The organism is Humibacillus xanthopallidus, from assembly GCF_044793955.1.
Classification (GTDB): Bacteria; Actinomycetota; Actinomycetes; order Actinomycetales; family Dermatophilaceae; genus Humibacillus; species Humibacillus xanthopallidus_C.
On sequence record NZ_CP084995.1, the window covers coordinates 2064750 to 2180092 of the forward strand.

The 115343-nt window shown below is 71.0% G+C and carries 94 protein-coding genes, 3 rRNA genes, 1 pseudogene and 1 riboswitch (2 of these 99 cut by a window edge); of the genes and pseudogenes, 86 read left to right on the forward strand and 12 right to left on the reverse strand.

Features of this window, described 5'->3' with window-relative positions; genetic code table 11:
• Positions 1 to 676, reverse strand: partial view of a MalY/PatB family protein gene (locus LG278_RS09125; RefSeq protein ID WP_404393060.1) — the 5' portion only. The gene continues 473 nt to the left of window position 1, outside the view; only the first 676 of its 1149 coding nucleotides appear in the window; its start codon is at positions 674 to 676; its stop codon lies off the left edge, out of view.
• Between the two features lie 130 nt (positions 677 to 806).
• Between LG278_RS09125 and LG278_RS09130 the strand changes: the two genes are divergently transcribed.
• From LG278_RS09130 to LG278_RS09170, 9 genes are all read left to right on the forward strand, one after another.
• Complete coding sequence (locus tag LG278_RS09130; protein WP_404393062.1) at positions 807 to 1562, forward strand: hypothetical protein; 756 nt, start codon at positions 807 to 809, stop codon at positions 1560 to 1562.
• 72 nt (positions 1563 to 1634) lie between these two features.
• Positions 1635 to 2219 carry a YkvA family protein gene (locus LG278_RS09135; RefSeq protein ID WP_404393064.1) on the forward strand — a complete coding sequence of 195 codons (585 nt, stop codon included), beginning with the start codon at positions 1635 to 1637 and terminating at the stop codon, positions 2217 to 2219.
• 100 nt (positions 2220 to 2319) lie between these two features.
• Complete coding sequence (locus LG278_RS09140) at positions 2320 to 3948, forward strand: DUF4192 domain-containing protein (protein WP_404393066.1); 1629 nt, start codon at positions 2320 to 2322, stop codon at positions 3946 to 3948.
• A 25-nt stretch (positions 3949 to 3973) separates the two neighbouring features.
• A riboswitch (SAM riboswitch) is annotated at positions 3974 to 4088 on the forward strand.
• Between the two features lie 14 nt (positions 4089 to 4102).
• Positions 4103 to 5440, forward strand: a complete 1338-nt coding sequence (locus LG278_RS09145) for a homoserine O-acetyltransferase (RefSeq protein ID WP_404393068.1) — start codon at positions 4103 to 4105, stop codon at positions 5438 to 5440.
• 155 nt (positions 5441 to 5595) lie between these two features.
• Positions 5596 to 5994: a universal stress protein gene (locus LG278_RS09150; RefSeq protein WP_404393070.1), complete on the forward strand. Its 399-nt coding sequence runs from the start codon at positions 5596 to 5598 to the stop codon at positions 5992 to 5994.
• Positions 5995 to 6354: 360 nt separating this feature from the next.
• The gene (locus tag LG278_RS09155) at positions 6355 to 8037 is read left to right on the forward strand and encodes an RNA polymerase sigma factor (protein WP_404393072.1); all 1683 of its coding nucleotides are present in this window, start codon (positions 6355 to 6357) and stop codon (positions 8035 to 8037) included.
• A gap of 181 nt (positions 8038 to 8218) precedes the next feature.
• Positions 8219 to 8638, forward strand: coding sequence for a hypothetical protein (locus LG278_RS09160; RefSeq protein ID WP_404393074.1), 420 nt, complete (start codon positions 8219 to 8221; stop codon positions 8636 to 8638).
• Between the two features lie 56 nt (positions 8639 to 8694).
• The gene (locus LG278_RS09165; RefSeq protein WP_404393076.1) at positions 8695 to 9702 is read left to right on the forward strand and encodes a type I asparaginase; all 1008 of its coding nucleotides are present in this window, start codon (positions 8695 to 8697) and stop codon (positions 9700 to 9702) included.
• A gap of 94 nt (positions 9703 to 9796) precedes the next feature.
• Positions 9797 to 10036 carry a hypothetical protein gene (locus LG278_RS09170; protein WP_404393078.1) on the forward strand — a complete coding sequence of 80 codons (240 nt, stop codon included), beginning with the start codon at positions 9797 to 9799 and terminating at the stop codon, positions 10034 to 10036.
• Here the strand turns inward: LG278_RS09170 and LG278_RS09175 are convergent.
• The 4 genes from LG278_RS09175 to LG278_RS09190 are packed head-to-tail and all read right to left on the reverse strand — an operon-like array spanning position 10033 to position 17647.
• Positions 10033 to 13071, reverse strand: a complete 3039-nt coding sequence (locus tag LG278_RS09175; RefSeq protein ID WP_404393080.1) for a BTAD domain-containing putative transcriptional regulator — start codon at positions 13069 to 13071, stop codon at positions 10033 to 10035. The genes LG278_RS09170 and LG278_RS09175 overlap by 4 nt on opposite strands.
• 10 nt (positions 13072 to 13081) lie before the next feature.
• On the reverse strand, positions 13082 to 15400 hold the full coding sequence (locus LG278_RS09180; RefSeq protein ID WP_404393082.1) for a transglutaminaseTgpA domain-containing protein: 2319 nt from the start codon (positions 15398 to 15400) through the stop codon (positions 13082 to 13084).
• The gene (locus LG278_RS09185) at positions 15397 to 16641 is read right to left on the reverse strand and encodes a DUF58 domain-containing protein (protein WP_404393084.1); all 1245 of its coding nucleotides are present in this window, start codon (positions 16639 to 16641) and stop codon (positions 15397 to 15399) included. The genes LG278_RS09180 and LG278_RS09185 overlap by 4 nt, the downstream gene beginning before the upstream one ends.
• Before the next feature lie 13 nt (positions 16642 to 16654).
• Positions 16655 to 17647 carry an AAA family ATPase gene (locus LG278_RS09190; RefSeq protein ID WP_404393086.1) on the reverse strand — a complete coding sequence of 331 codons (993 nt, stop codon included), beginning with the start codon at positions 17645 to 17647 and terminating at the stop codon, positions 16655 to 16657.
• A 481-nt stretch (positions 17648 to 18128) separates the two neighbouring features.
• Here LG278_RS09190 and mraZ point away from each other — a divergent pair, with 481 nt between their 5' ends.
• From mraZ to LG278_RS09280, 18 genes are all read left to right on the forward strand, one after another.
• Complete coding sequence (gene mraZ / locus LG278_RS09195) at positions 18129 to 18560, forward strand: division/cell wall cluster transcriptional repressor MraZ (protein WP_404393088.1); 432 nt, start codon at positions 18129 to 18131, stop codon at positions 18558 to 18560.
• 319 nt (positions 18561 to 18879) lie between these two features.
• Positions 18880 to 19989 (forward strand): 16S rRNA (cytosine(1402)-N(4))-methyltransferase RsmH, encoded by a 1110-nt coding sequence (gene rsmH, locus LG278_RS09200; RefSeq protein ID WP_404393090.1) that lies wholly within the window; start codon positions 18880 to 18882, stop codon positions 19987 to 19989.
• Positions 19986 to 20696, forward strand: coding sequence for a hypothetical protein (locus tag LG278_RS09205; RefSeq protein WP_404393092.1), 711 nt, complete (start codon positions 19986 to 19988; stop codon positions 20694 to 20696). The genes rsmH and LG278_RS09205 overlap by 4 nt, the downstream gene beginning before the upstream one ends.
• 4 nt (positions 20697 to 20700) lie before the next feature.
• On the forward strand, positions 20701 to 22941 hold the full coding sequence (locus LG278_RS09210) for a penicillin-binding transpeptidase domain-containing protein (protein WP_404393094.1): 2241 nt from the start codon (positions 20701 to 20703) through the stop codon (positions 22939 to 22941).
• A gap of 11 nt (positions 22942 to 22952) precedes the next feature.
• Positions 22953 to 24578 carry a UDP-N-acetylmuramoyl-L-alanyl-D-glutamate--2,6-diaminopimelate ligase gene (locus tag LG278_RS09215; RefSeq protein ID WP_404393096.1) on the forward strand — a complete coding sequence of 542 codons (1626 nt, stop codon included), beginning with the start codon at positions 22953 to 22955 and terminating at the stop codon, positions 24576 to 24578.
• Positions 24575 to 25975, forward strand: a complete 1401-nt coding sequence (gene murF, locus LG278_RS09220) for a UDP-N-acetylmuramoyl-tripeptide--D-alanyl-D-alanine ligase (protein ID WP_404393098.1) — start codon at positions 24575 to 24577, stop codon at positions 25973 to 25975. Before LG278_RS09215 ends, murF begins: the two co-directional genes overlap by 4 nt.
• The gene (mraY, locus tag LG278_RS09225; RefSeq protein ID WP_404393100.1) at positions 25972 to 27057 is read left to right on the forward strand and encodes a phospho-N-acetylmuramoyl-pentapeptide-transferase; all 1086 of its coding nucleotides are present in this window, start codon (positions 25972 to 25974) and stop codon (positions 27055 to 27057) included. Before murF ends, mraY begins: the two co-directional genes overlap by 4 nt.
• Positions 27054 to 28544: a UDP-N-acetylmuramoyl-L-alanine--D-glutamate ligase gene (gene murD / locus LG278_RS09230; RefSeq protein WP_404393102.1), complete on the forward strand. Its 1491-nt coding sequence runs from the start codon at positions 27054 to 27056 to the stop codon at positions 28542 to 28544. The genes mraY and murD overlap by 4 nt, the downstream gene beginning before the upstream one ends.
• Positions 28541 to 29854 carry a putative lipid II flippase FtsW gene (gene ftsW / locus LG278_RS09235; RefSeq protein ID WP_404393104.1) on the forward strand — a complete coding sequence of 438 codons (1314 nt, stop codon included), beginning with the start codon at positions 28541 to 28543 and terminating at the stop codon, positions 29852 to 29854. Before murD ends, ftsW begins: the two co-directional genes overlap by 4 nt.
• Positions 29851 to 30960: an undecaprenyldiphospho-muramoylpentapeptide beta-N-acetylglucosaminyltransferase gene (gene murG / locus LG278_RS09240; RefSeq protein ID WP_404393106.1), complete on the forward strand. Its 1110-nt coding sequence runs from the start codon at positions 29851 to 29853 to the stop codon at positions 30958 to 30960. The genes ftsW and murG overlap by 4 nt, the downstream gene beginning before the upstream one ends.
• Entirely contained in the window at positions 30957 to 32429 is a 1473-nt protein-coding gene (gene murC, locus LG278_RS09245; RefSeq protein ID WP_404393108.1) for a UDP-N-acetylmuramate--L-alanine ligase, read from the forward strand. Before murG ends, murC begins: the two co-directional genes overlap by 4 nt.
• Positions 32429 to 33283, forward strand: coding sequence for a cell division protein FtsQ/DivIB (locus LG278_RS09250; protein WP_404393595.1), 855 nt, complete (start codon positions 32429 to 32431; stop codon positions 33281 to 33283). The genes murC and LG278_RS09250 overlap by 1 nt, the downstream gene beginning before the upstream one ends.
• Positions 33284 to 33552: 269 nt before the next feature.
• Complete coding sequence (gene ftsZ / locus LG278_RS09255; protein ID WP_404393110.1) at positions 33553 to 34794, forward strand: cell division protein FtsZ; 1242 nt, start codon at positions 33553 to 33555, stop codon at positions 34792 to 34794.
• Between the two features lie 61 nt (positions 34795 to 34855).
• Entirely contained in the window at positions 34856 to 35605 is a 750-nt protein-coding gene (gene pgeF / locus LG278_RS09260) for a peptidoglycan editing factor PgeF (protein ID WP_404393112.1), read from the forward strand.
• A complete protein-coding gene (locus LG278_RS09265; RefSeq protein WP_404393114.1) occupies positions 35602 to 36354 on the forward strand; it encodes a YggS family pyridoxal phosphate-dependent enzyme in 753 nt (250 codons plus the stop codon). Before pgeF ends, LG278_RS09265 begins: the two co-directional genes overlap by 4 nt.
• A gap of 40 nt (positions 36355 to 36394) precedes the next feature.
• Entirely contained in the window at positions 36395 to 36919 is a 525-nt protein-coding gene (locus tag LG278_RS09270) for a cell division protein SepF (RefSeq protein WP_404393116.1), read from the forward strand.
• Positions 36920 to 36973: 54 nt separating this feature from the next.
• Positions 36974 to 37258, forward strand: a complete 285-nt coding sequence (locus tag LG278_RS09275) for a YggT family protein (RefSeq protein ID WP_404393118.1) — start codon at positions 36974 to 36976, stop codon at positions 37256 to 37258.
• Positions 37259 to 37428: 170 nt separating this feature from the next.
• Entirely contained in the window at positions 37429 to 38583 is a 1155-nt protein-coding gene (locus tag LG278_RS09280; protein WP_404393120.1) for a DivIVA domain-containing protein, read from the forward strand.
• Positions 38584 to 38723: 140 nt separating this feature from the next.
• Here the strand turns inward: LG278_RS09280 and LG278_RS09285 are convergent, their stop codons facing one another.
• Complete coding sequence (locus tag LG278_RS09285; protein WP_404393122.1) at positions 38724 to 39611, reverse strand: hypothetical protein; 888 nt, start codon at positions 39609 to 39611, stop codon at positions 38724 to 38726.
• A gap of 22 nt (positions 39612 to 39633) precedes the next feature.
• Here LG278_RS09285 and LG278_RS09290 point away from each other — a divergent pair, with 22 nt between their 5' ends.
• The 13 genes from LG278_RS09290 to LG278_RS09350 all read left to right on the forward strand — a co-directional run bounded on the left by LG278_RS09290 (position 39634) and on the right by LG278_RS09350 (position 57303).
• The gene (locus LG278_RS09290) at positions 39634 to 40125 is read left to right on the forward strand and encodes a TraR/DksA family transcriptional regulator (RefSeq protein ID WP_404393124.1); all 492 of its coding nucleotides are present in this window, start codon (positions 39634 to 39636) and stop codon (positions 40123 to 40125) included.
• The gene (locus LG278_RS09295; protein WP_404393126.1) at positions 40098 to 40853 is read left to right on the forward strand and encodes a signal peptidase II; all 756 of its coding nucleotides are present in this window, start codon (positions 40098 to 40100) and stop codon (positions 40851 to 40853) included. The genes LG278_RS09290 and LG278_RS09295 overlap by 28 nt, the downstream gene beginning before the upstream one ends.
• On the forward strand, positions 40846 to 41778 hold the full coding sequence (locus LG278_RS09300; protein WP_404393127.1) for an RluA family pseudouridine synthase: 933 nt from the start codon (positions 40846 to 40848) through the stop codon (positions 41776 to 41778). Before LG278_RS09295 ends, LG278_RS09300 begins: the two co-directional genes overlap by 8 nt.
• 151 nt (positions 41779 to 41929) lie before the next feature.
• Positions 41930 to 45520 (forward strand): DNA polymerase III subunit alpha, encoded by a 3591-nt coding sequence (gene dnaE / locus LG278_RS09305; protein WP_404393129.1) that lies wholly within the window; start codon positions 41930 to 41932, stop codon positions 45518 to 45520.
• On the forward strand, positions 45520 to 46638 hold the full coding sequence (locus LG278_RS09310; protein ID WP_404393131.1) for a winged helix DNA-binding domain-containing protein: 1119 nt from the start codon (positions 45520 to 45522) through the stop codon (positions 46636 to 46638). Before dnaE ends, LG278_RS09310 begins: the two co-directional genes overlap by 1 nt.
• Positions 46639 to 47592, forward strand: a complete 954-nt coding sequence (locus LG278_RS09315; RefSeq protein WP_404393133.1) for a pseudouridine synthase — start codon at positions 46639 to 46641, stop codon at positions 47590 to 47592.
• Positions 47593 to 47705: 113 nt separating this feature from the next.
• Entirely contained in the window at positions 47706 to 50864 is a 3159-nt protein-coding gene (locus LG278_RS09320; protein ID WP_404393135.1) for an ExeM/NucH family extracellular endonuclease, read from the forward strand.
• A gap of 115 nt (positions 50865 to 50979) precedes the next feature.
• Entirely contained in the window at positions 50980 to 53079 is a 2100-nt protein-coding gene (locus LG278_RS09325) for a S9 family peptidase (RefSeq protein ID WP_404393137.1), read from the forward strand.
• Positions 53080 to 53150: 71 nt separating this feature from the next.
• A complete protein-coding gene (hisD, locus tag LG278_RS09330; RefSeq protein ID WP_404393139.1) occupies positions 53151 to 54509 on the forward strand; it encodes a histidinol dehydrogenase in 1359 nt (452 codons plus the stop codon).
• A complete protein-coding gene (locus LG278_RS09335) occupies positions 54506 to 55690 on the forward strand; it encodes a histidinol-phosphate transaminase (protein ID WP_404393141.1) in 1185 nt (394 codons plus the stop codon). The genes hisD and LG278_RS09335 overlap by 4 nt, the downstream gene beginning before the upstream one ends.
• A complete protein-coding gene (hisB, locus tag LG278_RS09340) occupies positions 55687 to 56286 on the forward strand; it encodes an imidazoleglycerol-phosphate dehydratase HisB (RefSeq protein ID WP_404393143.1) in 600 nt (199 codons plus the stop codon). Before LG278_RS09335 ends, hisB begins: the two co-directional genes overlap by 4 nt.
• On the forward strand, positions 56283 to 56921 hold the full coding sequence (gene hisH, locus LG278_RS09345) for an imidazole glycerol phosphate synthase subunit HisH (protein ID WP_404393145.1): 639 nt from the start codon (positions 56283 to 56285) through the stop codon (positions 56919 to 56921). The genes hisB and hisH overlap by 4 nt, the downstream gene beginning before the upstream one ends.
• A 19-nt stretch (positions 56922 to 56940) precedes the next feature.
• Positions 56941 to 57303 (forward strand): hypothetical protein, encoded by a 363-nt coding sequence (locus tag LG278_RS09350; protein WP_404393147.1) that lies wholly within the window; start codon positions 56941 to 56943, stop codon positions 57301 to 57303.
• Between the two features lie 9 nt (positions 57304 to 57312).
• Here the strand turns inward: LG278_RS09350 and LG278_RS09355 are convergent, their stop codons facing one another.
• The gene (locus tag LG278_RS09355) at positions 57313 to 58260 is read right to left on the reverse strand and encodes a homocysteine S-methyltransferase family protein (RefSeq protein ID WP_404393149.1); all 948 of its coding nucleotides are present in this window, start codon (positions 58258 to 58260) and stop codon (positions 57313 to 57315) included.
• A 185-nt stretch (positions 58261 to 58445) separates the two neighbouring features.
• On the opposite strand from LG278_RS09355, the gene priA reads away from it, so the two are divergent.
• Genes priA through LG278_RS09370 form a run of 3 tightly spaced genes read left to right on the forward strand, consistent with a single transcriptional unit; the run spans position 58446 to position 61332 of the window.
• Positions 58446 to 59210 (forward strand): bifunctional 1-(5-phosphoribosyl)-5-((5-phosphoribosylamino)methylideneamino)imidazole-4-carboxamide isomerase/phosphoribosylanthranilate isomerase PriA, encoded by a 765-nt coding sequence (gene priA, locus LG278_RS09360; RefSeq protein ID WP_404393597.1) that lies wholly within the window; start codon positions 58446 to 58448, stop codon positions 59208 to 59210.
• Complete coding sequence (locus LG278_RS09365; RefSeq protein WP_404393151.1) at positions 59207 to 59977, forward strand: SseB family protein; 771 nt, start codon at positions 59207 to 59209, stop codon at positions 59975 to 59977. Before priA ends, LG278_RS09365 begins: the two co-directional genes overlap by 4 nt.
• Positions 59978 to 60009: 32 nt before the next feature.
• Positions 60010 to 61332, forward strand: coding sequence for a DUF445 domain-containing protein (locus tag LG278_RS09370; protein WP_404393153.1), 1323 nt, complete (start codon positions 60010 to 60012; stop codon positions 61330 to 61332).
• A gap of 4 nt (positions 61333 to 61336) precedes the next feature.
• On the opposite strand, the gene LG278_RS09375 is transcribed toward LG278_RS09370, so the two are convergent.
• Entirely contained in the window at positions 61337 to 63121 is a 1785-nt protein-coding gene (locus tag LG278_RS09375; protein WP_404393155.1) for a sigma-54-dependent Fis family transcriptional regulator, read from the reverse strand.
• 271 nt (positions 63122 to 63392) lie between these two features.
• Between LG278_RS09375 and LG278_RS09380 the strand changes: the two genes are divergently transcribed.
• From LG278_RS09380 to LG278_RS09415, 8 genes are all read left to right on the forward strand, one after another.
• Positions 63393 to 65024: a hypothetical protein gene (locus LG278_RS09380; protein WP_404393157.1), complete on the forward strand. Its 1632-nt coding sequence runs from the start codon at positions 63393 to 63395 to the stop codon at positions 65022 to 65024.
• A 120-nt stretch (positions 65025 to 65144) separates the two neighbouring features.
• A complete protein-coding gene (locus LG278_RS09385) occupies positions 65145 to 66227 on the forward strand; it encodes a 2Fe-2S iron-sulfur cluster-binding protein (protein WP_404393159.1) in 1083 nt (360 codons plus the stop codon).
• Between the two features lie 56 nt (positions 66228 to 66283).
• Entirely contained in the window at positions 66284 to 67390 is a 1107-nt protein-coding gene (locus LG278_RS09390) for an aromatic/alkene monooxygenase hydroxylase subunit beta (RefSeq protein ID WP_404393161.1), read from the forward strand.
• Positions 67391 to 67392: 2 nt separating this feature from the next.
• Positions 67393 to 67728, forward strand: coding sequence for a propane 2-monooxygenase effector subunit MimD (gene mimD, locus LG278_RS09395; RefSeq protein ID WP_141822077.1), 336 nt, complete (start codon positions 67393 to 67395; stop codon positions 67726 to 67728).
• 162 nt (positions 67729 to 67890) lie between these two features.
• Positions 67891 to 68943: an amidohydrolase family protein gene (locus tag LG278_RS09400; protein ID WP_404393163.1), complete on the forward strand. Its 1053-nt coding sequence runs from the start codon at positions 67891 to 67893 to the stop codon at positions 68941 to 68943.
• Positions 68940 to 69839 (forward strand): iron-sulfur cluster assembly protein, encoded by a 900-nt coding sequence (locus LG278_RS09405; RefSeq protein WP_404393165.1) that lies wholly within the window; start codon positions 68940 to 68942, stop codon positions 69837 to 69839. The genes LG278_RS09400 and LG278_RS09405 overlap by 4 nt, the downstream gene beginning before the upstream one ends.
• Positions 69840 to 69844: 5 nt before the next feature.
• Entirely contained in the window at positions 69845 to 71494 is a 1650-nt protein-coding gene (gene groL, locus LG278_RS09410; protein WP_404393167.1) for a chaperonin GroEL, read from the forward strand.
• 15 nt (positions 71495 to 71509) lie between these two features.
• Positions 71510 to 71635 carry a hypothetical protein gene (locus LG278_RS09415; RefSeq protein ID WP_404393169.1) on the forward strand — a complete coding sequence of 42 codons (126 nt, stop codon included), beginning with the start codon at positions 71510 to 71512 and terminating at the stop codon, positions 71633 to 71635.
• Positions 71636 to 71707: 72 nt separating this feature from the next.
• Here LG278_RS09415 and LG278_RS09420 read toward each other — a convergent pair whose 3' ends face one another.
• Positions 71708 to 72160 (reverse strand): MarR family winged helix-turn-helix transcriptional regulator, encoded by a 453-nt coding sequence (locus tag LG278_RS09420; RefSeq protein WP_404393171.1) that lies wholly within the window; start codon positions 72158 to 72160, stop codon positions 71708 to 71710.
• A gap of 76 nt (positions 72161 to 72236) precedes the next feature.
• On the opposite strand from LG278_RS09420, the gene LG278_RS09425 reads away from it, so the two are divergent.
• Together LG278_RS09425 and LG278_RS09430 are read left to right on the forward strand one after the other, a co-directional pair.
• Positions 72237 to 72665, forward strand: coding sequence for an organic hydroperoxide resistance protein (locus LG278_RS09425; protein ID WP_404393173.1), 429 nt, complete (start codon positions 72237 to 72239; stop codon positions 72663 to 72665).
• 56 nt (positions 72666 to 72721) lie between these two features.
• A complete protein-coding gene (locus LG278_RS09430) occupies positions 72722 to 73723 on the forward strand; it encodes an NADP-dependent oxidoreductase (RefSeq protein ID WP_404393175.1) in 1002 nt (333 codons plus the stop codon).
• Positions 73724 to 73819: 96 nt separating this feature from the next.
• Here the strand turns inward: LG278_RS09430 and LG278_RS09435 are convergent, their stop codons facing one another.
• On the reverse strand, positions 73820 to 75886 hold the full coding sequence (locus tag LG278_RS09435; protein WP_404393177.1) for an elongation factor G-like protein EF-G2: 2067 nt from the start codon (positions 75884 to 75886) through the stop codon (positions 73820 to 73822).
• A gap of 146 nt (positions 75887 to 76032) precedes the next feature.
• On the opposite strand from LG278_RS09435, the gene LG278_RS09440 reads away from it, so the two are divergent.
• The 24 genes and pseudogenes from LG278_RS09440 (at position 76033) to rrf (ending at position 104668) form a co-directional block, all read left to right on the forward strand.
• Entirely contained in the window at positions 76033 to 78966 is a 2934-nt protein-coding gene (locus tag LG278_RS09440; RefSeq protein WP_404393179.1) for a CHAT domain-containing protein, read from the forward strand.
• 71 nt (positions 78967 to 79037) lie between these two features.
• Complete coding sequence (locus tag LG278_RS09445) at positions 79038 to 80345, forward strand: MFS transporter (RefSeq protein WP_404393181.1); 1308 nt, start codon at positions 79038 to 79040, stop codon at positions 80343 to 80345.
• 347 nt (positions 80346 to 80692) lie between these two features.
• Positions 80693 to 81319 carry a translation initiation factor IF-3 gene (gene infC / locus LG278_RS09450; RefSeq protein WP_404393183.1) on the forward strand — a complete coding sequence of 209 codons (627 nt, stop codon included), beginning with the start codon at positions 80693 to 80695 and terminating at the stop codon, positions 81317 to 81319.
• 93 nt (positions 81320 to 81412) lie between these two features.
• Positions 81413 to 81607: a 50S ribosomal protein L35 gene (gene rpmI, locus LG278_RS09455; protein ID WP_141821043.1), complete on the forward strand. Its 195-nt coding sequence runs from the start codon at positions 81413 to 81415 to the stop codon at positions 81605 to 81607.
• Positions 81608 to 81702: 95 nt separating this feature from the next.
• Positions 81703 to 82104 (forward strand): 50S ribosomal protein L20, encoded by a 402-nt coding sequence (rplT, locus tag LG278_RS09460; RefSeq protein ID WP_404393185.1) that lies wholly within the window; start codon positions 81703 to 81705, stop codon positions 82102 to 82104.
• A 59-nt stretch (positions 82105 to 82163) separates the two neighbouring features.
• Complete coding sequence (locus LG278_RS09465; RefSeq protein WP_404393187.1) at positions 82164 to 82976, forward strand: TrmH family RNA methyltransferase; 813 nt, start codon at positions 82164 to 82166, stop codon at positions 82974 to 82976.
• A 39-nt stretch (positions 82977 to 83015) separates the two neighbouring features.
• A complete protein-coding gene (locus LG278_RS09470; protein ID WP_404393189.1) occupies positions 83016 to 84131 on the forward strand; it encodes an ATP-binding protein in 1116 nt (371 codons plus the stop codon).
• A 143-nt stretch (positions 84132 to 84274) separates the two neighbouring features.
• Positions 84275 to 85384 carry a phenylalanine--tRNA ligase subunit alpha gene (pheS, locus tag LG278_RS09475; RefSeq protein ID WP_404393191.1) on the forward strand — a complete coding sequence of 370 codons (1110 nt, stop codon included), beginning with the start codon at positions 84275 to 84277 and terminating at the stop codon, positions 85382 to 85384.
• Between the two features lies 1 nt (position 85385).
• Complete coding sequence (pheT, locus tag LG278_RS09480; protein WP_404393193.1) at positions 85386 to 87944, forward strand: phenylalanine--tRNA ligase subunit beta; 2559 nt, start codon at positions 85386 to 85388, stop codon at positions 87942 to 87944.
• A gap of 143 nt (positions 87945 to 88087) precedes the next feature.
• On the forward strand, positions 88088 to 88675 hold the full coding sequence (locus LG278_RS09485; RefSeq protein ID WP_404393195.1) for a fasciclin domain-containing protein: 588 nt from the start codon (positions 88088 to 88090) through the stop codon (positions 88673 to 88675).
• A gap of 154 nt (positions 88676 to 88829) precedes the next feature.
• On the forward strand, positions 88830 to 89873 hold the full coding sequence (argC, locus tag LG278_RS09490; RefSeq protein WP_404393197.1) for an N-acetyl-gamma-glutamyl-phosphate reductase: 1044 nt from the start codon (positions 88830 to 88832) through the stop codon (positions 89871 to 89873).
• Entirely contained in the window at positions 89870 to 91063 is a 1194-nt protein-coding gene (gene argJ / locus LG278_RS09495; RefSeq protein WP_404393199.1) for a bifunctional glutamate N-acetyltransferase/amino-acid acetyltransferase ArgJ, read from the forward strand. The genes argC and argJ overlap by 4 nt, the downstream gene beginning before the upstream one ends.
• On the forward strand, positions 91060 to 92028 hold the full coding sequence (gene argB, locus LG278_RS09500; RefSeq protein ID WP_404393201.1) for an acetylglutamate kinase: 969 nt from the start codon (positions 91060 to 91062) through the stop codon (positions 92026 to 92028). The genes argJ and argB overlap by 4 nt, the downstream gene beginning before the upstream one ends.
• Complete coding sequence (locus tag LG278_RS09505; protein ID WP_404393203.1) at positions 92025 to 93242, forward strand: acetylornithine transaminase; 1218 nt, start codon at positions 92025 to 92027, stop codon at positions 93240 to 93242. Before argB ends, LG278_RS09505 begins: the two co-directional genes overlap by 4 nt.
• Positions 93239 to 93724 carry an arginine repressor gene (gene argR / locus LG278_RS09510; protein WP_404393205.1) on the forward strand — a complete coding sequence of 162 codons (486 nt, stop codon included), beginning with the start codon at positions 93239 to 93241 and terminating at the stop codon, positions 93722 to 93724. The genes LG278_RS09505 and argR overlap by 4 nt, the downstream gene beginning before the upstream one ends.
• Positions 93725 to 93745: 21 nt before the next feature.
• Complete coding sequence (gene argH, locus LG278_RS09515; RefSeq protein WP_404393207.1) at positions 93746 to 95203, forward strand: argininosuccinate lyase; 1458 nt, start codon at positions 93746 to 93748, stop codon at positions 95201 to 95203.
• A 3-nt stretch (positions 95204 to 95206) separates the two neighbouring features.
• Positions 95207 to 95842 (forward strand): DNA-3-methyladenine glycosylase, encoded by a 636-nt coding sequence (locus LG278_RS09520; RefSeq protein ID WP_404393209.1) that lies wholly within the window; start codon positions 95207 to 95209, stop codon positions 95840 to 95842.
• 32 nt (positions 95843 to 95874) lie between these two features.
• Positions 95875 to 96018 (forward strand): annotated as a pseudogene (locus LG278_RS09525) (DNA-3-methyladenine glycosylase); the annotation flags it as partial.
• Positions 96019 to 96097: 79 nt separating this feature from the next.
• Positions 96098 to 96445, forward strand: coding sequence for a DNA-3-methyladenine glycosylase (locus tag LG278_RS09530; protein ID WP_404393211.1), 348 nt, complete (start codon positions 96098 to 96100; stop codon positions 96443 to 96445).
• A 144-nt stretch (positions 96446 to 96589) separates the two neighbouring features.
• Positions 96590 to 97348 carry a hypothetical protein gene (locus LG278_RS09535; protein WP_404393213.1) on the forward strand — a complete coding sequence of 253 codons (759 nt, stop codon included), beginning with the start codon at positions 96590 to 96592 and terminating at the stop codon, positions 97346 to 97348.
• Between the two features lie 127 nt (positions 97349 to 97475).
• A complete protein-coding gene (tyrS, locus tag LG278_RS09540) occupies positions 97476 to 98735 on the forward strand; it encodes a tyrosine--tRNA ligase (protein WP_404393215.1) in 1260 nt (419 codons plus the stop codon).
• Positions 98736 to 99348: 613 nt separating this feature from the next.
• Positions 99349 to 100878: ribosomal RNA gene (locus tag LG278_RS09545) — 16S ribosomal RNA — on the forward strand.
• Between the two features lie 391 nt (positions 100879 to 101269).
• A 23S ribosomal RNA gene (locus LG278_RS09550) occupies positions 101270 to 104409 on the forward strand.
• Positions 104410 to 104551: 142 nt separating this feature from the next.
• Positions 104552 to 104668 (forward strand): 5S ribosomal RNA (gene rrf / locus LG278_RS09555).
• Together the 16S, 23S and 5S rRNA genes form the textbook arrangement of a ribosomal RNA operon.
• 209 nt (positions 104669 to 104877) lie before the next feature.
• Here rrf and LG278_RS09560 read toward each other — a convergent pair.
• Positions 104878 to 105930 carry a hypothetical protein gene (locus tag LG278_RS09560; RefSeq protein WP_404393217.1) on the reverse strand — a complete coding sequence of 351 codons (1053 nt, stop codon included), beginning with the start codon at positions 105928 to 105930 and terminating at the stop codon, positions 104878 to 104880.
• 15 nt (positions 105931 to 105945) lie between these two features.
• On the opposite strand from LG278_RS09560, the gene LG278_RS09565 reads away from it, so the two are divergent.
• The 9 genes from LG278_RS09565 (at position 105946) to LG278_RS09605 (ending at position 114866) form a co-directional block, all read left to right on the forward strand.
• Positions 105946 to 106782: a tetratricopeptide repeat protein gene (locus tag LG278_RS09565; RefSeq protein WP_404393219.1), complete on the forward strand. Its 837-nt coding sequence runs from the start codon at positions 105946 to 105948 to the stop codon at positions 106780 to 106782.
• A 9-nt stretch (positions 106783 to 106791) separates the two neighbouring features.
• Positions 106792 to 107850, forward strand: a complete 1059-nt coding sequence (locus LG278_RS09570; RefSeq protein ID WP_404393221.1) for an HAD-IIA family hydrolase — start codon at positions 106792 to 106794, stop codon at positions 107848 to 107850.
• A gap of 63 nt (positions 107851 to 107913) precedes the next feature.
• Positions 107914 to 108240 (forward strand): hypothetical protein, encoded by a 327-nt coding sequence (locus tag LG278_RS09575; protein ID WP_404393223.1) that lies wholly within the window; start codon positions 107914 to 107916, stop codon positions 108238 to 108240.
• Entirely contained in the window at positions 108237 to 109037 is an 801-nt protein-coding gene (locus LG278_RS09580) for a TlyA family RNA methyltransferase (RefSeq protein ID WP_404393225.1), read from the forward strand. Before LG278_RS09575 ends, LG278_RS09580 begins: the two co-directional genes overlap by 4 nt.
• Positions 109034 to 109984: an NAD kinase gene (locus LG278_RS09585; protein ID WP_404393227.1), complete on the forward strand. Its 951-nt coding sequence runs from the start codon at positions 109034 to 109036 to the stop codon at positions 109982 to 109984. The genes LG278_RS09580 and LG278_RS09585 overlap by 4 nt, the downstream gene beginning before the upstream one ends.
• 9 nt (positions 109985 to 109993) lie before the next feature.
• A complete protein-coding gene (locus LG278_RS09590; RefSeq protein WP_404393229.1) occupies positions 109994 to 111925 on the forward strand; it encodes a DNA repair protein RecN in 1932 nt (643 codons plus the stop codon).
• Positions 111926 to 112004: 79 nt separating this feature from the next.
• The gene (locus LG278_RS09595; protein WP_404393231.1) at positions 112005 to 113759 is read left to right on the forward strand and encodes a CTP synthase; all 1755 of its coding nucleotides are present in this window, start codon (positions 112005 to 112007) and stop codon (positions 113757 to 113759) included.
• A gap of 4 nt (positions 113760 to 113763) precedes the next feature.
• Positions 113764 to 114441 carry an NUDIX domain-containing protein gene (locus tag LG278_RS09600; RefSeq protein ID WP_404393233.1) on the forward strand — a complete coding sequence of 226 codons (678 nt, stop codon included), beginning with the start codon at positions 113764 to 113766 and terminating at the stop codon, positions 114439 to 114441.
• On the forward strand, positions 114438 to 114866 hold the full coding sequence (locus LG278_RS09605; RefSeq protein ID WP_404393235.1) for a YchJ family protein: 429 nt from the start codon (positions 114438 to 114440) through the stop codon (positions 114864 to 114866). Before LG278_RS09600 ends, LG278_RS09605 begins: the two co-directional genes overlap by 4 nt.
• Here the strand turns inward: LG278_RS09605 and LG278_RS09610 are convergent.
• On the reverse strand, positions 114768 to 115343 hold the 3' portion of the coding sequence (locus LG278_RS09610; protein ID WP_404393237.1) for an EamA family transporter. Its footprint extends 390 nt past the window's final position; 576 of the gene's 966 nt are visible here — the last part of the coding sequence; its start codon lies off the right edge, out of view — the gene reads right to left on this strand; it ends in the stop codon at positions 114768 to 114770. The two genes, LG278_RS09605 and LG278_RS09610, sit on opposite strands and share 99 nt — an antisense overlap.

A 115343-nucleotide genomic window follows, 5' to 3' on the forward strand; every position in this document is an offset into this window, starting at 1 on the left:
TGATGCCGCGCTCGCTGCCCGGCACCGTGAGGTAGGGGGTGAAGCGGCTCGACGCATAGACCAGCGGTGCGTGGATCTCGTCGGAGAGCACGCGCACCCCGTGCCGCGCCCCGACCTCCGCGAGCGCCGCGAGCTCGTCGGCGGAGTGCACGGTGCCCGTGGGGTTGTGCGGGTTGCAGAGCAGGTATGCCGCCCGCTGGCCACCCGCCGTGACGCCGGCAAACGTCGTGTCAAGCAGGTCGAGGTCGAGGCGACCCTCCGCCGTCAGGGGCGCCTCGACGACCTGGCGCTCGATCGAGGCGATGACGTCGTAGAACGCGTTGTAGACGGGCGGGCTGATGACGACGGGGCCGCCGGGCTCGGTGAGCAGCCGCGTCAGGTGGGCGATGCCGGTCAGGACGTCGGTGACCCGGACCATCGTGCCGGGGTCGGGAGCCCAGCCCCACTCGGCCTCGGCCAGCTCGGCCAGCGCGGCGGCATACCCCTCGTCGCCGGCATAGCCGGTGTCACCGCGCGTCATCGCTGCCGTGACGGCCTCGACGACGGCGGGGCAGGGGCGCGCGTCCATCTCGGCGATCCACAGCGGCAGCACGTCAGCGTCGTAGCGTCGCCACTTGATGCTCGTGCGCTCGCGTCGAAGGGTCTCGAGCGGCACGTCGAGGATGCGCGGGGCCATGGCGACGACCCTACGAGACCGCGCCCACACGCCTGGCGACCCGGCCGACGCGCGCTGCATACCGTCACGAGGTCCGGCTGGGTATGGTCTCGACGAACGCGACATCACGAACCGAGGGATGGGCAGGCACGTGGGACTCCTGGGATATGACAGCGACGAGGCGACCAAGGCGGCGGACGACACCGCCAAGCAGGTGCGGTCCGCCGCGAAGGGTGGCGCGCTCGAGCGGGCCCAGCTGCCCGAGGAGGGCGGGCTCACGGGCGCCGCCACGCGGCTCATCCAGCGACTGCTCGACATCGGCATCGACGGCCGCGGTCCCTTCGACTCGGCCGACACGATCGCCGCGACCGCGCTCAAGCACGCTCGCGGTGACGTCGAGCAGGCGATCAAGATCATTCGCCGCGACCACCGGCAGCTCGGCGCGGTCGGCGGCTTCGTGACGGGCCTCGGTGGCTTCTTCACCATGCCGATCTCGCTGCCGGCCAACGTGCTCGAGTTCTACCTCCTCGGCACCCGCATGACCGCGGCGACCGCCAAGGTGCGGGGCTACGACCTCCAGCAGCCCGACATCCGCACGGCAGTGCTCCTCACGCTCATCGGCGCCGACAGCGACGACCTCCTCAAGAAGGCCGGCCTCGTGGCGGCAGGCGGCAAGCTCTCGGGCATCGCCTTCAACCGCCTGCCGGCGCCCGCGCTCATGGTGCTCAACAAGGCGATCGGCTTCCGGCTGCTCGGGCGCATCGGGGGCAGCACGTTCGCCCGGCTGGGGCGCGCGGTGCCGATCGTCGGCGGCCTGCTCGGTGCAGCCATCGACGTCTACATGCTCAGCCGCATCGGCGCGCAGGCCGCTGAGGAGTTCCCTCCGGTGGCCTCCTCCGGCGTGTGACGCCCAGATGACGAGTCTGCAACGGCCCGGCCGGAGCGGAATCGGTGAGGGCACCCGCTCGTTGGTCCGGTCATGAAGACGGCATCCCGGCTCAAGCTCGCGGCCACGGCCGCGTCCGTCGTGCGCGCCTCGATGCGCAGCGGCGGCCCCTCCGTCGCCGAGCGCGTGAGCGCTGTGCCGCGACTCGTGCGCGCCACCCTTGACGGCACGTATGCCGGCACGACAGTCGGGCGACTCGGGCTCGTCGCCGCTGCGGTGGCGTATGTCGCCTCGCCGATCGACCTGCTGCCCGAGGCCTTCCTGCCCGTGCTCGGGGCCGCCGACGACGCGGTGGTCATCGGATGGGCCGTCAAGGCCTTCATCGAGGAGACCGACCGCTTCGTCGCGTGGGAGCTCGGTCAGGGGCTGCGACGCTCGCAGACGATGCGAGGCGAAGCCACGTGGTCGAGCCCGGTGGGCGGAGCGGCCGGCCCTGGCGCAACGGCGGGTCATGGCGCAGCGTCCGGCGCTCCTCGGCCCGACCGCGACAGCACCGGGGCTGCCGCCCCCGGCGCCGGCGATCGGGGTCCGGAGGGCAAGGTCGTGCTGCCGGAGGGTGTGCGGCAGGCGGCCACCGACTACGTCCTCGAGACCGTGCGCAAGCGCCTCGAACGCTGACGCGGGTGTCGTCCACACCTCCCCGCCGAGCGGTGTGAGCCGTCCACAGGCGAGGAGGTGACCCTGTCGGGGGAGTGACGCGGGGGCGAGGGTCGGTGGCATGCCGAAGATCTCCCTGTCGGGACCTGCCGACCTGCTGACCATCCTTCCCTTCCACCTGGGCTTCCAGCCGACGCGCAGCGTCGTCGTCGTGTGCTTCCACGGCAAGCGGCTCGGGTTGGTGGCGCGCTTCGACGTCGTGCCGGCCCACCTCGCCGAGGCCTCGGCTGCGACCGGACTGCCCACGATCGTGCGGGAGCGTCCGTCTGGGGTGTGCCTCGTGGGCTTCGAGGACGAGGCGGGGGAGTCCGACCCGCTGACCGAGGCCCTGCGCGCCGGGCTCGCGCACGAGGACATCGAGGTGGGCGACCGGCTCATCGTGCGCGACGGCCGCTGGTTCACGACCGACTGCGACTGCTGCCCGCCGGGCGGGCGGCCGATGCCGGAGCTGGCCGACGTCCCGGCGGTCGCCGACTACGTCGCGCTCGGCCACGCGGTGCTCGGCGACCGGGACTCCCTCGTCGCGCTCGTGCGACCCCTGGGCGACGACGACCCGCGCCACGCGGACATCGAGGCGGCCGTCGACACGTGGCAGGCGCGCTACACCGTGGCGGTCGCGATCGACCGGCTCCGTGCCCGCGGTCTGCTGATCGACGACGCCAGTGGGGAGCGTTCCCGCGACGACCGTTCCGGCGACGGCAGTGAGCTTGGTGACGGCGGCGACGAGGTCGGGGAGGACGGGCACCTTGGGGACCTCGGTGAGGAGACCGCCGCCGAGCCCGACGGCACCTCGGGCGCGGGGGACCGGGGGGCGACCGTCATCGACCTCGAGACCCGGCGGCATCTGGGGCCGGAGGACGTCGCCGGCGGCTGGAACGGTGTGGACGGCTGGGACGGCGTGGACGGCGCGGCTGGCTGGGACGACTGGGACGACGACGGGTACGGCGACGGCGGCTGGGACGGAGCCGGCTGGGACGGCGACTGCGACAGCTTCGACGCCGCGTTCGAGTCCTCGTCGGAGCTCCAGCAGGCGCAGTCGATGACGGCCTGGGGCCACGTGCTGCACGGCGAGGTCGCAGGTGACGACCTCGAAGCCCTCGTGCCGGCCCTCGTCGGGCCGCTGCGCGACGTCATCTTCCGCGACGCGCTGATCGCCTGGCTGTGCCCGGATTCCATGCCTCTGACCGACTACCCGGCCGGACTCGTCGCTCTGCTTGAGGCATTCGTCGGTGTGGACGTGCGGGCGGCTTCGGGCGCCACCTCTGCTGCGCCGCGCCCGCGGCCCCGGCGTGGACGGCGCAAGCGAGGTCGCCGTCTGCGTGGCCGACTCGACGGTCTCGCGGAGGCGCCATCCGGGCAGGCGGGGCAGGAGTGGCAGGAGTGGGAGGAAGCGAGCGCTCCGCACCAGATCCAGGCGCGCCTCGAGAGCGTCTGTCGCGTCACGCCGGCAGCGCACGCAGCGCCCCTGCTGACGATCGTCGCCAACATCGCCTGGTGGCGTGGCGACGGTGCGCGCGCCGGTGTGGCCGTCGACACCGCGCTGGGCCTCGAGCCCGATCACCGTCTGGCACGGCTCATCCGCCAAGCACTCGATCACGGGCTGCGCGGTGACGGATCGCGCTCGTCGCAGCACGACGCCGACGGTCCGTCGCGGGCGTCCGGCTCGTGGAACAGCCCATCGAGTGCCTGAGCGCTCTCGCGTATGGTGGTGCCTAGGTCATGAGTGCCAGCGACAAGCCCCGGCTCGCTGGCCGGCAACCCTCCTTCGCGGTGGGGTGCCCCGGGTGAGGACCTGGCATCCCTCCATCCGTGTGGGTGCAAGCGCGAGCCGAGGAGCACTCTCCATGACCGTCAGCGACCGCCAGACGGCCCGAGCCGACAGCCTCGACGAGGCTGACGGCGTCGCGGTCCCGACCTCGCAGGGTCCGACCCGTGCCAGCGGTCCGAGCGCTGCCAGCGGCGCAAGCGGCCCGACCTCGCGGCTGCGCGCGGTGCCCGACGCCGGTGTCCCCGCGCAGGGCGAGACACCGACATGGTCAGGGCTATCAGGGCAGTCGGGGCTGTCAGGGCGCTCGAGCGGCGCCTGGCACGAGGGCGACCCCGTCGGTCGTCGCCGGTTCGTCGACATCGGCGGCCTCGACCTGGAGCGTGGCGGGCGGTTGTCACAGGTGCGCATCGCCTACGAGACCTGGGGCACGCTCAACGCGGCACGCGACAACGTCATCCTCGTCGAGCACGCCCTCACCGGTGACAGCCACGTCTCGGGTGAGGCCGAGCCGGGGCACCCGTCACCCGGGTGGTGGAACTCCCTCATCGGCTCCGGCCGTCCCGTCGACCCGGACGACTGGTTCGTCGTGGCCTCCAACGTGCTCGGCGGGTGCCAGGGCAGCACCGGCCCCTCGAGCCTCGCGCCGGACGGCCCGCCGTGGGGCAGCCGCTTTCCCTACGTGACGGTGCGCGACCAGGTGGCCGCCGAGGCAGCACTGCTCGACGCCCTGGGCATCAGCCGGGTCGCGGCCGTCGTCGGGGGGTCGATGGGCGGCATGCGGGCTCTCGAGTGGGCGGTGACCCACCCCGAGCGGGTCGACCGCTGCCTCGTGCTGGCCTCGACTGCATACGCCACCGCCGACCAGATCGCGTGGTGCCAGCCGCAGCTGCTGGCCATCCGGCACGACCCCGACTTCGCCGGTGGCGACTACTACGACACCGGGCGAGCGCCCGAGACCGGTCTCGGTCTCGCACGCCGGATCGCCCACATCACCTACCGCACCGAGAGCGAGCTGAGCGAGCGGTTCGGGCGCGAGGCCCAGCTCGGGGAGGACCCCCTCAGCGGCGGCGACCGCGGCCGGTTCGCCGTCGAGAGCTACCTCGACCACCACGCGGGCAAGCTCGCCCGGCGCTTCGATGCCAACTCCTACCTGCGGCTCACCGAGGCGATGAACTCACACGACGTCGGGCGCGACCGTGGGGGCGTTGCCGCAGCGCTGGCGCGCGTCACCGCGCACTGCACCGTCGTGTCGGTCGACACCGACCGCCTCTACCCGCCACGACTGTCCGACGAGCTGCACGCGGCCCTGCCAGTCTCGACGCGCGCCCACATCACCTCGGACTACGGCCACGACGGCTTCCTCATCGAGGAGGACCAGGTCGGCAGGATCATCCGCGACGCCCTCTCGCGCTGAGGGCCTCGCCGGGGCCGTCGGGGGCGCGTGGCGAGGCGGACGGACGGGCCCGCATCGGCGACTCGCCTGCGGGAGCGCAGTCGTCGCGCCTCACGGGCCGCTTTTCCGGTAGCGTGCGGGCACGGGTGTTACCGCTCCAAGGAGGTCCGGACAAAGTGGCCATTGTCGTTGGTTATGTCGCAACGAAGGAAGGCCGCGCCGCGCTCAAGCGCGCCGCTGAGGAGTGTGTCCTGCGTCAGGCGCGGCTGATCGTGATCAGCTCGCATCGAGGCGGCAAGGACTTCGACCCCGACGAGGCGATCCAGTTCGAGGCCGAGCTCACCCGGGTGGCCGACCTGCTCAAGGAGCGGGGTCTCGACCACGAGGTGCGTCAGCTCGTGCGCGGCAACGACCCGGCCGAGGACCTCATCAGCGTCGCCGAGGAGGTGGCCGCCGACTTCATCGTCATCGGGCTGCGTCGCCGCAGCCCGGTGGGCAAGCTCATCCTCGGCTCCAACGCCCAGCGCATCCTGCTCGACGCCAGCTGCCCGGTCCTGGCCGTCAAGGCCGAGTAGACCGCTCGCAGGTCTCGCAGTGCTCGTCGGGCCAGCCGTGCACCCCACGGTTCGGCCGGTCGAGGCGTCCTCGCGGCGCGCCCGGATGGACGTTCTGTTCGCGGGCATGCCCTCGGGCGTTTTATAATGGCTGAGTACCGGATTGCACGAGGCGCACCGCGAGATCGCTCAGGGACCGACTCCACCAGGCCAAGCACATCTGGCACGAACCCCCACTCTCGTTCGTTGTGATGGTGCATGCCCGGATGTGGCGCGCCAGCACGACGCACACAGCGATGAAAGGCGACTGCTTCCGTGCCGAAGGCAACAACCGCTGGAGCCCCCAAGACCCTGCCGAAGGTGTTCCAGCACGAGGCAATCATGCAGCTTCTCGTGAAGGGAAGCTCCAACGGGAGCATCACCGGCACCGAGATCGCCCGCGCACAGGCCGAGGCAGCCCTCGACCTCAAGCAGATGAAGCCGGTGCTCACGACTCTCGAGGCTCACGACATCGAGATCGTCGTCGACGCGCCGCACACGAGCACCAACAAAACCCGCTCAGGGACCAAGGGAGGCACTGTGGCCACCGCTCGAAGCACCACGGCCGCGGCGACGAAGACCGCGTCCAGGACGACCACCTCGACGACGAAGAAGGCTCCGGCCAAGCGGGCCGCTGCACCGGCCGCCGAGGTCGACGAGAGCGGCGCCCCGACCGCAGCCCCCGCCGTCAAGGCCGCACCGGCCCGCAAGACCGCCGCCAAGAAGGCAACCACGACCGCAGGCGTGGCCAAGGCTGCCGCCGCGCCGCCGGCCAAGACGGCCGCAAAGAAGACCACCGCCCGCAAGACCACGGCCAAGAAGGCCGCCGCCGGCGCGGACGGTGCCGACGGGGCCGTCGAGTCCGTTGACGGCGAGGTCGTGGCACCCGACGACGTCGTCGAGACCGAGCTCGAAGAGGTCGACGTCGTCGCTGTCGTGGCCGAGGTCGCCAAGGAGGCGGAGGTCGCCGACGACGCCGACGCCGATGACACCGACGAGGACGGCGAGCCCAAGCCCAAGGCAGCAGCCGCGACCGAGGAGACCGAGGAGTCGGGCTTCGTCATCCGCGACGACGACGAGGACGACGCCCCTGCCCAGCAGGTCGTCACCGCCGGCGCCACGGCCGACCCGGTCAAGGACTACCTCAAGCAGATCGGCAAGGTCGCCCTCCTCAACGCCGAGCAGGAGGTCGAGCTGGCCAAGCGCATCGAGGCCGGCCTCTTCGCCGAGGAGAAGCTGAACGCCGAGGGCAAGGTCGACATGAAGCTCAAGCGTGAGCTCTGGTGGATCGCCCAGGACGGCAAGAAGGCCAAGAACCACCTCCTCGAGGCCAACCTGCGCCTCGTCGTGTCGCTCGCGAAGCGCTACACCGGTCGCGGCATGCTCTTCCTCGACCTCATCCAGGAGGGCAACCTCGGCCTCATCCGTGCGGTCGAGAAGTTCGACTACACCAAGGGCTACAAGTTCTCGACCTACGCGACGTGGTGGATCCGTCAGGCGATCACCCGCGCCATGGCCGACCAGGCCCGCACGATCCGCATCCCGGTCCACATGGTCGAGGTCATCAACAAGCTCGCTCGCGTGCAGCGCCAGATGCTCCAGGACCTCGGGCGCGAGCCCACCCCGGAGGAGCTCGCCAAGGAGCTCGACATGACCCCCGAGAAGGTCGTCGAGGTCCAGAAGTACGGCCGCGAGCCCATCTCGTTGCACACCCCCCTCGGTGAGGACGGCGACAGCGAGTTCGGTGACCTCATCGAGGACTCCGAGGCGGTCGTCCCGGCCGATGCCGTCAGCTTCACGCTCCTGCAGGAGCAGCTGCACTCGGTCCTCGACACGCTCTCGGAGCGCGAGGCCGGCGTCGTCTCCATGCGTTTCGGCCTCACTGACGGCCAGCCCAAGACGCTCGACGAGATCGGCAAGGTCTATGGGGTCACGCGAGAGCGGATCCGCCAGATCGAGTCCAAGACGATGAGCAAGCTGCGTCACCCGAGCCGCAGCCAGGTGCTGCGCGACTACCTCGACTGACGTCAGCCGCGCCTCCCAACAGGCCAGATGCCCGTCTCGGGCGTCTGGCCTGTCGGCTACCCACCGCCACGTGGGGACCTTGTCCTCTGGCGGGGCAGGTCGCCGGGAGCCGACCAGGACGGTGATGGATGACCGAGACACTCCGGGCTCGGCACGAGTCACAGCGTGGAAGGAGTTGGCAATGCCGAAGGTATCGAAGTCCACCGCTTCTGCCCACCAGGGCTTCCCCGGCTACATGGAGTCCTACGAGCACGAGCTGTGCGACTGGACCGTCAGCATGGAGAGCGACTATGTCGACATGGATCTCGCGCCGTTCTTCAAGGGGGCGCCGAACGACCAGTGCCAGGCGAATCACCTCGGCTACGTGCTCAAGGGCAAGTTCTCGGTCCGCCGGGCCGACGGCGTCGAGGAGACCTTCGAGGCCGGCGACGCCTTCGTCATCGAGCCGGGTCACACGCCGATCGCCTTCGCCGGAGCGGAGTACGTCGCGTTCACTCCGATGACCGAGGCGAAGGAGCAGGCCGCGGTGATGATGCCGAACGTCATGGCGTATGCCGCAGAACACGGGATCGCCCTCCAGGGGCAGGCGAGCTCTGCGTAGTCTCGCGGGAGTCGGCGCGTCGCAGTGACGCGTCCGAGACCGACGAGGGGCTGCCCGTGAGTGACAGTGTGTTCGTGCTCGGAACCGGCGGGACGATCGGGATGGTCGACTCCGCCGAGGGCGCTGCGCCGGTGGCGGGGGCCCTCGCCCCCTTCCTCGACTGGATCGTCGACAACTCGGCGGGGGAGCTGCCGGCCATCGAGTTCCTCGAACTCGACCCGCCGATCGACTCGGCCAACGCGACTCCCGAGGACTGGTGCGCGATCGCGCGGGTGCTCCACGAGCGCCGTGACGACCACAGCGGCTTCGTCGTGCTGCACGGCACCGACACGATGGCCTACACCTCGTCGGCGCTGTCGTTCCTGCTGCCCTCCTTCGGCAAGCCCGTCGTCGTCACCGGCTCACAGATCCCGATCTCTCGCACCCGCAGCGACGGCCGACAGAACTTCATCGGTGCCCTCCAGGTCGCTTCGCGGCCTGACCTCAAGGAGGTCTCGCTCCTCTTCGGCGAGGTCGTGCTGAGGGGCAACCGAGCCACCAAGATCGATGCCTCCGGCCTCGACGCCTTCGACTCACCGCGCCTCGCGCCACTGGCCGACATCGGGATCGACATCGTCGCCAACCCCTCGGTCACGCCCGTGGGCGGTGGAGAGCCGCGGCTCGTGGCCGGCCCGCTGGGCAAGGTCGCCGCCATGCGGCTCTTCCCGGGGTTCTCGGCATCGATCCTTGCCAACCTCTGCCGACCGCCGCTGCAGGGCCTCGTCCTCGAGGCCTACGGCGCCGGCAACGGTCCGGCCAACGACCGTGACTTCCTCCGGGCGATCGAGGCCGCTGCCGCCGACGGCATCGTCGTGGTCGTCGTCACCCAGTGCGTGCGCGGGTCGGTGATGCCCGGTGCCTACGCCACCGGTTCAGCCCTGCTGCGCGCCGGCGCCGTGCCCGGCTACGACATGACGACCGAGGCCGCTCTGACCAAGCTGGCGGTGCTGCTCGGCGAGGGACTGGGCCCCGCCACGGTGGCCGAGCTGATGCAGCGCAACGTCGCCGGAGAGCTGACCCGCTGACCCGGCCGAAGGTAGGTGCGGCCGGGAGTCAGGTCCGTGTCAGGTGCCCTGAGCACGATGGGGTCGTCAACGACACCAACTGCAGGAGGGCATTGTGAGCACCATCCGAACTCGTCTCGCCATCTTCTTCGCCGCGATCATCGTGGGCGCCGGTCTGGGCGTTCCCAGCGCGGAAGCCCTGACGGTGCCGAACGTCTGGTACTGCTCCCGCACTACCGGCCTCTGTCGTCAGATCAACGGTCCGCACAACTCGACGGTCAAGGACGAGTGCCGCTGGGTCTGGAACACCTACTGGACGGGGACCAGCACCCGCGTCTGCGACTACTGGCGCTAGGGCGCGCGCGGGAGATCGGCCTCGAAGCCGAGCAGGTCGACGATCGTCTGGCGCGCGACACGGTGGGGAGGGAGCGGGCTCGGAGCGGGACCGGCGAGGGCCAGCAGCATGGCGCGGTCATCGTCGTTGAGCGGGGCCCCGCCCGAGCCCGCTGCCAGACTCCAGGCGGCGGCCGCGAGGCTCCGCTGCTCGCCACCACCGCGCAGCCGGGCTAGCCCCGCGACCGCGAGCGACGAGGAGGCGGGGTCTGTCCGGAGCAAGTGCCGGGCTCCGGCACGCAGCTGATAGACGGCGTCGTCGGTGCGCCCGGCGCGCAGCAGGAGCAGGCCGAGATCGCGTCGGCCCAAGGCCGCGTGGTGGAGGTTGCCGGCGCGCTCCGTCAGGGAGAGCGCACGGGCAAGGTCGTCAGCCCGTCCCGGACTCCCGTGGGTCATGGCGAATCGCGCCGACTCACCGGCGATGAGCGCTCGCGACTTGGTCGTGCCGGAACCTGCGGCCACCTCCTCGCTCCTGCGCAGGAGCACCGCCAAGGGACCGCTGGACATGCCACCCCGCCGGGCCAGGACACAGGCGAAGTAGGCGGCCACGACGGCAGCATCCAGATCGCCGAGCGCCTCGAAGACCGCCACGGCCTCAAGGCAGGCATCCACCCCGGACAGCGGCACGCCGCTCACCAGGGTGGACAACCCGTCGAGCTCGAGGACGATCCCCGCGAACCACTCCGATCCGGACGCCGCCACGGCGCGTCGCACTGCGCTCTTCGCGCTGGTCATGCCGGCGACATCGCCGCGCCAGCCGAGCACCACGGCAAGCTGCGCTTGTGCCGCGGCCCACAGGTCCGTGTGGGTCATGCCGGCCTCGGCGAGCAGCCGCACGGACTCGGCCACCGCATGGCCGTGCTCGGCGATGTGAGCTAGCCCGCGGCTGTTCGCCAGCGCGATGAGGGCACGAGCGCGTGCCGGACCGGGCACGGTGCCGGCGTCAGCGGCAGCTGCCAGCGCGGCTTCGATCCAGCGGTGCCCCTCTGCCACCCTGCCGGAGTGGGCCCAGACCTCGGCCAGTGCCACGGCGAGATCGAGCATGGCCGCAGGATCGCTGCTGTGCAGGTGCTGGAGGGCCGCATCGAGGTTGACGTGCTCTGCGGCGATCACAGACAGCCCGCCCCGATCGGGCGTCTCGAAGTAGCTGTCGCGCGTCGTGGCCCTGGCCCACGCGGCCACCGCGAGCAGGCACGCCGCCCTGTCCTTGCCCGACGCGTCGCCGAGCACGTCCGCGACGGGCTGAAGGACCCGGTAGCGCACTCCGTGAGCGCTCGTCTCCGTCACGAGCAGCGAGGCCGAGACCAGCTCGCGCAGGACCCGTGCCCGGTGGGTGCCCGTGGCGGGTTCCGAGCGGGTTCGCCCTGGGTCGACGGCCAGCGCACCGGCCAAGGCCGACGACATCCCGCCGGGCAGGTGGATGCTGCGCTCGAGCAGCTCATGGGCGTGCGGCGACAGTTGCTCGACGGCGTCCATCACCGCCTCGGCCATCACGCCGGCTCCGCTGCCCGTGGTGACGACCACACTCCGGTCGTCCGCGTGTCGGCGCCTTGACGCGATCAGCTCGAGGGCAGCCGGGATGCCCCCGCCGAGCTCGGCCACATGACGGGCCTGCGCCTCCCCAGCCGCCGAGCCCAGGAGCACCTGAGCCAGATTCACCGCCGAACCCTGCAGCGAGCGGCCCGGGGCAGGCAGCGGCAGTGGTCGCAGGGCCAACACCTCCTCGGAGGTGAGACCCAGGGGATGGCGGGCGGTGACCAGGATGGTCAGCTCGCCCAGCAGGGCCGTGAGCTGGATCGCGACATCCGCGAGGGACCCATCCAGGGAGTCGGCATCGTCGAGCACCATGACGGTGGGAGACCGGCCCACTGCGGCCTCGATGAGGGTGAGCAGGTGAGGGGCGCTGTGGTGCTGGGGTGAGAGGCCGAGCTCCCCGGCGATTCGTGCGAGCACCCCGTCGGGCGAAACGCCTCGGAGATCGACCCACGTGGTCATCGAGTGCCGACCGCTGCGACGCACCCATTCGCCCACGAGCCGGCTCTTGCCCAGCCCGCCCATGCCGCTGACCGTGACGATGCGGGAGCGACTGACGAGTCGGTCCAGCACGTCGAGGTCGCTCTCGCGTCCCACGAAGTCGGCCGACGCAACCGGCACGTTGTCGGGGCCAGTCTCCTCGGTGGGCGGGAGCAGCGAAGAGTCCTGGTGCAAGACCGCCTGGTGCGTCGCTGCGAGATCGGCGCCTGGCTCGATGCCCAGCTCGTCAGCGAGGACGCCGCGAGCCTCGCGGTAGAGGCCGAGGGCCTCGGCCTGCCGACCGGCCTGGACCAGGGCTCGCATGGCCAGAGCCCACCGGCGCTCACGGGTGGGCTCGGCGCGGGCGAGCTCGACGAGGCGATCACAGTGGTCGCCGCCGACCTTGAGCTGCACGACCAGTGCTGCCCAAGTTTCCTCGAGACTCCGGTGTCGCAGCTCGAGCGCGCGGCACTCGTCAGCGAGTGCCTGCGCATCCGACAGGTCGCCCCACGGACGCGACCACAGGTCGAGGGCCCTGGCGGCGGACGTCAGTGCCTGGCTGCTGGCCACCCGGCCCGACGTGATGCATCCACGGACCAGCTCGTCGTAGTCCCAGACGTCGTAGGCGTCCGGACGGAGCACGTAGCCGTCAGCCGACGAGGCCAACCAGCGCGAGCCCAGCCCACCCGACGTCGAGTCCAGCAGCCGCCGGAGGCGGGCGACGTGCGCGTGCACGGCATTGACCGGGTCGCGCGCCCCTGAGGTGGAGCCTGCCCTGATGCGGTCTGCCAGTCGCGCCGCGGGGACGGGCCGGCCGGCCTCGGCGAGAAGCAGGCCGACGATCAGTCGCCGCTGGATCCCCCGAAGGGGCACCTCGAGGGCTCCCACCCGCAGCCGGACGCCACCGAGGATCGCCGCGCTCAACGTCACAGCCGGGCGTGCGACGACGTCCGAGATCGTGTGCTCGCCCACGCCGCCGGTCATGGTGGGCGCGTCAGGACCCGCGGCGCCGGGTGAGGTCGGAGAGCCGATCGGGGAGGTCGCGCCAGAAGGCCACTCCGCGCTGCGGCCACAGGAAGGAGCGGACTCGGGTCTTGAGGGCCCGGGTGCTCCCGACCTGGCGCCGGATCGAGCGGATGTCGTGGTGCAGGCGGATCGCCTCCTGCGGCGTCGTGCGCTCGGGGCGGTCGTAGCGGGCCTTCTCGAGCGTCGTCGTGACGCGACCCATCGCCGTCGCGCTGTCCTCGTCGAGATGCCCCTGCGTCACGTAGCGCTCGCGCAGCTGGCGCAGGGTCGCACCGTGCGGTGCCTCCAGCCCGAGGTCGCCGAGGTGCGCGGTCAGGTCGTCCCACTCGGCCTCGATGAGCTCCTGCTGGGTGACTGCGGCCCGCCGCCGTCTCAGCTGCAGGAGCCAGGCCGTGATCGGCATGACGAGGACGGCGAGCACGAGCACGAGCAGGGTCACGACGATGGCGAGGTTGCGCAGGGTCAGCGCCGAGCCGACCCGGTCGAGCACGCCCTGCTCCGCGGGCGCGGGAGCGACAACCGCCGTCGTCGTCGGGGCAGCGCTGCTCGTCGCGGTGCCGGAGCCCTCGCTCTCGGTGACCGACCGACCGCCGCCGGTCGACCCGGCGTCACTGCCGAGCACGGCATACGGCGGGGGAGTGCCGGCCCGGGCACCCGGCGTCGGCTCGAAGCGCAGCCAGCCGTAGCCCTGGAAGAAGAGCTCGGGCCAGGCGTGCGCGTCGGATGCCTTGACGATGTACTTGTCGGTGCCCGCGGCCTGGCCCGGCAGGAAGCCGATCGCCATGCGCGCCGGTATGCCCTGCGCGCGCGCCATCATGATCATCGCCGTGGCGAACTGCACGCAGTAGCCGCGACGCGTCTCGTAGAAGTTGCGGATGGGCTCCATGAGCCGGCCGCTCTCGTCGCGCAACGGCTCGCCGAGGTCGAGGTCGTAGGTGTAGTCGGCCGAGCGCAGGTGGTCCTGGATCGCGATGGCGCGGTCGAGCGGGTTGTCCGCGTCTGCGGTGACGTCGTCGGACCAGCGCTGCACGAGCGTGCGCACCGTGTCGGGCACGGCGAGGTCGTCCTCGGTGACGTCGGGGGAGTCCGGGGTGCCGGAGTCGCGCAGCTGGGGCGGGGAGGGGGCCACGTCGGCATACGTCACCCGGTAGGAGCCGACGGCGCGTCCGACCCGCACGTCGCGGGTGATGGGGTCGATGGCCCACGGCGTGCCCTCCATCGCCACGGCCACGACGGGATAGGGCACCGCGATGCGCGGCGCGGCGAGCGTGTTGTCCGTGACGTCGATGACGTAGTCACGACGCTGCGAGGCGGGAGGCAGCGGTTGCGGCTGCCCGTTCCTGTTGCCCCCGCCGGGCTGCAGCCACTGCCCTCGGGAGTAGTAGGAGGTTGCGAGCACGCGCAGCGGGCTCTTCGTGAAGGCCGTCGTCGTGTAGCTGAGGACCGGGGTCTGGTCGCTGTCGTTGAGGCTCCGGCTGAGGTCGAGGGTGTCGTTGAAGCCCACCGACCCCTGACCGCCTCCGCCTTCGGTGCGTCCGAGCCCCTCCGTGAGGTAGCGCGGCGGGAAGTGCGGCACGACGAGGGGCACGACGAGCGCGAGCACGACGCCGAGGGCGCCGAGCTTGAGCGCTCCGAGGGAGAAGGACCGCAGCGCGTCGCGGTCGTGGGCGACCTCGTCGATCTCGCTCTCCTCGGCGGCGTTGGCGGTGCTCCACCGGGAGAAGCCGGCCCGGGCCGTCGTGTGCAGCATGAGCAGCCACAGCACGACGGGCACGAGGAAGAAGCGCAGCGCCAGGGCCGCCTGGCCGTTGGCGGCGGTGATGAGGTATGCCGTGAGGAGCGGGAGGCCTGCCGCCGCGGGGCTGCGCCACGTGGCCGCCATGGCGTCGACGCAGATCGCGACCGCAGCGACCACGACGAGCAACCAGAAGGTCACGCCCTCGTTGAGCGGGGCCGGCGCGGTGTAGCGCTGGATGGTGTCGAGGGCCTGCAGGCCGAGGGAGTTGGCCACCTCGATGCTGGCGGGCGTCGGCAGCAGCCACGCGAAGGTGTCGCCGGCGTAGCGGTAGAGCAGGACGTAGGCGACGACGAGCAGCTGGGCGACGACGACGAGCACCTTGGACCGGGTGAGTCCGCGCGCCACGAGCCCGACCCCGGCGGAGAGGGCGATGACGACGACCGCCTGGGAGATCCAGGAGGAGTCGGTGAAGAGGCTCGTGATCGGGTAGACGGCGGCCAGGGTGGCGAGAGCGGCGAGGAGGGTGATCCTCCAGCGGCGACGGGTCATCGGCTGCCTCCGACCGTGGCGGCGGTGAGCACGGCCCAGGAGTGGGCGACGTCGTCGTCGCCCTGCACCGCCACGGCTCGCCACCCGGCGAGCCGCAGGGCGTCGACGTGCGGGTCGACCGCGTCGGCGACCGAGTCGCCGAAGCTGCGGGCGTCGACGACGAAGGCGATGCCGGTCGTGCCGGGCTGGCGCAGGCTCGCGAGGCGCAGGGTGACGTCCTGGTCGTGCGGGCCGACGAGGGCCACGACGAGCCCGCCGGCGGAGGCGAGCGACTGGGCGGCGCGCAGGATCTCGTCCTCGCCCGTGTCGTCGGACGGGGCCGTGACGGCGAGGACGTCGAGGATCTCGTCGACGGTCATGGTGTCGGCGGCACGTGCGCTCCGGACGGTCTCGGCGCAGACGACGTGCACGGCATACCCCGAGTCGACGAGGTGGACCGCGACCGACGCGGCCGCCGTCACCGCCCACTCGAAGGACGAGGAGGCGCCGCTGCCGCCGTGGGCGGCCGGTCGCGGGTCGAGCAGGACGAGGGCGCGCCGCTGGGCCGGACGGTCCTCCTGGCGGACCATGAGGTCACCGGTGCGCGCGGTGGCGGGCCAGTGGATGTGGCGCAGGTCGTCGCCGTCGCGATACTCGCGGATGGTGATGTCGTCCTCGCCGTGCAGGGCGATGAGGTGCGCCTGCTCGCCCTCGGAGCCGACGCCGGCGCTCGGGTGCCGGCTCGACGACAGCGGGTGGACGGCGGGCAGGACGACGAGGTCGGTCGTGCCCTCGAGGACCGCGTTGCGGTTGGCGAGGCCGAAGGGGTCCTGCACCTGCACCCCGAGGGGGCCGAGCCGGTGCCGGCCGCGCAGGTGCGAGCGCACCTGGTAGTCGATCGCGCGCACCCGCCCGGGTGGGATGCGACCGACGACGAAGCGCGGCCGGTCGCCGAGCACGTAGTCGAGCCGCTCCTCGGCGAGGAAGATCGGGGTCGTGGCCGACGAGACGTTCTCGAACGAGAGCGTCACGGAGGCGTCCTGACCGACGCTGATGCGCTCGGGATGGCTGTGCCGCTCGATGCGCATGCGGGTCTTGCGGGTGCGCACGAGGGTGGCTGAGATGATCGGCAGACCGATGAGCAGGACGCCGAAGCGCGTGAGGTCGGGGAAGCCGAAGATCATGCCGGCGAGGGCGAGCGTGATGCCGGAGCCCATGAAGGCTCGGCCGCGGGTGGTGAGGACGCCGCGCAGGGCGCGCATGCCGACCGCCGCCTCAGCGGGAGGTGGCCGGCACCGGCACCTGGCGGAGCAGGTCGCCGACGACCTCGGACGTCGTGCGCCGGGCGAGCTGGGTCTCGCTCGAGGGCATGAGCCGGTGGGCGAGCACGGCGGTGGCGAGCACCTGCACGTCGTCGGGGATGACGTGGTCGCGGCCCTCGAGCGCCGCGTGCGCTCGGGACGCGCGGAGCAGGTGCAGCGCGGCCCGCGGCGACGCGCCGAGGCGCAGCGCCGACGTGGAGCGCGAGCGGGTCACGAGGTCGACGATGTACTGGCGCACGGCCGGGCTCGCGTGGACGCGCGACACCTGCTGCACGACCCGGTTGATCGTCTCGGCGTCGGTGACCGGCACGAGGTCGTCGAGGGGATCGTGCGCGCCGTGGCTCTCGAGCAGGTCGAGCTCGGCGCGAGCGCTCGGGTAGCCCATCGAGATGCGCGCCATGAAGCGGTCGCGCTGGGCCTCCGGGAGCGGGTAGGTGCCCTCCATCTCGATGGGGTTCTGCGTCGCCATGACGATGAACGGCGCCTGCAGGGGATAGGTCGTGCCGTCGACGGTGACCTGCCGCTCCTCCATCGACTCGAGCAGCGCCGACTGGGTCTTGGGGGAGGCCCGGTTGATCTCGTCGCCGACGACGACGTTGGCGAAGATCGCTCCCGGGCGGAACTCGAAGCGGCGGGCGTCCTGGTTGAAGATGCTGACGCCGGTGACGTCGCTCGGCAGCAGGTCGGGCGTGAACTGGATGCGGCGCACCGTGGCGTCGATGGAGCGGGCGAGGGCCTTGGCGAGCATCGTCTTGCCGACCCCGGGCACGTCCTCGATGAGCAGGTGGCCGCCGGCGAACAGCACGGTCACCGTCGTACGGACGACATCGGCCTTGCCCTCGATCACGCTCGTCATCGCGCCGGCGAGCCGGTCGGCCACCCCGTGCACGAGATCGAGGTCGGCTGCCTGTGGCACCGCGCTCGTGTCGAGGCCGGTCTCGGTCATGGTCACGCTGTCCTCCGGTGGTTCGGTTGCCCCATGTCAGCGCGCACCTGCTCATGACGGGCGCGCGTCCCTCGGTGATCTTCTCCCATGGACCCGTGGTGCGGAAGGTCCGGGCCGGCGCTCACCGCACACAGCGACGCCAGTCATTCCACTTTCCTCCACGGTGAACGTCTGCGGAGCGCAATCAGTTCGCGGATGGCCCAACTGGCTCGGGATTCGCGCGTGGCCCACCCCTGCGCAGGCGTGAGGCAGCCCTCCGTGGGGCGATGACGTATGCCGCCCGGCGGGGTCTGCGAGTTCGCCGGCGTCAGGCGGGTGGATCCTCCTCCACTTCGCCCCACCGGGTTTGACCTGCGCAGATGCGTGAGGAATCGGCCCGACATGGGTATTGGATCGTTGACGGTGGAGCAAAGTGGAGTACTGTGGGGAGCGAAGGAAGTGTCTGAACGTCGTGGGGTCGAGCAAGGGGAGGTGGCGGACCATGTTCCTGGGGACGCACACACCTCGTCTCGACGAGAAGGGTCGGCTGTTCCTGCCCGCGAAGTTCCGCGAGCGGATGGCGGCCGGCCTCGTCGTCACCCGCGGCCAGGAGCGCAGCCTCTTCATCTACCCGATGGACGAGTTCACCAAGGTCGCCGACCAGATGCGCCAGGCCCCGACGACGAGCAAGGTCGCCCGCGACTACATGCGCGTCTTCCTCTCCGGCGCGTCCGACGAGATCCCCGACAAGCAGGGACGCTTCACCATCCCCGCCAACCTCCGGCAGTACGCCGGCCTCGACCGTGACGTGACCGTCATCGGGGCGGGCTCACGCCTCGAGGTCTGGGACAGCGCGGTGTGGGACGCCTACCTCGAGCAGACCGAGCAGAGCTTCGCCGAGACGGCGGAGGAGGTCATCCCCGGCCTCTTCTGACCAGCACCGCGGCACCGCAGCACGACGCCAGGACAGCACCGCCCCACCGAGAACAGCAGACCTGAGAGCCGGCCTCCAGCCGCTTCGCACCCGAGACGACTTCCCCCGTCCCGGGCGCCGTAGCGGATGGGGACCCGCCCGCAGGTCTCACCAGTGCGACAGCCCGACCACCCGCCCGACCTCCCTCAGAGCGCAACGCCTCCCCTCCACCTTCACGCCGGCAGCGCACACCCTTATCCGATTTCGAGTCACACCAGTCACACCAGTGACATGAGTATCACCAGCACCACACGACACACCGCCGAGTGAAGGACGCGTCATGACAGACCGAGGGGACCAGCCCGACGCAGCGCACGACGCTGCCTCGGCCCACCGTGGTCCCGCTCGCGACCGGCACGTCCCCGTCATGCGCGACCGCATCCTCGAGCTGCTGGCCCCCGCGCTGGAGCGGGAGGGGAGCGTGCACGTCGACGCGACGCTCGGCATGGGAGGGCACGCCGAGGGCGTGCTCGAGCGCTTCCCGGGCACGACGGTCGTCGGCATCGACCGCGACCGCGAGGCGCTGGCCCTCTCGATCGAGCGTCTGGCGCGCTTCGGCGACCGCTTCCGGCCGGTGCACGCCGTCTACGACGAGATCGACGACGTCGTGGCCGGGCTGGGCCTGACCGCGGTCGACGGCATCCTCTTCGACCTCGGCGTCAGCTCGCTCCAGCTCGACGAGACCGACCGGGGCTTCGCCTACCGGGTCGATGCCCCGCTCGACATGCGCATGGACCAGTCGACCGGCATCACGGCCGCTGACGTGCTCAACACCTACGACGCGGCCGACCTCACTCGCGTGCTGCGCGACTACGGCGAGGAGCGCTTCGCCCGCAAGATCGCCTCGGCCGTCGTGCGGGAGCGCCAGCTCGAGCCGTTCACGACGTCGGGCCGACTCGTCGAGCTGCTCCGTCGGGCCATCCCGATGGCGTCGCAGCGCCAGAGCGGTCACCCGGCCAAGCGCACCTTCCAGGCCCTGCGCATCGAGGTCAACGACGAGCTCGAGGTGTGGCGCCGCGCGATCACCGGCGCGATCGACGCGCTCGCCGTCGGCGGCCGCATCGCGGTCCTGTCCTACCACTCCCTCGAGGACCGCACGACGAAGCAGGCGTTCGCCGCCGGCGCGACCTCGAGCACACCGCCCGGGCTGCCCGTCGAGCTGCCCGAGCACGCGGCATACCTCTCGCTCGTCACCCGCGGTGGCGAGGAGCCCGACGACGCCGAGGTGGCCCTCAACCCCCGCGCCACGTCGGCGCACCTGCGCGTCGCCGAGCGGGTCCGGGCGACCGGCCCCCTCGCCAGCGCCAAGAGCAGCACGAAGAGCAGCACGAAGAGCAGCACGAAGAGCAGCACGAAGAGCAGCACCAGCCGGAAGGGATCCACCCGATGAGCCAGATGACCGCCACCGCCCGCCCGTTGCGGGCCCCGCGCCGCGGACCGGCGCCGGTCGCGTCACTGCGGGTGCTGCCGGCCCGGATGGCCAGCACGGGCAGCGGGGCGTTCGCGACGCTCTGCATCGTGCTGCTCACCGCGGGCCTCATCGCGCTGCTCGTGCTCAACACCGCTCTCGCCCAGGGCTCGATCGCTCTCGGCCAGCTGCAGCGCGACTCGGCGCGCCTGACCGACACGGCGGGCAACCTGCAGGAGCAGATCGACCGCTCCTCCGCCAGCGGGGCCCTCGCCCGCAGCGCCGCGCAGCTCGGGATGGTGCGGATGGGCGAGCGCGGCTACATCGACCTCGCGGCCGGCACCGTCACGGGGGAGCCCAAGCCCGCGACCAAGGACCTCGCCCTGCCGATCGTGACGAGCCCGACCCCCCTCGAGGTCACGAAGGAGGTCAAGGGCCTGCTGTCCTCGGCGACCTCGGTGGCCACCAAGGCCCAGACCTCGGCGCAGAAGGCAGCGGCCGCCAAGGCCGCCGAGGCGAAGAAGAAGGCGGCTGCGGCGGCCGCCACGCCGACCGCGCCGGGTGCCGCCGCGAAGCCGGCTGCGACGCCCACACTGGGGACGGGTGGCGCCGCGTCGGCCCAGCCGACCCAGCCGGCCGCCAAGCCGACCCAGCCCGCCGCCCAGCCGACGCCGACCACGACGAGGTGAGAGTGTGACGCCGACCCGAGGCTCCGAGCCCGGCCGCCCCGACCGTCCCGAGCGGCGCACCGCGTCACCGGCGTCACCAGCATCATCGGGGCGCTCCGGCACGACCGCGCGCCCGTCCCGGCCGCGCTCTGGCTCGACGGGCGCGACGACTGACAAGGCGTCGCGGGTCCGCGGCACCGCTGCCCAGGGCTCGGCGCGCACCACGACCGGGCGTCCCGCATCCTCGACCGGGCGCGCGGCGCCCCCGAGCGGGCGCGCCGCGTCCTCGAGCGGCCGCGCGGGGTCCTCGAGCGGCCGACCCCCGGCTCGTCCGACACCGCGATCGGCCGCCGCGCCTGCTGCTCCGTCCGGCCGCGGTCGCGGTCCCGCGCCGAAGCGCTCGTCGGCTCCGCGGCCGCCGCGCCGGCCCCGTCGGCGGCTGCGCATCTCGACGGCCAACCCGCGCCGTCGCGCCCGCGTCATGTTCGCGGCGATCCTCGTCATCTTCACCGTCTTCGCCGGTCAGCTCCTGCGCATCCAGGCGTTCGACGCCTCGGCGACCCAGGCGGCCGCCTTCAACAAGCGCCTCGTGCAGACCCTCACCCCGGCGATGCGCGGCCAGATCCTCGACACGAACGGGCAGGTGCTCGCCGACTCGGTCGAGCGCTACACCGTCGCGGCCAACCCCAATGCCGTCCCGGCCTACAAGGTGCGGGTCGACGGCTCGCTCAAGCAGGTCGGCGTCGCCGGTGCTGTCACGGCGCTGGCCCCGCTGCTCGACATGAGCGAGTCCGACCTGACCGCGATCCTCACCCGGCCCAAGACCCAGTACGCCATCGTCAAGAAGCAGGTCAACCCCGCCGTCTACAGCGAGATCCGGGCGCTCGGCATCCCCGGCATCAGCGGCGAGAAGACCGTCGACCGCATCTATCCGACCGCCATGGCCGCCGGTGAGATCGTCGGCTTCGAGCACCCCTACGACCCGAAGTACTCCGCGGGCGTCGAGAAGATGCTGGAGAAGACCCTCGCCGGCAGCCCGGGCCGCACCGTGGCCGAGCGCGCCCGTGACGGCTACATCATCCCGGGCTCGCAGCGGGTCGACACCCCCGTGGTCAACGGACGCGACGTCAAGCTGACGATCGACTCCGACCTGCAGTGGTATGCCCAGAACGCGTTGGCCAAGCAGGTGACCGGCGTAGGCGCCGAGTCGGGCACCGCCGTCGTCATCGAGGTCGCGACCGGCAAGATCCGGGCCGCGGCGAGCTATCCGACCTACGACTCCAACAAGCCGGGTGCGGCCAAGACCAACCTCGCCAACCGCGCCTTCTGGGAGGCCTTCGAGCCCGGCTCGACCGGCAAGCTCATGACGATGGCCGCCGCGATGGAGCAGAAGGTGATCACCCCCGACACGGGAGTCATCGTGCCGATCCGGCTGCCCCGCGCCGGCATCCGCTTCAAGGACAACGAGTACCACGGCGTCGAGCACATGACGGCCACCGGCGTCATCGCCAAGTCCTCCAACATGGGCACGATGCTCATCGGGGAGCGCGTGGCGCCCACGATGATGGAGGACTACTACCGCAAGTTCGGCATCGGCCAGAAGACCTCGGTCAACTTCCCCGGCGAGTCTGCCGGTCAGCTCGCCCCGGCCGAGAAGTGGAACGCCCCCCAGCGCTACACGCTCCTCTTCGGCCAGGGCTACTCGGTCACCGCCGTTCAGGCCACGAGCGTGTTCCAGACCATCGCCAACAAGGGCGTGCGGGTGTCGCCGTCACTCGTCGAGGCCACCGCCGACGTGAACGGCACGCTCGTGCCCGCTGCCACCCCGACCCCCGCGCGGGTGGTCTCGGAGGACACCGCGGTCAAGCTCTCGCGGATGATGGAGGAGGTCACCGGCCCCGACGGCACCGCCAGCGCCGCCCGCATCAAGGGCTACCGCGTCGCCGGCAAGACCGGCACCGCCGACCGCTACGACGAGAAGGTCAAGGGCTACAACGGCTTCACCGCCTCCTTCATCGGCTACGCGCCCGCCGAGAACCCGAAGTACGTCGTCGGTGTCTTCATCCAGAAGCCCAGCGCGGGCATGTTCGGTGGCATGCTCGCCGGACCGGTCTTCAACCAGGTGATGACCTACCTGATCGAGCGCACCGGAGCCCCGCCCAGCCCGAAGTCCGACCTCGACTACCACGTCTGGGCCAAGAAGCCGCTGTCCGAGAACGACCCGACCGTCATCAGCAATGCGCGGGCGAAGCGGGATGGCCTGTAAGTTGGGATGACGTGTCACCTACCCCCCTCCGACCCGCCACCTCGGGCGTTCGGCTCGACGACCTGACGTCCAGGACCGGGTCCGGCGACGTGCTGCGACTCGCTGCCTCGGACCCTGCCGTCGGTGACGTCGTCGTCACCGGTGTCAGCCTCGACAGCCGGGCCGTGTCCGCCGGTGACCTGTATGCCGCCCTCCCGGGGTTCAACGCCCACGGCGCGGACTTCGCGGGCGAGGCCATCGCCGCCGGGGCGGTCGCGGTGCTCACCGACGCGGCGGGCCTCGATCGCCTCCATGGACTCGAGCGACCCGAGCGACCCGGCTCCCCGCAGGTGCCGGTGCTCGTGGCAGCCCACCCCCGAGAGGTGCTCGGTGCGCTCGCCGCGACGGTCTACGGGCACCCGGCCGAGGACCTCACCACGCTGGGGGTGACGGGGACCAACGGCAAGACGACGACGGCATACCTCATCGAGTCGGCGCTGCGCGCCCTCGGGCAGCGCACCGGGCTCATCGGCACCGTCGAGACCCGCATCGGCGACGAGCGGCTCGACTCCGTGCGCACGACGCCCGAGGCGACCGACCTGCACGCCCTGCTCGGCATGATGCGCGAGCGCGGCATCGACGCGTGCGTCATGGAGGTCTCGAGCCACGCTCTCGAGCTGCACCGGGTCGACGGGGTTGTCTACGACGTCGCGCTCTTCACCAACCTCTCCCAGGACCACCTCGACTTCCACGCGAGCATGGAGGACTACTTCGCCGCCAAGGCCTCGCTCTTCACGCCCGCTCGCTCACGGGCCGCGGTCGTGTGCGTCGACGATGCCTGGGGAGCGCGGCTGGCGCGCGAGGCGACGGTGCCGACCGTGACCTTCGCCTCCGCCCCTGCAGACGGCGTCGACTGGGTCATCGAGGAGGGAGCCGGTGGCTCCTTCGCGGTGCGTGAGACCGGGGGCGAGCGGGTGCTCTCGCTCGTGTCGCACCTGCCCGGCCACTTCAACGTCGCCAACACCGCCCTCGCGGCTCTCGCGCTGCTGACCCTCGGGCTCGAGGTGACCCAGGTGCAGCAGGCGCTGGCCGTGCCACCGGACGTGCCCGGCCGCATGGAGGTCGTGGCACCCGGTGGCCCCGAGGGGCCGCGGTGCATCGTCGACTTCGCCCACACCCCCGACGCGGTCGACGCCGCCCTCGACGCGCTCCGGCCCTCGACCTCGGGCCGGCTCATCGCGGTGCTCGGAGCGGGCGGCGACCGCGACCGGGGCAAGCGCCCCGGCATGGGGGCAGCCGCCGCCCGGCGTGCCGACATCGTCGTGGTCACCGACGATAACCCCCGCTCGGAGGAGCCCGGCGACATCCGCGAGGCGGTCATCGCGGGCGCTCGCGAGACGGTGCGGTCGGGCGAGGCCCGGGCAACTGACATCATCGACGGCGGGTCGCGCTCCAGCGCGATCGCCGAGGCCGTCGCCATCGCCGTCCTCGCGGCCGGCTCGGGCGACGGTGTCGACACCGTCGTCGTGCTCGGCAAGGGACACGAGAAGGGTCAGGAGATCCACGGAGTGAAGCATCCGTTCGACGACCGGGAGGCCGTGCGCGCCGCCCTAGGTGCCGCGCTCGGCGCCGCGACGGGCCCCGGCGGCGGCTCGTGATCGCGCTGACCCTCGCCGAGATCCGCGACCTCACGGGGGGCCGGCTCGTGGGGACCGACACCCCCGACGACATCGTCGTCGACGGTGTCGTCACCACCGACTCGCGCGACGTCACCCCCGGCAGTCTCTATGTCGCCCGGGTGGGCGAGCACGCCGACGGCCACGCCTACGTGGACGCGGCAGTGTCCGCCGGTGCCGTCGCCGCCCTCACCTCGCGAGCGGTCGAGGGCGTGGCGCAGGTCGTCGTCGACGACGTGCAGACCGCCTTCGGCGCCGTCGCGCGCGGCGTCGTCGACCGGGCCCCCGAGCTGCGCATCGTCGGCATCACCGGCAGCTCGGGCAAGACCTCGACCAAGGACCTGCTCGCCGCCGTGCTCGAGTCGGTCGCCGAGACGGTCGCGCCGGTCAACTCGCTCAACGGCGAGATCGGTGTGCCCCTCACGGTGTGCCGCGTGACCCCGACGACCCGCTTCCTCGTCGCCGAGATGGGCGCGCGCGGCATCGGCCACATCGACTACCTCACCCGCATCGCGCCGCCCCAGGTCGCCATCGTGCTCAACGTCGGCACCGCGCACGTCGGCGAGTTCGGCTCGCGCGCCAACATCGCCGCGGCGAAGGCCGAGCTGCCCCGGGCCGTGCCCGCCGAGGGGCTGGCCGTGCTCAACGCCGACGACCCCCTCGTGGCGGCCATGCGCGACGGTCTGGCCTGCCGCGTGCAGCTCGTCGGGCTCTCGCCCGACGCCGACGTGCGCGCTGAGGAGGTCGTGCTCGACGAGCTCGGCAGGGCGGCATACACCCTCGTCGCGCCGGCAGGCAGCGTCCGGATCACCTTGCGCCAGAGCGGTGCCCACCACGTCGGCAACTCACTCGCCGTCGCTGCCGCGGCCCTCGAGCTCGGGCTGTCGCTCGACCAGGTGGCCGCCGGGCTGTCGGCGGCCGAGGCCGTGAGCCGGTGGCGGATGGAGCTGACCGAACGACCCGACGGCGTGCTCGTCGTCAACGACGCCTACAACGCCAACCCCGAGTCGATGCGCGCCGCGCTCGACTCCGTGGCCGCCATGAGCGTCACCGGTCGGCGCTGGGCCGTGCTCGGCGGCATGCTCGAGCTCGGCGACGACAGCGAGCCCGAGCACACGGCTGTGGGGGCGTATGCCGCCGGACTGGGCTTCGACCACCTCGTGGCCGTGGGGGAGGGGGCCCGCCCCGTCGCCGCCGCGTTCCCGGGCGCGCAGTGGGTGCCCGACACCGACGCCGCCCACGACCTCGTCGACGGGCACCTCGCCCCCGGCGACGTCGTCCTGCTGAAGTCGAGCCGCGACAGCGGCCTGCGCTGGCTGGGTGACCGCCTCGCCGGTCGAGACACGGCACCCCGGGGCGACAAGGTGGTCACCTCGTGAAGGGCGTCCTGCTCGCGGCGTCGTTCTCGCTGCTCATCTCGCTGTTCGGCACACCGCTGTTCATCAAGTTCCTCGTCAAGCGGGGCTACGGCCAGTTCATCCGTGACGACGGCCCGACGTCGCACCACACGAAGCGCGGCACGCCGACGATGGGCGGGGCGGTCATCCTCGCCGCCACCCTCGGTGCCTACTTCCTCGCCCACCTCTTCACCCTCAACCCGCCCACGGCGAGCGGTCTGCTCGTGCTCTTTCTCATGGCGGGTCTCGGCTTCGTCGGCTTCCTCGACGACTTCATCAAGATCAGCAAGCAGCGCAGCCTCGGACTGCGCTCGCGGGAGAAGCTCATCGGCCAGACGCTCGTGGGCGTCATCTTCGCCGGACTCGCACTGCAGTTCCCCAACGAGCAGTACCGCACTCCCGCCTCGCTGCTCGTCTCGTTCGTGCGCGACACCAACATCAGCCTCGCCCTCGGTGGGAGCACCGTCGTCGGGGTCATCCTCTTCGTCATCTTCGCCAACGTCATGATCGCCGGAGCCTCCAACGGCGTGAACCTCACCGACGGCCTCGACGGGCTCGCGACCGGTGTGTGCACGATGGTCTTCGGCGCCTACGTGCTCATCAGCATCTGGACCTACAACCAGAACTGCCAGACCAACCCGGGCATCAAGTGCTACGAGGTGCGCGACTCCCACGACCTCGCGCTCGTCGCGGCGGCGGGCATGGGCGCCTGCTTCGGCTTCCTCTGGTGGAACGCCACGCCCGCCAAGATCTTCATGGGCGACACCGGTTCGCTCGCCCTCGGTGGCGCGCTGGCCGGCCTCGCGATCACGACCCACACCGAGCTGCTGCTCATCATCCTCGGCGGCATGTTCGTCCTCGAGACGCTGTCGGTGGTCGCCCAGGTGGCCTCGTTCAAGACCACCGGTAAACGGGTGTTGCGGATGGCACCGCTCCACCACCACTTCGAGATGGTGGGGTGGAACGAGGTGACGGTCGTCGTGCGCTTCTGGATCATCGCCGGGCTCTTCGTCGCGCTCGGCCTGGGCATCTTCTACGCCGAGTGGGTGGTGGGATCGCAATGACGTTCGACCCGACCTACGAGCCCCGGGAGGGGCTGACCCACCGCGACGCCGACTGGTCCGGCATCCAGGTGCTCGTCGTGGGCCTCGGCGTGTCCGGCTTCGCTGCCGCCGACGCCCTCGCCGAGCGCGGCGCCCGGGTGACGGCCGTGTCGCGCGACGTCACCGAGGCGATCACCGAGCGCGCCACGATCCTCGAGATCCTCGACGTCGACGTGCGTCTCGGCCCCGAGCACATGAGCGAGCCGCCCCCGGGCACCCAGCTCGTCGTCACCTCGCCCGGCGTGCCCCCGCACGACCCCCTGATGCTGGCCGCGGCGACGTCGGGCATCCCGGTGTGGGGCGAGGTCGAGCTCGCGTGGCGCATGCGGGCAGCCGAGGGTGCCGCTCCCTGGCTGACCGTGACCGGCACGAACGGCAAGACGACGACCGTGGGCATGCTCGCCTCCATCCTGCGGGCCGGTGGCCTGCGCGCGACCAGCGCCGGCAACATCGGCACGCCCCTGCTCGAGGCCGTCCTGCACCCCGAGCCCTACGACGTGCTGGCCGTCGAGCTCTCGAGCTTCCAGCTGCACTGGCAGCGCTCGATCTCCGCGGTCGCCTCGGCCGTGCTCAACGTCGCGCCCGACCACCTCGACTGGCACGGCGGCTACGCCGAGTACCTCCGGGCCAAGGGCAAGATCTACGAGAACACCCACCTGGCCTGCATCTACAACGTGGCGGACATCCAGACCGAGCAGCTCGTGATGGAGGCGAGCGTCGTCGAGGGCTGCCGCGCCGTCGGCTTCACCACCGGCATCCCCGCACCGTCGATGATCGGCGTCGTCGAGGACGTGCTCGCCGACCGGGCCTTCGTCGAGCAGCGGCAGCGCTCGGCCGCCGAGCTGTGCACGCTCGCCGACCTGCAGGGCGACGGCCCGCCGCCGGCGCCGCACTACATCGCCAACGCCCTGGCCGCAGCCGCCCTCGCCCGGGCCTACGGCGTCGGCCCCATCGCCGTGCGCGACGGGCTTCGCGCCTTCCGGCCCGACCGGCACCGCATCGCCGAGATCGCGACGGTGCGCGGGGTGCGCTTCGTCAACGACTCCAAGGCGACCAACCCCCACGCGGCCGCAGCCGCCATCCGCTCCTTCGACTCCGTCGTGTGGATCGCGGGCGGACTGCTCAAGGGCGCCGACGTCGACAGCCTCGTCGAGGAGATGGCCTCACGCCTGCGCGGCGTCGTGCTCATCGGCGCCGATCGCGCGCAGATCGCGGCGGCCCTTTCCCGACACGCGCCGGATGTCCGCGTCATCGACCTGCCCGACACCGACACTGGGGTCATGGACCGGGTCGTCACGCAGGCAGCGCGACTCGCCCAGCCGGGTGACGTCGTCCTGCTCGCCCCCGCAGCGGCGTCGATGGACATGTTCACCAACTACGGTGCCCGCGGCGACGCCTTCGAGGAGGCGGTCCGACGGCACGAGGCGGCCTCCGGAGGGCTGGAGTGAGCACCACCACGACCAACGCCAAGGTCAGCACCAAGACCAGCACCAAGGCCAAGACGGACCAGCCCGCCTCCGCCGCCTCAGGCGTCCAGTCGCTGCCCGTCATCGGCAAGCTCGAGTCGCCGATCACGACCTACTACCTGCTGCTCGGCGCGACCGGGGCCCTCGTCGTCATCGGCCTCATCATGGTCTTCTCCGCCTCGAGCGTGGAGTCGTTGCTGGCCGACCAGGCGTCCTACGCAGTCTTCGTGCGGCAGTTCGCCTTCGCCGTCGTCGGCGGCATCCTCGCGGCCTTCGCCAGCCGCCTCGACCTGCGGTGGTGGAAGCGGCTCGCCTTCCCGATCCTCGTCCTGTCCATCGGGCTCCTCGCGGCCGTCATCCCCTTCGGCAAGATGGTCAACGGCAACCGCAACTGGCTCGCGATCGGCCCCCTGCAGTTCCAGCCGTCGGAGTTCGCCAAGCTCGCGCTCGTGCTCGTCGGTGCCCTCATCTTCGCCAACAAGTCGGCCCGCATGGCGAGCACGATGCACGTCGTGCTGCCCTACCTCGTGCCCATCTCGACCGTCGTGCTCGCGCTCGTGCTCGCCGGTCACGACCTCGGCACGGCGATGGTCTTCCTCGTCATCATCGCCGGGGTCCTCGCGGTCGCCGGCGCCTCCAAGCGGCTCTTCGCCATCGGCGGCCTGCTCGGGGCGGCGGGCGTCGCCGTCCTGGTCTACACGAGCAGCAACCGCATGGGCCGCATCGCCGACTTCTTCGACCCCGCCTGCCAGTCCGACCCCAACGGCATGTGCGGCCAGTCGGTGCACGGCATGTATGCCCTCGCCGACGGCGGGTGGTGGGGCGTCGGGCTCGGCGCGTCCAAGGAGAAGTGGGAGTGGCTCTCGGAGGCCCACAACGACTTCATCTTCGCGATCATCGGTGAGGAGCTCGGCCTGCCGGGCACCCTGATGATCCTCGCGCTCTTCGCGGTGCTGGCGTGGGCCTGCTACCGCCTCGTCAGCCGCACCCAGGACCGATTCGTGCGGATCGCGGGCACTGGCATCATGGCGTGGCTCATCGGGCAGGCCATCATCAACATCGGCGCCGTCATCGGCCTCTTCCCGGTCATCGGCGTGCCCCTGCCGCTCGTCTCGGCCGGCGGCTCCTCACTCGTGACGACGCTGCTCGCCCTCGGCATCCTGCTCTCCTTCGCGCGCAGCGAGCCCGGCTGCAAGGCCCTGCTCGACGCCCGTCCCAGCATGCTCCGCCGGTCGCTCGCCGTGCTCCCGTCACGGCCGCTGTCGATCGCGTCCCGTCGCAGAAGTCGGTGATCCCGCTGTCCACCCCCACCTCCGTCCTGCTCGCGGGAGGGGGCAGTGCCGGCCACGTGTCGCCGCTGCTCTCGCTCGCCGATGCCCTGAGGCGCCGCCACCCCGACGTGCGCATCACCGCGCTCGGCACCCGCGAGGGTCTCGAGGCTCGCCTCGTGCCGGCCCGCGGCATCGACCTGCGCTTCGTGCCCAAGGTCCCGTTGCCCCGTCGCCCGAGTGGTGACCTGCTGCGCCTTCCGGGCAACCTCCGCGCCGCCGTCGCCGCCGCGGGGACGGCGATCGACGAGACCTCTGCCCAGGTGGTCGTCGGCTTCGGTGGCTACGTCAGCACGCCCGCCTACCTCGCCGCGCGGCGCCGGGGCGTGCCGATCGTCGTCCACGAGCAGAACGCCCGCGCCGGCATCGCCAACCGGCTCGGGGCTCGCTGGAGCCGGCACGTCGCCACCACCTTCTCGGGCACCGCGCTGGCCCACGCCCGGCGGATCGGTATGCCGCTTAGGCGCGAGGTCGCCACGCTCGACCGCGCAGCTCTGCGACCCGAGGCTGCCGCCCACTTCGGGCTCGACCCGAGTCGCACCACCCTGCTCGTCACCGGCGGGTCGCTCGGCGCCCAGCGCCTCAACGACGCCTTCCGGGCCCGCACGGCCCAGCTCGGGGACGCCGGCATCCAGGTGCTGCACGTCACCGGGCTCGGCAAGGAGTTCGAGCCCGACCCGTCGCCCTCGGGAGCGTCCTACGTCGTCGTGCCCTATGCCGACCGCATGGAGCTCGCGTATGCCGCCGCCGACCTCGTGGTCGCACGATCCGGCGCCAACACGGTGTGCGAGCTGACCGCGGTGGGCCTGCCCGCCGTCTACGTGCCGCTGCCCGTCGGCAACGGCGAGCAGCGCCTCAACGCCGCCGATGTCGTCGCGGCGGGCGGGGGACTGCTCGTCGACGACGCCGACTTCACGCCCGCCTGGATCGACGCCCACCTGCTCGGACTCGCGGCCGACACCGAGCGGCTCCTCGAGATGGGTCGCCGCGCCCGAGAGCTGGGCGAGCCTCGGGCCGACGAGCTGCTCGCCGACATGGTCGACGACGCGGCGTCCGGGGCACGCACATGAGCGCGACACCGAGCGTCGAGCACCCCTTCGCCGCGGCCCGCTTCGACTTCACCGCGCCGGTGCCCGACGCGGCCGGACTGGGCCGCGTCCACTTCCTGGCCATCGGGGGCGCCGGCATGTCGGGAGTCGCCCGCATCATGCTCGCGCGGGGCATCGCCGTCACCGGCAGCGATGCCAAGGAGGTGCCCGTGCTCAGGGCCCTCGAGGCCGAGGGCGCGTCGGTCTGGGTCGGCTTCCACGAGGGGCACCAGGAGCGGGCCGACGCCGTGGTCATGAGCTCCTCGATCCGCGACGACAACGTCGAGCTCGTCGCGGCCCGTGAGCGCGGCGTCCCCGTGCTCCACCGGGCCCAGGGGCTCGCGTCGCTCATGGGAGACCGACGTCCGGTCGCCGTCGCGGGCGCCAACGGCAAGACCACGACGACCTCCCTGCTCACGGTCGCGCTGCAGGGCTGTGGCCTCGACCCGTCGTTCGCCGTCGGCGGCGAGCTCGCCAAGCACGGCACGAACGCCCACGACGGCAGTGACGACATCTTCGTCGTGGAGGCCGACGAGAGTGACGGATCCTTCGTGGTCTACCACCCCGAGGTGGCGATCGTGACGAACGTGCAGCCTGATCACCTCGACTTCTACCTCAACTTCACAGTTGTCGAGGCCGCCTATGACGCGTTCGTCGGCACGATCCGGCCCGGCGGCCTGCTCGTGACGTGCGCCGACGACACCGGTGCACGGGGCCTCGCCGACCGCGCCCGGTCCTTGGGTGTGCGGGTCATCACCTACGGTTTCGACCCGGGTGCCGACGTCGTCCTCGCCGACCACGTCGCCGACGGACTCACCTCGTCGGTCACGCTGACCGACGCCGCCACGACGGGGGAGACGCGGCGGATGTCGCTGGGTGTGCCCGGGCGCCACAACGCCCTCAACGCTGCAGCCGCCTACGCTGCCGCGGTGCACGGGCTGGGCCAGGACCCCGAGTGCATCCTCGCCGGGCTGGCGTCCTTCACCGGCACGCGCCGTCGGTTCGAGCCCAAGGGCGAGCAGGGTGGTGTCGTCGTCGTCGACGACTACGCCCACAACGCGGGCAAGGTGGCCGCCGTCGTCGAGACGGCCAAGGCTCTCGTGGGCGACGCCGGTCGCCTCATCGTCGTCTTCCAGCCCCATCTCTACAGCCGCACCCGCGACTTCGCGAACGAGCTCGGTGCCGGGCTGGCCCCGGCCGACGAGGTCGTCGTGATGGACGTCTACGCCGCCCGGGAGGACCCGCTGCCCGGGGTCTCCGGCCAGCTCGTGGCCGATGCCGTCAGCCGGGCCCGTCCCGGCGCGGGGGTGCGCTACGTGCCGTCGTGGTCGGAGGTCGCCGAGGTCGTCGTCGACCTCGCGCGGCCCGGCGACCTCGTGCTGACGGTGGGTGCCGGTGACGTCACCATGGTCGGCCCCGAGGTGCTGAGGCTGCTGGAGGGTGCGCCGTGATGCTCGACCGCTCCACCCGGTCGCGCGCGGCACGACCCACGCCCGACCCCTCGGGGGCATCGGGCTCATCGGCATCTCCGGCGGCCGGCTGGAGGACGAGCCGCGCCACGAGGGTGGCCGGCCGTGGCCTCGCCTCCTCCCGGCGCCGCTTCGAGCGGCGGGCGGCCGCCGCCCGGCGCCGGCCGCGGCTGCTCATCGGCATCGGCGTCGCGCTGCTGCTGCTCCTCGGTCTCGTGGTCTGGTTGGGCTGGTTCAGCAGCGTCTTCACCGCCACGGCCGTCGAGGTGCGGGGCGCCTCGGGCGCGGCCGCCGCACAGGTGCGACAGGTCGCGGCGGTGCCCCTCGGGGGTCCGGTCATGCGCGTCGACACCGACGCGGTCCAGGAGCGGCTCGTCGCGGGCAAGGCGTGGCGTGAGGTGTCGGTGTCACGCAGCCTGCCCCACACGGTCGTCATCGACGTCACGCCTCGGGTGGCGGTGCTCGCGGTCCGGGGAGCCGGCGGTCGGGTCGAGCTCGTCGACGCCGAGGGGGTCGTGTTCGCCAGGGTCGCCTCGCCCCCCGCCGGCGTGCCCGTCGTGGCGTCCGGAGCGGCCACCGTGACGAGGGCTGGTGTCACCGCGGCGCTGCAGGCGCTCGGCTCGCTCGAGCCTGCGCTGCGCCGCACCGTCTCGGGCGTCACCGTGTCCGAGGCCGACCAGGTCAGCTTCCGGCTCAAGGTCAAGGACGCGACCAAGACGATCGTCTGGGGAGGCTCCGGCGACGGCGCCACCAAGGCCAAGCTCGTGGCCGTCCTCGTCTCGCAGCCGGGCTCGACGATCGATGTGAGTGTGCCGGGATCACCGGTGACACGCTGAGACGTCCGTGGCGGATGGGGTTGCAGGGGCTGATGAGACCCGCGCCACCGAAATGGGGCGATCCGCCCGGCGACACGCCGCACGGTGGGTTGATCCACGCAACGCCCACGGCATACCGTCGGGGCACTGGTTCGTGACCAAACTGTAACTCTCACCTCCACGGTTAAGGTTTGGGTCGACGTCCGGCGAGGGCCGAGGGTCCCGAGGACGCAAACCAGCACGACCGACGCAGGCAGGACCGGCACCACCAGTCAGGAAGGCCCACTCCCGTGGCAGCAGCACCGCAGAACTATTTGGCCGTCATCAAGGTCGTCGGCATCGGCGGCGGCGGCGTCAATGCGATCAACCGCATGATCGAGGTCGGCCTCAAGGGTGTCGAGTTCATCGCCATCAACACCGACGCGCAGGCGCTGCTCATGAGCGACGCCGACGTCAAGCTCGACGTGGGCCGCGAGCTCACCCGGGGCCTCGGCGCCGGCGCTGACCCTGAGGTCGGCAAGAAGGCCGCCGAGGACCACGCCGAGGAGATCGAGGAGGTGCTCCGCGGCGCCGACATGGTCTTCGTCACCGCAGGCGAGGGTGGCGGCACGGGCACCGGCGGGGCGCCGGTCGTCGCCCGCATCGCCCGCGGCATCGGCGCGCTCACGATCGGCGTCGTCACCCGCCCGTTCACCTTCGAGGGCCGGCGGCGCGCCAACCAGGCCGACTCCGGCATCGGGAGCCTCCGCGAGGAGGTCGACACCCTCATCGTCATCCCCAACGACCGGCTGCTGTCGATCAGCGACCGCAACGTCTCGATGATGGACGCGTTCCGCTCGGCCGACCAGGTGCTCCTCTCGGGCGTGCAGGGCATCACCGACCTCATCACGACGCCCGGCCTGATCAACCTCGACTTCGCCGACGTCAAGTCGGTCATGCAGGGCGCCGGCTCCGCTCTCATGGGCATCGGCTCGGCCCGCGGCGAGGACCGCGCCGTCCAGGCCGCCGAGCTCGCGATCAGCTCACCGCTGCTCGAGGCCTCGATCGACGGCGCGCACGGTGTGCTGCTCTCGGTCCAGGGCGGGTCCGACCTGGGTCTCTTCGAGATCAACGAGGCGGCACGCCTCGTGCAGGAGGCCGCGCACCCCGAGGCCAACATCATCTTCGGTGCGGTCATCGACGACGCCCTCGGCGACGAGGTGCGCGTCACCGTCATCGCCGCCGGCTTCGACGCGGGCGGCCCGACCCACCGCGACGACGAGCGGGCGCTGGGCCAGGTCATGGGGCGGTCAGCGGCTCCGGCCGAGTCCGCCCCGCAGCGCCCGGCCCCCACCGCCCCGCCGGCGCAGGCTCCGCAGCAGCCCGCACCGCAGCACTCCGGCCCGCAGCACGCGGCCCCCGCGCCGACCGGGGGCGAGTCCCGTCCCGCGCCGGCCGAGGCCCCTCGCCAGCAGGTGCCGGTCCAGCAGCCGCCGCGGCAGGTCACCTTCGACGAGGGCGACGACCTCGACGTGCCCGACTTCCTCAAGTAGGCGGCCCAGCCTCCGGCCCCCGCTGACCCGCCGGACCCACCGCGCTCGATAGGTTGTCGTCGTGTTCCACTGGCGCTCGACCCTCGACCGGACCGGGTCCGGCGGTGTCGTCGAGCTCGGTTTCACCGACCGCTCCGCGGGTCGCGGCACCGGACCGTATGCCGGGCTCAACCTCGGCGGTCACGTCGGCGACGACCCCGCCGCGGTCGAGGCCAACCGCGAGGCCCTCGCGGCAGCGGTGGGCGTGCCCCGCGACCACCTGGTCCTCATGAACCAGGTCCACGGAAGCGACGTGGCCGAGGTGTCGGGCCCCCCGACGGGCGCCTCGCCGCCGGTCGACGCCGTCGTCACCCGCACGACGGGGCTGGCCCTCGGGGTGCTGGTCGCCGACTGCGTGCCCGTGCTCCTGCACGACCGCGAGGCCGGCGTGGTCGGAGCCGTCCACGCCGGCCGGCCCGGCATGACGTCCGGGATCGTGGGGCGGGCGGTCGACGCGATGCGCGACCTGGGCGCCGAGACCATCGTCGCCACGGTGGGCCCCTCCGTGTGCGGTCGCTGCTACGAGGTGCCCGCCGACATGGCAGCCGCCGCGGCGGCGGTCTCGGCATCGTCGGCGGCGAGGTCGTGGACCGGCACGCCGGCCATCGACGTCGCAGCGGGGGTCGTCGAGCAGCTGGTGTCCACATCCGTTGCGGTGCAATGGATCCCGGGATGCACGCGCGAGACGTCGAGCCTCTACTCCTACCGCCGCGACGGCGTCACCGGCCGCTTCGCCGGCGTCGTGAGCCTGCCCCAGGAGGCACGTCGATGAGTGCAGACCCACGCCGTCGCGACGAGCTCGCCACCGGTCTCGGCGCGGTGCGGGCCAGGGTCGAGCGCGCGTGCGCCGATGCCGGACGCGACCCGGGCGAGGTCACCCTCATCGTCGTGACGAAGTTCTTCCCGGCGTCCGACGTGCTCCTGCTCCACGACCTGGGGGTGCGCCACTTCGGTGAGAACCGCAACCAGGAGGCGGGGGAGAAGTTCGCCCAGGTGCGGGCCGCCCTGGGGGAGACGGGCCCGGCCGACCTCGTGCTGCACTTCATCGGCCAGCTGCAGACCAACAAGGCCGGACACGTCGCCTCCTACGCCGACGTCGTGCAGTCGGTCGACCGTCCTCGCCTCGTCAGTGCCCTCGACCGAGGGGCGCACGCGGCCGACCGGCACCTCGACGTGCTCCTGCAGGTCGACCTCGACCCCACGCCGGGCGACGGCTCGGGCGGGGTCGCCACCGCCCGCGGCGGCCTGCGCCCCGAGGACGCCGACGCGCTGGCCGACGCCGTCGCGGTGCGTGACCTGCTGCGCCTGCGCGGAGTCATGGCGGTCGCCCCCCTGGGAGCCGACCCCGACGCGGCCTTCGCCCGGCTGCGCGAGGTCGCGGACGGCATACGACAGCGGCACCCCCGAGCCGACTGGATCTCTGCCGGGATGAGCGGCGACCTCGAGGCGGCGGTGCGACACGGAGCAACACACCTGCGTGTCGGAACCGCAATCCTCGGATCACGGCCGTCACTTCTGTAACGTCGAACCCACTGGAATCCGAACGGTTTGGGGAGTTGGCATGGCAGGGGCACTGCGCAAGACGATGGTGTACCTCGGACTCAGCGAGGAGGACCAGAGGCAGGACCGTGAGCGCTATGACGACTACGAGTCCTACGACGAGTCCGACCGCTACGACGACGAGTCCGACCGCTCGGACCGCGTCGGTTCGACGGACGTCTCCGAGCACACCGCTGCCGTGACGCAGCTCCCGACCCGCCGGCCCGTCGCGGCCGTCGTGCGCGACCCCGAGGTCGGTTCGCTCAACCGGATCACGACGATCCACCCGCGCACCTACAACGAGGCCAAGAACATCGGCGAGTGGTTCCGCGACAACGTGCCAGTGATCATGAACCTCAGCGACATGGACGACGCGGACGCCAAGCGTCTCGTCGACTTCGCCGCGGGTCTCGTCTTCGGCCTGCACGGCACGATCGAGCGGGTCACCTCCAAGGTCTTCCTGCTCTCGCCCTCGCACGTCGAGATCGCAGCCGATGAGCCCGAGACCCCGACCGTCTCGACCCGCGGCTTCTTCAACCAGAGCTGACGCGAGTCGACCCCGGCGTCGACTCGCCGCGCTTCATCAGCGACACTGACGGGCATGGACGTGTTCTGGGCGATCTACGGCGTGGTCGTCTTCTCTTTCTTCATCGCACTCATCGGCCGGTTCATCATCGACTGGGTGCAGGTGCTGGCGCGCTCGTGGCGGCCCAGCGGCATCGTCTTGGTCGTCGCCGAGGGCATCTACACCGTGACCGATCCGCCGCTTCGCGCGCTGCGCAAGGTGATTCCCTCGCCCAGCCTCGGGGGAGTGCGCCTCGACCTCAGCTTCCTCGTCCTCATGCTCCTCACCTCGCTCGCGCTCAACGTGCCGAGCATGTTCTGACCGCTGTCATCTGTCCGCATGGTGGTCCACTTGTCCGAGGGGTGGACCCCACAGGGTCAGCCAGCACCGTAGGAGGGTGCGGCTTTGGTTCGTGACCTCTTCGTTAGATACCGTTGACCTGATCCACTCCGTCTGTATCGAGGTGACACATGGCGCTTACGCCGGAACAGGTGCTGAACAAGCACTTCCAGACCACGCAGTTCCGTCGTGGCTACGAGGAGAGGGATGTCGATGACTTCCTCGACGAAATCGTGGCCGAGATGCGCTCGCTCATCGAGCAGCGTGACGACTACCTGAAGCAGCTCAACGACTGCCGCGCGAGCAAGAACCAGGGGGCGGTGCGTGCCGACGGTGCGACCGCCGCCATGCCGGTCGTCGGACGGCCCGGTGACGACGCGAAGCTCGGTGGTCTCACCGCCAAGATCCAGGACGCCGAGCGCGCCTTCAAGGCGGCCGCCGACCGCGCGGCCAAGGCCAAGGCAGACGCCGACAACGCCGAGCGGGCCGCTCGGGAGCGCATCGAGCGTGCCAAGGCCGAGGCGGAGCGCGCCGAGGCCGCAGCCAAGTCGGCCGTCGACAACACGGCCCTCGACGAGGCCCAGGCGAAGCTCACCCAGCTCAACACGCAGGTGGCCGATGCCGAGGCCAAGCTGAACCAGGCACAGGAGAACGCCCGCGCAGCCGAGGCCGAGGCCCGCGCCGCCGAGGAGCGTGCCTCGCGCGCCACCACCAACGCAGAGGCCGCCGCGGCGTCGCCGGCGGCCACGGCCGCCTCGACGGGCACGGCTAACCTCGACGCCGCCGGTGTCATCGCGCTCGCCCAGCGCCTGCACGACGAGCACGTCGCGGCCGGTGAGTCGCGTCGCAACGAGCTCATCTCCGAGGCCGAGGGCCGTCACTCCGAGCTGCTGTCGACGGGCCAGGCCAAGCACGACGAGCTCATCGGCGCCGCTCAGGCCCGACACGACGAGGTCACCCAGGAGGCCGAGCGGCTCGCAGCCGAGGCATCTGCCGAGCGCGAGCAGATGCTGGCCCAGGCGTCGACCGAGCGCGACAAGATGCTCGCCGAGGCAGCCGAGCAGCGCGACCAGATGCTGACGGAGGCGCGCGAGCGCTCGACCGGCATGGTGGCCGAGGCCCAGCAGAAGAAGGCGGCCCTGCTCGAGGAGCTCGACAAGCAGAAGGGCCTGCTCGACCGCAAGATCGAGGAGCTGCGCGGCTTCGAGAAGAACTACCGCAGCAACCTCAAGTCCTACATCGAGGGTCAGCTGCACGACCTCGACGGCAGCATGCAGGAGCCCGCGCGCGCCGGCAACCAGAGCTGACACCGGCTGACCGCACGGGTCACCCGACAGACACCACACCGACCGTCCGGAAACTCCCGGGCGGTCGGTGTTTGTCCGTCACGCCGCGAACTGTTCCGTCGCTGCTGGCGTTTCGCGTTTGTGCACGGCGCGCCGGGGGCTTATTGTCGGCCCCACTTGTCCACGTCGACAGCGTGAGCGACGAAGGGTCTGGGTCCAATGGTGGCTAAGAGCGCAGCGTCCGGAAGCACAGCAGCGAAGGGCACAGCGGCCAAGACGACGGCCGCGCGCAAGGCCGCGCCCGGGACGGCGTCGAAGAGACCTGCGTCCCCTGCCACGAAGGCGGCCACCAAGGCCAGCGCGAAGGCCAGCAGGAAGGCGAGCGCCAAGCCCGCCGCGACGACGGATGCCCCGTCGCGGTCGACGACCTCGAGGGTCGGCTCGGCCGTGCGGGCGACGGTGAACTCCGTGAAGGCGGCTGTGGCCCGGGCGACGACGTCGGGCTCCGCGACCGACACGCCCGAGGCGCCGACCGCCGCGAAGAAGACTGCCACGTCGAAGAAGACGGCCCCGACGAAGAAGGCGGCCACGTCGAAGAAGACGGCCCCGGCGAAGAAGGCGGCGTCGAAGAAGGCTGCCTCTGCCGCGAAGTCGGCCCCAGCGACGAAGGCGGCGCCGGCCAAGAAGGCGGCGCCGGCCAAGAAGCCGGCGCCGGCCAAGAAGGCGGCGCCGGCGACGAAGGCCGCGGCCGCGAAGAGGGCCGCCACGACACCGACGAAGACCACCACGAAGACCACGGCGAAAACCACCAGGAAGACAGCTGCCACGAGCGCAGCGAAGACCACGACCAAGAGCCCGGCGAGCCCCGCGTCCGCCTCCGCGACGAAGCGAGCCGCGAAATCGCCTGCGGCACAAGCCGCGCCGCCGACCGCCGCCACGGCGACCCGGGCGACGAAGAAGTCGACGACAAAGTCCGCGTCCTCGGCAGCGTCCGGCACCCGATCGGGTACGAAGACCGCAGCCACCCCCGCGGCGTCGCCGCGGGCCACCCGAGCCACCAAGAAGGCACCTGTGACCACCAGCTCCACCGCAGCGCCCCGAGGCGCGAGCACCACCGCCGCGACGTCCACGACGAAGACCGCCGCCAAGACCCCGTCCAAGCGGGCTGCTGCTCGACTGCGGGTCAAGGACGACGAGTCCCCCTGGAGCGAGGCCGAGATCGCCGAGGTGCGCCAGATCCTCATCGACGAGATCAAGGAGCACCGCGCCGAGGTCGAGGTCGCCGAGCGAGAGCTCGACGAGGTGCTCCGCGCCAGTGGCGACGGGGCGGGCGACGACCAGGCCGATGCCGGGTCCAAGACCGCTGAGCGTGCCCACGAGATCTCCGTCGCCGCCAACGCCCGCGCGGGCCTGCTCCAGGCCGAGCACGCCCTCGAGCAGCTCGAGGCGGGGACCTACGGGATCTGCGAGAACTGCGGCAACCCGATCGGCAAACTTCGACTTCAGGCCCGTCCTCGTGCGACCCTGTGCATGCCATGCCAGGAGAAGCACGCTCGCCACTGACCCCGGACCCCGCCACGTCGACGCCCCCCAGGGGCGTCGACGGCGCGTCCAGCCCCGACGACCAGCCCGCCGCCGCGCCCGAGCGCGCCACGCGGCATACCCCCTCGGACGCCGACGCGGCGCCGAACCCCGGGCGCCCCTCGCCGCAGAAGCGGCGGCGGCTCTTCGCCCTGCTCGCCCTCGTGGCGGTGATGGCCTACGTCACCGACCAGGTGACCAAGGCGATCGCGCTCAGCGCGCTGGCCGACGGCCAGCCCCGCCCCTTCATCGGTGACGTCATCCGCTTCAAGCTCATCTTCAACCCCGGTGCCGCGCTCTCGCTCGGAGCCGGCAACACGTGGATCATGACGGCCATCGCGGTCGGGGTGCTCGTCGCCATCATCTTCGTCGCCAAGGGGCTCGGCTCCCGGGCTTGGGCCATCGCGCTCGGCCTGCTGCTCGGCGCGGCCCTCGGCAACCTCACCGATCGCTTCGTGCGGCCCCCGGGTGGCGGGCAGGGGCACGTCGTCGACTTCCTCGACTACAACCGGTGGTTCATCGGCAACGTCGCCGACATCTGGATCGTCGGCGCGGCCGCCCTCATCGTGCTGCTCGCGCTGCTCGGCATCGGGGTCGACGGGCGGCGAGACCGCGACGTGCGCGCGGCAGCCGCTGCGGACGCCGAGACCCACGCGGAGGCCCCCGCCGAGACCGACTCTGCCTCTCGGGCAGGTGGTGACCGTGCCTGACGTGCGCACCGTCCTCGTCCCCGACGGACTCGAGGGGGAGCGGGTCGACGCCGGAGTCGCGCGCCTCTTCGGGGTGTCGCGCACCAAGGCGGCCGACCTCGCCGCCGACGGCCACATCGCCCTCGACGGCAAGACCGTCGCCAAGTCGGAGCGGCTCTCGGCCGGCGCCATGCTCGAGGTGTCGCTGCCGCGCCCGGAGGACACCCCGCGCCTCGAGATCGTCGCCCAGCCGGTGCCGGGCATGACGATCGTGCACGACGACGACGACATCGTCGTGGTCGACAAGCCGGTCGGCGTCGCCGCCCACCCGAGCGTGGGCTGGGTCGGACCCGATGTCGTCTCCGGGCTGGCCGCGGCCGGCTACCGCATCTCGACCTCGGGCGCCCCCGAGCGCCAGGGGGTCGTCAGTCGCCTCGATGTCGGCACGTCGGGCCTCATGGTCGTCGCCAAGAGCGAGTCCGCCTACTCCCGACTCAAGCAGGCCTTCCGCAGCCGCACCGTCGACAAGACCTACCACGCGCTCGTGCAGGGGCTGCCCGACCCGGTCGTCGGCACGATCGACGCCCCGATCGGGCGCCACCCGGGGCACGACTACAAGTTCGCGGTCATGAAGAACGGCAAGCCGTCGGTCACGCACTACGAGGTGATCGAGGCGTTCCGGCACGCGAGCCTGCTCGACATCCATCTCGAGACCGGGCGCACCCACCAGATCAGGGTGCACTTCGCTGCGCTGCACCACCCGTGCTGCGGCGACCCGATGTATGGCGCCGACCCGAAGCTCGCGGCGAGGTTGAAGCTCGACCGGCAGTGGTTGCACGCCGTGGGGCTCGGGTTCGAGCACCCCGGCACCGGTGACTACGTCCACTTCGAGAGCCCCTATCCCGAGGACCTACAGCGGGCCCTCGACATCGTCGCCACCTTCTGAGACCTTCACCCTCGACCTCACCCTCAAACCCCTTGGGGCGTATGCCGTCCGGGCCAGTACGCGCGACGGGGGCAGCGGCGCGGGTGGTGCCGGCGACACCCCGCCGCGACACGCCGAGGGGTGTCGCCGACGAGGCTTAGACTCATCCACGATGTCGACCCACCCAGCCCCGCAGCCTGACCAGAGCTTCGTGCACCTCCACGTGCACACGGAGTACTCCATGCTCGACGGGGCGGCGCGCATCGGCGATCTCTTCAGCGAGGCGGCGCGGATGGGCATGCCGGCCCTCGCGACGACCGACCACGGCTACGTCTTCGGCGCCTACGAGTTCTGGAAGAAGTCGCAGGGCACGGGGGTCAAGCCGATCATCGGTGTCGAGGCCTACATCACGCCGGGCACGCACCGCTCCGACCGCACCAAGGTCAGCTGGGGCGACGGCGGACGCGACGACATCTCCGGTGGTGGCGCCTACACCCACATGACGATGCTGGCCGAGAACAACGTCGGCATGCACAACCTCTTCCGGATGAGCTCCATCGCCTCGCTCGATCAGGTCTACACCAAGTGGCCGCGCATCGACCGTGAGCTGCTCTCCACCTACGGCAAGGGCCTCATCGTCACGACGGGCTGCCCGTCGAGCGAGATCCAGACCAAGCTGCGGTTCGGGCTCTACGACGAGGCGCGCGAGGTGGCGGGCGAGCTGCGCGACATCTTCGGCCCCGACAACGTCTACGTCGAGCTGATGGACCACGGCCTCGAGATCGAGCGTCGCACCCAGCGCGACCTGATCCGCCTGGCCCGCGACCTGGGGCTCCCGCTCGTGGCCACCAACGACCTGCACTACACCAAGGCCGAGGACGCCAAGGCGCACGCCGCCCTGCTCTGCGTGCAGTCGGGCTCGACCCTGATGGACCCCAACCGCTTCAAGTTCGACGCCGACGACTTCTACCTCAAGTCGGCCGCCGAGATGCGCCACCTCTGGCGCGAGCTGCCCGAGGCCTGCGACAACACGCTGCTCATCGCCGAGCGCTGCGAGGTCTCGTTCGAGGAGGGCGAAGGGCGCTACATGCCGCGCTTCCCCTGCCCCCCGGGCGAGGACGAGACGTCGTGGTTCATCAAGGAGGTCGAGACCGGCCTCCAGCGTCGCTTCCCCGAGGGGGTGCCTGACTACGCGCGCAAGCAGGCGGCCTTCGAGGAGGACGTCATCGTCTCGAAGGGCTACCCCGGCTACTTCCTCGTCGTCGCCGACTTCATCAACTGGGCCAAGCGCAACGGCATCCGCGTGGGCCCCGGTCGTGGATCGGGCGCCGGATCGATGTGTGCCTACGCGATGGGCATCACCGACCTCGACCCCGTGCCCCACGGCCTCATCTTCGAGCGCTTCCTCAACCCCGAGCGCATGTCGATGCCGGACTTCGACGTCGACTTCGACGAGCGCCGCCGCGGCGAGGTCATCCGCTACGTCACCGAGAAGTACGGCGAGGAGCGGGTCGCCCAGATCGTCACCTACGGCACGATCAAGGCCAAGCAGGCCGTCAAGGACGCGAGCCGCGTGCTCGGGCACCCGTTCTCGATGGGAGAGAAGCTCACCAAGGCGATGCCGCCCGCGATCATGGGCAAGGACATCCCGCTCGCCGGCATCTTCGACCCGCAGCACAAGCGCTACAACGAGGCCGCCGACTTCCGGGCCGTGCACGACGAGGACCCGGCCGCGCAGGAGGTCGTCGCGACCGCGCTCGGTCTCGAGGGCCTGAAGCGCCAATGGGGGGTGCACGCCGCCGGCGTCATCATGAGCAGCGAGCCGCTCATCGACGTCATCCCGATCATGCGCCGCCTGCAGGACGGCCAGATGATCACGCAGTTCGACTACCCCAGCTGCGAGTCGCTCGGCCTGGTCAAGATGGACTTCCTCGGCCTGCGCAACCTCACGATCCTCGACGACGCCCTCGAGAACATCAAGCTCAACCGTGACGAGGACATCGACCTCGACGCGCTCTCCAAGGACATGTCCGACCCGGCCACCTACGCCCTCCTCGGAAGGGGCGACACCCTCGGCGTCTTCCAGCTCGACGGCGGCGGCATGCGGGCCCTGCTGCGCCTCATGCAGCCCGACAACTTCGAGGACATCTCGGCCGCCCTCGCCCTCTACCGCCCGGGCCCGATGGGCGTCAACGCGCACACCAACTTCGCCCTGCGCAAGAACGGCAAGCAGGAGCTCATCCCGCTCGACCCGCAGCTCAAGGGCAAGCTCCAGCCCGAGATGATCGAGGCCCTCGACCCCATCCTTGGCATGACCTACGGCCTGGTGATCTACCAGGAGCAGGTCATGGAGATCGCGCAGAAGCTCGCCGGCTACACGCTCGGCAACGCCGACCTGCTGCGCCGCGCCATGGGCAAGAAGAAGAAGGAGGTGCTCGACGCCGAGTACGTCCCCTTCAGCGAGGGCATGAAGGCGCAGGGCTTCAACGAGGGCTCGATCGCCGCGCTCTGGGGCGTGCTGGTGCCGTTCTCCGACTACGCCTTCAACAAGGCCCACACGGCGGCCTACGGTCTCGTCTCCTACTGGACCGCCTACCTCAAGGCCAACTACCCGGCCGAATACATGGCTGCCCTGCTGACGAGCGTGCGCGACGACAAGGACAAGTCCGCGCTCTACCTCAACGAGTGCCGGCACATGGGCATCAAGGTGCTGCCGCCCGACGTCAACGAGTCGATCGCCAACTTCGCCGCGGTCGGCACCGACATCCGCTTCGGGCTCGCCGCGATCCGCAACGTCGGCCTGCCCGTCGTCGAGGCGATCATCCGCACTCGCGAGGAGAAGGGCGCGTTCGCCTCCTTCAAGGACTTCCTCTCCAAGGTGCCGGCCGTCGTCTGCAACAAGCGCACCATCGAGTCGCTCATCAAGGGCGGCGCCTTCGACTCGCTCGGCGAGAGCCGCCGTGGCCAGATCGAGGTGCACGAGCGCTACATCGACGCCCTCGTCGAGGTCAAGAAGCAGGAGGCGATCGGGCAGGACAGCCTCTTCGGGTCCTTCGGCATGGACGAGACGACCGACGCCGCGGGCCCCGGCGCCTTCGACGGCCTGCCGCCCGTGCCGCCACTCGAGTGGGACAAGGCCACGCTGCTGTCGTTCGAGCGCGAGATGCTCGGGCTCTACGTCTCCGACCACCCGCTCTTCGGCATCGAGCACATCCTCGCCACCCATGCCGACACCACGATCGCCTCCCTGCTCGGTGACGAGGCCAAGCCCGACGGCACCCCCGTGACGGTGGCCGGCCTCATCACCAGCCTGCAGCTGAAGCGCACGAAGAAGGGCGACCTCTGGGCCATCGCCTCGGTCGAGGACCTCGACGGCGCCATCGAGTGCCTCTTCTTCCCCTCCGCCTACATGACCTACTCGACGATGCTGGCCCAGGACACCGTCTGCGCGATCAAGGGCCGGGTCAGCGCTCGCGACGACTCGATCTCGATCTTCGCGCAGGAGCTGACCATCCCCGACATCAAGGAGGGGCCGCGCGGCCCGGTCGTGCTGACGCTGCCGCTCGGCCGGGTCACCCCGGCGGTCGCCGAGAGCCTCAAGCGGGTGCTCGGCGAGCACCCGGGCGCCACCGAGGTGCAGGTCCGGCTGACGCAGCCCGGCCGGTCCGTCCTCATGTCGCTCGACGACTCGCTCCGGGTCAACGCCACGTCCTCGCTCTTCGGTGACCTCAAGGCACTGCTCGGCCCGGCCTGCCTCACCTGATGATGACGGCGGCCGACCGTCGGCGCCTGCGCCGGGCGAGGATGGCGGCCCTCGGGCTGTCCCCGGCCCTCGGCTCTGCCGACGCACCGGTCCCTGCCGTCACCGTCGCTCGCACGCTGGGGGCCCTCCAGGCGCAGGACCACGCGAGCGGCGCGTGGTCGCTCGGAGTGCGCTCGGGCCTCACGGCTGCCCAGGTCGAGGACGCCGTGCGAGCCCGCGAGATCGTGCGCACCTGGCCGATGCGCGGCACGCTCCACTGGGTGCCGGCGGAGGACGCGCGCTGGATGTGCCGGCTGCTGGCGGCACCGGGTGGCACCGCCCTCACGACCCGCTACGCCCGGCTCGGACTCACCCCCGCCGACGTCGACCGGGCGGGTCGGCTCTTCGAGGAGCACCTGCACGAGCCGATGAGCCGACCCGAGCTCATCGCCCTGCTGGCCGCGCACGGCATCGACCCGGCCGGCCAGCGTGCTTACCACCTCGTCGGCCACCACTGCATGACCGGCCTGCTCTGCCAGGGACCGCTCATCGGCAAGCAGCCGAGCTTCGTGCTCATCGACGCGTGGGTGCCGCACTCCCTCACGCCCTCTCACGACGAGGCGCTCGCGACCGTGGCCGAGCGCTACGTGCGCAGCCACGGGCCTGTCACCGAGAAGGACCTCGCGGGTTGGATCGGCAAGGGCCTGGGCCTGGCCCGGCAGGCGCTCGCGCTCATTGACGCGCGCCTCGTCCGCGAGGAGCGGGGCGGGGTCACCTGGCTGACCCACGTCGACGCCCCGACCGCCCCCACCGGCCCGGACCGACCCACCTGCGTGCACCTGCTCCCGCAGTGGGACGAGTTCCTCCTCGGCTACCGGTCGCGCGACCTGACCCTGCCACCCGAGCACCGCATCGCCGTCGTGCCGGGTCGCAACATGGTCTTCAAGCCGACGCTCGTGGTCGACGGGGAGGTGGCGGGCATCTGGCGACGTGAGCTGCGTGGGGGCCGGGTCCTCGTGCAGGTCACGCCGTTCGTCCGGCTGACCCCGAAAAGGTCGCGCGACATCGAGACGGCGGCGACGGCATACGGCCGCTTCGTCGACCAGCCCGTCGAGGTCGTGCGGGGCGGGGAGATCTGAGTGGCGCGGGGCGGCGTGCCCGCGTCGCCGTTGCCACCGCGCCACGGCGTCGACGCCCAACGCTTCCGTATGCCGCAGGGCGGGCCCTGGCGGAGCCTGCGCGACCATCTCGTGGAGCGTCTGGCGGTCGGCCTGACGGCCGAGGAGATCGACCGGATGCTGAGTGCGGGTGAGTTCGTCGACGCGCAGGGCCGGCCCGTGGCCGCCGATGCGCCCTTCGTGCCGCGGTCGGTGGTGTGGGCGCACCGTGACCTGCCGGACGAGGTGCCACTGCCCGGCGACATCGAGCTGCTCCACCGCGACGAGCGCCTCGTCGTCGTCGACAAGCCGCACCACATGGCGACGATGCCGCGCGGGCGCCACGTCGTGCAGAGCGCCCTCGCCCGCGCGCGGGTGCTCACCGGGCTGCCCCGGCTGGCGCCCGCCCACCGGCTCGACCGGCCGACCGCGGGGGTGCTCATGCTGACGACGGAGCAGCGCTGGCGGGGTGCCTACCAGCAGGTCTTCGCGGCGGGACTCGTCCGCAAGACCTACCTCGCGGTCGCCCCGGTGCGCCCCGACCTCGAGCTGCCGCTCGTGCGCCGCACCCACCTCGTCAAGGAGCACGGCACCCACCAGGCCCGCGAGGTGCCGGGGGAGGCGCCCAACGCCGAGACCCTCGTCGAGCTCCTCGGCACCGCGGGCGAGCTCGGCCTCTATCGGCTCACGCCCACGACCGGGCGCACCCACCAGCTGCGCTGTCAGCTGTCGGGCCTGACCATCCCGATCGTCGGCGACCCGCTCTATCCGGTCGACCGCGCCGTCGCCGACGACGACTTCAGCGAGTCGCTGCAGCTGCTGGCTGCCGTCCTCGAGTTCGACGACCCCGTCGACGGGCGCCACCGGCGCTTCGAGAGCCGGCGCAGGCTCGACGGCTGGCCGGGGGCGTGGCCGGTGATCCCGCACGACACGTGACGTTCACCGACTGGTGCCGAAATGACGCCTCGCTCCGGCGCGCGGGAGTCACCGGGCCGGTCTAGGGTGACCGGCAGACCGCGCCGAGGAGCCGGTCCCCAGGGAGGAATCACATGCTTGTGTCACGACCAGTCCTGCGTCGGGTCGCGGGGGCCACCGCCGCCGCGCTCGCCGTCGGGATCGTCCCCTTCGTCGCGGCGGCGCCGACCGCCTCGGCGGCCCCGACGGAGCTGTTCATCAGCGAGTACGTCGAGGGCTCGAGCAACAACAAGGCGCTCGAGATCTACAACGGCACCGGGGCCCCGGTGGACATGTCTGCCTACAACGTACAGGTCTATGCGAACGGCGCGGCTACAGCCAACACCACCACGACGCTCGCGGGCACGGTTGCCTCGGGTGACGTCTTCGTCTATGTCAACAGCTCCGCCAACGCCACGATCAAGGCCGTCGCCGACCAGCAGAGCGGCAACGCCAACTGGAATGGCAACGACTCCGTCGTGCTGCGCAAGGGCACCACCGTCGTCGACGTGCTCGGGCAGATCGGCGTCGACCCCGGCGCGGAGTGGGGCACCGGCCTCACCTCGACGGCCGACAACACCCTCCGCCGCAAGCCGACGGTCCAGGTCGGCGACATCGACGGCTCCAACGCCTTCGACCCCTCCGTGCAGTGGGACGGCTTCGCGACCGACACCTTCGAGGGGTTGGGCTCGCACTCGATCGTCACGGGTCCGGTCGAGGACGCCGCTCCGACGGTCGTGTCGACCTCCCCGGCCGAGGGCAGCAGCACCGTCACCGCCGGGGCGAACGTCACCGTGACGTTCTCCGAGCCCGTCTCGGCCCCCGTCTCCGCCTTCTCCCTCGTCTGCTCGGTGAGCGGCACCAAGGCCTTCGCGCTCTCCGGCGGTCCGACCACCTTCACCCTCGACCCGACGACCGACCTCGCGATCGGTGACGCGTGCGCGCTCACGGTGAGCGGCGCCGCGGTCTCCGACGTGGACGCCAACGACCCGCCCGACACGATGGCGGCCGACGTCGTCGTGCGCTTCTCGACCCCGGCCGTCAGCCCCTGCGAGGCGCCCATCACGCGGATCCCCGCCATCCAGGGCAGCGGCGCCACCGTGGCCATCGGCGGCACGGTGACCACCCGAGGTGTCGTCGTGGGCGACTACGAGGGAGCTTCCCCGGCCTTGCGCGGTTTCTATCTGCAAGACGCCTCGGGTGACGGCAACCCCGCCACCTCCGACGGCATCTTCGTCTTCGAGTTCAACAACGCCGACGCCGTCAAGGTCGGTGACGTCGTCACGGTGACCGGCTCCGCCGGTGAGAACCAGGGGCAGTCGCAGATCAGCGCTGCCACCGGCGGAGTCACCGTCTGCGGCACCGGCTCGGTCGCTCCGACCGACGTCGTCTTCCCGGCCCCGAGCCCGACCTTCCTCGAGCAGTTCGAGGGCATGCTCGTCGAGCTGCCGCAGGAGATGACGGTCACGGAGCACTTCCAGCTCGGCCGCTTCGGTCAGGTCACCCTCTCGCAGGGCGGGCGTCTCCAGCAGCCGACCAACGTCGTCGCTCCGGGCGCCCCGGCGCTCGCGCTGCAGGCGGCCAACGACCTGCGCAAGATCATCATCGACGACGCCTCGCAGGCGCAGAACCCCGACCCGATCCTGTTTGCCCGCGACGGTGCTCCCCTCACGGCGAGCAACACCCTCCGCGGCGGCGACACGGCGACCGGCATCGTCGGCGTCATGACCTTCACCTGGGGTGGCAACGCCGCGAGCCCCAACGCCTACCGGGTGCGCCCGGTCAACTCGCTGGGCGGCTCGATCGACTTCGAGCCGGCCAACCCGCGGCCGACGAGCGCGCCCGCGGTCGGCGGCACCACCCGCGTCGTCGGGATGAACCTGCTCAACTTCTTCAACACCCTCGATGTCTCCGGGATCAACTGCCGGGCGGGTGTCTCCGGACCCCCGATCGACTGCCGCGGCGCCAACACGGCGGTCGAGTTCGAGCGCCAGTGGCGCAAGACCGTCGCTGCCGTCTCCGGCACCGAGGCCGACGTCGTCGCCTTCATGGAGCTGGAGAACGACGGCTACGGCCCCGACAGCGCCGTGCGGTTCCTCGTCGACCGGCTCAACGAGCAGGACGGCGCGGGCACGTGGTCCTTCATCGACGCCGACGCGCGCAGCGGCCAGGTCGATGCGCTCGGTGACGACGCCATCAAGGTCGGCATGCTCTACAAGCCCGGCGAGGTGACGCCGATCGGGCGCACCGGCGTGCTCAACACCGTGGCCTTCGTCAACGGTGGCGACAGCGCCCCGCGCAACCGCCCGGCCCTGGCCCAGGCCTTCCGTGACAATGCCACGGGCGGCGTCTTCGTCGGGGTTTCCAACCACCTCAAGAGCAAGGGCAGCGCGTGCGACCAGCCTGACACCGGTGACGGCCAGGCCAACTGCAACGCCGTCCGCGTGCGGTCGGCCCAGCTGCTCGCCGACTGGCTGGCCGGCGACCCGACGGGCACCGGTGACCCCGACGTGCTGATCCTCGGCGACCTCAACTCCTACGCCAAGGAGGACCCGATCGCCATGCTCGAGTCGAAGGGCTACACCAACCTCATCGGGCGCTTCAACGGGTCCAAGGCCTACTCCTACGCGTTCGACGGCCAGTGGGGCTACCTCGACCACGCGCTCGGCACCGCCTCGATCACCGGCCAGGTGACCGGTGTCGCCGACTGGCACATCAACGCCGACGAGCCTTCGGTGCTCGACTACAACACCGACTTCAAGACGGCGAACCAGGTGAGCTCGCTCTACGCACCGGACGAGTTCCGCATCTCCGACCACGACCCCGTCGTCGTCGGGCTCGACCTCACCGACGACGCTGCCGGCTTCATCACCGGGGGCGGGTTCATCCAGTCGCCGGCCGGAGCCCTGACCGCAGATCCCGCCCGGGCCGGCAAGGGCGCCTTCGAGATCGACCTCGACTACGCGGCCGGTGCCACGCACCCGTCCGGCGAGTTCGGCTTCAGCCTCGGCGGCAAGGGCACCCCGTTCGTCCTGACGAGCACCTCGTTCGACTTCCTCGTCATCCGGGGTGACGCCTCCCGCTTCGCGGGGACCGCGACGGTCAACGGCGCCACGGGCTACACCTACACGGTCGACGTCGTCGACGGCGGCAAGGCTGACACGCTGCGCCTCGTCGTGCGAGCGGCCGACGGTGCGCTCGTCTACGACAGCGGCGTGCAGCGGGTGCAGGGTCAGGTCATGATCCACAGCTGACCTGCCGTCGACCATCCCGGTCACGCAGCGGCCCCGGAGTCCTCGGACTCCGGGGCCGCTGCCGTCGGCCGACAGGGCCTCTGCCGTTCGCCGGCGGGGTGCCTAGACTGCGCGCATGCAGCAGCCCCCGATCGCGCGTCGTGCCCCGGTCGCCCGCGTCCACCACGGTGACCGATTCGACGATCCCTACACCTGGATGGCCGCTCGCGAGTCGCAGGAGCTGCTTGACCTGCTCGCCGCCGAGAACGCCCATGCCGCCGAGCGCACCGAGCACCTGACGCCCGTCGCCGAGCAGATCTTCGAGGAGTTCCGCTCACGCATCGAGGAGACCGACCTCTCGGTGCCCGTGCGCCACGACCGTTGGTGGTACTACTCCCGCACCATCGAGGGTGAGCAGTATGCGGTCGAGGGGCGCGTGCGCCTCACCGACCACCCCGAGCGTCCGGCGCTCGCCGACGGCCGCCCGCCCGCGGGCGAGGAGGTGCTCCTCGACCAGAACGCCGAGGCCGTCGGGCACGACTTCTTCGGGGTCGGAGCCACCGAGGTGTCGCCCGCGGGCGACCTGCTGGCGTATGCCGTCGACCTCGCGGGCGACGAGCGCTACGACGTGCGCGTGCGCAGGATCGCCACGGGGGAGACCCTCGACGACACGGTGCGGTCGACGGGCGGGTCGCTCGCGTGGTCGCTCGACGGCCGGCACCTCTTCTACAGCCGGGTCGACGATGCGTGGCGGCCCTACCAGGTGTGGCGCCACGAGGTCGGCTCGCCGGTGGAGCAGGACGCCCTCGTGCACGAGGAGAGCGACGAGCGCTTCTTCGTCGGGGTGGGCTCCTCCCGCGACGACCGCCACGTCATCATCGCCATCGGGTCCAAGACGACGTCGGAGTTCCGGCTGCTCGACGCGGCCGACCCGCTCGGCACGCCCCGGGTCGTGGCCGAGCGACGCGCGGGGGTGGAGTACGACGTCGAGCCGATCGGCGACCAGATCCTCGTCACCCACAACGCCCACCGGACGAACTTCGAGCTGGCCATCGCTCCCATCACGTGCACGTCGGCGCAGGAGTGGGTCTCACTCGACCTCACCACCGAGGACGAGTTCGTCACCGGCGCAGAGGGCTTCGACGACTTCATCGCCATCTCGCTGCGCCGTGAGGGGGGCACCGGCGTGCGCGTCGTGCTGCGTGACCCCGACGCTCCGCACGGCCTCGGCGAGGCCCACGACATCTCGGTGGGCGAGCCCATCGGCACGATCCACGTCGGGGCCAACCCCGAGTCGGCCACCGCCACCCTCCAGGTCGTGCACGAGTCGCTCGTCACACCGCGCACGGTCGAGGACTACGACGTGCGCTCGCGCACCTTCACGCTCCTCAAGGCCCAGCGGGTGCGCGACGGCCACGACCTCGCGCAGTACCGCCAGCGCCGGGAGTGGGCCACCGCGCCCGACGGCACCCGGGTGCCGATCTCGATCGTGCACCGCGCGGACGTCATGGCCGACGGCACGGCGCCCGGGCTCCTGCACGGCTACGGCGCCTACGGCATACCGAGCGACCCGTGGTTCTCGGTGCTGCGCCTCTCGCTCCTGCAGCGGGGCTGGGTCTTCGCGATCGCGCACGTGCGGGGCGGCTCCGAGATGGGTCGCTCCTGGTATGACGACGGCAAGCTCGCCGCCAAGCCGCACACGTTCACCGACTTCGTCGCGTGCGCCGACCATCTGCGCGACTCCGGCATCGTCGCGCCCGATCGCCTTGCGGCAGAGGGCGGCTCAGCCGGCGGTCTGCTCATGGGAGTCGTGGCGAATCAGGCGCCCGACCGCTTCCGCTTCATCCACGCCTCGGTGCCCTTCGTCGACGCGCTGACGACGATCCTCGACCCGGCCATGCCCCTGACCGTCATCGAGTGGGAGGAGTGGGGCAACCCGCTCGAGGACCCAGAGGCCTACGCCCTGATGAAGTCCTACACGCCCTACGAGAACGTCACCGCCCAGCGCTACCCGACCCTGCTCGTCACGACGAGCCTGCACGACACCCGGGTCTACGTCACGGAGCCGGCGAAGTGGGTGGCTGCCCTGCGCCACGAGGGCCGCGAGCTCGAGGGTGCGGCCCCGGTGATCTTCCGCACCGAGATGGCGGGTGGCCACGGAGGCCAGTCGGGGCGCTACGACACGTGGCGGCAGTGGGCGTGGGAGACCTCGGTGCTGCTCGACGGGCTGGGCTGAGCCACCCTCGCGGGGAGCCGCACCCTGAGACGTGCACGGAGGCACCTGCGCGGCCTTTTAGACTCGTGTCCATGATGTCAACCCTCGACCTGCGCGGCCGCACGCTCGACGTGCGCTTCCTGCGCGGGGCCCTGCCCCGAGCCGAGTTCGATGTCACGGCAGCCCTCGAGCAGGTGCGGCCGCTCTGCGAGGACGTCGCCCATCGCGGAGCCGAGGCGCTGCGCGACCTCGGTGAGCGCTTCGACGGCGTGCGTCCGACCCACCTCCGGGTGCCCGCCGACGTGCTTCGTGCTGCGCTCGACGGTCTCGACGACGACCTGCGTGCCGCCCTCGAGGAGGCCATCCGGCGGGCCCGCCTCGTGCACGGCGACCAGCGGCGCGTCGACACGACGACTCAGGTCGTGCCCGGCGGCACGGTCACCGAGCGCTGGGTCCCCGTCGACCGGGTCGGTCTCTATGTGCCCGGCGGCCTCGCCGTCTACCCCAGCAGCGTCATCATGAACGTCGTGCCGGCCCAGATCGCCGGGGTCGGATCTCTCGCGGTCGCCTCGCCGCCGCAGCGCGAGAACGCCGGCGTCTTCGCCGGCTACCCCAACCCCACGATCCTCGCGACGTGCGAGCTGCTCGGTGTCGAGGAGGTGTATGCCGTCGGCGGCGCCCAGGCGGTCGCGATGTTCGCCTACGGCTTCGTCGACGCCACGCAGCTGATCGACGGTGAGCCCGTCGTGTGCGACCCCGTCTCGCTCGTCACCGGCCCCGGCAACATCTGGGTGGTCGCCGCCAAGCGCCTCCTCAAGGGCCTCATCGGCATCGACGCGGAGGCCGGACCCACCGAGATCGCCGTGCTCGCCGACGACTCCGCCGACCCCGACCACGTCGCGGCCGACCTCATCAGCCAGGCCGAGCACGACCCGCTCGCGGCCTCCGTGCTCGTCACAGACAGCGAGGAGCTCGCCGACGGCACCCGTGCCGCCCTGCGGCGCCGGGTCCCGGCGACGAAGCACTCCGAGCGCGTCGTCGAGGCGCTCGAGGGCACGCAGTCACGCATCGTCCTCGTCGACGACGTCGATGCCGGCCTCGACGTCGTCAACGCGTATGCCGCCGAGCACCTCGAGATCCAGACGCGTGACGCCGCCGCGGTGGCAGCGCGGGTGCGCAACGCCGGTGCGATCTTCGTCGGCCCGCACGCCCCGGTCAGCCTCGGCGACTACGCCGCAGGCTCCAACCACGTGCTGCCGACCGCCGGGTGCGCCAGCCACTCGAGCGGCCTGTCGGTGCAGTCCTTCCTGCGCGGCATCCACGTCATCGACTACGACGAGGCCGCGCTGCGGCAGGTGGCCCGCCACGTCGTCACACTCGCGCAGGCCGAGGACCTCCCGGCCCACGGCGAGGCCGTGACCGCACGCTTCGCCGACGAGGTGCCCCGGTGAGCGATCAGGCGCCGGAGCAGAGCGAGGTGCAGCGGCTGCTGCGCCCCGACCTGCGCGGCCGCACCGCCTACGGCGCACCCCAGCTCGACGTCGCCGTGCAGCTCAACACCAACGAGAACAGCTACCCGGTGCCAGCGCCGGTCGTCGAGGCCGTCCTCGCGGCTCTCTCCGACGAGGTGGCGGGCCTCAACCGCTACCCCGACCGCGACTTCACCGAGCTGCGCAAGGCGCTCACGGCATACCTCGAGAAGCAGTCGGGGGTGTCTCTGACGCCGGACCAGCTGTGGGCCGGCAACGGCTCCAACGAGGTGCTGTCGCACGTCGTGCAGGCCTTCGGCGGGCCGGGCCGCACGGCCCTCGGCTTCACGCCGAGCTACTCGATGCACCCGATCATCAGCGAGACCCTCGGCACGACCTGGGTCGACGGCCTCCGGGGCACCGGCGAGCCGGACACCTTCGACCTCACGGCCGAGTCCGCGGCGGAGCAGGCACGCCGGCACCAGCCGTCGATCGTCTTCCTCTGCTCGCCCAACAACCCCACGGGCACGGCACTGCCGTTCGAGGTCATCGGTGCCGTGCTCGAGGCCGCGCCCGACGCGATCGTGGTCGTCGACGAGGCCTACGCCGAGTTCGCGCGCCCGGGCACCCGGAGCGCGCTCACCCTGCTCGCCGAGCACCCCCGGCTCGTTGTCACACGCACGATGAGCAAGGCCTTCGCCTTCGCCGGCGGCCGGCTGGGCTATCTCGTCGCCTCGGCCGAGCTCGTCGACGCGCTCCGGCTCGTGCGCCTGCCCTACCACCTCTCGAGTCCGACGCAGACGATCGCGCGGGTCGCCCTCGAGCACGCCGACCTCATGCTCGGCACGGTCGAGGTCATCAAGCACCAGCGCGACCGCATCGTCGAGGTGCTGGGGCAGCTCGGCGCCACCCCCGTGGCGAGCGACAGCAACTTCGTGCTCTTCGGCGGGCTCGTCGACGAGCGAGCGACCTGGCAGGCTCTGCTCGACGCCGGGGTGCTCGTGCGCGACGTCGGCATCGCCCACCACCTGCGCGTCACCGCCGGGGATCCTGACGAGACCACCGCCTTCCTCGAGGCGATGACCCGTCTGGCACCCGACCACGTCCGCCCCGCCACCGACCGTCCCGCCACCGACCGCCCCGCCGAAGGAACGCAGCCATGAGCCGCACCGCCTCGATCTCGCGTGCCACCTCCGAGTCGTCGGTCGAGCTGACCCTCGACCTCGACGGCACCGGCACCTCCGACGTGTCGACGGGCGTGCCGTTCTACGACCACATGCTCGCGTCGCTGGCCAAGCACTCGCTCATCGACCTCACGGTCAAGGCCACCGGCGACGTGCACGTCGACGTCCACCACACCGTCGAGGACACCGCCATCGTGCTCGGGCAGGCGCTGCGCCAGGCGCTCGGCGACAAGAGCGGCATCTCCCGCTTCGGTGACGCGACCGTCCCGCTCGACGAGGCCCTCGCGCACGCCGTCGTCGACGTCGCGGGCCGTCCCTACGTCGTGCACGAGGGGGAGCCCGAGGGTCAGCAGTACGCCCTCATCGGCGGCCACTTCACGGGGTCGATGACCCGGCACGTCTTCGAGTCGTTCGCGTCCAACGCCGGCCTCTGCCTCCACGTTCGCGTGCTGGCCGGCCGCGACCCACACCACATCGTCGAGGCGCAGTTCAAGGCGGTCGCGCGTGCCCTGCGGGCAGCGATCGCCCTCGACCCGCGCGTCGTCGGCATCCCCAGCGCGAAGGGCGCTCTGTGACCGCGAACGTCGTCGTCCTCGACTACGGCAGTGGCAACGTGCGCTCCGCCGTGCGTGCGCTCGAGCGCGTCGGGGCGTCGGTGACGCTGTCGGCCGACCCCGAGGTCGCGTTGGAGTGCGACGGGCTCTTCGTGCCGGGGGTCGGCAACTTCCACGCCTGCATGGCCGGGCTCGCCGCCGCCCAGGGGCCACGCATCATCGACCGGCGCCTCAGCGGCGGTCGCCCGGTGCTCGGGGTGTGCGTCGGCATGCAGGTGCTCTTCGACGGCTCGACAGAGCCGTCGGCGACCCCGCTCGAGGGTCTGGGGGAGTGGCCGGGCACCGTCGAGCGGCTGCCCGCCGCCGTGGTGCCGCACATGGGCTGGTCCGAGGTCGAGGTGGCCCCCGGCTCAGCCCTCTTCCGGGGCGTCGAGCACGAGCGCTTCTACTTCGTGCACTCGTATGCCGTGCAGCACTGGACGCTGCAGCCCTCGGGTGCGTTCGTGCGCGTCACACCCCGCGTCACCTGGGCGCGTCACGGTGCGCCGTTCGTCGCCGCGGTCGAGAATGGTCCCCTGGCCGCGACCCAGTTCCACCCGGAGAAGTCCGGCGATGCCGGCGCCACGCTGCTCGAGAACTGGGTGCGCAGCCTCTGAGGCGGTGAGGGAGCGAACCATGGCGACGAAGAAGACGTCGAAGAGCACATCGGCGACGAGGTCACGGGCGAGCACGAAGCGCCGCACGACGACGAGGCGTCGGACGACGAGCAGCGCCTTGCAGCCGAGGCGCCGGGCGAGTCGGCCCGGGCTGCCGACGACGGTGGGAGCCGCCCTGGGCACGCTCGTCGTGACGACGTTGCTCGACCTGTCGTGGCCGGTGCGCGTCGGGCTCATCGTGCTCGTCCTCGTCGTGGGCCTGGCCTACGTCGTGTGGAAGCACCGGGCGGCGATCAGCGCTGGGGCCTCAGCCTCGCCTCATCCCGCCGAACCTACCGACCCTGCCGACCTCACGGACACTGCCGACCCCACTCACCCCTGACCGAGGCGGTCAGACGCCCCAGAGCCTCGCGACGTGGGAGGCGTCGGTGCCGCAGCACCCGCCCACGACGCTGAGCGGCCCGAGGTGGTCCACGACCCGGGAGTGACCTGCGGCGAGCACGCCGAGGTCGCCGGCGTCGAGGTCGACTGCGTCGTCGAGCTCGGCGTGGCTGCGCGTGGACGCGTTGTAGCGCATGCCGAGGATCCTCGAGCGCCAGAGCGTCTCGGCTGACGGGTCGAGTGCGGAGAGCACGTGGTGGGGGTGGGCGCAGTTGACGAGGTAGTAGTCGGGGCGCGCTGCCTCGTCGACGGCGATGACGGCCTCGGGCAGCGGGGTGCCGTCGGGCAGGCGACCGTCGAGCTCCACCGTGAAGGAGATCGCCACCGGCAGGCCGACCTCGCGGCCGGCCAGGACGATCCCGACGGCCTCGCCCGGGTCGGTGAGCGTGTAGGCCGTGACGACGTCGGCGCCGGCGTCGGCGAAGGCCGCCAGCTGGGGCCGGTGGTAGGCCGCTGCCTCGGCGGGGTCAGTCGTCCCGTCGCTGCGGTAGCCGTCACCGCGGGGCCCGACCACTCCGCCGACCACGACGTCGGACACGTCTGCGGCATACCGACTGCGCAGGGCGTGGAGCAGGTCGATGGCTGCGGTGTTGGCCCGCGTCAGGGCGTCGACCGAGCGTCCGAGGCGGGCGCCCCAGTCCGGGTTGGCCCGCCACGTCGGCGACTCGAGCACGAGCCCGGCCCCGGCCCGCGCGGCGATGGACGCGTACTCGCCGTAGTAGTCGGCCAAGAGGCGCCGCCCGGCGGCGTCGTCGACGAGCGGGAACGCCGCGAACTCCGGCAGGTCGACCCCGCGGTTGAAGATGAGGTCGGTCTCGAGCCCGCCGTCGGTCACCATGGGCCGCCCGGAGAGCTGCGGCAGGGTCGGGCTGGCGGACTCGGGCTTCTCGGCAGGCATGGGGCCTCGGTTCGTCGGTCGCTGCAGGTGCGGTGGTGCTTCCGGTGTAGCAGATAGCAGCCTTGCCGGAGTGGCGATCGTGGACAGCCCGCCACGTCGGACGGGCACCTCGGCAGGCCCGCGCGGGCACACGGCATACTCGGTGGTCGCGCATGCTCACCCCGACGACCCGAGGAGCCGTGCCGATGACCGGCCAGCAGACCGACCAGCAGACCGCCGAGCGCCTCGAGCTGCTCCCAGCCGTCGACATCGCCGACGGTCAGGCGGTGCAGCTCGTGCAGGGCGTCGCCGGCAGCGGCGGAGCCTTCGGCGACCCGTGGGAGGCCGCGAAGGCGTGGCAGGACGCAGGGGCGGAGTGGATCCACCTCGTCGACCTCGACGCGGCCTTCGGGCGCGGCAGCAACCGAGAGCTCATCGCCTCGATCGTCGGCCGGCTCGACCTGCAGGTCGAGCTCTCGGGCGGCATCCGCGACACCGACTCCCTCGAGGCGGCTCTCGCGACCGGCTGCCGTCGGGTCAACATCGGCACCGCGGCCCTCGAGGACCCGGCGTGGACCGCCTCGATCATCGCCGAGCACGGCGACCGGGTGGCGATCGGACTCGACGTGCGGGGCACCACGCTGGCCGCCCGGGGCTGGACGCGCGAGGGCGGCGACCTCTGGGAGACCCTCGAGCGGCTCGACCGCGAGGGCTGCGCCCGCTACGTCGTCACCGACGTCAACAAGGACGGCATGCTGCAGGGCCCCAACGTGCAGCTGCTCCGCGACGTGTGCGCGCGCACCGACCGGCCCGTGGTCGCGAGCGGCGGCGTGTCGACCCTCGAGGACATCGCGGTGATCCGTGGACTCGTGGGTGAGGGGGTCGAGGGAGCCATCGTCGGATCGGCCCTCTATCGCGGCGCGTTCACGCTGCCCGAGGCTCTCGACGTGGCGGGCAGGCCGAGCCGGTGAGCGAGATCCCCGGCGACTCCGCGGGGCAGGCCTGGGCGGGCAAGTCGATCCCCTCGCACGGCTTCGCCGGTGACACGGGCGGAGCCGACCCCGCGCTCGTCGCCGTGTTGGCGGCCGGTCACGACGGCTCGGCCTCCGAGACGGAGGCCGCACTCCTCGAGGCGGCCCTGATGGAGCAGGTGGCAGGCGCCCGGTGGCTCGTGCCGGTCGTCGCGGTGGCCGACGAGGTCGACGACTCGGGGGCGCACGTGGTGGAGACCCGCAGCGACATGGCGGCTGTCACGCTCACCTCGCCGGACGGCTCGCGCGCCCTCCCCGTGTTCACCTCGCTCGATAGCCTGGCGGCGTGGGACGCCCACGCCCGGCCCGTGCCGGTGACGGCCTCGGCCGCTGCGCAGGCCGCCATCTCCGAGGAGTGCCACGTGCTCGTCGTCGACGTCGCCTCGCCGCACGCGACCGTGCTGCGCCCGAGCATGCTCTGGGCCCTGGCCCAGCAGCGACCGTGGGTGCCGAGCCACCTCGATGACCACGTGGCGGCGGCGGTGCGCGCGGCCGTGGCCGACGAGCCGGAGGTCGACGACCACCGGGTCGAGGCGGGGGAGCCTGCCGGTGCCGGCGTGCTGCGCATCGTGCTCGCCCTGCGGCCCGGTCTGGGCGCCGGCGAGGTCGGGGCGATCGCCACCCGCATCGGGGAGCGCATCGCGACCGATGGCGAGACCCGTGCGAGGATCGATGCGCTGACCTTCGCGCTGGAGGCGGCGCACTGAGCACGACCCCACCGACACGAGAGGTGCCGCCCGTGGACCCCGCCCCCTCGGCAACCGCCGTGCCCACCACGACGCGCGTCCCCTCTCCGGGCGGACCCCTCGGCTTCATGGTCGACCCGGCGCTCGATGCGCAACGGCGCCGCGACCTGCGCCGGATGCGGCTCGTCGCGACCGGACTGCTCGTCTTCGCCGCCATCGTCTACGTCCTCACCCGCGGCCACGACGAGGGCGTGCTCGGCTTCGTCAACGCCGGTGCGGAGGCCTCGATGGTCGGCGCCTGCGCCGACTGGTTCGCCGTCACCGCGATCTTCCGCCACCCCCTGGGCCTGCCGATCCCGCACACGGCCCTCATCCCCCGCAAGAAGGAGATGATCGGGCGCAGCCTCGAGGAGTTCGTCGGCGAGAACTTCATGCGCGAGGACATCATCCGCGAACGGGTGCTCGACGCCGAACCGGCCCGTCGGGCGGCCGAGTGGGCCTTGGTGCCCGGTCACGCCAAGCGCCTCGTCGACGAGGTCGCCACGGTCACGGTGCACGCCCTGCACCGCATCCCCGACGAGGACGTGCGCGCCGTCATCGAGCAGGCCGTGCTGCCGCGCCTCATCCAGGAGCCCGTGAGCTCGATGGCCGGCGGGCTGCTCGACCAGGTGGTGCGCGACCAGGCCCACGTCGGTCTCGTCGACCTCGCGCTCGACGAGATGCGCGCCTGGCTCGTCGACAACGAGGACCTCTTCGAGTCGCTCATCACCCAGCGGGCCCCCACCTGGGTGCCGACCGCCGTCAACGACCTCGTGGCCCGCAAGATCCACACCGAGGCGCTCAAGTGGCTCGCCGACATCCGCCGCGACCCCGACCACGACGTCCGCCGGGCGCTCGACAAGCTGCTCGTCGATCTCGCGGCGGACCTCCAGCACGACCCCGTGACCCAGGAGAAGGCCGAGCGGCTCAAGGAGCGTCTGCTGACGCATCCGCAGGTGGCCGACACGGCCATGTCGCTGTGGATCTCACTGCGCGCGGTCGCCATCTCGGCGCTCGAGGACGAGGGGGGCCCCGTGCGCACCCGTGCCGTGTCCGAGGTCATCGGCCTCGCCGAGCGCATGCTCGCGGACCGCTCGCTGCGCGACCGCATCGACACCCGCATCTGCGACGCGACGGTGTATGCCGTCGACCGCTACGGCGCCGAGCTGACCAAGGTGATCAGCCACACGGTCGACCGCTGGGACGGCAAGGAGACCGCCGAGCGGGTCGAGCTGCAGGTGGGCCGCGACCTGCAGTTCATCCGCATCAACGGCACCCTCGTCGGCGGGCTCATCGGCATGCTCATCCACGCCGTGTCGATCCTGCTGCCCTCCTGACGCGTCAGCGCCGGGTGTCGATGTTGTAGCCGCGGATCTTGCGATAGATCGTCGCGCGCGACATGCCGAGGTGCTCGGCGGCCTTCCCCTTGTTGCCGCCGTGGTCGATCAACGCCTGCGTGATGGCGTCGCGCTCCATCGACTCGAGGGGTGTCAGGGTGCGTCGACCCACCGCCATGCACTCGGGTGGCAGGTCGGCGAGCTCGATGGTGCCGGTGCGCTTGGCGGCCAGCACGCGGCGCAGGACGTCGCGCAGCTGGGTCGCGTTGCCGGGCCACGGGTGACGGGCCAGCTGGTTGACGGCGCGCGGCGAGATCTGCAGGTCTCGCGTCGGCGACAGGGTGCGCAGCATCGCCGGGATCATCGCCCGGATGTCGTCGGGCCGGTGCCGCAGCGGCTCGACGTTGATGGTGCGGTCGAAGCACGGCACGATCTGCGACTCGACGGCGTCGTCGACGGTCGTGGACTCACGCGTCGCCACGACCCAGCGGGCCGGGGCGGAGTGCGAGCGGTCGGACTCCTCGAGCAGCCGGCTCGACACCGACTCGACGAGCGCGGCCGGCAGCCGGTCGATGTGCCGGATGATGAGCGTGCCCTCCTCGCTCACGAGCTCGTCCTCGAGGTGCTGGAACCACTCGTCCGGGTCGAGGGCGGCGCTCGCCGCGTCGAGCACCCGCAGGTGCCGCGCGGGCGACTCCGCCACGTGGATGGCGCGGGCCAGCGCGTGCTTGCCGACCCCGCGCTCGCCGACGAGCAGCACCCAGGTGCCGGCCCGGTGCGACTCGCGCAGCTGAGCGCCGGCTCGGCTCCACTCCGGGCTGGTGCCGGCGACGCCGGGCAGCTGGGGCGCCAGGGCCCGTGAGTCGGCCGAGCGCAGCGGACGCGCCGACGGCTCCTGGATCTGCACCCGGAACACGCCGCCGACGACGGCCGAGCCCACCGACGTGGGGCGGTAGTCGAGCCGGGCGATGGCGCCGCTCGGCAGGTCGGCGACGAGGGTGCGGGGGAGCAGCTCGCCGACGGCGTCGTCGGTGCGCGCCACGAGCGCCGTGCGGTCGGCGACGTCGAGTCGCTGCTGGGCGAGGTGGTTCATCATGACGATGTCCTCGCTGAGCGCCAGCACCGGTCCGGTCGCGTGACGGCACGCCGCGAGGTAGTCGCGCAGCAGCGTCATCTCGCTCACCGACACGGTGGCGAGGATCTCGTCCTCGATGCGCTCGGCGATGGACCGTGCGTAGGTGAGCAGCAGGGCGTTGGACACCCCTGCCTCGCAGGTGAGGTCGAGCACCCCGACGAGTCCGCCGCTGATCGGGTGGTGCACCGGCGCGCCCGCGCAGGCGAAGCCCATGAGCGGCTCGGTGAAGTGCTCGCTGCCGACGATGAGGGTCGGGGTGCGCGTGAGCAGCGCGGTGCCGATGCCGTTGGTGCCGACGCTGTCCTCGGCATAGGTGAAGCCGGGAGCCAGGCTGACCTTCTCGAGCTGGCGGCCGAACGAGGTGTCGGGGCAGATCCGGTGGATCACCCGTCCGGTCGGGTCCGCGAAGATCATGCTCACCGGCTCACCCGCGAGGCCCTCGGCCATCCGCTGCATGACCCGGCTGACCAACCCGTTGAGCTGCTGCGCCTCACCCAGCGCGGCGGCATACGACGGTTCGACGAGCGTGGGGCTGACGCCGGCCCGGGTGCTGCGCTGCCACGAGCTCCCCACGACGTCGCGCACCGACCGGTCGAGCACCCCTGACTCGATGAAGGCGTCGCGAGCGCGCGGTCCTTCGTGGCTGTGCGTCATCGACACGCCTCCTCTCCGGCCCCGTCCCGCGGCGTTGCGGGCGGGTCGTCTCCCCAGAAGAGTCTCAGGTCGCGCGGCCCAGCGGGGCAAGGTGGCGGCGCGGATGTGCCCGTGACCGTCTCAAAGTGAGACGGGGGAGAGGGCCGGCGACCGCGCCTCTCACATTGAGACAGTCGCAGGCTCGGGGCCCTGTGAGTCTCCTCTCACACGGCGAGTGTCCTCGTCGTGACGGCTCGGTCAATGCCGACCGACCGGACACCAGGAGGCAAGAGTGAGCAGACAGAGTCTGACGAAGGCCCACGCGAAGATCTCCGAGCTGACGTGGGAGCCGACCTTCGCGACGCCCGCGACCCGCTTCGGCACGGACTACACGTTCGAGAAGGCCCCGAAGAAGGACCCGCTCAAGCAGATCATGCGGTCCTACTTCCCCATGGAGGAGGAGAAGGACAACCGCGTCTTCGGCGCCATGGACGGAGCGGTCCGCGGCAACATGTTCCGCCAGGTCCAGCAGCGCTGGCTCGAGTGGCAGAAGCTGTTCCTGTCGATCATCCCGTTCCCCGAGATCTCGGCCGCCCGCGCCATGCCCATGGCGATCGACGCGGTGCCGAACCCGGAGATCCACAACGGGCTCGCGGTCCAGATGATCGACGAGGTCCGTCACTCGACGATCCAGATGAACCTCAAGAAGCTCTACATGAACCAGTACATCGACCCGGCTGGTTTCGACATGACGGAGAAGGCGTTCGCGAACAACTACGCGGGCACCATCGGCCGCCAGTTCGGCGAGGGCTTCATCACCGGCGACGCGATCACCGCCGCCAACATCTACCTCACGGTCGTCGCCGAGACGGCCTTCACCAACACGCTCTTCGTGGCGATGCCCGACGAGGCCGCGGCCAACGGCGACTACCTGCTGCCGACGGTCTTCCACTCGGTCCAGTCCGACGAGTCGCGGCACATCTCCAACGGCTACTCGATCCTGCTGATGGCCCTGGCCGACGAGCGCAACCGCCCGCTGCTCGAGCGCGACCTGCGCTACGCGTGGTGGAACAACCACTGCGTCGTCGACGCGGCCATCGGCACCTTCATCGAGTACGGCACGAAAGACCGTCGCAAGGACCGCGAGAGCTACGCGGAGATGTGGCGTCGCTGGATCTACGACGACTACTACCGCAGTTACCTGCTCCCGCTCGAGAAGTACGGCCTCACCATCCCGCACGACCTCGTCGAGGAGGCCTGGAACCGCATCACCAACAAGGGCTACGTGCACGAGGTCGCGCGGTTCTTCGCCACCGGCTGGCCCGTCAACTACTGGCGCATCGACACCATGACGGACACCGACTTCGAGTGGTTCGAGGAGAAGTACCCCGGGTGGTACAGCAAGTACGGCAAGTGGTGGGAGAACTACAACCGCCTCGCCTACCCCGGCCGCAACAAGCCGATCGCCTTCGAGGACGTGGGCTACCAGTACCCCCACCGGTGCTGGACCTGCATGGTCCCGGCCCTCATCCGTGAGGACATGGTCGTCGAGAAGGTCGACGAGCAGTGGCGGACCTACTGCTCGGAGACGTGCTACTGGACGGATGCCACGGCGTTCCGCTCGGAGTACGAAGGCCGCGAGACGCCCAACATGGGTCGCCTCACGGGCTTCCGCGAGTGGGAGACGCTGCACCACGACAAGGACCTCGCCGACATCGTCAAGGACCTGGGTTACGTCCGCGACGACGGCAAGACCCTCATCGGGCAGCCGCACCTCGACCTCGACCCCAAGAAGATGTGGACCCTCGACGACGTCCGCGGCAACCGGTTCATGAGCCCCAACGTGCTCCTCAACCAGATGTCCGACGCCGAGCGTGAGGCCCACGTCGCGGAGTACCGCGCGGCTGGCACGAAGGTCTCCTGACCGACCTCGTCCACCGCACGCCGGCTCCACCGCCAGATCGGGTTGGCGGCGCCACCAGGGATGAGTGGCGCCGCCAACCCCCAGCCCACCCGTACACCCGCACCCGAGAGGAGGCCCACCATGGCCGACACCCACAAGATCTACTTCGAACCGGTCGACATCGAGATGGAGGTCGGCGAGGACGAGAAGATCCTCGACGCCGCGTTCCGTCAGGGCATCCACCTGATGCACGGATGTCGCGAGGGTCAGTGCTCAGCCTGCAAGAGCTACATCCTCGAGGGCGAGATCCAGATGGAGCGCTACTCGACGTTCGCCTGCAACGACGCCGAGGTCGAGGAGGGTTACGTCCTGCTCTGCCGGGCCCACGCCTTCAGCGACTGCACCATCGAGCTGCTCAACTTCGACGAGGACGAGCTGCTCGGCGGGGTCCCGATCCAGGACGTGCGCACCCGGGTCACGGCGATCGAGCCCGTGACGCGCGACATCGTCTCGCTCCGTCTCACGGCGATCGAGCCGGCGACCTACGAGTTCAAGCCCGGGCAGTACAGCGACATCTCCATCCCCGGGACGGACGAGCACCGCTCGTTCTCCATGGCGACGACGCAGTCCACGCCGGGCGAGGTCGAGTTCCTGATCAAGAAGTATCCGGGGGGCCGCTTCTCGACGCTGCTCGACGGCGGCCCGGACGGCCTCTCGGTCGGCGACGAGCTGCACGTCAACGGGCCGTACGGCTCGTTCACGATCAAGGAGGGTCACGCCCTGCCGGTCGTGTGCATCGGGGGAGGGGCGGGGATGGCACCCATCCTCTCGATCCTGCGCCACCTCAACGAGACCGAGAGCACCCGCCCGGTCCGCTTCTACTACGGCGCCCGCACGGCGGCCGACCTCTTCTACGTCGACGAGATCCTCGCCCTCGGCGAGGGCCTGCGCGACTTCGAGTTCGTCGCCTGCCTGTCGGAGTCACTCCCGGAGGCGGACTCATCCCCCGAGCCCGGTATGCCGCTCGGCGTGCGCCCCGAGTTCGGCAACGTCACCGACGTGGTGGCGCGCCGTGAGGAGGCGCTCGCGAAGTGCGAGGTCTACCTCTGCGGTCCGCCGCCGATGGTCGACGCCGCGCTGCTCTTCCTCGAGCAGCAGGGGGTGCCCGACGACCAGGTCTTCCACGACTCGTTCACGAGCCCTGTTGCCGTCGTCACCGCCTGATCGCACCTGCACGTCCCATCCACGCATCATCCACATCAACAACGGAGTTGACTGACATGGCGGACATCACCGACCAGAAGACGCGCAGCTTCCCCAAGATCGAGTTCACCGATTCCGAGGCCGGCGCCCTGGACTTCCCCAGCTCGAAGAGCCGCACGTACAACTACTACAAGCCGGCCAAGCTGCGGGCGACGATGTACGAGGACGTCACCGTCGACGTGCAGCCCGACCCCGACCGGCACCTGACCCAGGGCTGGATCTACGGCTTCGGCGACGGGCCCGGTGGCTACCCGAAGGAGTGGACCAAGGCCCAGTCCTCCAACTGGCACGCCTTCCTCGACCCCAACGAGGAGTGGGAGCAGACGATCTACCGCAACAACTCGGCGGTCGTCCGCCAGGTGAGCCTCTGCCTGGAGAATGCGAAGCGAGCCGGCGCGTACAAGAACTGGAACCACGCCTGGGTGGTCTTCATCCAGCGCAACCTCGGGGCGTGGATGCACGCGGAGAACGGCATCGCGCTGCACGTCTTCACCTCGATCCAGCGGTCCGCGCCGACGAACATGATCAACAACGCGGTCGCGGTCTCGGCGGCGCACAAGATGCGCTTCGCCCAGGACCTCGCCCTCTTCAACCTCGACCTGTCCGAGGCCGGCATCGACTTCGACGGGGCCGCCCACCGGGACGTCTGGCAGAACGCTCCCGAGTGGCAGCCGACCCGCCAGGCGGTGGAGGAGCTCACCGCGGTGGGCGACTGGGGCGAGCTGCTCTTCGCGACCAACATCGTCTTCGAGCAGCTCGTGGGCCAGCTCTTCCGGAGCGAGCTCGTCATGCAGATCGCGGCGCGCAACGGCGACTACATCACCCCGACGATCGTCGGCACGGGAGAGAACGACTACGCCCGCGACCTCGCCGGCTCGCGCAACCTCTTCCAGATGCTCGTGCGCGACGAGGAGCACGGAGCCGCCAACAAGGAGCTCTTCGGCCAGTGGCTGTCCGTCTGGGTGCCGAAGTGCCTCGCCGCAGCCCAGGCGCTCCAGCCGATCTGGTCGCAGCCGGCCGAGAAGCCGATCACCTTCGCCACGTCGCTCGACGCGGCCAAGGACAAGTTCCGCAGCCTGCTCGAGGACCTCGAGCTCGACATCCCGAAGGAGTTGGACCAGTGAGCATGCAATTCGGTTCGGAGGCCTCGTTCTCCAACATGTGCGGGGTCACGCTGATGAACACCCCCGTCGGCCGCGTCGTGGCCGAGGTGATGGGCCGCAAGGAGGGCGTCGAGCTCACCGAGTACCCGTCGATGATCCGGGTGGACGGGCCCAAGCTGCTCGACTTCGACTACGAGGAGCTGAGCGACGCGCTCGGGGTCGAGTTCGACGGCTCCGTCTTCGAGGAGATCAGCTCGACGCACTACGGCCGCATGGTCCACCTCGACGACAAGACGATCCTCTTCGCCAGCCCCGAGGACGCGGCGGAGTACATCGGCTTCGACCTCGTCGCCAACTGAGGGCCTGCAGGACCCGAAGGAACAGACGAAACCGACGACAACCGTTGGCGCACCAAGGCGTTCGTATGCCGCTGGGCCGGCGCCCAGCAGCTTGGGACCTCCCAAGCCGGCTCAGCGGCTCGACGCCTGCGTTTCATCCCATCACAACGAAGTGAGGAAGCCATGTACGAGAAGAACGGCGAGAAGTACTACGTCGTCGATGCGCACGTCGCCCTGTGGGACGGCCGTGAGTCGAACCTCAAGAACGTCCACGGCAAGCAGTTCATCGACTGCTTCTACGACTACCACAAGAACCTCAGCCCCGAGGAGGTCGTGTGGGATTACGACACCTACACCTACTACGGCGGCGACCGGCTCATGAAGGACCTCTTCGACGAGGGCTACGTCGACCACGCCATCTTCCAGCCGGCGCACCTCGGTGACTTCTACGTGAACGGTTTCGGACAGACCGAGGAGGCCTGGGCGCTGACCCAGGCCCACCCCGACAAGCTGACCTACAACCACAACTTCGACCCGCGCAACGAGCAGGCGGGGCTCGACCAGCTGCGACGCGACGCGGAGCGCTTCGGCCTCAAGGGCGTCAAGCTCTACACGGCCGAGTGGCACGGCGACTCCCGCGGCTACAAGCTCACCGACCCGTGGACCTACAAGTACCTCGAGGCCTGCGAGGAGCTGGGGGTGACGAACATCCACATCCACAAGGGCCCGACGATCATCCCGCTCGACCGGGATGCGTTCGACGTGGCCGACGTCGACGCGGTGGCCACCGACTTCCAGGGTCTCAACTTCGTCGTCGAGCACTGCGGCCTGCCGCGCCTCGAGGACTTCTGCTGGATCGCCACCCAGGAGACCAACGTCCACGCGGGTCTCGCCGTCGCCATGCCGTTCATCCACACGCGCCCGCGCTACTTCGCCCAGATCATCGGCGAGCTCCTCTACTGGATCGGTGAGGACAAGATCCAGTTCTCGAGCGACTACGCGATCTGGACGCCGAAGTGGCTCGTCGAGAAGTTCATCGACTTCCAGATCCCCGAGGACATGACCGAGTACCCGCAGCTGACGACCACGGCCAAGAAGAAGATCCTCGGTCTCAACGCTGCCGCGATGTACGACCTCGAGGTGCCCGAGGAGCTGCGTCTGCCCGAGCCCGAGATGCCGGACCCCGACCCGGGACTCGAGGTCGCGGCAGGGGCGAAGGAGAGCGTGTTCTCATGAGCGCCGTCGCCACCTCGGCGTCGCCCGTGTCGCCCGTGTCGCCTCCGGCGACACGGCGGCAGGCGGCGGGGACGCGATCCGGCGCATCCCTGGCGCACGACGTGCTCGAGGCGCTCGCCACCGTCATGGACCCCGAGCTGGACGAGCCGATCACGGGGCTCGGCTTCGTGCGCTCGGTGGCCCTGCACCCCGCCGGTGTCACGGTGCACCTGCGGCTGCCGACCTCCTTCTGCTCGCCCAACTTCGCCTACCTCATGGTCTCGGACGCGCAGGACGCGCTGCGCCGGGTCCGGGGCCTGGGTGGCATCGGGCAGGTCACGGTCCTGCTCGACGACCACCACGACTCCGACAAGATCAACGCCGGGATCGCGGCCGACGCCGGCTACCTCGGCACGTTCGGGGCCGAGGCGGAGGAGGGCCTGGACGAGCTGCGTCTCACCTTCCAGCGCAAGGCCCACACAGCGGCCATGGAGCGTTGCGTCATGGGGGTCCTGGCGGCGGGGTCCGCGCGCGTCGAGGACCTCGGGCACCTGACGTTGGGCGACCTCCCGGCCGGCCGCACCAAGGAGGCGCTGCTGCGCCGCCGCACCGACATCGGGCTCGGCGTGGCTCCCGGCGAGCGGGTCGTCGTCAACGAGCGCGGCGCCGCTGTGCCCGACGAGGAGCTGCCGCTCCGGCTGCGCCTCGCCACGTCGGTGCGCATCTCCATCGAGGGCAACGCCCACTTCTGCCGGGGCCTGCTCGCGACGCGCTACGCCGACGGCGACGAGGCCGGCATCACGACCCGGATCACCGACACGACCAGCACGACCAGCACGACCAGCACGACCAGCACTGAGACGAGCACTTCTCATCCCCTGACGGCACGCCGTCCGAATCTCGATCCGAAGGACTGACAGACATGGCAAAGGAACTGCGCTTCAACGAAGAGGCCCGTCGCCTGCTCGAGGTCGGCGTCAACGCACTCGCCGACGCGGTCAAGGTGACGCTCGGCCCGAAGGGACGCAACGCCGTCCTCGAGAAGCTCACCGGCCCACCGACGATCACGAACGACGGCGTCACCATCGCCAAGGAGATCCAGCTGCGCGAGCCGTTCGCCAACATGGGGGCCCAGCTCGTCAAGGAAGTCGCGATGAAGACGAACGGTGTCGTCGGCGACGGCACGACGACGGCGACCGTGCTGGCCCAGGCCATGGTGCGCGAGGGTCTGCGCGCGGTCGACGCCGGCGCCAACCCGATGCGGGTGCGCCGCGGCATCGAGCAGACCGTGCCCGTCGTCGTCGACACCCTGCGCCGCCTGGCGACCGAGGTCACCGGACAGGCTGCCCTCGAGCGCATCGCCACGCTCGCCGCCAACGACGACGACGCCATCGGCTCGGCCGTCGCCGAGGCCGTGACCCGGGTCGGCAAGAACGGCATCGTCGCGACCGAGGAGTCGGAGACGCTCGGCCTGTCGGTCGACGTCGTCGACGGCATCGAGTTCGACCACGGCTACATCTCGCCCTACATGGTCACCGACCGCGAGCGGATGGAGGCGGTCTACGACAACCCCGTCATCCTGCTCACCAACAAGAAGATCACCCAGGTGCAGGACATCATGCCGACGGTCGAGGCGGCCAAGCGCGCCGACCGTCCGCTCGTCATCCTCGCCGAGGACGTCGACGGCCCCGCCCTGCAGCTGCTCGTCGGCGGCAACATGCACGGCACGATGCAGTCGGTCGTGGTCCGGGCCCCCGGCTTCGGCCACCGCCGTCTCGCCGAGCTGGAGGACCTCGCGATCGCCCTCGGCGGACGCGTCGTCGCCAACGACACCGGCATCGAGCTGCACGAGATCAGCGCCACCGACCTCGGCACCTGCGACCGCATCACGATCACCGAGAACGACACGACGATCGTCGGCGCCCATGGCGACGCCGCGCTCGTCGAGGCGCGAATCTCCCAGTTGGAGAAGCAGTTCGAGCGCTCCAAGATCGACGGCGACCAGGATGCCCTGCAGATGCGACTGGCCCGCATGACCGGACGGGTCGCCGTGATCAACGTCGGGGGAGCCACGAGCGTCGAGCTCAAGGAGCGCATGCTCCGGGTCGAGGACTCGCTCGCGGCGGCGCGCGCCGCCCTGCAGGAGGGCATCGTGGCCGGGGGCGGCACCGCGCTCACCCAGGCTCAGGACGCGGTGTCGCGCATCGAGCTGACCGGCGACGACGCCGTCGGTCGCGAGATCGTGCGGCGCGCCCTGGTCGAGCCGCTGCGGTGGATCGCCATCAACGCGGGCTACGACGGCGACGAGGTCGTCTCCCGGGTCGCGAGCCTGCCGATCGGGCACGGTTTCAACGCGGTCACGGGCGCCTACGGCGACATGCTCGAGGCCGGTGTGATGGATCCGCTCAAGGTGACCCGGGCCGCCCTCGAGGCCTCCGCCTCGATCGCCGCGCTCATCATCACGACCGAGACCGCGATCGTCGAGGAGGTCATGGGCAACCCCGGCGCCATCTACGCCCCGGGCTTCGGTGACCTCGCCGAGGGTCTCGTCCGTCCGAGCAACATCTACTGATCCGGTGGCCAGCCGATGATCACGGTCCTGGAGGTCTCCGCCGCTCTGCTGCCCGTGCTCGTGCCACGGATGGTGCTCGGTCGCAAGCAGCTGAGGCAGCGCCTCGACGTGCTGCTCTACCGGTGCGAGTCCTCGACCTGACCAAGTGTGTCCGGCAGGCCCGCCAGCACGACGCCGCCCCGCCACCCGCGGGGCGGCGTCGTCGCGTCCGGCTCAGTCGCCGCGCGTCTCGAGCGCCGCGGTCATCTGGTCGAGCGTGCCGCGCAGCTCCGCCAGCTGGGTCAGGCTGAGGCCGCTCCGGGCAGCGATCGTGCGCGGGACCTCCGCGACCGCCGCGAGGCGCTCGCGGCCGGCGGCGGTGAGCTCCACGAGCACGCGTCGCTCGTCGGCGGGATCACGGGTGCGGCCCACCAGCCCGGCAGCCTCCATCCGCTTCAGCAGCGGGGAGAGCGTGCCGGAGTCGAGCCGCATGACCTCGCCGAGGGCCCCGACCGTGAGCGGCCCGTGCTCGCCGACGGCCATCAGGGCGATGTACTGCGGGTAGGAGAGCCCGTGCTCCCCGAGCAGGTCGCGGTAGACCGCGTCGAAGGCACGCACCGTCGTCACCATCGCGTAGCAGATCTGCTGCTCGATGGTGGGGGCAGCACCCGGGTTGGACGAGGTCATGACACCAGCGTACTATCAAATTGCGCGCAATAGAATTGCGAGCAACAAAATACGACCACGCCCCTCAGGAGCCAGCATGAGCACCGCCACCCAGACCGCCCAGTACGTCGCCTCGGCCACCGCCTCCGGTCGCGAGGGCCGCGCCGTCACCTCCGACGGTCGCCTCGACGTCGCGCTCGCCGCGCCGCGCGAGCTGGGTGGCAGTGGTGCGGGCACCAATCCCGAGCAGCTCTTCGCGGCGGGGTATGCCGCGTGCTTCGCGAGCGCTCTCGGCGTCGTCGCGCGCCAGCGCAAGGTCGCCGACTTCGATGCCGCCGTGACGGCCGACGTCAGTCTCAGCGGCAACGGCCGCGAGGGCTTCGGCCTCGCGGTGGTGCTGCACGTGGAGCTTCCCGAGGGGTTCGACGAGGCGCTGGGTCGTGAGCTCGTCGAGATCGCGCACCAGGTGTGCCCCTACTCCAACGCGACGCGAGGCAACATCCCGGTGGAGCTCGTCGTCGAGTGACCTCGGCGCCCGACGCCCCCATCGCTCTGAGAAGCACTGCCCCAGAAGGAGAACCGATGTCCAACCCCCGTGAGGTCCAGCTCGTCTCCCGTCCCGTCGGCTGGCCGACACCCGAGAACTTCGCGCTCGTCGAGAGTGCGCCGACCGAGCTGGCCCAGGGCCAGATCCGGGTGCGCAACGAGGTCATGTCGGTCGACCCCTACATGCGTGGCCGCATGAGCGACGCCAAGTCCTACGCCGAGCCGTATGCGCTGGGCGAGGCCATGCACGGCGGCGCGGTCGGCGAGGTCGTCGAGTCCCGGGCAGACGGGGTCGCTGTGGGTGACCACGTGCTGCACGGCCTCGGCTGGCGCGAGGAGGCCGTGCTCGACGCGACGTCCGCACGCGTCGTCGACACGTCGGTGGCCCCGGCCTCCGCCTACCTCGGCGTGCTCGGCATGACGGGCCTCACGGCATACGCCGGACTGACTCGCGTCGCGGGGCTCAAGGAGGGTGACGTCGTCTTCGTCTCCGGGGCAGCCGGCGCAGTGGGCAGCGCGGTCGGCCAGATCGCCAAGGCGCTCGGCGCGAGCCGCGTCATCGGCAGCGCGGGCTCCCAGGAGAAGGTCGACCACCTGCTGGATGACCTCGGGTTCGACGCGGCGTTCAGCTACAAGGACGGTCGCGTCTCCGACCTGCTGCGCGAGGCCGCACCCGACGGCCTCGACGTCTACTTCGACAACGTCGGAGGCGACCACCTCGAGGCGGCGATCGGCTCGTTGCGACTCGGGGGCCGCATCGCGATCTGCGGAGCCATCTCCGTCTACAACAACACCGAGGCCGCGCCCGGCCCGCGCAACCTCGCGCGGCTCATCCAGACGCGCGGCACGATCCAGGGCTTCCTCGTCGGCGACCACTACGACCTCGCGGGGGAGTACGCCCACAAGGCCGCCGGCTGGATCGCCGACGGCTCGCTGACCTCGCGTGAGACGTTCGTCGACGGCATCGACCACGCCGTCGACGGCTTCCTCGGCGTGCTACGCGGCGACAACGTCGGCAAGATGCTCGTCCGCCTCTGATCGAGAGAGCACTCCGCTCACCCCACCGATCGAGAGAGCAATCCGCTCACCCCACCGATCGAGAGAGCAATTCGTCCGCGCGGATTGCTCTCTCGATCAGGTCTTCAGCAGCTCCTTGACCTTGTCGGCGGGCAGCAGGTCGTGGCGCAGCGGCTCGCGCACGAAGGACCCGGTGCCGTGCGAGACGGAACGCAGGTCGATCGGGTAGCGCGACAGCTCGGCCTGCGGCACCTCGGCGTGCACGACGGTCCAGCCGCCCTCGGGCCCCATCCCGTCGGCCGGCTCGGTGCCGATGACCTGACCGCGCCGCCCCCGCAGGTCCGACATGACGGCACCGAGGTAGTCGTCGGCGACGGTGATGTGGACGCGGTCGATCGGCTCGAGCAGCGCCATGGTCGACTCGTTGGCCGCCTCCTTGAGCGCGAGGGCGGCAGCGGTCTGGAAGGCGACGTCCGAGGAGTCCACCGAGTGGGCCTTCCCGTCCGTCAGCGTCACCCGCACGTCGACGACCGGGTGGCCGGTGAGCAGCCCCTTCTCGAGCTGGAGGCGCGCGCCCTTCTCGACCGAGGGGATGAACTGGCGCGGCACCGCGCCACCGACCACCTTGTCGACGAACTCGAAGCCCGAGCCACGAGGGAGCGGCTCGATCTCGAGGGAGCACACGGCATACTGCCCGTGCCCGCCGGACTGCTTGACGTGCCGGCCCTGCACCTGGCAACGCCGCACGAAGGTCTCGCGCAGCGCCGTGCGGTAGGGCTCGGCGGTGACGGTGACGCCGTAGCGGTCGGAGAGCTGACCGATGAGGTCGTCGACGTGCGCCTGACCCATCGTCCAGAGCACGACCTGGTCGGTCTCGTTGGAGTGCTCCATGCGCATCGTCACGTCCTCGGCGACAAGGCGTTGCAGCGCGCTGCCGAGCTTGTCGTCGTCGGACTTCGTCGCCGCACGGATCGCCACGGGCAGCTGCGGCTCGGGCAGCAGCCACGGCGCGACGACGGCCGGGCGCTCCTGCGACGACAGGGTGTCGGAGGTCTCGGCGCGGGTCAGCTTGGAGACGAGGGCGATGTCACCGGCGATCGCCGTGCCGCGGGGCCGGTGGCCGTCGACGAAGGGGGCCGCGAGCGGGCCGACGCGCTCGTCGTCGTCGTGCGCGGGGTGCCCGGACACCTCGTGCCCGACGAAGTCGCTGAGGTGCCCGGAGACGTGGACGGTCTCGTCGACGCGCAGCGTCCCGGCGAAGACCCGCACGAGTGAGAGGCGTCCGACATAGGGGTCGGTCGTCGTGCGCACGACCTCGGCCACGAGCGGCTGCGACGGGTCGCACGCCACCCCCTTCAGGGCGCCGCCGACGGGCGTCGTGATCGAGGGCAGCGGGTGCACCGTCGGGTCGGGGAAGGCGCGCTCGATGACGCCGAGCAGCTCCTCGACCCCGACCCCGGTCAGTGGTGCGACGGGCAGGATCGGGAAGAAGGTGCCCTGCGCGATGGCGGTGCGCAGGTCACCGAGGAGCGTGTCGGTGTCGAGCGTCTCGCCCTCGAGGTAGCGGTCGAGCAGGGTCGCGTCCTCCGACTCCTCGATGACGGACTCGATGAGGGCGCTGCGGGCGTCGTCGTGCTCCCCGGTGGTCTCACCGGTGAGCAGGCCGATGACGCCGGTGACCGCGCCGTCCTCGACGACGGGCCAGTGCGTCGCCCGGGCATCGCCGAACGTGCGCCGGCAGGTCTCGACCGTCGCGCCGAAGTCGGCTCGGGGCTGGTCGAGATGGGTGACCACGACGGCCCGCGGCATGCCGACGGCGGAGCACTCACGCCACAGCAGCGAGACCGGTCGGTCGATGTCGTCGGCCCCGGACACGACGAACACGGCGGCGTCGGCTGCCCGCAGCCCGGCTCGCAGGTCACCGACGAAGTCGGGGTAGCCCGGCGTGTCGAGCAGGTTGAGCGTCACCACGCCGGTGTCGAACGACGCCACCGTGAGTCCGGTGGTGCGCACGTGCTCCGTCGGGGCCGCGCGCTGGCCCGCGACCCGGGACGCGAGCAGGGCGTCGAAGAGTGCGGTCTTGCCGGCCCCGCCGGGTCCGACCAGCACGACGTTGCGGATGTCCTGCGGCGAGGCGGGGTTGGGAGCCGCAGGAAGGTCATTTCTGCCGGGCGTCTTTGCCATGACCCCACCTTTCTCCTCGGACGCGGGGGACCACAAGGGCCCGTATGCCGTCCGGTGTGTCTGACAGGTCACGTGCAGTGCGCGCGGGGCCGCCCACGGGCTGCGCGGCAGGGCTAGCGTGAAGGTGATCGATCCGAGGGGGGCTCATGGCGGCGCTGGCGGGGGAGTGGCTCGAGCGGCTGACCCGGGTCTGCGGTGAGGTCGCGTCGGGCCGAGCCGGCGTCGACGACGTGGAGGCCTGCGCCCGCGCCGCGCCGGTGGACGAGCTGCGTGCCGGTGCCTCGGTCATGGGGGCGTTCAACGTCTTGCTCGATCTCACGGGGCAGGTCTGGGACGAGTCCTCACCGGACGCCGGCCTGGCGGTCCTGGCGATCGGGGGCAACGTCGCGCTCATGGCACAGCAGGTCACGGGCGAGGCGACCCCGGTGCGGGTCTACGCCCGCCGGCTGGCCGGTCACGGCATGCACGTCGCGGCGACGAACGTCCTGCGTGCCGCCGTGGACGTGGGCGGCCCTGCGCTGCAAGGGAGCCCGCCCCTGCGGGCTCAGCTGCTCAACCTCTTGGGCGACATGCTGCGCGATCTCGGCGACCTTCGCGGGGCGGAGGAGGCGCTGACCCAGGGCCTCGCCGACGTGGCCTCGGACGTGGCCGAGCAGGGCGGCGGTGAGGACACTGCGCGTGACAGAGACGTGGAGCGACTGCGCTCTGCCCTGCTCAACAACCTGGCCCTCGTGCTGCAGTCGCGAGGAGAGCTGTCGCGAGCGGCGGACCTGCTGCGCGAGGTGGTCGAGATCGACCAGCGGCTCGGCGTGCCGCCTGCCGAGCTCGCCATCTCGATCGACAACCTCGGCGGCGTCCACCGCGAGATCGCCGACACCCACGGGTCCCTGTGGATCTCGGACGACCTCGTCGACGAGGCCGTGTCGGCCGAGCTGCGCGTCGCGGAGTCGTACTTCGAGCAGGCGCAGGAGCTCTTCGACGCGGCGCTGCCCGACGCCGCCGACGACTACGCGATCTCCCTGCTCCACTCGGCAGACATCGCGATGCTGCGCAGGGACGCCGGCCTCCTCGACCTCGTGAGCAGTGCCGCGGAGCGGGTCGACAGCGAGCACCGCCTGTCCCGCGCCACGAGCTGGGCGGTCCGGTCGATGCGGGGCAGGGCGTTGGCCGACTCCGGACGTCACGGCGACGCCATCGACCTGCTGCGCCCCTGGTTCGACGAGACGCAGGGCACGGCGGCTGCCCACGAGGTGCCCGAGCGAGCCCTCACGGTGCTGCTCGAATCGGCGAGCGCGGTCCGTGACGGCGACCTCGTCGAGCGGGTCGCCCACGAGATCGTCGAGGTCGACGATGCGATGCTCGAGCGCACGCTCAGGGGATCGTCGAGCAGGTCGGCCCGCCACCAGCTGCGCGACGTGCACCGTCGCGCCGAGCAGGTGCTCGGAGCCTGCCTGCCGGCGGGCGACGAGGGGGAGCTGCCGCAGTGGCTCTACGACCTGCTCCTCTCGCGCAAGGGCGTGCTCCACGAGCGGGCGGGGAGCGCCTGGTTGCGCCACCTGGCGGGCTCTGGCGACCTGGTCGAGCAGGTGCGCATGCTGCGCGGCGAGCTCGCGACCCTGGATCTCGACGGCGCCGACGTGCGCACCGTCAGGGAGGCCAGACGCCGCCGCGTTGAGGCGGCCGAGCGGCTCGACGGCGCCGAGCGTGCGCTGCAGGGGTCGCTGCCTGACGGGGCCGCGCGGCGGGTCGTGCTCGGTGACGTCCAGAGCGTCCTCGACGACGGCACGCTGCTCGTCGACATCGTGCAGGAACGGCCGCCCCGTCCGGCCCGTGCGGGCTACGTCGCGGTGCTCGTGCGCAGCAGCGGAGCGGCGCGGTTCGTGCGGCTCGGGTCCGTGCGTGAGGTCGACGCTCGACTGGGGCGTGCGGCCGCCGCCCATGCGACCCGGGCCACGCAGGGCCCGAGGCCGGATCGGCGCCTCACCCCCGCCGCCCCCGCCGAGGAGGCGCCGCCGTCGTTCTCCGACCTCGCGGCTGGCCTGCTCCCGCTCGGGGACCACCTGGGTGGGGTCGCCACGGTCGTCCTGGCGCCCCACGGGCGGTGGGCGCGCCTGCCGATCGCCCTGCTGCCGGGAGTGCGGGGGGAGCCGCTGATCGACAGCGTCGAGGTGTCGGTCGTGCCGAGCGCCCGGTGGCTGGTCACCCGCCACCCGGCTCCCGGCGGGGGAGGCGCGGGACCAGCGGTCGTCATCGGCGACGCCGACTTCGACCTCGGGCTCTCCGACGTGCCCGAGGTGCGACCCGAGCTGCGGGTGAGCCCGCTGCCCTGGACGCACACCGAGGCGGTGGATGTCGCAGCGCTGCTGCAGGTCGAGCCGCTCCTGCGCGCAGCGGCGTCGCGTGGTGCGCTCGTCAAGGCGGCGCGTCCGACCGTCCTGCACGTCGCCACCCACGGCACCTTCATCGACGCCGTCGCGAGCGAGCAGGAGCGGCGCGAGCCGCGCAGCGCGATCATCGAGATGGTCGGTGGCGTCGTCGTCACGCGCGAGCCCGGCGAGCACGAGGGCCTCGGCTGGTCGGTGTCGGGGGAGTCCCGCGACGACGGACCCTCAGGACGCCACGGGCGCCGGGTGCAGTGGCTGCGCGAGGTCGGCCCGAGCGAGCCGTCGACGCGCTCTGCCCTGCTCCTCGCGGGTTTCAACGGGTGGCTCGCCGGCGCAGAGACGCCGGCACACGTGGGCACGGGTGTCGTCACCGCGGCCGAGCTGGCGCTGCTCGATCTCGAGGGGACGGGCCTCGTCGTGCTCTCCGCGTGCGAGACGGGCGTCAGCGCCGTCGACGACGTCGACGGCACCGTGCTCGGCCTGCGCACGGCTGCGCTGGCCGCCGGTGCGGGTTGCTGCGTGGCCAGCCTGTGGACGGTCGACGACCGCGTGACGGCCGAGCTCATGACGACGATGTACGCCGCCCAGGCTGACGGGTTGACGTGGCCCGCGGCGCTGCGCGCTGCCCAGCTCGCGGTGCGCCGCCACCATCCGGACCCGTTCTACTGGGCGGCCTGGGTGGCCGAGGGCGCCTGACCGCGCCCGCTCGTCGAGGAGCTGGTGAAACCCGCGTGCCGGGTGTCGGTGCGGGGTGAGACGCTGGCGGGATGGATGTGGGGCAGTACCGTCACGTGCTGGCGATCCGTGACACGCGCAACGCGCTGGCACTGGGCCTGCTCATCCGCATCCCCATGTTCGCCGGCACCGTGCTGCTCACCCTGCACGTCGTCTCGGCGCTCGGTCGCAGCTACGGCCAGGCCGGCCTCGTCACCGCGGCGGCCACCGTCGCCATCGCGATCTCAGGTCCGTGGCGCGGCCGGCTGCTCGACCGGCTCGGCCTGCGCCGCACCGTCGCCCCGTCGCTGCTCGTCCAGCTCGTCTGCTGGTCGATCGCGCCATGGGTCGACTACGCGCCCCTGATGGCGCTCGCCGCGCTGGCGGGTCTCTTCGTCGTGCCGACCTTCTCGATCCTGCGCCAGGTCATCATCCGGTCGGTGCCGGAGCACCAGCGGCGCACCGCGCTCTCCCTCGACTCGGCCGCCACGGAGCTGTCCTTCATGGCCGGTCCCGCGCTCGGCGTCTGGCTCGCCACGGCCTGGAACACCGGCTGGGCCCTCTTCACCGTCGAGATGGCCGCCGTGCTCGCCGGGTGCGTCCTCTGGGTCGCCAACCCGGCGATCAAGGGCGCCGCCGACGGGTCCGGCCCGACCCCCGTGCGCCCGGTGGAGCCCGAGCCGATCCCGGGCGCCTGGCGCGGCTTCATCACGATGCGGGTGGCGGCCGTCTACCTCGCCGCGGCCTGCGCGACCCTCGTGCTGAGCGGCACCGACGTCGCCATCGTGGCGGCCCTGCGCTCCTTCGAGGCGACCTCCTCGATCGGCTGGATCCTCGCGCTCTGGGGCGCGGGCTCGCTCGTCGGGGGCCTCGTCTACGGCGCCTGGCACCGCTCCTTCTCGGTCTTCTGGCTGCTGGGCGGTCTGGCCGCCACGACGGCCCCGGTGGCGCTCGCGGTCGGGGTGCCGAGCTTCGCCGTGCTCATCACCCTGTCCGGGGTCCTCTGCGCCCCGACGCTCACCGCCACCGTCGAGCAGCTGAGCCGGGTCGTCCCGGAGCGTTTCCGTGGCGAGATGATGGGCTGGCACGGCTCTGCCATGACCTCCGGGTCGGCGGTCGGTGCACCCCTGGCCGGCTTCGCCATCGACCTCGGCGGGTGGCGCTGGGGCTTCCTCGTCGTCTCCGCCCTCGGCGTGATCGTCGCCGGGGCCGGCATGCTCGGTGGGGCCCGCCACCGCGCGCACCCGCACGAGGTCCTCCCAGCGGGCCCTCACGAGGCCCGGCCCGACGCACCGGCGCCCGCCGGGGCCGCGCTGCCCGATTCGGAGTCAGGCGCGCCGGCTGCTAGAGTCGAGCACTGACCAGTCCTTCCCCGGCCACCGCTTCGGCGATGACCACGGGATCGACGTGCAAGAGAAGCTCGCTTCCACCCGCGCCGACCGTCAGGTCGCCGGGTCCAAGGTCGCACAGATCGATGTCTCCTCCGGGGGTCTGCGGACTGTGCCGTACGCCGCGAAGGCCACCTTCCGGCATACGTCAACCTGGGCTCCTCGTGCACTCACGGGGAGCCTTTTTTCATTTCTCATGGTGGTCGCGAGCAGCACCAGCACGAGAGCATGACCCCGCAGGTCACCCCATTCATCGAACTTAGGAGCACCACATCAGCGAGCCTCGCATCAACGAGCGCATCCGGGTCCCGGAAGTGCGCTTGGTTGGCCCCAACGGCGAGCAGGTCGGCATCGTGCGCGTCGAGGACGCGCTCCGTCTGGCTGAGGAGGCGAACCTCGACCTCGTCGAGGTGGCGCCCATGGCCAAGCCGCCGGTCGCCAAGCTCATGGACTTCGGCAAGTTCAAGTACGAAGCCGCCATGAAGGCACGGGAAGCGCGCAAGAACCAGGTCAACACCGTCATCAAGGAGATCAAGCTCCGACCGAAGATCGACCCGCACGACTACGGCACCAAGAAGGGCCATGTCGAGCGGTTCCTCAAGGCCGGTGACAAGGTCAAGGTGACGATCATGTTCCGTGGCCGCGAGCAGAGCCGGCCCGAGCTCGGTCGCCGCCTGCTCGAGCGCCTCGCCGAGGACATCGTCGAGCTCGGCTACGTCGAGTCGGCTCCGAAGCAGGACGGTCGCAACATGATCATGGTGATCGGCCCGACGAAGAAGAAGGCCGAGGCCAAGGCCGAGCAGCGCCGCTCCCGCGAGCAGCGCCCGGCCGCAGGCGACGCAGCACACCCCGAGCAGACCGACCAGCCCGACCAGGTCGAGCAGACCGACGAGGTCGAGCAGACCGACCAGGTCGAGCAGACCGACCAGGCCACCGCCACCCCGTGATCGACCGGCAGTGACCACCGAGGGCGCCAGCCCCCGGGCCTGACAGACCACGTGCGCCCACCGGCGCACGCAACACGAAGGAGATCGGCCCTCATGCCGAAGATGAAGACGCACAGCGGTGCGAAGAAGCGTTTCCGCCTCACCGGCACCGGCAAGGTCATGCGCGAGCAGGCCGGCGGTCGTCACCTGCTCGAGCACAAGTCGAGCAAGAAGATGCGTTCCATCGCGAACGACGTCGAGCTGTCCAAGCCGGACGCCAAGAAGGTCAAGAAGCTCCTCGGCAAGTGAGCCGAACCCCCTACCCAGCATTCCGCTGAGCAGCCGGGTCATCTCGGTTCCGCCAGCAGCACCATCCCGGTGCTTCGTACAGAAGGAGTATTCACGTGGCACGCGTGAAGCGGGCGGTCAACGCCCAGAAGAAGCGTCGCGTCGTTCTCGAGCGCGCGAGCGGTTACCGCGGACAGCGGTCGCGTCTCTACCGCAAGGCCAAGGAGCAGGTGACCCACTCGCTGGGTTACGCCTACCGTGACCGTCGCGCCAAGAAGGGCGACTTCCGTCGTCTGTGGATCCAGCGCATCAACGCTGCGGCCCGCGCCAACGGCATGACCTACAACCGGTTCATGCAGGGCCTCAAGCTGGCGGGAGTCGAGGTCGACCGCAAGATCCTCGCCGACCTCGCCGTCAACGACGCCGCGGCCTTCACCGCGCTCGTCGAGGTGTCGCGCGCCAACGTCCCCGCCGCGGCCAACGCGACGGTGGCCAAGGCCGCCGGCGACGCCGCCTGAGCGACGTCCCGCACCATCTCGCAGCGCAGAGCAACGCAGACCGAGCGCCGGGAGCCCCCGTGCTGACCAACCCCCGATCCGATCGGGTCAAGGCAGTGCGGGCGCTGTCCCGGCGCTCGGTGCGTGCGCGCACGGGTGAGTTCCTCGCCGAGGGACCCCAGGCCGTGCGCGAGGCCGTCGCCTTCCGTCCCGAGCTCGTGCGCGACGTCTACGTCACGCCCGAGGCCGCCGAGCGGCATACGGCCATCGTCGACGCTGCTCGCGCAGCCGACCTGTGGGTGCACGAGGTGAGCCCCGAGGTGCTCGCCGCCATGGGTGACACGGAGTCCCCGCAGGGGATCGCTGCCGTATGCCGCGTGCTCGACGTCCCCCTGGACGTCGCGGTGGGCGACCTGCCGCCCGACGCCCTCGTCTGCGTGCTGACCAACGTGCGTGACCCCGGCAACGCCGGCACGGTCATCCGCGGTGCCGACGCGGCAGGAGCCGACGCGGTCATCGTCAGCGACGCCAGCGTCGATGTCTACAACAGCAAGGTGGTGCGCTCGACGGTCGGCTCGCTCTGGCACCTGCCGATCAGCGTCGGCGCCACGGTGCCCGAGATCTTCGCCGCCCTGCGCGGCCGTGGGCTGCGCCTGCTCGCCGCCGACGGGGCCGGCACGACCCTGCTCCACGACCTCGACCTCGGACGGGGCACCCCCGGCAACGCGTGGGTCATGGGCAACGAGGCCTGGGGCCTGCCCCCCGAGATCCGCGACACGTGCGACGAGGTCGTCCGCGTGCCGATCTACGGCCACGCCGAGTCGCTCAACCTCGCGATGGCGGCCACGGTCTGCCTCTACGCGTCGGCCGAGGCGCGCCGCGTCGCAGGCTGACCCCCCGGCGGGTCGTCGCCGGTGGCTATCCTTCCGAGCATGACCACCGCCGACGGTGAGCGAGTGCCGGCCACGCCCGGCTCCAGCGCGCCGGTCGCGTCGATGGCCGAGCTGTTGCCCGACGGGCTCGTCGTGGTGGGGGCCGACCGGCGGGTGCGCCTCGTCAACGCCGAGGCGCTCCGCATCCTCGACATCCCCGACCCCGCCGACCTCATCGGTCTGCCCGTCGACGACGTGCTGCCCCTCACCGACAAGTACGGCCGCGACTGGTGGGCCCACGCCGACCCGTGGGACGGCGCCGCGAGTCGCACGGGCCACCTCGAGAAGCTGCTCGTCGGCCCACGCGGCAAGGAGGTGCTCGTCACCGCGCGCTACGTGCGGTCCGGGCTGGGCGGCGGCGACGAGCGCGTCGACCGGGTGATGCTCGGCCTGCGCGACGCCGAGGCCCGCCAGCGGGCCGAGCGCGACCAGGCGACCGTGCTCTCGACCGTCGCCCACGAGCTGCGGGCGCCGCTCACGTCGGTGACCGGCTTCACGAGCAGCCTGCTGCGCCGATGGGAGCGCTTCACCGACGAGCAGAAGCGCCTCATGATCGAGACGATCGAGGCCGACGCCAACCGGCTGACCCGGCTCATCACCGAGCTGCTCGACATCTCGCGGCTCGACTCCGACAGCCTCAACCTGCGGCTCGGCCCGGTCGACCTGCACGACCTGCTGCGCACCCACGTCGTGCGCCACGAGCTGGGCCGGGCCACCGGCGCCGTGCGGCTCGAGCTCGGCGACGCCGCCGCGGAGCAGGGGCTGCCCGAGATGTGGGCCGACGCCGACCGGCTCGAGCAGATCTTCTTCAACCTCATCGAGAACGCCCTGCGCCACGGGGCCGGGGTCGTCACCGTGACCCTCGACCGTCGCGGCGAGTGGGTCGTCGTGCGCGTCGACGACGAGGGCGACGGCATCCCGCCGTCCGACCGCGAGAAGGTCTTCGGCCGCTTCTGGCACGGTCCCTCCAATGCCAGCACCGGACTCGGCCTCTACGTGGTGCGCGGCCTCGTCGAGGCGCACGGCGGCACCGTCACGGTGGAGGAGAACGAGGCCGGGGGTGCTCGCTTCGACGTGCGCCTGCCGTCGGGCCTGCCCGACGTCGTCTCCGAGTGACGCCACCACCACGATCCACCCGCCGGACCGCCGAGACGGCGCCGGGATCCGCTCGCCGGCGCCCATAGACTGGCACCGATTCAGCACGCACCGGCGTCCCCGCGGCGCCCGCCCCGACCGACGAGAGCAGCGAACGCACCCCGATGTCCGGACCCAACACGAACTACGACCCCGTCGAGGTCGCGGCGCTCGATCCCGCGCAGATCGACGCCGCCGTCGAGCAGGCCCTGACGGCCGCTGCGGCTGCCGGCTCCCTCGAGGAGCTCAAGGCGGTGCGCACGGCCCACCAGGGCGAGCGGAGTGCGCTCGCCCTCGCCAACCGCGAGATCGGGGCCCTGCCGCCGAGTGCCAAGGCCGAGGCCGGCAAGCGCGTCGGGCAAGCCCGCGGACGGGTGGCGCAGGCGCTGTCGGCACGCCAGTCCGAGCTCGAGGCCCTGCGCGACGAGCGCATCCTCGTCGACGAGCGGGTCGATGTGACCGTGCCGGCGCTGCGTCGCCAGCCCGGCGCCCGCCACCCCATCGAGCTCACGGCCCAGCGCCTCGTCGACGCGTTCGTCGGCATGGGCTGGGAGGTCGCCGAGGGTCCCGAGCTCGAGAGCGAGTGGCTCAACTTCGATGCCCTCAACCTCGGCCCCGACCACCCCGCGCGGCAGATGCAGGACACCTTCTTCCTCGACCCCGTCGACTCCGGTCTCGTGCTGCGCACCCAGACCTCACCGGTGCAGATCCGCACCATGCTCGAGAAGGAGCCGCCGATCTACGTCGTGGCCCCGGGCAAGGTCTTCCGCACCGACGACCTCGACGCGACGCACACCCCGGTCTTCCACCAGATCGAGTGCCTCGCCATCGACAAGGGCCTGACGATGGCCCACCTGCGCGGCGCCCTCGACGCCTTCGTGCGCATCATGTTCGGCGAGGAGACCCGCACCCGCGTGCGCGCCAACTACTTCCCCTTCACCGAGCCGAGCATGGAGACCGACTTCCTCTGCTTCGCCTGCCACGGCGCCGAGACGTGGGGCACGCCTGAGCAGTGCCGCACCTGTGGCGGTTCAGGCTGGATCGAGCTGGGCGGCTCCGGCATGGTCAACCGCAAGGTGCTGCGCACCTGCGGCATCGACCCCGACATCTACTCCGGGTTCGCCTTCGGGCTCGGCATCGAGAGGGCACTGATGCTGCGTCACGGCGTGCAGGGCATGCACGACATGGTCGAGGGCGACCTGCGCTTCTCGCAGCAGTTCGGGATGGGGGCCTGACATGCGGATGCCACTGAGCTGGCTCGCCGAGCTCACCGACCTGCCCGTGGGGACCCGCGGCGCCGACGTCGCTGCCGGGCTCGTCTCCGTCGGGCTCGAGGAGGAGGACCTCCATGGCGGCGACCTCACCGGGCCGCTCGTCGTCGGCCGGGTGCTCGACATCGCCCTCGAGCCCCAGAAGAACGGCAAGACCATCCGCTGGTGCACCGTCGACGTCGGCCAGAACGGCCAGATGCTGACCGAGGGCAAGCACCAGGAGATCGTCTGCGGCGCCCACAACTTCGAGGTGGGCGACCTCGTCGTCGTCGTGCTGCCCGGAGCCGTCCTGCCCGGCAACTTCGCCATCGCCGCACGCAAGACCTACGGCCACGTCTCCAACGGCATGATCTGCGCCGAGGACGAGATCGGCCTCGGCCACGACCACGAGGGCATCATCGTCCTCGAGCGCCTGCTCGGTGCCGAGAAGGCCGCCACCCTGCAGCCCGGCGACGACGCCATCGCCCTGCTCGGCCTCGCCGAGGAGACCGTCGAGACCAACGTGACGCCCGACCGCGGCTACTGCTTCTCGGTGCGTGGCCTCGCCCGCGAGTTCTGGCACTCCCAGGGCAGCCCGGTCGGCGGCTACCGCGACCCGGCCGACGTCGCCACCCCCGAGGCCAATGGCGACGGCCACCCGATCCGCCTCGAGGACGACGCGCCGGTCGACGGCGCCGTCGGCTGCGACCGCTTCGTGGCCCGTGTCGTTCGCGGCATCGACCCGACGCGGCCGTCGCCCCCGTGGATGCAGAAGCGCCTGACCCAGATGGGGATGCGTCCGATCAGCCTCGCCGTCGACGTGACCAACTACGTCATGCTCGCCGTCGGCCAGCCGCTCCACGCCTACGACCTCGCCAAGCTCCAGGGCCCGATCGTGGTGCGTCGCGCCCGCTCCGGCGAGGCACTGACGACGCTCGACGACGTCGAGCGCACGCTGAGCCCCGAGGACCTGCTCATCACCGACTCGGGCGAGCGGCCGCTCGCCATCGCCGGGGTCATGGGCGGCGTCTCCTCCGAGGTCGACGACGCGACGACCGACGTTCTCGTCGAGGCCGCCCACTTCGACCCCACGACGGTGGCGCGCTCCTCGCGCCGCCACCGCCTCGTCACCGAGGCGTCCAAGCGCTTCGAGCGCGGCGTCGACCCGCGGGTGACCGCAGCGGCGGCCCAGCTCGCCGTCGACCTGCTCGTCGAGCACGGCGGTGGCGCTGCCGACCCCGGCGTGACCGATGTCGACCGCACGACGGAGCGCACGGCATACCTCCTCGACGTCACGGAGCCCCGCCGCATCGTCGGCGTCGACTACCCGCGTGACCGGGTGCTCGCCATCCTGCGCGACCTCGGCTGCGTGGTCGACGAGTCTGCCGAGGGCGCCGACGACACGCACGTGCTCGTCACCCCGCCGTCGTGGCGCCCCGACCTCGTCGACGCGCCCGACTACGCGGAGGAGGTGGCGCGCATCGACGGCTACAACAACATCCCGTCGATCACCCCGACGCCCTCGGAGGGTCGAGGCCTCACCCACGGCCAGAAGGCGCGCCGCATCGTCGCCGATGCGCTCGCGGGGGCGGGCTTCACCGAGGTGCTGAGCTATCCGTTCGTCGCCGCCGAGCTCGCCGACCACCTCGGACTGCCGGCGGACGACGACCGCCGTCAGGCCGTGCGCATCGCCAACCCGCTGTCCGAGGAGCGCCCGCTGCTGCGCACGATGGTGCTCTCGAGCCTCGTCGACGTGCTGCGGCGCAACCTGGCGCGCGGGCACAAGGACGTCGCCGTCTCCGAGATCGGGCTCGTATTCCGGCCCGGCGGTCCGCTCGGCAAGGCGCCGATCCCCGGCGTCGCCGCGCGTCCCGACGACGCGACCCTCGAGCAGCTGTATGCCGCCGTACCCGACCAGCCGCGCCGCGCGGCCCTCGCCGCGACCGGCCAGATCGAGCAGGCCGGGTGGTGGGGCCCCGGACGCGCCGCCGACTGGAGCGACATGGTGGCGGCGGTGCAGACGGTCGCGGCAGCGCTCGCCGTGCCCGTCGTCGTCAGCAACGACCCCGACCACGCGCCGTGGCACCCGGGTCGCTGCGCACGGATCACGCTCGCCGACGGCACGCTCGTCGGGCACGCCGGCGAGCTGCACCCCAAGGTGCTCGCCGCGCTCGACCTGCCGGCGCGCACCGTCGCGGCGGAGTTCGACGTCGACGTGCTCACGGCTGCCAGCGAGGAGCCGGTCCAGGCCGACGCGTTCTCGACCTTCCCGCCCGCCCTCACCGATGTCGCGCTGCTCGTGCGCTCCGAGGTCGCGGCCGGCGAGGTCGAGGCGGCGCTGCGCAGGGGCGCGGGGGAGTCGCTCGAGTCGATCGTGCTCTTCGACGTCTACGAGGGGGAGCGCGTGGAGGCCGGGCACCGGTCTCTCGCCTACCGGCTCACCTTCCGGGCGGCCGACCGCACCCTGACGACCGACGAGGTCAACGCCTTCCGCGACGCGGCGGTTGCAGCTGCCGCCGACGCGACCGGGGCTGTGCAGCGCTGAGGCGCCGGAACGGGGGTCGTGGCGCGTCTGCCTGCGGCTTGGTGACCGCCGGGCGCAAACTTTCGTCGACCGAGGTGCATCCACGAAGGGGTCGAACGCGGAAGAAGGAGTGTCAGACCGACCACCCCGAAAGGACTCCTCCCATGCGACGCATCTTCCCCGTGGCCGCTGTGCTGGCCCTCGCCCTCACCACTGCAGCGTGCGGCAGCACCGACACCGCCACGCCTGCAGCCCCAGCGCCCGCCGCCACGTCGGCATCCGCCTCGCCCTCGCCCTCCGAGTCGACGACCGAGGCCATGGCCACGGCCGACATCGTCGACACGGCTGTGGCGGCCGGCGACTTCACCACGCTGGCGGCGGCGCTGACCGCGGCCGGACTGGTCGAGACGCTCAAGGGACCGGGGCCCTTCACTGTCTTCGCCCCGACCGATGCGGCCTTCGAGAAGCTCCCGGCCGGCACGGTCGACACCTTGCTCAAGGACCCCACGGGCGACCTGACGCAGATCCTGACCTACCACGTCGTCCCCGGCAAGGTGATGGCCGCCGACGTGCTGACGATGGACGGCCAGAAGGTCAAGACCGTGCAGGGCGCTGAGCTCACGATCAACGTCGAGGGCGACAAGGTCTCGCTCACCGACGCCGCGGGCGGCACGTCCAACGTGACGGCCACCGATGTCGAGGCGAGCAACGGCGTCATCCACGTCATCGACACCGTGCTCATGCCCAAGTGATCGCCTCCACCCCTGGGGACGACTGACCATCCACCGCAGCACCCGCCGCCCGGCACGGCTCGTCCGTGCCGGGCGGCGTGACGCCTCGGAGCCGCCCGTCGGCGCTGCCTTGCTAGGCTGCACAACTATGCACTGTCGTGTATAGTCATGCAGTGTGATCAGGGCAGCAGTGGCGGGGGCGAGCGGCTACGCCGGAGGAGAGATCCTCCGGCTGCTGCTCGCCCACCCGCAGATCGAGATCGGGGCCGTCACAGCGGCGAGCAGTGCGGGTGAACGACTCGGGGGCGTCCACCCGCACCTCGTCCCCCTGGCCGACCGCGTGCTCGAGGACACCACCCTCGAGACGCTGTCGGGCCACGACGTCGTCTTCCTCGCCCTGCCGCACGGTCACTCGGCTCGGCTCGCGGCCCAGCTGCCCGAGTCCGTCGTCGTCATCGACTGCGGGGCCGACTTCCGGCTCGAGAGCGAACAGGCCTGGGCCGACTTCTACGACACGCCCTATGCCGGCTCGTGGCCCTACGGCATGCCCGAGCTCCCCGGTCCGTCCGGCAGCAGTCAGCGCGAGCAGCTCGCGGGGGAGCGGCGGATCGCCGTCCCCGGCTGCTACCCGACGGCCGTGTCGCTGGCCCTCGCGCCGGGCTTCGCGGCGGGGCTGCTCGAGAGCGACGACGTCGTCGTGGTCGCGGCCTCGGGCACCTCGGGAGCAGGCAAGGGACTCAAGCCGCACCTGCTCGGCAGCGAGGTGATGGGCTCGATGTCTCCCTACGGCGTCGGCGGCGTCCACCGGCACACCCCCGAGATCGAGCAGAACCTCTCGCGTGCCGCGGGTGAGACGGTCACCGTGTCGTTCACGCCCACGCTCGCGCCGATGCCGCGCGGCATCCTCGCCACCTGCACGGCCCGGCTCCGGGCGGGTGCGAAGCCCAGCGCCGTCCGCGCTGCCTGGGAGCAGGCGTATGCCGCCGAGCCCTTCGTCCACCTGCTGCCCGAGGGGGTGTGGCCGGCCACGGCGTCCGTCATCGGCAGCAACCACGTGCAGCTGCAGGTCACGGTCGACGAGCGGCTGGGCCGCGTCGTCGTCGTCGCGGCCGTCGACAACCTCACCAAGGGCACCGCCGGCGCCGCCGTGCAGTGCGCCAACCTCGCCCTCGGCCTCGACGAGACCCTCGGGCTGCCCGTCGCAGGAGTCGCACCGTGAGCACCGAGAGCACCTCTCCCACCGAGCACCCGCTCAGCCCCGCCGTCCGGCTGCCTGCGGGCTTCCGCGCAGCCGGGGTCACGGCCGGCCTCAAGGTGAGCGGCAGCCCCGACCTCGCGCTCGTCGTCAACGACGGCCCTGACCACCACGCGGCTGCCGTCTTCACGAGCAACCGCGTCGAGGCCGCCCCCGTCACCTGGTCGCGCCAGGTCGTCGTCGACGGCCGCGTCGACGCCGTCGTGCTCAACTCCGGCGGGGCCAACGCCTGCACCGGGGCCCTCGGCTTCCTCGACACGCACCGCACCGCCGAGCAGGTCGCCGAGGTGCTCGGGATCTCCGCCGGCGACGTCGTCGTCTGCTCGACCGGCCTCATCGGCGAGCTCCTGCCGATGGACAAGATCTCGGCGGGCGTCGACGCGGCTGCTGCAGCGCTGTCGCCGGAGGGCCACGAGGCAGCGGCCATCGCGATCAAGACCACCGACAGCGTGCACAAGGTGGCGGCGCATGCGGGTGAGGGCTGGTCGGTGTCGGGCATGGCCAAGGGCGCCGGCATGCTGGCGCCGGCGCTTGCGACCATGCTCGTCGTGCTCACCACCGATGCCGTCGTCGACCCCGCCGACCTCGACCCGGCCCTGCGCGCCGCCACGGCCGTCTCGTTCGACCGCATCGACTCCGACGCCTGCATGTCGACCAACGACACCGTGGTCGTGCTCGCCTCCGGGGCCTCCGGCGTCTCGGTGGGCCGCGACGAGCTGACGGCGGCCCTGACGTCGGTGAGCGCGAGCCTCGCACGTCAGCTCATCGCCGACGCCGAGGGCGCCGCCCACGACATCGCCATCGAGGTGCGCTCGGCGGCCAGCGTCGACGACGCGCTCGAGGTGGCGCGGGCCGTGGCCCGCAACAACCTCTTCAAGTGCGCCGTCTTCGGCAACGACCCCAACTGGGGGCGGGTGCTCGCCGCCGTCGGCACCACCCGGGCCGCCTTCGACCCGGCCACCCTCGACGTGACGATGAACGGCATCCAGGTCTGCCGCGCCGGAGGGGTCGGTGACGACCGCGCCCTCGTCGACCTCACCAGCCGCGAGGTGCACGTCGTCGTCGACCTGCACGCCGGTCCCGAGTCGGCCACCGTCTGGACCAACGACCTCACGCACGACTACGTCCACGAGAACTCGGCCTACAGCACATGACGACGACCCCTGCCCAGCAGAATCTCCGTGGCCTCATCGACGCTGCCGCCCTGCGCGTCGCGGCCGGCAAGGCGGCGACGCTCGTCGAGGCGCTGCCGTGGCTCGAGCGCTTCCGCGGCGCGCTCGTCGTCGTCAAGTACGGCGGCAACGCCATGATCGACGACTCCCTCAAGGCCGCCTTCGCGGAGGACGTCGCCTTCCTCCGGTATGCCGGCCTGCGTCCTGTCGTCGTGCACGGCGGCGGCCCGCAGATCAAGGCGATGCTCGACCGGGTCGGGCTCGAGAGCGAGTTCAAGGGCGGCCTGCGGGTCACGACGCCGGAGGTCATGGACGTCGTGCGGATGGTGCTCACCGGCCAGGTGGGGCGCGAGCTCGTCGGCCTGCTCAACCAGCACGGCCCCATCGCCGTCGGGCTCTCCGGTGAGGACGCCGGCCTGCTCGGCGCCCGACGCCGCGGAACCGTCGTCGACGGCGAGGAGGTCGACCTCGGCCTCGTCGGCGACGTCGAGAGCGTCAACCCGTCGGCCGTCATCGACATCCTCGACGCGGGCCGCGTGCCGGTCGTCTCGACCGTCGCCCCCGACCTCGACGTCGAGGGGCAGGTGCTCAACGTCAACGCCGACACGGCGGCAGCCGCGATCGCGGTCGCCCTCGGCGCCGAGAAGCTCGTCGTGCTCACTGACGTCGAGGGCATCTATGCCGACTGGCCCGACCGGGGGTCGCTGCTGTCGACGATCGACGTGACGGCCGCCAAGTCGCTGCTGACCCGGGTGGAGGCGGGCATGGTGCCCAAGCTCGAGGCGTGCATCCGCGCCGTCGAGGGCGGTGTGCCCCAGACGCACGTCGTCGACGGGCGCAAGCCGCACTCGATCCTGCTCGAGATCTTCACCGACGAGGGCATCGGCACGATGGTCCTGCCCGACATCGCCCCGACGGCGAGCCCCGCTCGCGAGGAGGACGCATGACCGGCACGGCCCCGGCCGAGGGCACCGGCTCCGGCTCGAACGCCCAGCTGCTCGAGCGCTACGGCAGCGCCCTCGTCCAGGTCTTCGGCACCCCGCAGCTCGTGCTGGCCTCCGGCCACGGTTGCTGGGTCACCGACGTCGACGGCAAGCGCTACCTCGACCTGCTCTCGGGCATCGCGGTCAACGCCCTCGGCCACGGCCACCCCGCTCTCGTGCAGGCGGTGACCAAGCAGGCCGAGTCGGCCATCCACGTCTCCAACTTCTTCACCTCCGAGCCCGCCATCCTGCTCGCCGAGCGACTGCTCGAGATCTCGCGCGCGCCCGCCGGCTCCGGGGTCTTCTTCGCCAACTCCGGCACGGAGGCCACGGAGGCGGCCATCAAGCTGTCGCGGCGCACCGGTCGCACCCGCATCGTCGCGCTCGAGGGCTCCTTCCACGGACGCTCCACCGGGGCGCTCGCGCTCACCCACAAGGCGGCCTACCGCGAGCCCTTCGAGCCGCTCATCCCCGAGGTCGTCTTCGTGGCGCCCGACGACGCCGACGCGCTGCGCGCCGCGGTGGACGACACGACCGCGGCCCTCGTCGTCGAGCCGATCCAGGGCGAGGCGGGCGTGCGCGAGCTCTCCGACGACTACCTCCGGCTCGCCCGTGAGCTGACCACCTGGCACGGCGCGCTCCTGGTCGTCGACGAGATCCAGACCGGGATCGGCCGCACGGGTGACTGGTTCGCCCACCAGCGGGCGGGCATCGTGCCCGACGCGATGACGCTCGCCAAGGGCCTCGGCGGGGGCGTGCCCATCGGAGCGCTCGTGACCTTCGGTCCCGACGTGACCGGGCTGCTGGTGGCGGGCCAGCACGGCACGACGTTCGGCGGCAACCCGCTCGCCTGCGCGGCCGGACTGGCCGTGCTCGACACGATCGAGCGTGACGACCTGCTCGCCCACGTCCGCGAGGTCGGTGCGCTGCTCGACGACGTGCGAGTCGACGGCGTCGCCGGCACCCGCGGGCGGGGACTGTTGCGCGCGATCGAGCTCGACGGCATACCGTCGGCGGCGGTCATGGTCGCGGCGCGGGAGGCCGGCTTCATCGTCAACGCCGTCACCCCGACGGCGATCCGGCTCGCGCCACCGCTCGTCATCTCCGACGAGGAGCTGCGCGGCTTCCTCGATGCGCTCCCCGCCATCCTCACCGCCGCACGCGAGGCGAGCCCATGAGCCGCACCCAGCGCCAGCGCCGCATCGTCGAGCTGCTCCGCCAGCACGAGGTGCACAGCCAGGGCGAGCTCGCCGACCTGCTGCTCGGCGAGGGCACCGAGGTCACCCAGGCCACGCTGTCGCGTGACCTCGTCGAGGTGGGCGCCGTCAAGGTCCGCCGTGGGCGTGCGCTCGTGTATGCCGTCCCGGGGGAGGGCAGCGACGTGGCGCCCGTGGGGTCGCTGGGTGACACCGCCTCGGCGCGGTTGCGGCGCACGTGCGAGGAGCTGCTCGTGTCGGCCTCGCCCGCCGTCAACCTCGTCGTGCTGCGCACCCCGGCCGGAGCGGCCAACTACCTCGCCCTGGCCATCGACCAGACGCGAGACCCCGAGGTCGTCGGCACCATCGCCGGCGACGACACGATCATGCTCGTGACGGCGAGCGCGGAGGCCGCCGCCTCCGTGGCGGAGCGGCTCCAGGCGCTCGCCGACGCCCGCGACTGACCCCACCCTCGAAGGAGCCGTATGACCCCGCAGCACGAGCCCAGCCCGGCCGAGGCCACACCGGCCGACGACCGCGTGAGCCTCTGGGGCGGTCGCTTCTCCGGCGGGCCCGACCAGGCCCTCGCCGCTCTCTCCAAGAGCACCCACTTCGACTGGCGCCTCGCACCGCACGACATCGCCGGGTCGCGGGCGCACGCTCGCGTGCTGCACGCCGCGGGCCTCCTCTCGCAGGAGCACCTCGACGGCATGCTGGGTGGCCTCGACCGCCTCGAGGCCGATGTGCTCTCGGGTGCCTTCACGCCGGCCCAGGACGACGAGGACGTGCACACCGCGCTCGAGCGCGGCCTCATCGAGCGGGCCGGTGCCGACCTCGGCGGCCGGCTGCGCGCCGGCCGTTCGCGCAACGACCAGGTGGCGACGCTGTTTCGGATGTATCTGCGCGAACACGCCCGGGTGGTGGGCGGACTCGTGCTCGACGTTGTCGATGCGCTTGTCGCACAAGCAGATCGGCACCTCGGGGTCGCGATGCCGGGGCGGACGCACCTCCAGCACGCGCAGCCTGTGCTGCTGTCGCACCACCTCCTCGCCCACGCCTGGGCCCTGCTGCGCGACGTCGACCGGCTGCGCGACTGGGACGTGCGGAGCAACGCGTCCCCCTACGGATCGGGTGCATTGGCGGGCTCATCGCTCGGGCTCGACCCGGAGGCGGTGGCGAAGGACCTCGGCTTCGCCCGCGCGGTCGAGAACTCCATCGACGGCACTGCCTCGCGTGACTTCGTCGCCGAGTTCGCCTTCGTGGCGGCGATGACGGCGGTCGACATCTCACGCTTCGCCGAGGAGGTCGTCATCTGGGCGACGAAGGAGTTCTCCTTCGTCACGTTGCACGACTCCTACTCGACCGGGTCGAGCATCATGCCGCAGAAGAAGAACCCCGACGTCGCCGAGCTCGCTCGGGGCAAGGCCGGCCGTCTCGTCGGTGACCTCGCCGGCCTGCTGACGACGCTCAAGGCCCTGCCGCTCGCCTACAACCGCGACCTGCAGGAGGACAAGGAGCCGGTCTTCGACGCGGTCGACACCCTCGAGGTGCTGCTGCCCGCCTTCTCCGGCATGGTCGCCACGCTGACCTTCAACACCGAGCGACTCGAGTCGCTCGCGCCGCAGGGCTTCGCCCTCGCGACCGACATCGCCGAGTGGCTGGTGCGCCAAGGCGTGCCCTTCCGCGTCGCGCACGAGGTCGCCGGCGCGTGCGTGCGCGAGTGCGAGCCGCGCGGCATCGAGCTGTGGGACCTGACCGACGAGGACTTCGCGCGCATCAGCGAGCACCTGACACCCGAGGTGCGCTCCGTGCTGTCGGTGGCCGGGTCGCTCGCCTCGCGCGACGCAGCCGGGGGCACGGCGCCCGTGCGGGTCGCCGAGCAGCTCGAGGCCGCGCGGGCTCGCCTCTCGTCGGCCCGCGAGTGGACCGCCGCTAGCGTCTGAGGCGTGACGTCCGACGCCAGGCTTCCCCGCGCGTTCTTCGCGCGCCCGTCCGTCGAGGTCGCGCCGGCCCTGCTCGGTCGTCACCTGACGTTCGGCGGGGTCACGCTCCGCCTGACCGAGCTCGAGGCGTATGCCGGCGGTCTCGACCCCGGGTCGCACGCCTTCCGCGGGCCGACCCCGAGGACGGAGCCGATGTTCGGTCCGCCGGGCTTCACCTACGTCTACTTCACCTACGGCCACCACTGGTGCGTCAACCTCGTCGTCGGGGAGGTGGGATCGGCGTCCGCCGTGCTCGTCCGCGCGGGTGAGGTGCTCGAGGGCCATGACCTCGTCCACCCCCGGCGCGGCGGGGTGCGTGAGCGTGACTGGGCGCGCGGGCCGGGGCGCCTCGGGCAGGCGCTGGCCATGTCGGGCGAGCACACCGGTCGCGACTTCTGCCGGCCGGCGCTCGGCAAACCGATCGACCTCGTCGTCTCCGAAGGTGAGCCCGTGCCGGAGTCGGACGTCGCGGTGGGACCACGTGTGGGCGTGAGCGGCCCGGGCGGCGACGGCACGGCATACCCCTGGCGTTTCTGGGTCGCCGGCGACCCGTTCGTCTCCGCCTACCGCCCGGGCGCCGTGCGCCGGCGCCGCGCGTGAGCCGGCTCTCGCGCGGGTTCTTCGCCCGACCGGTGCTCGAGGTCGCCGCCGACCTGCTGGGTCACCACGTCCGGCACGCGGGGGTGACGGTGCGCCTCACCGAGACCGAGGCGTATGCCGGTCTGTCCGACCCGGCGTCGCGCGTGCTCAGCAGGCCCACGCCTCACAACGCGCCCGTCTTCGGCCCGCCCGGGCATGCCTTTGTCTACTTCACCTACGGGCACCACTGGATGCTGTGCGACGGGGGAGGAGGACGTGCCCGAGGTCGTGCTGCTGCGGGCAGGCGAGGTGGTGGCCGGCCGCGACCTCGCCGCCGAGCGCCGGGCCGGGGTGCGCGAGCGCGACTGGTGCCGAGGTCCGGGACGGCTGACGACGGCGCTCGGCGTGGGCGGGGCACTCTCGGGCGTCGACCTCTGTGCTTGCGACTCGCCACTGGTGCTGGGTGAGGGCGAGGCGACGCAGGACGCCGTGGTCCGGACCGGTCCTCGCGTGGGTGTCAGCGGACCCGGTGGCGACGGCGCGGCCTACCCGTGGCGCTTCTGGGTCGACGGCGACCCGACCGTGTCCGCCTACCGGCAGGCGGCGGCGCGACGACGCCGGTGACGCTCTCGCCGACGGTCCCGGATGGTGCGAACGTACCTTTTTGGCCGGTTTCGTGCTCACGGGCGCGCCTGCGGTGCTACCACGGAAGGACGCGATGACGGGGCATCGACCGGCAACACGGACAGGGGAGATGAGATGCGATCCATGATGAGTCTGCCGAGCGCGGTCGCCGTTGCGCTGGCCTTTGGCGCAGGGGTGGCGCTGGCGTCGCAGGATGCGGGGACGACGATCACTGCTTGCGTCGACAGCACGAACGGCAATGTGCGGATCACGGCGCAGGACTGCCGCCAGACGGAGCAGCCGTTGTCCTGGAACCAGGCAGGACCGCCTGGGCCGCAAGGCCCGGCTGGGGCCGATGGTCCGGCGGGCCCCGCAGGCCGCGACGGAAATGACGGGGCCGACGGGGCCGACGGGGCCGACGGGGCCGACGGGGCCGACGGGGCCGACGGGGCCGACGGTCAGGACGGCAGTGACGCGTTCCTCGCGATCCACCCCCTCGACGGGGGCCACCTGGCAGTGGATGACCGGACGCTCACGGCGAGCTACTCCTTCGCGGGACCGCCGCGCTCGATCGACCTCGCGGCCGGGCAGCAGGTCTCCGTCTCGGCCTCGGCCACGCTGGTGGCGGGCAGCCAAGCCAGTGCGGCAGGGGCGGACGTCTGCTACCGCGAGCCCGGCGACACGGTGGTCAGGCCGTTCACGTTCGACCCCTCCGGGTTCATGCTGATCGGTATCGGGCCCCAGTACGTCGATCTCGATGCGACAGAGGCCCGCTCCGTCAGCGTCCACCGGACGAGAGGGTTTGCCACTGCGGGCAGCCGGCAGATCGGGATCTGCGCCAGGCTCTTCGAGGGCTCCGTCACGACGTGGGTGACCCAGGGCGTCATCACGGTCACCTCGTAGGACAGCCCTCACGGACGGCCCGGCATGCGGGACCGCGGGCATCTCGGTGGAAGGGTCGCGCCGGCATACGGCAGGCTGTGACGCGGTGGGCAGGGCGCCCGCCGGAGGCGAGAGGACACCGATACCCGTGACGGACATCTTCGACGAGCTGCAGTGGCGCGGCCTGGTGGCACAGTCCACCGACGAGGCGGCGCTGCGCGAAGCACTCGCTGAGGGACCCCTCACGCTGTATTGCGGCTTCGACCCCACCGCCCCTTCGCTGCACTTCGGCAACCTGGTGCAGCTCGTCGTGCTGCGGCACTTCCAGCGCGCGGGCCACCGCGTGATCTGCCTCGTGGGCGGATCGACGGGACTCATCGGCGACCCACGGCCCACGTCGGAGCGGGTGCTCAAGACCAAGGAGCAGACCGCCGAGTGGGTCTCGCGCATCCAGGAGCAGGTACGCCCGTTCCTCGACTTCGAGGGTGACAACGCGGCGCTGCTCGTCAACAACCTCGACTGGACGGCACCGATCTCGGCCCTCGACTTCCTGCGCGAGATCGGCAAGCACTTCCGCGTCAACCAGATGGTCAAGAAGGACGCGGTGGCGGCCCGGCTCGAGAGCGAGCAGGGCATCTCCTACACCGAGTTCAGCTACCAGATCCTCCAGGCGCTCGACTACCTCGAGCTCTACCGGGCGCACGGGTGCACGCTGCAGACGGGCGGTGCCGACCAGTGGGGCAACCTGACGGCCGGCGTCGACCTCGTGCACCGGGTGGAGGGTGCGTCGGTCCACTGCTTCACGACGCCGTTGCTGACCGACGCGGCGGGCACGAAGTTCGGCAAGTCCGAGGGCAACGCCGTGTGGCTCGGTGCGGACATGACGAGTCCCTACGCCTTCTACCAGTACTGGATCAACGTGGAGGACGCGTCGGTCGTCAAGCTGCTCAAGGTCTTCACCGACCGAACGCCGGAGGAGATCGCTGACCTCGAGAAGCAGGTGGCCGAGGAGCCCTTCCGGCGCACGGCCCAGCGCACCCTCGCTTCGGACGTGACGACGCTGGTGCACGGGGCCGAGGCCACGGCGGCCGTCCAGGCGGCCTCCGAGGCACTCTTCGGCAAGGGCGACCTGACCGCGCTCGACCCGCGCACGCTCGGCGACGCCACGGCCGAGCTGCCCGGTGCCGACCTCGCCGCGGGGACCTCGCTCGTCGACGCTCTCGTGGCCGTCGGGCTCGTCGACTCGCGCAACGCCGCCCGCCGCACGATCGGTGAGGGGGGAGCCTCGCTCAACAACGCGAAGCTCACCGACCCCGACCAGGTGCTGACGGAGGGCGACTTCCTGGCTGGCCGGGTCGCGCTGCTCAAGCGGGGACGGCGCAACCTCGCGGCGGCACGCAAGGGCTGAACCGGCCCTCGCCGATCCTCTGATGGGGCGGATCCCGTTGTCGCACAACGGGATCCGCCCCATCAGCGCTCCGGGGGAGGACGGATTTGTGTTTCTCGCCGGGGCAGGGTTAATGTTCTCTTCGTCAGCCCGACAGGGAGGAACGGACGCCACGGCGGAGCGAGCGATCGCACCGCGAAGCAGGCCGGTCCCGGGGTTGGCAAACAGTCCGAAGCAGGCCGGCCCGTCCGGTAGTCTTCGGAGAGCAGGAACCGCTGGCACCAAGCGGGTCGGCTCGGACGCCCGGAGGGCGGATCGCGAGTTTGACTCCCAAGCCCCCGGCGGGTAAGTTTGAAGGGTTGCCCCGAAGCCCGGCCCACAGGGTCGAGTGACGGTGCGCGTCCGATTCTTGAGAACTCAACAGCGTGTCAAATAATCGATGCCAATTACCTCGTCTCGGGGCCTGGCTGGTCGCGCCTTTTGGTGTGGTTGGTGGGGTTTCGGGGTGAATTATCCTTTGGTTGAAACGGATGAAACAGCTTTATTGCTGGTTTGTTCGGCTTCAGCTGGGTTTCGGATCCTTCATGGGTTCAAGTTTTTGCTCACCGTCGTTTCGGTGGTGGGTGTTTGAACATCAACGGAGAGTTTGATCCTGGCTCAGGACGAACGCTGGCGGCGTGCTTAACACATGCAAGTCGAACGGTGACGACAGGGCTTGCCTTGTCTGATCAGTGGCGAACGGGTGAGTAACACGTGAGTAACCTGCCCCAGACTCTGGGATAACCCCGGGAAACCGGAGCTAATACCGGATATGACCCTCGCATGCATGTGCAGGGGGTGGAAAGTTTTTCGGTCTGGGATGGACTCGCGGCCTATCAGCTTGTTGGTGAGGTAGTGGCTCACCAAGGCGACGACGGGTAGCCGGCCTGAGAGGGCGACCGGCCACACTGGGACTGAGACACGGCCCAGACTCCTACGGGAGGCAGCAGTGGGGAATATTGCACAATGGGCGGAAGCCTGATGCAGCGACGCCGCGTGAGGGATGACGGCCTTCGGGTTGTAAACCTCTTTCAGCAGGGAAGAAGCGAAAGTGACGGTACCTGCAGAAGAAGCACCGGCTAACTACGTGCCAGCAGCCGCGGTAATACGTAGGGTGCGAGCGTTGTCCGGAATTATTGGGCGTAAAGAGCTTGTAGGCGGTTTGTCGCGTCTGCTGTGAAAATCCGGGGCTCAACCCCGGACTTGCAGTGGGTACGGGCAGACTAGAGTGTGGTAGGGGAGACTGGAATTCCTGGTGTAGCGGTGGAATGCGCAGATATCAGGAGGAACACCGATGGCGAAGGCAGGTCTCTGGGCCACTACTGACGCTGAGAAGCGAAAGCATGGGGAGCGAACAGGATTAGATACCCTGGTAGTCCATGCCGTAAACGTTGGGAACTAGGTGTGGGTCTCATTCCACGAGATCCGTGCCGCAGCTAACGCATTAAGTTCCCCGCCTGGGGAGTACGGCCGCAAGGCTAAAACTCAAAGGAATTGACGGGGGCCCGCACAAGCGGCGGAGCATGCGGATTAATTCGATGCAACGCGAAGAACCTTACCAAGGCTTGACATACACCGGAATCACTCAGAGATGGGTGCGTCTTCGGACTGGTGTACAGGTGGTGCATGGTTGTCGTCAGCTCGTGTCGTGAGATGTTGGGTTAAGTCCCGCAACGAGCGCAACCCTCGTTCCATGTTGCCAGCAACACCTTTTAGGTGGTTGGGGACTCATGGGAGACTGCCGGGGTCAACTCGGAGGAAGGTGGGGATGACGTCAAATCATCATGCCCCTTATGTCTTGGGCTTCACGCATGCTACAATGGCCGGTACAAAGGGCTGCGATACCGCAAGGTGGAGCGAATCCCAAAAAACCGGTCTCAGTTCGGATTGGGGTCTGCAACTCGACCCCATGAAGTCGGAGTCGCTAGTAATCGCAGATCAGCAACGCTGCGGTGAATACGTTCCCGGGCCTTGTACACACCGCCCGTCAAGTCACGAAAGTCGGTAACACCCGAAGCCGGTGGCCCAACCCTTGTGGGGGGAGCCGTCGAAGGTGGGACTGGCGATTGGGACTAAGTCGTAACAAGGTAGCCGTACCGGAAGGTGCGGCTGGATCACCTCCTTTCTAAGGAGCATCTGCCCACGGGGTCTCTTCGGAGGTGTCGTGGTCCAGAGCCCGGTCTGTCCCCGAGTGTGGGGCAGCGGGTGCTCAAGGGTGGAACATCGATTGTTGGACATCGACGCTGGTCGTCACACACAAGTACAAGTGGAGCTCTGCTCCACAGTGGAACGTGGTGGTGGTCGGGGTGGGTGTCCGTGACACGTTGTTGGGTCCTGAAGGATCGGGCGACACGCAGTGCGTCCTGGTGGAGCTGAGGCTTCGTCGGGGTGTGGTGTGTGCCGGCTGGTTTCTTCTGGTCGTGGGCCTCACCGATGCTCGAGTGTTTGCTCGGGTGGGTGTGGGGTGCCGGTTGTATGTTGAGAACTTCACAGTGGACGCGAGCATCTTTAGTAGTGTTCAAGTTTTTAAGGGCACACGGTGGATGCCTTGGCACCAGGAACCGAAGAAGGACGTAGGAATCTGCGATAAGCCTCGGGTAGTCGATAACCAGACTGTGATCCGAGGATTTCCGAATGGGGAAACCCGGCTGGAGGCAAGTCCAGTCACCCGCACCTGAATATATAGGGTGTGTGGAGGGAACGTGGGGAAGTGAAACATCTCAGTACCCACAGGAAGAGAAAACAACAGTGATTCCGTGAGTAGTGGCGAGCGAAAGCGGATGAGGCTAAACCGGGCGTGTGTGATAGCTGTCAGGCGTTGCATGTCCGGGGTCGTGGGACCCGCCAGTCGGTGCTGACAAGCCGGCAGGGAGTAAAAAATCTGCGTCATAGTCGAAGAGCATTGAATGGCTCGGCACAGAGGGTGCGACCCCCGTAGACGAAATGGTGTGGACTCCCGGTGGATTTCCCAAGTAGCACGGGGCCCGAGAAATCCCGTGTGAATCTGGCAGGACCACCTGCTAAGCCTAAATATTCCCTGGTGACCGATAGCGGACAAGTACCGTGAGGGAAAGGTGAAAAGTACCCCGGGAGGGGAGTGAAATAGATCCTGAAACCGTGTGCCTACAATCCGTTGGAGCCTCCCGTCGTTGGACGTGTGGGGTGACAGCGTGCCTTTTGAAGAATGAGCCTGCGAGTTAGTGCTCAGTGGCGAGGTTAACCCGTGTGGGGAAGCCGTAGCGAAAGCGAGTCCGAATAGGGCGTTTGAGTCGCTGGGTCTAGACCCGAAGCGGAGTGATCTACCCATGGCCAGGTTGAAGCGCAGGTAAGACTGCGTGGAGGACCGAACCCACTTAGGTTGAAAACTGAGGGGATGAGCTGTGGGTAGGGGTGAAAGGCCAATCAAACTCCGTGATAGCTGGTTCTCCCCGAAATGCATTTAGGTGCAGCGTCACGTGTTTCTTGCCGGAGGTAGAGCTACTGGATAGCTAATGGGCCTCACCAGGTTACTGACGTTAGCCAAACTCCGAATGCCGGTAAGTGAGAGCGTGGCAGTGAGACTGCGGGGGATAAGCTCCGTAGTCGAGAGGGAAACAGCCCAGATCACCAGCTAAGGTCCCTAAGCGTGTGCTAAGTGGGAAAGGATGTGGAGTTGCTGTGACAACCAGGAGGTTGGCTTAGAAGCAGCCACCCTTGAAAGAGTGCGTAATAGCTCACTGGTCAAGTGATTCCGCGCCGACAATGTAGCGGGGCTCAAGCACACCACCGAAGCTGTGGCATTGACATATTTGCTCGGCACCGACACCTGCGGGTTCGGTGTCCAGGCGTGTTGATGGGTAGGGGAGCGTCGTGTGGCCAGGGAAGCGGCGGTGTGAACCAGCCGTGGAGGCCACACGAGTGAGAATGCAGGCATGAGTAGCGAATGACGGGCGAGAAACCCGTCCGCCGAATAACCAAGGGTTCCAGGGTCAAGCTAATCTGCCCTGGGTAAGTCGGGACCTAAGGCGAGGCCGACAGGCGTAGTCGATGGACATCCGGTTGATATTCCGGAACCGGCGAAGAACCGCCCATGACGAACCGAGTGATGCTAAGTGCCTGAAGCACGCCCACCGGACCTTCGGGTCCATCGGGTGTGTGGAGCGCACGACCCGACCTGGTAGTAGTCAAGCGATGGAGTGACGCAGGAAGGTAGCCTCCGCGTGGCGATGGTAGTCCACGTCCAAGGGTGTAGGGCGCGGTCCAGGCAAATCCGGACCGCCGCATTGAGTTGCATGCCTGAGACCTGATAGTGACCGCGAATGCGGGAAGAGGGTGATCCTATGCTGCCAAGAAAAACTTCTAGCGAGGTTCGAGCCGCCCGTACCCCAAACCGACTCAGGTGGTTAGGTAGAGAATACCAAGGCGATCGAGTGAATCGTGGTTAAGGAATTCGGCAAAATACCCCCGTAACTTCGGGAGAAGGGGGGCCCTGATCGTGACGACACTTGCTGTCCGAGCGTGATCGGCCGCAGAGACCAGGGAGAAGCGACTGTTTACTAAAAACACAGGTCCGTGCCAAGTCGCAAGACGATGTATACGGACTGACGCCTGCCCGGTGCTGGAACGTTAAGGGGACCGGTTAGCCTCACGGCGAAGCTGAGAACTTAAGCGCCAGTAAACGGCGGTGGTAACTATAACCATCCTAAGGTAGCGAAATTCCTTGTCGGGTAAGTTCCGACCTGCACGAATGGCGTAACGACTTCTCCACTGTCTCAACCACGAACTCGGCGAAATTGCACTACGAGTAAAGATGCTCGTTACGCGCAGCAGGACGGAAAGACCCCGGGACCTTTACTACAGCTTGGTATTGGTGTTCGGTACGGCTTGTGTAGGATAGGTGGGAGACTGTGAAGCCGTCACGTCAGTGATGGTGGAGTCAACGTTGAAATACCACTCTGGTCGTTCTGGATATCTAACCTCGGTCCGTGATCCGGATCAGGGACAGTGCCTGGTGGGTAGTTTAACTGGGGCGGTTGCCTCCTAAAAGGTAACGGAGGCGCCCAAAGGTTCCCTCAGCCTGGTTGGTAATCAGGTTTCGAGTGTAAGTGCACAAGGGAGCTTGACTGTGAGACAGACATGTCGAGCAGGGACGAAAGTCGGGACTAGTGATCCGGCGGTGGCTTGTGGAAGCGCCGTCGCTCAACGGATAAAAGGTACCCCGGGGATAACAGGCTGATCTTGCCCAAGAGTCCATATCGACGGCATGGTTTGGCACCTCGATGTCGGCTCGTCGCATCCTGGGGCTGGAGTAGGTCCCAAGGGTTGGGCTGTTCGCCCATTAAAGCGGTACGCGAGCTGGGTTTAGAACGTCGTGAGACAGTTCGGTCCCTATCCGCTGTGCGCGTAGGAAACTTGAGAAAGGCTGTCCCTAGTACGAGAGGACCGGGATGGACGAACCACTGGTGTGTCAGTTGTTCCGCCAGGAGCACCGCTGATTAGCTACGTTCGGAAGTGATAACCGCTGAAAGCATCTAAGCGGGAAGCACGTTTCAAGATGAGGTTTCCAGGCCCGCGAGGGCGAGAGGCTCCCAGCTAGACTACTGGGTTGATAGGCCGGACGTGGAAGCACAGTAATGTGTGGAGCTGACCGGTACTAATAAGCCGATGACTTGACTCACAAAGATGCTACGCGTCCACTGTGCAGTTCCCGAGATACAAACGGGTCCTGCAAACAACACAAACCCCACCCCCACCGGTGTCACGACCGGGAAGGGCGGGGGGTTTGCGGCATAACCACGACCTTGATATCTCCATAGAGTTACGGCTGCCATAGCGAAGGGGAAACGCCCGGCTCCATTCCGAACCCGGAAGCTAAGCCCTTCAGCGCCGATGGTACTGCACTGGTGACGGTGTGGGAGAGTAGGACGCAGCCGGACACATTTTGAAACGAGAGCGCCTCAGACGGAACTTCACTGATCCGACTGGGGCGCTCTCTTTTCGTATGCCGACCAGGCGAAGGTGGCGCCGAGACAGCTCGGCGCGGAAGGATGCAGACATGAGTGACGACGGCAACAAGGGCCGGGACGACCGACGCGACGGACAGGGGCGTGACCCTCACCGCGGTGCGGGCTCCGGCGCGGGGCGGTCAGGTCCTCCGCGTTCGTCCGGGCCACGCAAGGACGATCGGCGCGACGATCGGCGCGACGACCGGTCTCGAGACGGTGGCGCCGGCTCCGGTGGCGCGCCGCGTCGCGATGACCGCGGTGGGTACCGCTCCGACGACCGTCGCCCCAGTGGCGGCGGTGGCCGTGATGACCGTGGCGGTTACCGCTCCGACGACCGGCGTTCCGGGTCTGGTGGCGCACCGCGTCGCGACGACCGGGGTGGCTACCGGTCCGACGATCGTCGCTCCAGCAGCGGCGGCAGCCGTGACGACCGCGGCGGCTACCGCTCCGACGACCGTCGCCCGAGCGGTGGTGGCGGCCGGGAAGACCGTGGCGGTTACCGCTCTGTCGACCGGCGTTCCGGGTCTGGTGGCGCACCGCGTCGCGACGACCGGGGTGGCTACCGCTCCGACGACCGTCGCCCCAGCAGCGGCGGCAGCCGTGACGACCGCGGCGGTTACCGCTCCGACGACCGTCACCCGAGCAGTGGCGGCGGCAGCCGTGACGACCGGGGCGGTTACCGCTCCGATGACCGTCGCCCCAGTGGCGGCGGCAACCGTGACGACCGTGGTGGCTACCGCTCCGATGACCGTCGCCCCAGTGGCGGCGGCAACCGTGACGACCGTGGTGGCTACCGCTCCGACGACCGCCGGCCCAGCAGCGGCGGCAGCCGCGACGACCGCGGACCCCGTCGTGACGATCGCGGCGGTTACCGCTCCGACGACCGTCGCCCGAGTAGCGGCGGCGGCAACCGTGACGATCGCGGTCCGCGTCGCGACGACCGGGGTGGCTACAGCTCCGACGACCGTCGCCCCAGCGGCGGCGGCAACCGTGACGACCGGGGCGGTTACCGCTCCGATGACCGTCGCCCCAGCAGCGGCGGCAGCCGCGACGACCGCGGTCCGCGTCGCGATGACCGGCCGCGTGGAGGCGCCGGTCGCCCCTACGAGGGCGAGCAGCGTGGCGGCACGCGCCTGACACCGAAGTCGCCCCGGCTGCCCGAGCCGCGGATCCGCGAGGGAGTCACGGGGCACGAGGTGGACCGCGGCGTGAAGAGCCAGCTGCGCACCCTGTCCAAGGAGAACGCCGAGGGCGTGGCCCAGCACCTCGTCATGGTGGCCGAGCTGCTCGACGTCGAGCCGGAGGCTGCCCTGGCTCACGCCGAGACCGCGGTGCGCCGCGCCGGCCGCGTGCCCGCAGCACGAGAGGCGCTCGGCCTCGTCGCCTACCGCCTCGGGGACTGGGCACGCGCGTTGGGGGAGTTCCGCACCGTGCGTCGCCTCTCCGGCTCCAACCACCTCATCCCCCTCATGGTCGACTGCGAGCGTGCTCTCGGTCGCCACGACAAGGCGCTCGAGCTCGCCCAGAGCCCTGAGGTCGAGGGCCTGGCCATCGACGACAAGGTCGAGCTGGCCATCGTGGTGTCGGGCATCCGGCGCGACCTGGGTCAGCTCGACGCGGCAGTCGCGGGGCTCAGCGACATCGTCAAGCGCATCAACCCGAACCGTCCGTCCGCCGCACGCATCTACTACGCGTATGCGGACGCCCAGCTCGCTGCGGGTCACCTCGAGGTCGCGCGCGACTGGTTCTCCCGAGCCGTCGACGCCGACCACGAGCTGACCACGGACGCGGCCGAGCGGCTGGACGAGCTCGACGGCGTGGATCTCACCGACCTTCTCGAAGGCGAGGAGGAGACGACGCCGCTCGAGGACGTCAGCGAGGACGAGGACTCCGATGAGGACTCCGATGAGGACTCCGACGACACCGAGGATGAGTTCGCCGAGGATGCGGCCGACGAGGCCGCTGACGACCAGGACGAGGACGACTCCGATGAGGACGACTCCGACGACGAGGATTCCGACGATTCAACGACCGACGGACGTTGAGTCGCGAGCATGACGGACCCGGCGGGCGTCGCCCCGATCGCGGGTTACGACGCCGTCGTGTGCGATCTCGACGGGGTGGTCTACCGCGGTGAGGAGGCGGTGCCGGGGGCGCCGACTTCCTTGCAGGACATGACGACCCGCGGCGTCCACGTCCTCTATGCGACCAACAACGCGTCGCGGGTGCCGGCCGAGGTGGCCGAGCACCTGCGGCGCCTCGGTGCGCCCGCCGGCGACGCCGACGTCGTGACGAGCGCCGAAGCGGGGGCGGCGATCGTCTCGCGGAGAGTGCCGGCCGGCGCGGCGGTGCTCGCGCTCGGTGGCGAAGGCGTGTCCTGGGCACTGACCCGTGAGGGTCTGCGACCGGTGTCCCCGACCGAGGTCTCAGCGCAGCACGGCGTCGCCGCCGTGCTCCAGGGGCTCGGCCGTCAGCTCACGGTCGCAGACTTCGAGGTCGCCGCCCGCGCCCTCGCCGAGGGCGCGATCTGGGTGGTGACCAACGGTGACACCACCCTGCCGCTGCAGTGGGGCACGGCACCGGGCAACGGCGCCTACGTCGACCTGCTGCGCACGGCGACCGGGCAGTCGCCGGTGGCTGCCGCCGGCAAGCCCGAGGCCCCGCTCTATGACCTCGCCGTCGAACGCCTCGGCTGCGCCAAGGAGCGCACGCTCGCGGTGGGCGACCGCCTCGACACCGACATCGCCGGCGCCCGCGCCGCGGGGCTCGACTCCGCCTGGGTGCTCACGGGCGTGGACCGGCCGAGCGACCTGCTCGCCACCGACCTGCACCCGACCTACGTCATCGCCTCGCTCGCCGGGCTCCTGCAGCCGTATGCCGTGCCGCTGACCCTCGAGGGCACGTGGCGGTGCGCTTCGGCGACCGCCCGCATCGAGGGAGGCCTGCTGCACCTCGAGCCCGCAGACGCGCAGCCCATCGAGGTGGTGCGAGCCGGTCTGGCCGCCCTGCTCGAGCATCGCGACACTGCCTCCACGCACCCCCGCGACCCTGCCGTGCTCCGCGCCGGTGGGGATGTGCTCGACCGGGTGTCGGCGGGGCCGGTCGGCGACTGACCCGGGGCGGCCTTGGCAGGTAGCGTGACCCGCGTGGAAGCACGCTCGACCCAGGAGGCACCCATGCAGTCCCTCGATCCGCACCATGCCGATGACGCCGCCGACGCGGGCTCCGACGCGGGCCCTGATCTTCACGACCCGGCATACGGCATCGGGGCGCAGGGCGAGAGCGGTGCGGACGCGACGGACCACGACGCCGCCCCCGAGGTCGACGATGACCCGCCCCAGCGGGCCGTCCCGAGCGCGCCGGTGACCGGCGACCCCGTCGTCGACGCCGCCATGGTCGAGCTCGCCAGTGCCGAGTCGGGCACCCTGACCGAGCGCATCGACGCGGGGGAGCGTGCGCACCGGGTGCTGCAGGGCCGTCTCAGCGACCTCGGTGGCGCGTGACCGCACGCCGCCTCGACGCCGAGCTCGTGACCCGCGGTCTCGCGCGGTCGCGGGGCCAGGCACGGGAGCTCGTCGATGCCGGCGTCGTGCTCGTCGACGGGGTCTGCGCGGTCAAGCCCGCCCTGCCCGTGCGGCCCGACACCGCCATCGTGCTCACGCGGCCTCCGGAGAAGTGGGTCGGTCGGGCGGCGCTCAAGCTGCTCCACGCCCTGCAGACGTGGCCGATCGACGTCGCGGGGCGGCGGTGTCTCGATGTCGGGGCGAGCACCGGTGGCTTCACCCAGGTGCTGCTCGAGCACGGGGCCGCTCACGTCACGGCCCTGGACGTCGGCCACGACCAGCTGGCTGCCGAGGTCGCCGCCGACCCACGGGTCATCGACCTGCCGGGCACCAACGTGCGCGAGGTCGAGGCGCACGCCCTCGGTGGCCCCTTCGACCTCGTCGTGGCCGACCTCAGCTTCATCTCCCTGACCGTGGTGCTGGGGCCCCTGCGCGCGCTCGTGCGCGACGACGGCGACCTCGTCGTGCTGGTCAAGCCGCAGTTCGAGGTCGGACGCGAGCGGCTCAGCCGCACCGGTGTCGTCACCTCGGTGCACGAGCGACGACGGGTGCTCGCTGAGGTGGTCGGTGTCGCAATGGGGCTCGGGCTGCAGCTGCACGGGGCGCTCCCCAGCCCGATCGCCGGGGGAGACGGCAACCGCGAGTTCCTGCTCTGGCTGCGACCCGCGCGCCCCGGCGCCGCGCCGTCGGACCCGGGTGACATGCTGGGGGCCATCGACCTGGAGGGAGACCAGTGAGCCGCCGCATCCTGCTCGTCGCCCACCCGCGTCGACCCGAGGCCCTCGCCGTGGCCAAGGGGGTCATCGAGCGGCTCACCCGCCTCGGCATCGACGTGTCGCTGCAGGCCGACGAGGCCCGCGCGCTCGACCTCAAGGACAGCGCCCGCGTGCACGTCGCCCGGGTGCAGGAGCAGGCGGCCGAGGGCTGCGACCTCATCGTCGTGCTCGGAGGCGACGGCACGATCCTGCGGGGAGCCGAGTTCGCGCGACGGGTCGACGCCCCGCTGCTCGGCGTCAACCTCGGCCACGTCGGCTTCCTGGCCGAGGCGGAGCGCGACGACCTCGAGGCCACCGTCGACCACATCGCCCGCAGTGACTACGCCGTCGAGGAGCGCATGACCCTGCACGTCGACGCCAAGCTCGACGGCGAGCTCATCGCGAGCAGCTGGGCACTCAACGAGGTCAGCGTCGAGAAGGCGGCGCGTGAGCGCATGCTCGAGGTCACCCTCGAGGTCGACGCCCGGCCGCTCTCGAGCTGGGGCTGCGACGGCGTCATCGTCGCCACCCCGACCGGCTCGACGGCCTACGCCTTCTCCGCCGGTGGCCCCGTCGTGTGGCCCCAGGTCGAGGCGATCCTCGTCGTGCCCAGCGCCGCCCATGCCCTCTTCTCCCGTCCGCTCGTGCTCGGCCCCGACACGCACCTCGCCATCGAGATCAAGGCAGCCAACGAGGGAGCCGGCGTGATGTGGTGCGACGGCCGCAGGCACGTCGACCTGCCGCCGGGTGCCCGCATCGAGGTGCGGCGCGGATCCCGGCCCATCCGCCTCGCCCGGCTCAGCAAGGCACCCTTCACTGACCGCCTCGTGGCGAAGTTCGACCTGTCGGTCGCGGGGTGGCGGGGCAACGGGCAGCCCTCCGCTCCCGCGGGGGACGACGTCAGCGCGGCACCGGGTGCTCGACCCTAAGGTGGTGCCGTGTTCAGCCAGATGAGGATCCGCGGTGTCGGCGTCATCGACGACGCCCTGCTCGAGCTGAGCCCGGGGCTCAACGTGCTCACCGGCGAGACCGGAGCCGGCAAGACGATGGTCGTGTCGGGGCTCGGCCTGCTGCTCGGTGAGCGCGCCGACTCCGGCCTCGTGCGCACCGGCTCCGACTCCGCGCTCGTCGAGGGCGTCGTGCAGCTGCCGCTCGGGCACCCGGCCCTCGCGCGGGCGGCCGAGGCCGGGGCCGACCACGACGAGGGAGAGCTCGTCATCGCCCGCAGCATCGCGGCCGCCGGGCGCTCCCGCGCCCACGTCGGAGGGCGCACCGCTCCGGTCGGGGTGCTCGCCGAGCTCGGTGAGATGCTCGTCGCCGTGCACGGCCAGGCCGACCAGTGGCGCCTGCGCCAGGGCGAGGCGCACCGTGAGGTCCTCGACGACTTCGCGGGTGACGAGCTCGCCACCCTGCGCGACACCGTGGGCGAGCTCTTCGACGCCTGGCGCACGGCCGACCGTGAGCACGCCCGACTCGTGGCCGAGGCCCGCGAGCGTGCCCGCGAGATCGACTCGCTCACCGCCTCGCTCGAGGAGATCGAGGCCATCGACCCGCAGCCGGGTGAGGACGTCGCGCTGCGCGCCGAGGACGAGCGCCTCGCACACGCCGACACACTGCGCCTCGCGGCGAGCCAGACGCTCTCCAACCTCACGGGCGACGAGTATGCCGGTGAGCCCGTGAGCAGCGCCCGTGACCTCGTCGGGTCGGCCCGGTCCGCGCTCGCCCCCGGCGCCGTGCACGACCACGCCCTGCGTGAGCTCGACGAGCGCCTCCACGAGGTGGGCACCCTCGTCGGTGATCTCGCCGCCGACTTGGCGGCCTACCTCGAGGACGTCGAGCTCGACCCCCAGCGCCTCGACTACGTGCAGGAGCGTCGCTCCACCCTGGCGGGCCTGACGCGCAAGTACGGCGAGACCGTCGACGAGGTGCTCGAGTGGTCGGGGCGGGCTGCGGCCCGCCTCGACGAGCTGGTGCGGGCCGACGACCGCGTGACCGCCCTCGAGGCCGAGGTGGGCGTGCTGCGCGACGACCTCGTCGCCGCCGCCGTGCAGCTCTCGGAGCTGCGGAGCCGGTCGGCCGCCGACTTCGGTGCGCTCGTCTCCGAGGAGCTCACACACCTCGCGATGGGCAGCGCCGTCATCGAGGTGGCCGTGCGCCACCGGCTCGACCCCGAGGGTGTCGAGCTGCCGACCGGCGAGCGAGTCCGCCTCTCGCGCCTGGGGATCGATGACGTGGAGATCCTGCTCGCGGCCAACCGCGGAGCGCCGCCGCGCACGGTGGCCAAGGCGGCCTCCGGTGGCGAGCTGTCACGCGTCATGCTCGCGCTCGAGGTCGTCGGAGCCGACCGGGGGGCGCCCGGTGCGCCCCGTGCGACCGGCGGCCGCGGTCCCGGGCCTGCCCGCGGGCAGGCAGAGCGTACGGGCCCACCCACGTTCGTCTTCGACGAGGTCGACGCCGGCGTCGGCGGACGCGCGGCCCTCGACGTCGGCGCCCGCCTCGCGGCCCTGGCCGAGCACTCCCAGGTCATCGTCGTCACCCACCTCGCCCAGGTGGCCGCCTTCGCCGACCGTCACCTCGTCGTGCACAAGTCCGACGACGGCCGCGTCACCTCGAGCAGCGTCAGCGTCGTCGAGGGCGACGAGCGCCTGCGCGAGCTGTCGCGGATGATGGGCGGCGACCCCGACTCGGAGGCCGGCCTCGCCCACGCCGGCGACCTCGTCGACCAGACCGCCGCAGCGCGGGCCAGCCGCGCCACGACACGGTCGGCCGGCACCCGCCCGCCGAAGGCCGCGGCCGCCTCACGGGGGGCGTCGAAGGCCGCGTCCAGCGCGCCCCGGCGATCCCGGGGCGAGCGGCAGCCGGCGCCGTGAGCCACGACCCGCGAGCAGACGCGCCAGCGGATGGGACGCTGCGCCCCGACCCCCGCCGAGTGACGTAGACTCAAAGCCCGTGGTGGATACGACGAAGCACATCTTTGTGACCGGGGGCGTCGCCTCCTCGCTCGGCAAGGGGCTCACCGCCTCGAGCCTCGGACGACTTCTGAGATCGCGCGGCCTGCGGGTCACGATGCAGAAGCTCGACCCCTACATCAACGTCGATCCCGGGACGATGAACCCGTTCCAGCACGGCGAGGTCTTCGTGACCGACGACGGCGCCGAGACCGACCTCGACATCGGCCACTACGAGCGCTTCCTCGACGTCAACCTCGTCGGCAGCGCCAACGTCACGACGGGCCAGGTCTACAACAACGTCATCGCCAAGGAGCGCCGCGGCGAGTACCTCGGTGACACCGTGCAGGTCATCCCGCACATCACCAACGAGATCGTCTCGCGGATGCGCGCCCTGGCCACCGGCGCGCCCGACGCCCCTGACGTCATCATCACCGAGATCGGCGGCACCGTCGGCGACATCGAGTCCCTGCCCTTCCTCGAGGCCGCTCGCCAGGTGCGTCACCTCATCGGCCGCGACAACAGCTTCTTCCTCCACGTCTCGCTCGTGCCCTACCTCGCCCCGAGCGGCGAGCTCAAGACCAAGCCGACGCAGCACTCCGTCGCCGCGCTGCGGCAGGTCGGCATCCAGCCCGATGGTCTCGTGCTGCGCGCCGACCGCGAGATCCCCGACGCGATCAAGCGCAAGATCTCGCTCATGTGCGACGTCGACGTCGAGGCCGTGGCCGCTGCCGTCGACGCCCCGAGCATCTACGACATCCCCAAGGTGATCCACCGCGAGGGCCTCGACGCCTACGTCATCCGGCGCCTCGGCCTCGGCTTCCGCGACGTCGACTGGACCGAGTGGGACCAGCTGCTCCAACGCGTCCACGACCCGGAGCACGACGTCGAGGTCGCGCTCGTCGGCAAGTACATCGACCTGCCCGACGCCTACCTCTCGGTCACCGAGGCGCTGCGCGCCGGCGGCTTCCACCACGACGCCCGGGTGCGCATCCGCTGGGTCGCGAGCGACGAGTGCCAGACCCCGGCCGGGGCCCAGAAGGCGCTCGGGGGTGTCGACGCGGTCCTCGTGCCCGGTGGCTTCGGGGTGCGCGGCATCGAGGGCAAGCTCGGTGCACTGACGTGGGCCCGCGAGAAGCAGGTGCCGACGCTCGGCATCTGCCTCGGCCTGCAGTGCATGGTCATCGAGTACGCCCGCAACGTGCTCGGCAACGCCGACGCGAGCTCGACGGAGTTCGACCCCGAGACCTCGCACCCCGTCATCGCCACGATGGAGGAGCAGAAGGCGTTCGTCGAGGGCGCCGGTGATCTCGGTGGCACGATGCGCCTCGGCCTCTACCCTGCGGCCCTCAAGGAGGGCAGCGTCGTCCGCGCGACCTACGGGCAGGCCGAGGTCAAGGAGCGCCACCGCCACCGCTACGAGGTCAACAACTCCTACCGCGGCGAGCTCGAGGCCGCCGGTCTCGTCTTCTCCGGCACCTCGCCCGACGGCACCCTCGTGGAGTTCGTCGAGCTGCCCCGCGAGACGCACCCCTACTACGTCTCGACGCAGGCGCACCCCGAGTTCCTCTCGCGGCCCAACCGTGCGCACCCGCTCTTCGCCGGCCTCATCGGGGCGGCGCTCGAGCGTCAGCGCGCCGGCCGCCTCGTCGAGGTGGAGCGCCAGCGCGCCCTGCAGGACGAGGGCGACGATGGCGTGACGCCCCGCCACGACGAGGCGTTCGCCTCGGTCTCCGCCGCGGGCGACTCGGACTGACCGGGTGAGCCTCACCGCCCCGACCGGCACGGCGGCCGACCTCGTCGAGGTGTGGCACAGCGAGCCCGTGCTCGCGTCGTCGACCCCCTTCGAGGGCATCATCTTCGACGTGCGCCGCGACCGGGTCGACCTCGGGGAGGGCGGCATCGTCACGCGAGACCTCGTCACCCACCCGGGTGCGGTGGCCGTGCTCGCGCTGCGCACGGTCGAGGGGGTGGACCAGGCCCTGCTCATCCGGCAGTACCGTCACGCCTGCGGCGCTCAGGTGTGGGAGCTGCCGGCCGGACTGCTCGACGTCGACGGCGAGCCCCCGTGGGAGGCCGCCGCCCGCGAGCTCGCCGAGGAGGTCGACCTCGTCGCGGGGCAGTGGCACGTGCTCGCCGACGACGTCACCTCACCGGGCGCCTTCCCCGAGACGGTGCGGGTCTTCCTGGCTCGCGACCTGCGCGACGTGCCCGTCGCCGACGCGCACCAGCGCACCGCCGAGGAGCTGACCCTGAGGCCGTTGTGGGTGTCGCTCGACGATGCCGTCGACGCGGCGCTCGCCGGGCAGATCAGCAACTCGGCCACCCTCGTCGGCCTGCTGAGCGCCCACCTGTCGCGGGCCCGGGGGTGGGCGACCCTGCGCCCGCACGACGCGCCGTGGCCCGCGCGCGACGCCCAGCGCGCGCACCAGTCGTGAGCCTCGCGCCGGGAGGCCGCTCGCCAGGAGGCGCGGAGCCGTGCCCCTGCGGGAGCTCGCAGCCGTATGCCGCGTGCTGCGGGCCGCTCCTCGCCGGCGACCGTCTCGCGTCGAGCGCCGAGCAGCTCATGCGATCGCGCTACACGGCATACGCCGTCGGTCACGCCGAGCACGTGTGGCGCACCTGGCACCCGGCGACGCGACCGGAGCGCGTGACCCCTGACCCCACCACCACGTGGACGGCGCTCACGGTGCTGCGCACCGAGGGCGGCGGCGAGGGTGACGAGACGGGCGTCGTCGAGTTCGTCGCGCGCTGGCGCGAGGCGTCAGCGGACCGTGGGGCTCGGACCGGCGAGCTGCACGAGGTCAGCAGGTTCGGCCGACGGGCGGGCCGCTGGCTCTACGTCGAGGGCGACGTGGGCTGACCGGCGCGGTCGCAGCACCGCGACCGCGACACCGGCGAGCAGCACCGCGCCGCCGATCGCCTCGAGCAGCGTCGGGCGCTCGCCGTAGGCGAGCGCTGCCGCGGCCATCCCGAACACCGGCACGAGCATGGCGAAGGGCGTGACCTTCGCGACCGCGTGACGGCTCAGCAGGGTGTTCCAGATGCCGTAGCCGAGCAGCGAGGAGAGGTAGGCCGTGTAGGCCGTCGACGCCACCGCCGACCACGGCACGTGCGTGAGTGCCGCGCCGATGGCCTCGGGCCCCTCGATCGCGAGGGAGAGGGCGAGGGCCGGCACGGGCACGACGAGGCCGGACCAGACGGTGACGCCGAGCCCCGCCCCCGGTCCGGTGAGGGCGCCGGCGCGGCGGGTCAGCACGTTGCCGATGGCCCACGACACGGCGGCGAGCACGAGCACGACGAGCGGCAGCAGCGGGGCCGAGAGGCCTCGGCCGACCGC

Coding starts and splice junctions, on each gene's coding strand:
- LG278_RS09445 (WP_404393181.1), top strand. CDS start 79,038: ATGGATGTGGGGCAGTACCGTCACGTGCTGGCGATCCGTGACACGCGC.
- LG278_RS09325 (WP_404393137.1), top strand. CDS start 50,980: ATGCAGCAGCCCCCGATCGCGCGTCGTGCCCCGGTCGCCCGCGTCCAC.
- LG278_RS09415 (WP_404393169.1), top strand. CDS start 71,510: ATGATCACGGTCCTGGAGGTCTCCGCCGCTCTGCTGCCCGTGCTCGTG.
- LG278_RS09190 (WP_404393086.1), bottom strand. CDS start 17,647: ATGACCGAGACCGGCCTCGACACGAGCGCGGTGCCACAGGCAGCCGAC.
- LG278_RS09265 (WP_404393114.1), top strand. CDS start 35,602: ATGAGTGCAGACCCACGCCGTCGCGACGAGCTCGCCACCGGTCTCGGC.
- dnaE (WP_404393129.1), top strand. CDS start 41,930: ATGTCGACCCACCCAGCCCCGCAGCCTGACCAGAGCTTCGTGCACCTC.
- LG278_RS09155 (WP_404393072.1), top strand. CDS start 6,355: ATGCAGCTTCTCGTGAAGGGAAGCTCCAACGGGAGCATCACCGGCACC.
- LG278_RS09430 (WP_404393175.1), top strand. CDS start 72,722: ATGTCCAACCCCCGTGAGGTCCAGCTCGTCTCCCGTCCCGTCGGCTGG.
- argH (WP_404393207.1), top strand. CDS start 93,746: ATGACCCCGCAGCACGAGCCCAGCCCGGCCGAGGCCACACCGGCCGAC.
- LG278_RS09320 (WP_404393135.1), top strand. CDS start 47,706: ATGCTTGTGTCACGACCAGTCCTGCGTCGGGTCGCGGGGGCCACCGCC.
- LG278_RS09135 (WP_404393064.1), top strand. CDS start 1,635: ATGAAGACGGCATCCCGGCTCAAGCTCGCGGCCACGGCCGCGTCCGTC.
- rpmI (WP_141821043.1), top strand. CDS start 81,413: ATGCCGAAGATGAAGACGCACAGCGGTGCGAAGAAGCGTTTCCGCCTC.
- LG278_RS09570 (WP_404393221.1), top strand. CDS start 106,792: ATGACGGACCCGGCGGGCGTCGCCCCGATCGCGGGTTACGACGCCGTC.
- LG278_RS09420 (WP_404393171.1), bottom strand. CDS start 72,160: ATGACCTCGTCCAACCCGGGTGCTGCCCCCACCATCGAGCAGCAGATC.
- LG278_RS09160 (WP_404393074.1), top strand. CDS start 8,219: ATGCCGAAGGTATCGAAGTCCACCGCTTCTGCCCACCAGGGCTTCCCC.
- murD (WP_404393102.1), top strand. CDS start 27,054: ATGACGTTCGACCCGACCTACGAGCCCCGGGAGGGGCTGACCCACCGC.
- LG278_RS09390 (WP_404393161.1), top strand. CDS start 66,284: ATGGCGGACATCACCGACCAGAAGACGCGCAGCTTCCCCAAGATCGAG.
- LG278_RS09175 (WP_404393080.1), bottom strand. CDS start 13,071: ATGACCGGCGGCGTGGGCGAGCACACGATCTCGGACGTCGTCGCACGC.
- LG278_RS09535 (WP_404393213.1), top strand. CDS start 96,590: ATGATGAGTCTGCCGAGCGCGGTCGCCGTTGCGCTGGCCTTTGGCGCA.
- LG278_RS09435 (WP_404393177.1), bottom strand. CDS start 75,886: ATGGCAAAGACGCCCGGCAGAAATGACCTTCCTGCGGCTCCCAACCCC.
- LG278_RS09350 (WP_404393147.1), top strand. CDS start 56,941: ATGGCGACGAAGAAGACGTCGAAGAGCACATCGGCGACGAGGTCACGG.
- priA (WP_404393597.1), top strand. CDS start 58,446: ATGACCGGCCAGCAGACCGACCAGCAGACCGCCGAGCGCCTCGAGCTG.
- LG278_RS09505 (WP_404393203.1), top strand. CDS start 92,025: ATGACCGGCACGGCCCCGGCCGAGGGCACCGGCTCCGGCTCGAACGCC.
- LG278_RS09270 (WP_404393116.1), top strand. CDS start 36,395: ATGGCAGGGGCACTGCGCAAGACGATGGTGTACCTCGGACTCAGCGAG.
- LG278_RS09575 (WP_404393223.1), top strand. CDS start 107,914: ATGCAGTCCCTCGATCCGCACCATGCCGATGACGCCGCCGACGCGGGC.
- hisD (WP_404393139.1), top strand. CDS start 53,151: ATGATGTCAACCCTCGACCTGCGCGGCCGCACGCTCGACGTGCGCTTC.
- LG278_RS09250 (WP_404393595.1), top strand. CDS start 32,429: ATGCTCGACCGCTCCACCCGGTCGCGCGCGGCACGACCCACGCCCGAC.
- LG278_RS09185 (WP_404393084.1), bottom strand. CDS start 16,641: ATGCGCGCCCTGCGCGGCGTCCTCACCACCCGCGGCCGAGCCTTCATG.
- LG278_RS09375 (WP_404393155.1), bottom strand. CDS start 63,121: ATGACGCACAGCCACGAAGGACCGCGCGCTCGCGACGCCTTCATCGAG.
- LG278_RS09310 (WP_404393131.1), top strand. CDS start 45,520: ATGATGACGGCGGCCGACCGTCGGCGCCTGCGCCGGGCGAGGATGGCG.
- LG278_RS09140 (WP_404393066.1), top strand. CDS start 2,320: ATGCCGAAGATCTCCCTGTCGGGACCTGCCGACCTGCTGACCATCCTT.
- pheT (WP_404393193.1), top strand. CDS start 85,386: ATGCGGATGCCACTGAGCTGGCTCGCCGAGCTCACCGACCTGCCCGTG.
- LG278_RS09400 (WP_404393163.1), top strand. CDS start 67,891: ATGTACGAGAAGAACGGCGAGAAGTACTACGTCGTCGATGCGCACGTC.
- rsmH (WP_404393090.1), top strand. CDS start 18,880: ATGACAGACCGAGGGGACCAGCCCGACGCAGCGCACGACGCTGCCTCG.
- LG278_RS09275 (WP_404393118.1), top strand. CDS start 36,974: ATGGACGTGTTCTGGGCGATCTACGGCGTGGTCGTCTTCTCTTTCTTC.
- argR (WP_404393205.1), top strand. CDS start 93,239: ATGAGCCGCACCCAGCGCCAGCGCCGCATCGTCGAGCTGCTCCGCCAG.
- pheS (WP_404393191.1), top strand. CDS start 84,275: ATGTCCGGACCCAACACGAACTACGACCCCGTCGAGGTCGCGGCGCTC.
- argB (WP_404393201.1), top strand. CDS start 91,060: ATGACGACGACCCCTGCCCAGCAGAATCTCCGTGGCCTCATCGACGCT.
- LG278_RS09425 (WP_404393173.1), top strand. CDS start 72,237: ATGAGCACCGCCACCCAGACCGCCCAGTACGTCGCCTCGGCCACCGCC.
- LG278_RS09180 (WP_404393082.1), bottom strand. CDS start 15,400: ATGACCCGTCGCCGCTGGAGGATCACCCTCCTCGCCGCTCTCGCCACC.
- LG278_RS09405 (WP_404393165.1), top strand. CDS start 68,940: ATGAGCGCCGTCGCCACCTCGGCGTCGCCCGTGTCGCCCGTGTCGCCT.
- LG278_RS09440 (WP_404393179.1), top strand. CDS start 76,033: ATGGCGGCGCTGGCGGGGGAGTGGCTCGAGCGGCTGACCCGGGTCTGC.
- LG278_RS09485 (WP_404393195.1), top strand. CDS start 88,088: ATGCGACGCATCTTCCCCGTGGCCGCTGTGCTGGCCCTCGCCCTCACC.
- LG278_RS09205 (WP_404393092.1), top strand. CDS start 19,986: ATGAGCCAGATGACCGCCACCGCCCGCCCGTTGCGGGCCCCGCGCCGC.
- groL (WP_404393167.1), top strand. CDS start 69,845: ATGGCAAAGGAACTGCGCTTCAACGAAGAGGCCCGTCGCCTGCTCGAG.
- mraZ (WP_404393088.1), top strand. CDS start 18,129: ATGTTCCTGGGGACGCACACACCTCGTCTCGACGAGAAGGGTCGGCTG.
- LG278_RS09295 (WP_404393126.1), top strand. CDS start 40,098: ATGCCAGGAGAAGCACGCTCGCCACTGACCCCGGACCCCGCCACGTCG.
- mimD (WP_141822077.1), top strand. CDS start 67,393: ATGCAATTCGGTTCGGAGGCCTCGTTCTCCAACATGTGCGGGGTCACG.
- murC (WP_404393108.1), top strand. CDS start 30,957: ATGAGCGCGACACCGAGCGTCGAGCACCCCTTCGCCGCGGCCCGCTTC.
- LG278_RS09355 (WP_404393149.1), bottom strand. CDS start 58,260: ATGCCTGCCGAGAAGCCCGAGTCCGCCAGCCCGACCCTGCCGCAGCTC.
- LG278_RS09385 (WP_404393159.1), top strand. CDS start 65,145: ATGGCCGACACCCACAAGATCTACTTCGAACCGGTCGACATCGAGATG.
- LG278_RS09470 (WP_404393189.1), top strand. CDS start 83,016: ATGACCACCGCCGACGGTGAGCGAGTGCCGGCCACGCCCGGCTCCAGC.
- LG278_RS09145 (WP_404393068.1), top strand. CDS start 4,103: ATGACCGTCAGCGACCGCCAGACGGCCCGAGCCGACAGCCTCGACGAG.
- hisB (WP_404393143.1), top strand. CDS start 55,687: ATGAGCCGCACCGCCTCGATCTCGCGTGCCACCTCCGAGTCGTCGGTC.